The sequence below is a fragment of the Cohnella cellulosilytica genome (assembly GCF_042431195.1).
In the GTDB taxonomy this organism is placed as follows: Bacteria; Bacillota; Bacilli; order Paenibacillales; family Paenibacillaceae; genus Cohnella; species Cohnella cellulosilytica.
In genome coordinates this window covers 115,343-201,182 of the sequence record NZ_JBHMDN010000006.1, presented here as the reverse complement: position 1 = coordinate 201,182, position 85,840 = coordinate 115,343, and the positions used below count along the sequence as shown (strand labels likewise).

Annotated in this window: 65 protein-coding genes, 1 rRNA gene and 1 riboswitch (1 of these 67 only partly in view); of the genes, 3 read left to right on the top strand and 63 right to left on the bottom strand. The window is 56.2% G+C overall.

Going from position 1 to position 85,840, the window contains the following annotated elements; all coding sequences use genetic code 11:
- From ACFFT4_RS03130 to ACFFT4_RS03020, 23 genes are all read right to left on the bottom strand, one after another.
- Positions 1 to 79, bottom strand: a 16S ribosomal RNA gene (locus tag ACFFT4_RS03130); the annotation flags it as partial.
- A gap of 493 nt (positions 80 to 572) precedes the next feature.
- Positions 573 to 2,084 carry a lysine--tRNA ligase gene (gene lysS, locus ACFFT4_RS03125; RefSeq protein ID WP_378044998.1) on the bottom strand — a complete coding sequence of 504 codons (1,512 nt, stop codon included), beginning with the start codon at positions 2,082 to 2,084 and terminating at the stop codon, positions 573 to 575.
- A 176-nt stretch (positions 2,085 to 2,260) separates the two neighbouring features.
- Complete coding sequence (gene greA, locus ACFFT4_RS03120) at positions 2,261 to 2,737, bottom strand: transcription elongation factor GreA (protein ID WP_378044996.1); 477 nt, start codon at positions 2,735 to 2,737, stop codon at positions 2,261 to 2,263.
- A gap of 367 nt (positions 2,738 to 3,104) precedes the next feature.
- Complete coding sequence (dusB, locus tag ACFFT4_RS03115; protein WP_378044995.1) at positions 3,105 to 4,133, bottom strand: tRNA dihydrouridine synthase DusB; 1,029 nt, start codon at positions 4,131 to 4,133, stop codon at positions 3,105 to 3,107.
- 3 nt (positions 4,134 to 4,136) lie between these two features.
- Positions 4,137 to 4,646, bottom strand: a complete 510-nt coding sequence (gene folK / locus ACFFT4_RS03110; RefSeq protein WP_378044994.1) for a 2-amino-4-hydroxy-6-hydroxymethyldihydropteridine diphosphokinase — start codon at positions 4,644 to 4,646, stop codon at positions 4,137 to 4,139.
- A gap of 4 nt (positions 4,647 to 4,650) precedes the next feature.
- Positions 4,651 to 5,043 (bottom strand): dihydroneopterin aldolase, encoded by a 393-nt coding sequence (folB, locus tag ACFFT4_RS03105; RefSeq protein WP_378044993.1) that lies wholly within the window; start codon positions 5,041 to 5,043, stop codon positions 4,651 to 4,653.
- Entirely contained in the window at positions 5,036 to 5,905 is an 870-nt protein-coding gene (gene folP / locus ACFFT4_RS03100; RefSeq protein WP_378044992.1) for a dihydropteroate synthase, read from the bottom strand. Before folP ends, folB begins: the two co-directional genes overlap by 8 nt.
- Positions 5,902 to 6,783, bottom strand: a complete 882-nt coding sequence (pabC, locus tag ACFFT4_RS03095; RefSeq protein ID WP_378044990.1) for an aminodeoxychorismate lyase — start codon at positions 6,781 to 6,783, stop codon at positions 5,902 to 5,904. Before pabC ends, folP begins: the two co-directional genes overlap by 4 nt.
- Complete coding sequence (pabA, locus tag ACFFT4_RS03090) at positions 6,780 to 7,361, bottom strand: aminodeoxychorismate/anthranilate synthase component II (RefSeq protein ID WP_378044989.1); 582 nt, start codon at positions 7,359 to 7,361, stop codon at positions 6,780 to 6,782. Before pabA ends, pabC begins: the two co-directional genes overlap by 4 nt.
- Positions 7,358 to 8,959, bottom strand: coding sequence for an anthranilate synthase component I family protein (locus tag ACFFT4_RS03085; protein ID WP_378044987.1), 1,602 nt, complete (start codon positions 8,957 to 8,959; stop codon positions 7,358 to 7,360). Before ACFFT4_RS03085 ends, pabA begins: the two co-directional genes overlap by 4 nt.
- A 48-nt stretch (positions 8,960 to 9,007) precedes the next feature.
- The gene (locus ACFFT4_RS03080) at positions 9,008 to 9,598 is read right to left on the bottom strand and encodes an SGNH/GDSL hydrolase family protein (protein WP_378044985.1); all 591 of its coding nucleotides are present in this window, start codon (positions 9,596 to 9,598) and stop codon (positions 9,008 to 9,010) included.
- A gap of 175 nt (positions 9,599 to 9,773) precedes the next feature.
- The gene (gene cysK, locus ACFFT4_RS03075) at positions 9,774 to 10,715 is read right to left on the bottom strand and encodes a cysteine synthase A (RefSeq protein ID WP_378044984.1); all 942 of its coding nucleotides are present in this window, start codon (positions 10,713 to 10,715) and stop codon (positions 9,774 to 9,776) included.
- Positions 10,716 to 10,858: 143 nt separating this feature from the next.
- The gene (locus ACFFT4_RS03070) at positions 10,859 to 11,818 is read right to left on the bottom strand and encodes a peptidylprolyl isomerase (protein WP_378044983.1); all 960 of its coding nucleotides are present in this window, start codon (positions 11,816 to 11,818) and stop codon (positions 10,859 to 10,861) included.
- Positions 11,819 to 11,826: 8 nt separating this feature from the next.
- Entirely contained in the window at positions 11,827 to 12,714 is an 888-nt protein-coding gene (gene hslO, locus ACFFT4_RS03065) for an Hsp33 family molecular chaperone HslO (protein ID WP_378044981.1), read from the bottom strand.
- A gap of 51 nt (positions 12,715 to 12,765) precedes the next feature.
- A complete protein-coding gene (locus ACFFT4_RS03060) occupies positions 12,766 to 13,530 on the bottom strand; it encodes a type III pantothenate kinase (protein ID WP_378044979.1) in 765 nt (254 codons plus the stop codon).
- Positions 13,527 to 14,426, bottom strand: a complete 900-nt coding sequence (gene nadC / locus ACFFT4_RS03055) for a carboxylating nicotinate-nucleotide diphosphorylase (protein ID WP_378044978.1) — start codon at positions 14,424 to 14,426, stop codon at positions 13,527 to 13,529. The genes ACFFT4_RS03060 and nadC overlap by 4 nt, the downstream gene beginning before the upstream one ends.
- Complete coding sequence (gene nadB / locus ACFFT4_RS03050) at positions 14,419 to 16,035, bottom strand: L-aspartate oxidase (protein ID WP_378044976.1); 1,617 nt, start codon at positions 16,033 to 16,035, stop codon at positions 14,419 to 14,421. Before nadB ends, nadC begins: the two co-directional genes overlap by 8 nt.
- Positions 16,036 to 16,087: 52 nt before the next feature.
- Positions 16,088 to 17,026: a quinolinate synthase NadA gene (nadA, locus tag ACFFT4_RS03045; protein WP_378044975.1), complete on the bottom strand. Its 939-nt coding sequence runs from the start codon at positions 17,024 to 17,026 to the stop codon at positions 16,088 to 16,090.
- A 217-nt stretch (positions 17,027 to 17,243) separates the two neighbouring features.
- Complete coding sequence (gene ftsH / locus ACFFT4_RS03040) at positions 17,244 to 19,241, bottom strand: ATP-dependent zinc metalloprotease FtsH (protein ID WP_378044973.1); 1,998 nt, start codon at positions 19,239 to 19,241, stop codon at positions 17,244 to 17,246.
- Between the two features lie 83 nt (positions 19,242 to 19,324).
- Positions 19,325 to 19,864, bottom strand: coding sequence for a hypoxanthine phosphoribosyltransferase (gene hpt, locus ACFFT4_RS03035; RefSeq protein ID WP_378044971.1), 540 nt, complete (start codon positions 19,862 to 19,864; stop codon positions 19,325 to 19,327).
- Positions 19,865 to 19,922: 58 nt separating this feature from the next.
- Positions 19,923 to 21,338, bottom strand: coding sequence for a tRNA lysidine(34) synthetase TilS (gene tilS, locus ACFFT4_RS03030; RefSeq protein WP_378044969.1), 1,416 nt, complete (start codon positions 21,336 to 21,338; stop codon positions 19,923 to 19,925).
- A 33-nt stretch (positions 21,339 to 21,371) separates the two neighbouring features.
- The gene (locus tag ACFFT4_RS03025; RefSeq protein WP_378044967.1) at positions 21,372 to 22,295 is read right to left on the bottom strand and encodes a serine/threonine protein kinase; all 924 of its coding nucleotides are present in this window, start codon (positions 22,293 to 22,295) and stop codon (positions 21,372 to 21,374) included.
- Positions 22,279 to 23,034 (bottom strand): hypothetical protein, encoded by a 756-nt coding sequence (locus tag ACFFT4_RS03020; RefSeq protein WP_378045009.1) that lies wholly within the window; start codon positions 23,032 to 23,034, stop codon positions 22,279 to 22,281. The genes ACFFT4_RS03025 and ACFFT4_RS03020 overlap by 17 nt, the downstream gene beginning before the upstream one ends.
- A 236-nt stretch (positions 23,035 to 23,270) precedes the next feature.
- On the opposite strand from ACFFT4_RS03020, the gene ACFFT4_RS03015 reads away from it, so the two are divergent.
- Both ACFFT4_RS03015 and ACFFT4_RS03010 read left to right on the top strand, forming a co-directional pair.
- Positions 23,271 to 23,537, top strand: a complete 267-nt coding sequence (locus tag ACFFT4_RS03015) for a hypothetical protein (protein WP_378044965.1) — start codon at positions 23,271 to 23,273, stop codon at positions 23,535 to 23,537.
- Positions 23,512 to 23,703, top strand: a complete 192-nt coding sequence (locus ACFFT4_RS03010) for a hypothetical protein (protein ID WP_378044964.1) — start codon at positions 23,512 to 23,514, stop codon at positions 23,701 to 23,703. The genes ACFFT4_RS03015 and ACFFT4_RS03010 overlap by 26 nt, the downstream gene beginning before the upstream one ends.
- A 121-nt stretch (positions 23,704 to 23,824) precedes the next feature.
- On the opposite strand, the gene spoIIE is transcribed toward ACFFT4_RS03010, so the two are convergent.
- The 37 genes from spoIIE to ACFFT4_RS02825 form a co-directional block, all read right to left on the bottom strand.
- Positions 23,825 to 26,371 (bottom strand): stage II sporulation protein E, encoded by a 2,547-nt coding sequence (gene spoIIE / locus ACFFT4_RS03005; RefSeq protein ID WP_378044962.1) that lies wholly within the window; start codon positions 26,369 to 26,371, stop codon positions 23,825 to 23,827.
- 387 nt (positions 26,372 to 26,758) lie between these two features.
- Positions 26,759 to 27,202, bottom strand: coding sequence for a S1 domain-containing RNA-binding protein (locus ACFFT4_RS03000; RefSeq protein WP_378044960.1), 444 nt, complete (start codon positions 27,200 to 27,202; stop codon positions 26,759 to 26,761).
- Positions 27,203 to 27,328: 126 nt separating this feature from the next.
- Positions 27,329 to 27,637, bottom strand: coding sequence for an FtsB family cell division protein (locus ACFFT4_RS02995; protein ID WP_378044958.1), 309 nt, complete (start codon positions 27,635 to 27,637; stop codon positions 27,329 to 27,331).
- A gap of 333 nt (positions 27,638 to 27,970) precedes the next feature.
- On the bottom strand, positions 27,971 to 28,564 hold the full coding sequence (gene yabQ / locus ACFFT4_RS02990; protein WP_378044956.1) for a spore cortex biosynthesis protein YabQ: 594 nt from the start codon (positions 28,562 to 28,564) through the stop codon (positions 27,971 to 27,973).
- A complete protein-coding gene (yabP, locus tag ACFFT4_RS02985) occupies positions 28,561 to 28,845 on the bottom strand; it encodes a sporulation protein YabP (protein WP_378044954.1) in 285 nt (94 codons plus the stop codon). Before yabP ends, yabQ begins: the two co-directional genes overlap by 4 nt.
- Before the next feature lie 111 nt (positions 28,846 to 28,956).
- Complete coding sequence (locus ACFFT4_RS02980) at positions 28,957 to 30,033, bottom strand: lactonase family protein (protein ID WP_378044952.1); 1,077 nt, start codon at positions 30,031 to 30,033, stop codon at positions 28,957 to 28,959.
- A gap of 124 nt (positions 30,034 to 30,157) precedes the next feature.
- The gene (locus ACFFT4_RS02975; protein WP_378044950.1) at positions 30,158 to 31,873 is read right to left on the bottom strand and encodes a hypothetical protein; all 1,716 of its coding nucleotides are present in this window, start codon (positions 31,871 to 31,873) and stop codon (positions 30,158 to 30,160) included.
- A gap of 95 nt (positions 31,874 to 31,968) precedes the next feature.
- Positions 31,969 to 35,307, bottom strand: coding sequence for a fibronectin type III domain-containing protein (locus ACFFT4_RS02970; RefSeq protein ID WP_378044948.1), 3,339 nt, complete (start codon positions 35,305 to 35,307; stop codon positions 31,969 to 31,971).
- A gap of 17 nt (positions 35,308 to 35,324) precedes the next feature.
- Positions 35,325 to 36,392, bottom strand: coding sequence for an S-layer homology domain-containing protein (locus tag ACFFT4_RS02965; protein WP_378044946.1), 1,068 nt, complete (start codon positions 36,390 to 36,392; stop codon positions 35,325 to 35,327).
- A gap of 15 nt (positions 36,393 to 36,407) precedes the next feature.
- Complete coding sequence (locus ACFFT4_RS02960) at positions 36,408 to 37,943, bottom strand: copper amine oxidase N-terminal domain-containing protein (RefSeq protein WP_378044945.1); 1,536 nt, start codon at positions 37,941 to 37,943, stop codon at positions 36,408 to 36,410.
- A gap of 267 nt (positions 37,944 to 38,210) precedes the next feature.
- Positions 38,211 to 38,504, bottom strand: a complete 294-nt coding sequence (locus ACFFT4_RS02955; protein WP_378044944.1) for a hypothetical protein — start codon at positions 38,502 to 38,504, stop codon at positions 38,211 to 38,213.
- Positions 38,505 to 38,753: 249 nt separating this feature from the next.
- Positions 38,754 to 39,140: a DUF6960 family protein gene (locus ACFFT4_RS02950; protein ID WP_378044943.1), complete on the bottom strand. Its 387-nt coding sequence runs from the start codon at positions 39,138 to 39,140 to the stop codon at positions 38,754 to 38,756.
- Between the two features lie 403 nt (positions 39,141 to 39,543).
- On the bottom strand, positions 39,544 to 40,263 hold the full coding sequence (locus tag ACFFT4_RS02945; RefSeq protein ID WP_378044941.1) for a hypothetical protein: 720 nt from the start codon (positions 40,261 to 40,263) through the stop codon (positions 39,544 to 39,546).
- A 355-nt stretch (positions 40,264 to 40,618) separates the two neighbouring features.
- Positions 40,619 to 40,831, bottom strand: a complete 213-nt coding sequence (locus ACFFT4_RS02940) for a hypothetical protein (protein ID WP_378044939.1) — start codon at positions 40,829 to 40,831, stop codon at positions 40,619 to 40,621.
- 32 nt (positions 40,832 to 40,863) lie between these two features.
- On the bottom strand, positions 40,864 to 41,331 hold the full coding sequence (locus ACFFT4_RS02935) for an Imm26 family immunity protein (RefSeq protein WP_378044937.1): 468 nt from the start codon (positions 41,329 to 41,331) through the stop codon (positions 40,864 to 40,866).
- Positions 41,332 to 41,347: 16 nt separating this feature from the next.
- On the bottom strand, positions 41,348 to 41,488 hold the full coding sequence (locus ACFFT4_RS02930) for a hypothetical protein (protein WP_378044936.1): 141 nt from the start codon (positions 41,486 to 41,488) through the stop codon (positions 41,348 to 41,350).
- A gap of 125 nt (positions 41,489 to 41,613) precedes the next feature.
- Positions 41,614 to 41,979, bottom strand: a complete 366-nt coding sequence (locus tag ACFFT4_RS02925) for a dihydroorotate dehydrogenase (quinone) (protein WP_378044935.1) — start codon at positions 41,977 to 41,979, stop codon at positions 41,614 to 41,616.
- A 16-nt stretch (positions 41,980 to 41,995) separates the two neighbouring features.
- Complete coding sequence (locus ACFFT4_RS02920; protein ID WP_378044933.1) at positions 41,996 to 44,209, bottom strand: RHS repeat-associated core domain-containing protein; 2,214 nt, start codon at positions 44,207 to 44,209, stop codon at positions 41,996 to 41,998.
- Between the two features lie 130 nt (positions 44,210 to 44,339).
- Complete coding sequence (locus tag ACFFT4_RS02915) at positions 44,340 to 44,687, bottom strand: hypothetical protein (protein WP_378044931.1); 348 nt, start codon at positions 44,685 to 44,687, stop codon at positions 44,340 to 44,342.
- Between the two features lie 29 nt (positions 44,688 to 44,716).
- Complete coding sequence (locus ACFFT4_RS02910) at positions 44,717 to 45,184, bottom strand: Imm26 family immunity protein (RefSeq protein ID WP_378044930.1); 468 nt, start codon at positions 45,182 to 45,184, stop codon at positions 44,717 to 44,719.
- 16 nt (positions 45,185 to 45,200) lie between these two features.
- Positions 45,201 to 54,998, bottom strand: coding sequence for an RHS repeat-associated core domain-containing protein (locus ACFFT4_RS02905; protein WP_378044928.1), 9,798 nt, complete (start codon positions 54,996 to 54,998; stop codon positions 45,201 to 45,203).
- A gap of 23 nt (positions 54,999 to 55,021) precedes the next feature.
- Positions 55,022 to 55,855 carry a hypothetical protein gene (locus ACFFT4_RS02900; protein ID WP_378044926.1) on the bottom strand — a complete coding sequence of 278 codons (834 nt, stop codon included), beginning with the start codon at positions 55,853 to 55,855 and terminating at the stop codon, positions 55,022 to 55,024.
- Between the two features lie 12 nt (positions 55,856 to 55,867).
- Complete coding sequence (locus ACFFT4_RS02895) at positions 55,868 to 56,839, bottom strand: hypothetical protein (protein WP_378044924.1); 972 nt, start codon at positions 56,837 to 56,839, stop codon at positions 55,868 to 55,870.
- Positions 56,840 to 56,858: 19 nt separating this feature from the next.
- Positions 56,859 to 60,992 (bottom strand): fibronectin type III domain-containing protein, encoded by a 4,134-nt coding sequence (locus ACFFT4_RS02890; RefSeq protein ID WP_378044922.1) that lies wholly within the window; start codon positions 60,990 to 60,992, stop codon positions 56,859 to 56,861.
- Between the two features lie 60 nt (positions 60,993 to 61,052).
- Positions 61,053 to 61,149: riboswitch (cyclic di-GMP riboswitch) on the bottom strand.
- Between the two features lie 363 nt (positions 61,150 to 61,512).
- Complete coding sequence (locus tag ACFFT4_RS02885; protein ID WP_378044921.1) at positions 61,513 to 62,190, bottom strand: GNAT family N-acetyltransferase; 678 nt, start codon at positions 62,188 to 62,190, stop codon at positions 61,513 to 61,515.
- A 100-nt stretch (positions 62,191 to 62,290) separates the two neighbouring features.
- Entirely contained in the window at positions 62,291 to 63,256 is a 966-nt protein-coding gene (locus ACFFT4_RS02880) for a mannonate dehydratase (protein WP_378044919.1), read from the bottom strand.
- A gap of 18 nt (positions 63,257 to 63,274) precedes the next feature.
- The gene (locus ACFFT4_RS02875; RefSeq protein ID WP_378044917.1) at positions 63,275 to 64,234 is read right to left on the bottom strand and encodes a D-2-hydroxyacid dehydrogenase; all 960 of its coding nucleotides are present in this window, start codon (positions 64,232 to 64,234) and stop codon (positions 63,275 to 63,277) included.
- The gene (gene dhaL, locus ACFFT4_RS02870) at positions 64,231 to 64,887 is read right to left on the bottom strand and encodes a dihydroxyacetone kinase subunit DhaL (protein WP_378044915.1); all 657 of its coding nucleotides are present in this window, start codon (positions 64,885 to 64,887) and stop codon (positions 64,231 to 64,233) included. The genes ACFFT4_RS02875 and dhaL overlap by 4 nt, the downstream gene beginning before the upstream one ends.
- Before the next feature lie 19 nt (positions 64,888 to 64,906).
- Positions 64,907 to 65,905 (bottom strand): dihydroxyacetone kinase subunit DhaK, encoded by a 999-nt coding sequence (locus ACFFT4_RS02865; RefSeq protein WP_378044913.1) that lies wholly within the window; start codon positions 65,903 to 65,905, stop codon positions 64,907 to 64,909.
- Positions 65,902 to 66,885: an aldo/keto reductase gene (locus ACFFT4_RS02860; RefSeq protein WP_378044912.1), complete on the bottom strand. Its 984-nt coding sequence runs from the start codon at positions 66,883 to 66,885 to the stop codon at positions 65,902 to 65,904. The genes ACFFT4_RS02865 and ACFFT4_RS02860 overlap by 4 nt, the downstream gene beginning before the upstream one ends.
- A 60-nt stretch (positions 66,886 to 66,945) precedes the next feature.
- Positions 66,946 to 67,857 (bottom strand): RraA family protein, encoded by a 912-nt coding sequence (locus ACFFT4_RS02855; protein WP_378044911.1) that lies wholly within the window; start codon positions 67,855 to 67,857, stop codon positions 66,946 to 66,948.
- A 37-nt stretch (positions 67,858 to 67,894) separates the two neighbouring features.
- Positions 67,895 to 69,262 (bottom strand): mandelate racemase/muconate lactonizing enzyme family protein, encoded by a 1,368-nt coding sequence (locus tag ACFFT4_RS02850; RefSeq protein ID WP_378044909.1) that lies wholly within the window; start codon positions 69,260 to 69,262, stop codon positions 67,895 to 67,897.
- A 21-nt stretch (positions 69,263 to 69,283) separates the two neighbouring features.
- Positions 69,284 to 70,111, bottom strand: coding sequence for a carbohydrate ABC transporter permease (locus tag ACFFT4_RS02845; RefSeq protein ID WP_378044907.1), 828 nt, complete (start codon positions 70,109 to 70,111; stop codon positions 69,284 to 69,286).
- A 1-nt stretch (position 70,112) separates the two neighbouring features.
- Positions 70,113 to 70,994, bottom strand: coding sequence for a carbohydrate ABC transporter permease (locus ACFFT4_RS02840; RefSeq protein WP_378044905.1), 882 nt, complete (start codon positions 70,992 to 70,994; stop codon positions 70,113 to 70,115).
- Between the two features lie 82 nt (positions 70,995 to 71,076).
- Positions 71,077 to 72,384 carry an ABC transporter substrate-binding protein gene (locus ACFFT4_RS02835; protein ID WP_378044904.1) on the bottom strand — a complete coding sequence of 436 codons (1,308 nt, stop codon included), beginning with the start codon at positions 72,382 to 72,384 and terminating at the stop codon, positions 71,077 to 71,079.
- A gap of 192 nt (positions 72,385 to 72,576) precedes the next feature.
- Entirely contained in the window at positions 72,577 to 73,698 is a 1,122-nt protein-coding gene (locus tag ACFFT4_RS02830; RefSeq protein WP_378044902.1) for a response regulator transcription factor, read from the bottom strand.
- Entirely contained in the window at positions 73,679 to 75,427 is a 1,749-nt protein-coding gene (locus ACFFT4_RS02825) for a sensor histidine kinase (protein WP_378044901.1), read from the bottom strand. The genes ACFFT4_RS02830 and ACFFT4_RS02825 overlap by 20 nt, the downstream gene beginning before the upstream one ends.
- A 215-nt stretch (positions 75,428 to 75,642) precedes the next feature.
- On the opposite strand from ACFFT4_RS02825, the gene ACFFT4_RS02820 reads away from it, so the two are divergent.
- The gene (locus tag ACFFT4_RS02820; protein ID WP_378044900.1) at positions 75,643 to 81,312 is read left to right on the top strand and encodes an InlB B-repeat-containing protein; all 5,670 of its coding nucleotides are present in this window, start codon (positions 75,643 to 75,645) and stop codon (positions 81,310 to 81,312) included.
- On the opposite strand, the gene ACFFT4_RS02815 is transcribed toward ACFFT4_RS02820, so the two are convergent.
- The 3 genes in view from ACFFT4_RS02815 to ACFFT4_RS02805 are tightly spaced (at most 28 nt apart) and all read right to left on the bottom strand, a layout consistent with a single transcriptional unit that may run on beyond the window.
- Positions 81,275 to 82,201, bottom strand: coding sequence for a metallophosphoesterase family protein (locus ACFFT4_RS02815; protein WP_378044898.1), 927 nt, complete (start codon positions 82,199 to 82,201; stop codon positions 81,275 to 81,277). The two genes, ACFFT4_RS02820 and ACFFT4_RS02815, sit on opposite strands and share 38 nt — an antisense overlap.
- Before the next feature lie 28 nt (positions 82,202 to 82,229).
- Positions 82,230 to 84,641, bottom strand: a complete 2,412-nt coding sequence (locus tag ACFFT4_RS02810; RefSeq protein ID WP_378044896.1) for a hypothetical protein — start codon at positions 84,639 to 84,641, stop codon at positions 82,230 to 82,232.
- Between the two features lie 14 nt (positions 84,642 to 84,655).
- A protein-coding gene (locus tag ACFFT4_RS02805) for an alpha-L-fucosidase (RefSeq protein ID WP_378044895.1) crosses the window boundary here: on the bottom strand, positions 84,656 to 85,840 show its 3' portion. Its footprint extends 414 nt past the window's final position; 1,185 of the gene's 1,599 nt are visible here — the last part of the coding sequence; the start codon falls outside the window, past its right edge — the gene reads right to left on this strand; the stop codon is at positions 84,656 to 84,658.

Sequence of the window (85,840 nt, the reverse complement as noted above, 5' to 3'; positions counted from 1 at the left end):
GCAAGATAGTCCGCTCGACTTGCATGTATTAGGCACGCCGCCAGCGTTCGTCCTGAGCCAGGATCAAACTCTCCATAATAGGACTCACCGAAGGTGATGTCCAAAGCTCTTTCACGGCAGGGCTTCCAAAGGAAGTCCCGAGAGTGAAAGATCCCTTACAGAGCCTTTGAGGCTCATTTCTTGCTGGTATTGCTTGTTGTTTCTTACGCTCAATGTTCAGTTTTCAAAGAACAATCGGTGTTGATTTTGCCTGCCGCCCAGAGGCGACTTAAATAATATAGCACAGACCCCTAGGCCATTGCAACCCCATTTATACATGGAATTTTATTGCAGCTGCGCGCCCCTCCTTTAGTCGGAAAAGGCAAACGCTAATTGCACCCGCAGTCGCCAACCATCGAGTAAAAGCGCCGCTTCCTCAATTAACGACTCGTTGTAGAGAACTCGCCTAATCGAAGCTGTACCGGCCGCCTTTAAGCACAAACGGACGGAGTCCTCGGCAGCCCCTTGAACGAGCTGCCGAAGACTCCGTCCGCCGCATGAACATCTGTCCCCAAACCCACAAGCCGCAATGCTTATCCCTCGGAGCGTTCCCGCATATGAGGGAATAGAAGAACGTCGCGGATCGACGGCGCATCGGTCAACAGCATGACCAGCCGGTCGACGCCGATGCCGAGTCCTCCGGTCGGAGGCATGCCGTGCTCCAGCGCGCGGATGAAGTCATCGTCCATCTCGTGCGCCTCGTCGTTGCCCGCTTCCTTCTCCACAAGCTGCGCCTCGAACCGCTGACGCTGATCGATCGGATCGTTCAGCTCCGTGAACGCGTTGGCGTGCTCGCGGGCGACGATGAACAGCTCGAACCGGTCCGTAAACCGCGGATCGGCTTCGCTTTTCTTCGCCAGAGGAGAGATCGCGACCGGATGGCCGGTAACGAAAGTAGGCTGAATCAAGGTGTGCTCGCAGAACGTCTCGAAGAACGCGTTGACGATATGGCCGAACGTCATATGCTTCTCGACCGGCACCTTATGCTCCTTGGCCAACGCATGGGCTTCCTCGTCCGTCATCTGAACGGTGAAGTCCACGCCAACCGTCTCGCGAATCAGCTCGGTCATCGACACCCGGCGCCACGACGGAGTCAGGTCCACTTCCTGGCCTTGATACGTAAGCTTCGTCGTTCCCAATACCTCCTGGGCGATATGCGCGATCAGCGACTCGGTCAGACGCATGATATCTTCGTAGTCGGCATAAGCCTCGTACAGCTCGATCATCGTAAACTCGGGATTGTGGCGCGTCGAGATGCCCTCGTTGCGATAGACGCGTCCGATCTCGTACACCTTCTCCAGACCGCCGACGATCAGGCGCTTGAGATGCAGCTCGATCGCGATGCGCATATAGAGCTGCATGTCCAGCGCATTGTGATGCGTAACGAAAGGACGCGCCGCGGCACCGCCCGCAATGGAGTGCAGCGTCGGAGTTTCGACCTCCAAATAACCGCGATCGTCCAAATAACGGCGCATCGACTGAATAATGCGCGAGCGCGCGATAAACGTCTTCTGAACGTCCGGATTCACGATCAGGTCCACATAGCGCTGACGATAGCGGGTTTCCACGTCTTTCAGTCCATGGAACTTGTCCGGCAGCGGAAGCAGCGACTTGGTCAGCACCTCCAGATCGTCCACCTTGATCGAGGTTTCACCCGTCTTCGTCTTGAAGATGACGCCCTTCACGCCGATAATGTCGCCGATGTCCAGCAGATCGAACGCCTTGAACTTGTGCTCGGGCACCGTATCCTGCCGGACATAGATCTGAATTCTCCCGCTCAGATCCTGAATGTGCGCGAATGCCGCCTTGCCCATTGAACGCTTCGTCATAATGCGGCCCGCGACGTTCACTTCGGCCGCCTTCTCGTCCAGCTCCTCTTTCGACAACTCCGAGTATTGCGCGAGAAGCTCGCCCGCATGGTGCGTGCGGTCGAATTTAACGCCGAACGGATCGACGTCCAGCGCCCGCAGATCGTCCAGCTTCCCCCTGCGAATGCGCAGCAATTCGCCTAATTCCAACTCTTCCGACCGGTCGTTATGTTCCATAGCCTCGTACTCCTTCATCCCCATCTAGATTTATGCGGCTCGGCGACGCGCCCTTCAAGCGAACGTCCTCTAACAGGCAAAAAAGCTTCCGAAGGAAGCTTTTTTCTATCCCAGTCAATCGGCTTCTCCGTCCCGGGGACGGCGACTAACGTCTGAATTGCGGCAGGCCGCGTCTGCTACACTTTGATATCGACAATTTTGTATTGAATGATACCCGCAGGAACGCTCACTTCAACGGTTGTGCCTTTCTTTTTGCCGATAATCGCTTTGCCTACCGGGCTTTCGTTGGAGATTTTGTTGTTCAGCGGGTCCGATTCGGCCGTACCGACGATCGTATATTCCATCGTATCGCCATATTCCAAATCTTCCACGACGACGGTCGAACCGATGCTCACCGTCTCCAGATCGATTTCTTCGCTGTTGATGATCCGCGCGTTGCGAAGCATCTTCTCCAGCGTTATGATCCGTCCTTCGATGAAAGCCTGTTCGTTCTTGGCGTCCTCGTACTCCGAGTTTTCGCTAATGTCGCCGTAGCCGATGGCTACCTTGATTCGCTCCGCGACTTCGCGGCGTTTGACGGATTTAAGGTTTTCGAGTTCATCTTCAAGCCTCTTGAGCCCGTCTTGGGTCAGAAGCACTTCCTTGTCGCTCATCTCACCGATCTCCTGTCATGGAAAAGATTTTCGAGGTTGCTAACCAATATATGGTCGGTCATCGCCGACATGACATCTTTATCCGATGTTTGGCCTGGCGATTTTCCTGATGCTTGGGCGAATATTGGTACGATTATATTGCAACCCCTTGAAAATGTCAATTCGCGGAAAGCACAGGTGAAAACACGGGCTGAAACCGCTTCCTCCTAGGGCGTGTATGCAAACCCGCTCGGGGCATCTTTCACCGCCTTTTCGCCCCTGCTTCGACCCTTTTGCTTGACGTACCCCCGGTACGCCTTCACAAAAGTTCCTGGCATGGAACGAAAATTCGGCAATATCTGCTGTCCTCGGAGGTTGCATACACGCCCTAGTGTACGAGGATTTCGCCGGATTCAGAAGCTCCGGCCGCTTCGCCGGCCAGAATCTCGTCGACCCGGCTCACGTATTCCTCCAATACGGACACCACTTCCGCGCGAGATTGCAGCTCCATGACCGAATTTTTCGCGGCGGCGGAATCCGGCAGTCCCTTCAGGTACCAGGCGAGATGCTTGCGCATTTCCCGAACCGCGACCCGCTCTCCCCTGAGCTCGGCCAGACGGTCCATGTGCAGCATGGCGATGCGGATTTTTTCCTTCGGAGACGGATCCGGCAGCATCTCGCCCGTCGTCAGGAAATGCACCGTCCGGTACAGCATCCACGGATTGCCCAGAGCTCCCCGGCCAATCATGACGCCGTCGCAATTCGTATGCTCCAGCAGCCGCTTGGCGTCCTCGGGAGTAAACACGTCGCCGTTGCCGATGACCGGAATGTTAACCGCCTGCTTCACGTCGCGCAAAATATCCCAGTTGGCTTTGCCCGTATACAGCTGCTCCCGCGTTCTTCCGTGCACGCTGACGGCCGCCCCGCCCGCGCGCTCTACCGCCTGGGCATTCTCCACCGCGTAGATATGCTCGTCGTCCCATCCGATGCGCATCTTGACCGTCACCGGCTTCTTGGCCGCATCCGCGGCGTAGGACACCATCTCGTAAATTTTCTTCGGATCGAGCAGCCATCTGGCGCCCGCGTCGCATTTGGTCACCTTCGGCACGGGGCAGCCCATGTTGATATCGATAATGTCCGCGTTCGTGTTCTGGTCGACGAACTTCACGGCTTCGACAAGAGACTCCTTGTCCCCTCCGAAAATTTGCAGGCTCAGCGGCTTCTCCCGCTCGTCCACGAACAGCATCTCCAGCGTCCGCTGGTTGCCGTGCAGGATGGCCTTGTCGCTCACCATCTCCGCGCAGACGAGTCCGCAGCCGAATTCCTTGGCGATCAGCCGGAACGCCGGATTGCAGACGCCCGCCATCGGGGCCAGCACGACATTGTTATTCATCGTTACGTTGCCGATTTTCAGCATTCTTTATTGCTCCTTTCCTAACTCTGCGTCGTCTCCCGCCGCGAAGCGCGAGATGCCTTCCTCCCGCAGAGACATCGCCGACAATCGATCCTCCCATGGAAAAGGAAGCTCCGTCGGCCAAATCTCCTTCAGCGGCACCAATACGAACGCCCGCTCTCCCATACGGGGATGCGGGAGCGTCAGTTCCGGCGTATCCATCTCAACCTCGCCGTACGCCAGCAGATCCAAATCGATGTTGCGCGGTCCCCAACGAATCTCTCTTACCCGTCCCATGTCCCGTTCGATCGCCAGCAAGCGACGAAGCAGCTCCACGGGGCCGAGCGACGTTTTCAACCCAATCGTCATATTGAGAAAAGAAGGCTGGTCGGTATAGCCCACCGGAGCGGTCTCATACACCGGCGAAATCCGCCCCAGCTCCAGGTCGGGCTCCGCCCGCAGCCTCCGTATCGCTTCCTTCAGCGAAGCTTCCCGGTCTCCCAGGTTGGCGCCCAGCGCCACGTATGCGTCTTGCACGAGCTCAGTCCTCCGCAGGGACGAGGCTCCCGTCCGGCCCTCTCCGTCTGGACAGCTCCACGGTCACTCCGTCGAAGGTAATGTCGAACGGCGGGTTCGGCTTCGTCACCGCCACCGTCGCTTTATGGATACTAGTATACGTACCGAGTACGGCGGAAGCAATGTTTGCGGCCAACGTCTCGATCAGCTTCACCGGAGGCCCTTCCACGATTTGCTTGATCAAGGCGTGAATTTCGGCGTAATTGACCGTATCCGCCACATCGTCGCTGTGCGCCGCGGGGCCCAGGTCGAGCCGCAAATCGAGATCTACGACATATTTCTGCCCGAGCTTGTTTTCCTCCGGATACACGCCATGGTACCCATAAAACACCATTTTCTTCAGCAGCATTCTATCCATTCGCACCCGCACCCCTTCCCGCTTCGTTCCGATAAAAGATTGCGTCCGCCATCAGCGCCACGCGCTTCGACAGCCGCACGTCGTGCACCCGCACCATCTGACAGCCTTGCGCAATGCCCAGCGCCGTCGTCGCGCCGGTCCCTTCCGCCGCTTCGTCCGCCGTCACGCCGAGCGCCCGCTGGATGAACCGCTTGCGGGAAGCGGCCAGCAGCACCGGATAACCCAATGCGACGACCTCTTCCAGACGGCCCATCATCTCCAAATTCTCCTCGTAATCCTTGGCGAAGCCCATTCCCGGATCGAGCCAAATATTTTCATCGGCAACCCCGCCCTCGCGGGCGATGCGAACGCTCTCGCGCAGATCGTTCAAGGCGTCCGCCATAAAATCCCGATAGTCGCGATTGTCCCGGTTGTGCGTCAGAATAACCGGACAGCCGAATTCCGCCGCTACCCGGGCCAGCTCCGGATCGCGCTTAAAGCCCCACACGTCGTTGAGGATATGCGCGCCCGCCTCCAGCGCCTGCCGCGCCGTCTCCGCCTTGTACGTATCGACGCTGATCGGCAGCTTGACCCGCGCCTTCACCGCCCGGATCACCGGGAGAACGCGGGCCAGCTCCTCCTCCGCGGAGATCGGGTCGTGCCCCGGTCTTGTCGATTCGCCGCCGATGTCGATCAGGTCCGCGCCCTCCGAAGCCATCTGCCCGGCTCTCGCCGCCGCCGCTTCCGCTTCGTTGTAGCGGCCGCCGTCGGAGAAAGAATCGGGCGTCGCATTCAGTATTCCCATAATCAGGGTTCTCTGTCCCAGCTCCAGCCCGGTTCCGTCCCGGAACTTGTAGCTGCGCCGATAAAAAGTCGGGTTCATTCGTTGCCGTTCCTTTCCGCGGCGGCGCGGTACAGACCCATCAGACGCGAAGTAAGCTCCCCCGCCTCTCCGGTCCCCGAATCCGCCCGCAAGCCTTGATCGTCCTCCAGCGCAACGACGGGAACGATCTCCTGCACAGAGTTCGTGACGAAGATTTCGTCCGCCGCGAGCAGCGCTTCCCAGCCGTACAATCCTTCTTCCACGGGGAAGCCTTCGGCCTGCGCCAGCCGGATGACGTATTCCCGGGTGATTCCCTCCAGCAGCCCGGTAGCCGCAGAAGGCGTGTACAGCTTGCCGGCCTTCAGCCAGAACACGTTACTGACCAGGCCTTCCGCGACATGTCCGGCTCCGTCGAGGAACAGCCCTTCCGTGCCGGGAGCCGCCCCGGCCGCCAGCAATTCCCTCTTGGCCGCGATATTATTCATATAATGGAAAGATTTCAGCCGCAGCGCGCCCTCCGGCGTGCTTCTCCGCAGCTTCAAGAGACGCAGCGTCTTGCCCGGGCGGGTCGCCGGCTCGTCCAATGCGAGCGCCTTGGCGTAGACGATCTCGTTCGGCAGGCCGTAATCGCCCGAAGGCAGGCCGATCTCGCCCTCTCCCGCCGACACCGACCACCGGATATACCCGTCGCTCAGTCCGCAAGCCGCCAGCAAGTCCGCCACGCCGCTCTCCATTCGCCCGACGTCCGGATCGTAGCGAATGCCGAGCTGCTCGCAGCCCCGCGCCAGCCGCGCGGCATGCTCCTTCAGCAGCCACGGGCGGCCGCCGTACGTGCGGAACGTCTCGAACAGGCCCATCCCGTACAGAAAGCCGTGATCGAATGCGGAGATCACGGCGTCTTTCTGGCTGATCAATTGTCCGTTGAATAGAAACTTCATGCTCCGACGCCCGATTTCCGATCGAGGAAGTTGCGCAAAATTTTCAGCCCGTAATCGGTCATGATCGACTCCGGATGGAACTGTACGCCCTCCACGACGTATTCCTTGTGACGCAAGCCCATGATCAGGCCATCCTCCGTCTCCGCGCTGATCTCCAGGCAGTCCGGCAGCGTCTCGCGCTTCACGATCAAGGAGTGATAGCGGGTGGCCGTGAACGGAGAGGGAAGGCCCGCGAAGATCGTCTTGCCGTCGTGGCGGATCTCGGAGGTTTTGCCGTGCATCAGCTCATCGGCGCGAACGACTTCTCCTCCGAACGCCTGTCCGATCGACTGATGGCCGAGACAGACGCCCAAGATCGGAATTTCTCCCTTGAACCGCTCCAGCAGCGCGAGGCTGATGCCCGCTTCATTGGGCGTGCACGGGCCGGGGGAAATCAAAATATGGTCCGGCGCAAGCTTGGCGATGCCGTCCAGATCGATCTCGTCGTTGCGGTGCACGACGATGTCCTCGCCGAGCTCTCCCAAATATTGCACCAGATTATACGTAAAAGAATCGTAGTTGTCGATCACCAGAATCATGTCGGTTCAACCTGCCCTTCGCTGTACTGCACCGCTTTCCATAGCGCTTTGGCCTTGTTCAGGGATTCGTAAAACTCCCGCTCCGGCACGGAATCGATGACGATGCCGGCCCCGGCTTGAATATGGCAAACCCCGTCCTGTACGGCGATCGTACGAATAATTATATTAAATTCCATATTCCCGCTGTAGTCAATCCACCCGATCGAACCGGTATAGGGACCTCTCCGGGTCGGCTCCAGCTCTTCGATGATTTCCATCGTGCGGATTTTGGGCGCCCCGGTAATCGTTCCTCCGGGGAAGGTCGCGGCCAGCACGTCGAGCGCATCCTTCCCGTCCGCCAGCGTCGCCTCCACCTGGGAGACGAGGTGCATGACGTGGGAGTATCGTTCCACCGTCAACAGCTCGGGCACCTTCACCGTTCCGTACTTCGCGACCCGGCCCAAATCGTTGCGCTCCAGATCGACGAGCATGACGTGCTCGGCTCGCTCCTTCTCGCTTCCGAGCAGCTCGGCCTCCAGGTCGCGGTCCTCCTCGGGCGACCGGCCCCGGCGACGAGTTCCCGCGATCGGCCGCGTGGACAATCGCCGCCCGTACAGCTTCACGAGCAGCTCCGGTGACGCGCTGACCAGCGCAAAGGACGGCGTTCGCAGCATGCCCATATAAGGAGACGGGTTCACGACGCGCAGCCATTCGTACAGCTCTTCCGGCGCGGCGGCCAGAGGTCGGCTCTGGCGGAGGGCCAGGTTGACCTGAAACACGTCTCCCTGCCCGATATACCGCTGAATCCGCCGCACCGCCTCCTCGTACTCCGCCTTGGTCATCGAAGTCGACAAGCCGGAGAGCCGTTCGATGTCGATCTCCAGCCGATCGCCGGCCATCCTCTCCCGCATCCGCTCCGCGCGCTCCCGGCTGGCCGGGGTTTCCCCCTCCGCCAACCAGCTCAGCCACTGCCGCTCCATCTCGTCGGCGCGCCCCTGCGCCGAACGGTACAGCTCCTCCAGCCTCGCAAGGTCCGCGTCCGGCTCGACCCGTACATGCACGGCGATATATACCGCGCGCTCCGCATGGTCGGCCACCCACAGCTCCTCGAACCGCTGAAACACGTATTCCGGCAAGCCCAGATCGTCCGTCGCGCGCTCCGGCAGCCTCTCCAGGCTTCGCACGACGTCATAGCTCCAATACCCGATGACTCCGCCGATGCAATCCGGCACGTCTTCCGGACGGGGCGCCCGCCACGGACGCAGCCACTCTCTCAGCACGTCCAGCGGCTTGCCCTCGGCCCGGCCGACCGGCGCCCACTCCGCTCCCGCCTGGCCATCGAAGGGCTCCAGCAGATCCGCTCCCTCGGCGCAGCCGGAGATCGCCGCTGCCGGACGAAGCCCGACGATCGTATAGCGTCCGCCTTTGCCGCTCTCCAGCAGGCTTGCGAAGGCGGATGCCCCCGCCCAGGCCTGATCCCAGAATTCGGGGAGCGGGCTCTCTTGCCCGGCCGAATCGATTTTTCGAACATACGGCAGCAGCGTATACCCTTCTCCCGATCCGTGCCAGCGACGCCATTGCTCGAATGGCTCGATTCCGATAACTTCCACGCCGTTCACTCCGTCCGCCCCTTTTGCCGACTCGTCTCTGTCTTTGTATAGAAGGTTCTATTTCTCCAGCTTTTCGAGAATAAGTTTTGCCGCCTGTTCGGCGCACAGCCTGTAGCCTTCATCCGTCAGGTGCAGCATGTCCTCGCATTTATAATAGTTTTTATCTTGAAGCATCAGCGTATAGAGATCGTTTACCGTAATATTTTCTTCCGCCGCCAGTTTTTTAGCCGCGTTATTGTAGCTGACGACCCAATCGTTGCTGTAGTTTATTTTCACCCCGGTTCCCGTGTTGTCCAGGGTGGAACCGCCGCTGAGAATGGGAGTCGTCGTCGCGAATATGATTTCGGCGCCGTTCCGGCGAATTTCCCGGATGATCCTTTTGAGAAAATGAACGTACTCGTCGAGCGGGTGGATCGCTTCCGTCATCGGCGCTTCGATGTTCATATCCCAGTATCCGTTATTCCAGTGAACTACGTCAAACCTGCCGTATTTTACGAATAGCTGGTTGACCTGCCAGAGCGTATAGGCCGCAAAACGGCCGTTGTCCGCATCGTCGTAATAAACCTCGCATTTCCCCCGCAAAATATCCTTAACATACTCGTCGTACCCCATGCGGATCGAATCGCCCAACAAAAGGACCTTCTTCATCCTGGCCAGCCTCCATCTCCATTTCCACTACTATATCATATCCGAGAGGAATTCGATCGGGATTCCGGACGGGTCCGGTCGGGCCGAATCCGGCTTTCCTGCTCTTCGGACGTGCGCAAAAGACGGCTCCCTATCCGTATCCGGATAAGGAACCGTCTAATGAGGGAATTCGAAATTAGTTCTCGAAGTTAAACAGAGGCGTGCTCAAGTAACGTTCGCCGTTGGAAGGAACGATCGCTACGACGCGCTTGCCTTCGCCCAGCTCCTTCGCCACCTTAAGCGCCGCGTAGATCGCCGCACCGGAAGAAATGCCGACCAGCAGCCCTTCCTTCTTGGCAACGGTACGCGCCGTCTCGAACGCCTCTTCGTTCTCGATCGTGATCACGCCGTCGTAAACTTCGCGATTCAGGATTTCGGGAATGAAGTTCGCTCCGATCCCTTGGATCTTGTGAGGACCCGGGCCGCCGCCGGACAAGAGAGGGGACGCTGCCGGCTCTACCGCATAAATCTTGATGTTCGGGAAATTCTCCTTCAGCACTTCGCCCGCGCCCGAGATCGTGCCGCCCGTGCCGATGCCGGCCACGAACGCGTCGATCTTGCCGTCGTAGGATTTGATTGCTTCGACGATCTCCGGTCCCGTCGTCTCGCGGTGAATCTTCACGTTCGCTTGGTTTTTGAACTGCTGCGGCATGAAATAGTCCGGGTTTTCCTTAACGACTTCTTCGGCTTTCTTGACGGCGCCGTTCATGCCTTCCGATCCCGGAGTCAGCACAAGCTCCGCTCCGTAAGCGCGAAGCAGGTTGCGGCGCTCCAAGCTCATCGTCTCGGGCATAACGAGAATTGCGCGGTAGCCTTTGGCCGCGGCAACCATGGCCAGACCGATTCCGGTGTTGCCGCTCGTCGGCTCGACGATCGTGCTGACGCCCGGCTTGATGATGCCTTGCTTCTCCGCTTCCTCGACCATGCTGATGGCGATGCGGTCCTTAACGCTCGAACCCGGGTTCTGATATTCGAGCTTAACGTAAATTTCCGCGCTGCCCTCAGGCACCACGCGGTTCAAGCGAACAAGCGGCGTATCGCCGATAAGCTGGGTCACGTTCTGAACAATCTTGGCCATTAAAGTTGTTCCCTCCTACGAGATAGCGGCTATGCGCCTGGTATCGTTATTCCGACTAAAACAGTCGGCATTCATTCTGATTTCATCTTAGCAGACCGCCAAGAGGATTGTCAATAGCTGGTTAACCGCGGACGATAATTCGGTCAGAAGCCCAAAGCCCGGTCGAGAACGACGGCGCCGTACTTGTCCAGCAGCGCCCGCTCCAGGTCGCCGGCCGGAACCGCTTTGCCCAGTGCGATCTGCTTCTCCGCTTCCAGCCGGATCTCCTCTTCGGAGCGGGTCTGAACCTCGCTGACGCCGTCCAGCCGAAGGATCGCGAAGCCCAGGTCCGTCCGAATCGGGCCGGTCGTCTCCCCGATCTGCATCCGGGAAGCCTGCTCCAGCACCGGAACGGCTTCGAACGGATCGTTGGAATCGATCCAGCCCGCGTCGCCGCCTTGATCCGCGGTGAATTCGTCGATGGAGAACGTTCGGGCCAGCTCCGCGAAATCCTCACCCTCGCCCAGCTTCTCCAGCAGTCCTCTCGCCAATTCCTCCGTCTGTACGAGGATTTTGGACAGATGGTACTGTCTGACCGGCTGAAATTCCGCCCAGTGCTCGTCCAGATATCTTCCGACCTCTTCGGGAGACACCTCGACCTGATAGGTCGCCAGCTTCTCCAGCAGCAGCCGGTAGCGCGCGTCCTCCCGAACATCCTCGCGGCCCATGCCGAGCTGCTCCTTCATGGACCGGTAGAAATCGGCCTCGTCCTCGTAGCCCTGGCTCATCCATTTTAACTCCCGCTCCAGCTCATCTTCCGTCACCTCGATGCGCAGGGCCTGGGCTTCCTCGTGAACGGCCTCGGCCAGCATCATGCTTCTGAGAACCTGGGAACCGTAAGAAGCCAACAGTCGTTCCAGCAACTGTTGGCGCGAAATAGACGTATTCCCTACGGTGGCGATCACTTCTTCTCCGCCGCCGAACGCCGATTCCGACGGCTCATGATCGTTCGGAGCGAGCGAGCCGTCTTCCTTGCTGCAGCCGGCCGCGAGCATCAGCGTCGCCAAGAGGGTCATCAGTACGAGCGGCGGCATGCGCCGTATCGTCTCCCTCATCGGAATCATCCCTTCCGTTACTCCCGGTCCGCAAGGCGATAGAGAGCTTCCAGCTCCTCGCCGTCGAACAAGTATTTCTCATTGCAGAAATGGCAGTGCGTCTCCGCCTGGCCGTCCTCGTCGATCAGGCTTCTCAGCTCGCGCCTGCCGATCGTCAGCAGCGCCCTCTCGAACCTCTCCTTGGAGCAATTGCATTGGAATATCGGCTCGATCGTCTGATGGATCGTCACGTCGTCGCCCAACAGAAAACGAAGCACGCCTTCCGGAGTCTCCCCCTGATCCAGCAGAGCCGTCACGTGCGGCATCGCCGCGATCGCCTGTTCCAGTCGAACGAGGCGTTCTTCCGGCAGGCCCGGCAGCACCTGAACGATGAAGCCGCCCGCATGAATAACGGAATTGTCCGTTTCGACGAGCACGCCGAGACCTACCGCCGAAGGCGTCTGCTCCGAATCGGCGAAATACAAAGTAAAATCCTCGGCAATCTCGCCGGAAATAATCGGCACGCTGCCTCTGTACGGATCCTTAAGCCCCAAATCCTTCGTGACGTGCAGATGCCCCGTTCGTCCGACGACGCCGGCCACGTCCAGCTTGCCCTGGCTGTTGCTCGGCAGATGAACGTGCGGATAATCGACGTAACCTCTCACTTCGCCCGCCGCGTTGGCGTCGACGACGATCTGTCCGATCGGCCCGTCCCCCTTGATCTGAACCGTCAGCCTCTCCTCGCCCTTCAGCATAATGCCCATCATCGCCGCCGCCGTGGCCGTACGGCCAAGCGCCGCGGTCGCCACGGGGAACGTATCCTGCCTGCGCTGCAGCTCCGACACGAGTACGGTCGTGCGCGCGGCGAACACCCGCAAGCCGCCGTCCCATGCGGTGCCTCTTACCAATTCATCCTTCAAAGCCATATCCTTCGACCTCCCTCGGCGGAGAAATCCAATCCGTCCGACAATCTATTGTTACCTATTCCGTTCATATACAATCCGTAGACCCTCAAGCGTCAGCAGCGGATCGACCGTCTCGATCGTCTCCGATTCCTCGGCGATCAGCTCGGCCAAACCGCCGGTCGCGATCACTCTCGGCTGCACGCCGAACTCCTGGCGAATGCGCTTGACGATGCCGTCTACTTGCCCGGCGTAGCCATAGATAATGCCGGACTGCATGGCCGCCACCGTATTGCGCCCGACGACCGTCTTCGGCTTGGACAGCTCGATCCGCGGCAGCTTCGCCGCCCGCTGATACAGCGCCTCCGCGGAGATGCCGATGCCCGGCACGATCGCTCCTCCGATGTACGCGCCCGTCGGATCGATATAATCGAAGGTCGTCGCCGTTCCGAAATCCACGATGACCAGCGGCATCCCGTACTGCTCGATGCCCGCCACCGCGTTGACGATCCGGTCCGCCCCGACCTCGCGCGGATTCTCGTACCGGATGTTTAATCCCGTCTTGATGCCCGGTCCGACCACGAGAGCCTGCTTGTCCAGGTAAGTTTCGAACAGCCTCTCCAGCGTGTTCATAATCGGAGGCACGACGCAGGACAGAATGACGTCCTCAATCTGTTCCGCCCGCACGCTGGCAAGCTGGAACAAGTTGTGGATCAGCACCCCGTACTCGTCCACGGTGGCGGAACGATTCGTGCTCATTCGCCAATGATGCGTCAGCTTCCGGCCCTCGTACAGCCCCAGCACGATATTCGTGTTGCCGACATCGACGACGAGAATCATGGCGTACCTCCCGGCTTCTTCGCATTCAGGTCGAGACTGATGTCCAGCGCCTGAAAAGAATGCGTCAGACCGCCGACCGAGATGACGTCGACGCCGCAGCGCGCGATCTCTCCCACTCTCTCCGGCGTAATGCCGCCCGAGGCCTCCAACACAATATGAGACGCGGATTGCCTCAGCGCCTTGACCGTCTCCGCCATCGCCGTCGTGCTCATATTGTCGAGCATGACGATATGCGCGCCCGCGCGGACCGCTTCCTCGGCCTGCGCCAGCGATTCGGCCTCCACCTCGATCATCATCGTGTGGGGGATTCGGGACTTGGCGCTCTGCACGGCCGCCGTAATGCCTCCGGCGGCTTTAATATGGTTATCCTTGATCATGACGGCGTCATACAAGCCGAACCGATGGTTCGCTCCGCCGCCGATCCGGACCGCGTACTTCTCCAGCGTGCGATGGCCCGGCGTCGTCTTGCGCGTATCCGTCACCCGCACCGGGGTGCCCTTCGCGCCGGCGACGTATTCGCCCGTTTTCGTCGCGATCCCGGACAGCCGCTGCAGCAGATTTAGCGCCAAGCGTTCTCCCGTCAGAATGCCGTGCGTAGAGCCTTCGACGACGGCAAGCACCGTGCCCCGTTCCACAACCGCTCCGTCCGAGGCCAGCGCGTCGAACTTCAAGGCCGGATCGACCGTCTCGAATACGAGGCGGGCCAGGGGGATGCCCGCGAGTACGCCCGCCTGCTTGGCATGGATAATGCCCTTCGATTGATGGCCCGGCGGCACCGTCGACATCGTCGTCACATCGCCCGAGCCGATATCCTCCGCCAGCCAGGCGCGAAGCTGCTCCTTCACCGCCTCGACGGCCGGACCGCCGATCGCCCAATCGCTTTCCCGTTCAAACATTGTCGTCGACCCTTTCTGTGCGTATCCCTTTTTCCCGCTGCAAAATCGTATGAACCCGCCAGTGAAGATCATCCTTCTGCGGGTAATCCTCCCGATAATGTCCGCCGCGGCTCTCTTCGCGATGCAGAGCCCCCTCGGCGACCAGCAAAGCGCAAGTGAGCAGGTTGGCGTATTCCAATTCTTCTTTCTTGGTCAGATTCATCTGGAACAGCGGAAGCTGCTTCTTCAGATCCTCGAGCCCTTTAAGCAAGCCGGCGCGATCCCGGAAAAGTCCGACATAGCGAACCATCGTCTTCTGCAGCTTCAGCCTTCTCTCGATCAGCGTTCCGTTCAGCACCGCGTGGCGGTCCGAAGCCGGACCGTTCTCCGCGGCGGCCGGCGGCTCCGGCAGCTTGGCGATCGCGTCCACGATCCGCTGTCCGAACACGATCGCCTCCGACAGCGAATTGCTCGCCAGCCGGTTCGCCCCGTGCACGCCCGTCGAAGAAGCCTCGCCGCAAGCGTACAAGCGGCGGATGCTCGTCTCCCCGTGCAAATCCGTCTTGACTCCGCCCATCATATAATGCGCGGCGGGAGCGACCGGAATCCAGTCCGTCGTCATGTCCAGTCCGAATTTCAGACAATATTCGTGAATGGTCGGAAAACGATGGCGGATCTTCTCCGGCGGCTCATGCGTAATATCGATGTAGACATAGGTCGAATTGGTCGCTTCCATCTCGCTGACGATCGCTCTCGCCACGATATCCCGTGGAGCGAGCTCCAGCTGCGGATGGTAATTTGCCATAAAACGCTCCCCGCGAATGTTTCGCAGGTAAGCGCCTTCGCCTCGCACCGCCTCCGAGATCAGAAATCTCGGCGCGCCGGGGTAACAGAGAGAGGTCGGGTGAAACTGGTTGAATTCCATATCGCGGATATCCGCGCCCGCCCGGTAAGCCATGGCGACGCCGTCGCCGGTCGCGACCTCCGGATTCGTCGTATAGCGGTAGAGCTGTCCCGTCCCGCCCGTGCATAGAATCGTCGCTTTGCCGAACACCGCGACGCGCGAGCCGTCGGGCTTCTGCACAAGCGCGCCCCGGCACTCGCCGTCCTCCGTAAGCAGGTCCAGCACGAAATGATCGTCCCACAGCTCGATGCCGGAGCCGTTCTTCACTCTCTCCGCCAGAGCCCGAACGATCTCGTATCCGGTTGCGTCCCCGTTCGCGTGCAGAATGCGCCGCTGGCTGTGCGCCCCTTCCTTGGTCAAGGCGTAATGCCCGTCCTCTTCGTCGAACATCGTGCCATAGCGAATCAATTCCTGCACGCCCTGGGGACCTTCGTGCACGAGAACGTCCACCGCCGCGGTCTCGCATAGACCGGCTCCGGCGACCAACGTGTCCTGGGCCAGAAACTCGGGGGAATCGTCATCCGACATCACGGCGGCGATGCCGCCTTGCGCGTAACGGGTGTTGCTGTCGAACAGCGACTTCTTCGTAATCATCAGCACCCGCTGCGTCTCGCTCGATTTGAGCGCCGTAAAAAGGCCGGCAATGCCGGCCCCGATCACGATGACGTCCGTATCTATGCGAGGAAGCTTGTGCAGATCAAAATCGACAACGTATCGTGGAATCATAAGGGTATTCGTCTCCCACTCCGACAATAGAGTAGCGCAGGCGGCCGGCCGATTACTTGACCAGCAGCATGCGCTCCAGCGATAAACGAGCTTTGTCCGCAACGTCCTGCGGCACATAAATTTCCGGCTGCATCGTCTCCAACGCCTTAACGACCTTCTTCAGGTTGTTGACCTTCATGTTCGGGCATACCAGGAACTTCGAAGCGAAATGAAACTGCTTGTTCGGGCTGTCGAGCCGCAATTGATATCCCGTGCCGTCCTCCGTGCCGACGATGAACTCGTCATGGCTCGATTCGCGGCAATACTTCAGAATGCCGGTCGTGCTGCCGACGAAGTCGGCCATCTCGACCACTTCCGGACGACACTCCGGGTGTACGACGAACTGCGCGTTCGGATATTTCGCCCGCATCTCTTCGACGTCCTTGATCGTCAGCATGTCGTGGGTGTTGCAGTAGCCTTCCCAGATGATCATCTTCTTGTCGGTATGCTGGGAGACGTAATGGCCCAGGTTCTTGTCCGGGCACCAGATGATCTCCTCCGCGTCGACGGAGTTGACGACCTTCACGGCGTTCGCCGACGTACAGCAGATGTCGGTCTCCGCTTTCACGTCCGCGGAGGAATTGATATACGTAACCACTTTCGCATTCGGGTGCTTCGCTTTCAGCTCCCGCAAGCCGATCGGATTGACCATGTCGGCCATCGGGCAGCCCGCTCGTTCGTCCGGTACGAGCACGGTCTTGTGCGGAGCCAGAATCTTGGCGCTCTCTCCCATAAAATGGACGCCGCAGAAGACGATAACGTCGGCGTCCGTGGACGCGGCTTTCTGCGCGAGGAGGAACGAATCTCCCCTGAAGTCCGCGACCTCTTGTATTTCATCCCGCTGATAATAATGAGCGAGAATAATGGCGTTGCGTTCCTTCTTCAGCTGCATCAGCCGTTCGCGCAGTTCGCGGTTCTGCTCGGCTTTACGCTCCAAGGCCAGGGCCTCCATGCGAATTCTCCTCCCTTGACTGCCAAATGTTTGTGAATCCATGCACAAACATGGCGGGAATGTTGTCTATATTGTGGACGAAGAGCACTTCGTTCATTAACATTTAATTTACACTTGCGGGATAGGACTGTCAATTGATCTGTAAAGGTTTTTTCACAAAAAAACGGGATGCCTCCGCGCGTTGCCGCAGCCCGGAGCATCCCGTCTCGCTCTGTCATTATTTCGGCTCCTCGGAGCCGCCTTCTCCCTTGCGCAAATCCAGGCCCGACGGGTACGGGTCTCCGTCCTCGCGGGTTTGAATCCGCACCTTGACGTTGCCCATCGTATCCACGTTAGGCTCCGCGTGGGATTCCGCCATTCCCGAGCCGCTCTCTCCGTTGCCGATGACGCCCTTCTCGATCAGAGATTTGATCTGATCCAGATCAAGCGTCTCTTCGTCGAGCAGCGTCTTCGCGATCAGGTGCATTTCCGCGCTCTTCTCCGCGAGCAGCTTCTTCGCCCGATCGTAGCATTCGCGGGTGATGCTCTGCATCTCCTGATCGATCTCGTACGCGATCTTGTCGGAATAATTCTGCTCGTGGCCGATATCGCGGCCGAGGAAGACCTGGCCTTGCGAATTGCCGAACTGCATCGTTCCGAGCTTGTCGCTCATTCCGTATTCCATGATCATCGCGCGAACGATGCTCGTCGCCTGCTTGAAGTCGCTGTATGCGCCGGTGCCGATTTCTCCGATGAAGATTTCTTCGGCCGCGCGTCCTGCGAGCAGACCGGTCACCTTGTCGAGCAGCTCCTGCTTCGTAACGAGCATCCGGTCTTCCTTGGGCAGCATGATGACGTATCCGCCGGCTTTGCCGCGAGGAATGATCGTCACCTTGTGCACCGTATCGGCATGCTCCAGGAAGAAGCCCGCGATCGTATGGCCCGCCTCGTGATAAGCGACGATGCGCTTCTCGCGATCGCTGATGACGCGGCTCTTCTTCTCGGTGCCGACGATGACACGGTCGATCGCTTCGTCGACCTCGATCATCGCGATGTCCTTCTTGTTGCGGCGAGCGGCCAGCAGCGCCGCTTCGTTCAGCAGGTTCTCCAGATCGGCGCCGGTAAATCCGGTCGTCCGCTTGGCGATCGTGCCGAGCTTGACGTCTTTGCTAAGCGGCTTGTTGCGGGCATGGACCTTCAGCACCGCTTCGCGGCCCTTCACATCCGGGCGGTCGACCGTAATCTGCCGGTCGAAACGGCCGGGACGGAGCAAGGCCGGGTCCAGAATGTCGGGACGGTTGGTCGCGGCTACGATGATGATGCCCTCGTTCGCGCCGAAGCCGTCCATCTCGACGAGCAGTTGGTTCAACGTCTGCTCGCGCTCGTCGTGTCCGCCGCCGAGGCCTGCGCCCCGCTGACGGCCGACGGCGTCGATCTCATCGATAAAGATGATACACGGCGAGTTCTTCTTGGCGTTCTCGAACAAATCCCGTACGCGGGACGCGCCGACGCCGACGAACATCTCCACGAAGTCCGAACCGGAGATCGTGAAGAACGGAACGCCCGCTTCTCCGGCTACCGCGCGCGCGAGCAGCGTTTTACCGGTACCCGGAGGCCCGACGAGCAGCACGCCCTTCGGAATGCGCGCGCCGACCGCCGCGAACTTGCGGGGATCCTTCAGGAATTCGACGACCTCGACGAGCTCCTGCTTCTCTTCGTCCGCTCCGGCGACGTCCTCGAAGGTGACCCGTTTTTTCTCTTCATTATAAAGACGGGCGCGGCTCTTGCCGAAATTCATCACCTTGCCGCCGCCGCCCTGCGCCTGATTGATCAGGAAGAAGAACAGAACGAACATGATGATGAACGGAATGATGGAAGTCAAGAAAGTCAGCCAGAAGCTTTGTCCCGGCATTTTCTTAGATAATACCTCGAAGTTCTTCTCGATCCCGAGGTTCGTGAACAGCTCCGGCACGTAATCCGCCAGAGGCGCCCGGCCCGCGAACGCTTCGCCCTTCTCCGATCCGGCCTTGGGCTTGAATTCGCCGGTGATGAGATAGGTTCCGTTCTGAACCTGCAAAGTCAGCGTCTGTACGTCGCCTTGCTGCGCTGCCGCGACGAGTTCGTTATAGCTCAGTTCCTTAGTCGTGTCCTGCTTGGCAATAAAAAATTGAACGATCCCGACAGTCACCAAAAAGATAAGTAAGTAAAACCCTGTGTTCCGGATGAACCGATTCATCCCCGACCTCCTCTCGACACGCTCACATCATTTTACCATAGCCTGTCTTGCCATCCAAGTAAGACGGCTTCGCCGGCTACGGGTCAGTTAGAGTATATTTCCGGCTTCAGTATCCCGACGTAGGGCAGATTGCGGTACTTCTCCGCATAATCGAGCCCGTAGCCGACTACGAAGGCGTCCGGTATCGTAAAGCCGGTGTAGTCCGCGTTCAAATCGACCGTCCGCCGCCCGGGCTTGTCGAACAGGGCGACAACGTTGACGGACAGCGCGTTCCGGCGCTCCAGCACGTCGATCAAATAGCTTAGCGTTAACCCGCTGTCGATAATATCTTCGACGATCAGCACGTCGCGGCCTTCCACGGAAACGTCCAAATCCTTAACGATTTTCACTTCTCCGGACGATCTTGTGGAGTTGCCGTAGCTCGATACCGCCATAAAATCCAGTTCAATCGGAATCGAGATGCCTTTGGACAAGTCTGCCATAAAAATAAAAGCGCCCTTCAATACGCAGATCACGAGCGGATTGCGTCCTTCGTAATCGCGGCTGATCGCCGCCCCCAATTCCCGTACCTTCTGCTGAATCGTTTCTTGCGAGTAAAGAACTTCTTGAATGTCGTTTTGCAAAGAAGGTGCCTCCCAATGAGATTATTACACGGTATGATTGCTTTACACCGATCATGCCCTAGTTTTCCTCTTCGTACGTCGCGCGAAGCGTCGTCCGGGTATTCTCGCGTACCAGGGCGTGGCCCGATCGCCGCAATCCGGGAATCCATAGAACGCGGCCGGCGGCGTCCGCCAGCAGGGGCAGCTTGTCGCGCCGCGAGCGCGGCACTTTGGCATCGACGAACATATCTTGCACTTTTTTGGTGCCGTTTAGTCCGTACGGCTGCATCGTATCGCCCGCAAGCCGACTGCGGACAAGAAGCGGGTAACGAAGCTCCTCCGCGTCGAAGCATGCTTCTCCGCGATTGCCGGGCATGGCTTGCACGGCTCCTGCGAGCCGTTCCAGGCGAATGCGGCCTCCCGTATCCGGGAGGGCGACCTCGGCGGTATCCTCGTCGGCCGGATAAGCAAAGCCCGTCGTCTCCGGCGGCTTCGGCCCGATATACGCCTCGTCGTATTCCCTGTTCAGCACCCAGCCGTCCCCGAGATCCATTCGAATCGATGCGGGACGTTCCTGCGACAGCGCCCCGACGATTTCCTCCACTTGACGGAAATCCAGCATTTGGCGCGGGTTCGCGGAACAGTTTAATATTAATTTAATCAATCTGCGTTGTAAAGCGACGTGAAGGCCGCGGAACCGTCGTCGCTCCAACCGGAAGCCATCCCCGATCGGGGTCGCCGCTTCGCGGAAAACGCGAACGGTCTGCTCTTCCATATATTCGTCGTCCGCCGCGGCCTGATCGGCCAGTCGGACGAGCGAATCCTTCAGGCGCGGATTGTACCGTTCCAACGCCGGCATTACGTCGAGCCGAACGGCGTTGCGGAAATAATGGCGTTCGGCATTGCTGCTGTCTACCGCGTACGGCACCCCGTTTCGCTTACAATACTCCAGAAGCTCACATTTGGTTATACGCAGCAGAGGGCGAATCAGTTCCAACCGATCTTCCCGCCGGCGATAAGCGATCCCCGACAAGCCGCCGATTCCCGTGCCCCGAACGATTCTCATCAGCACCGTTTCGGCCTGGTCGTCGGCATGGTGGGCGGTCAGCAGGCAGGCGCTGCCGTGCTTCCCGGCGACCTCGCGCAGGAAAGCGTACCGTCTTTCCCTGGACGCGCTCTGGGCGTTTAATCCGGTTTCTTCTATGTAATCGGGCATTCCGAGCTCCGCCGACTCGAAGACGACTCCCCATTGCTCCGCCGTCCGGCGCACCAGCTCCGCTTCCGCGTCGGATTCCGCTCCCCGGAACTGGTGGTTCGCGTGGGCGGCCACGATTCGCATCGGTTCCGTCTGCGCCATCTCCTTCAGAAGATGCAGCAGCGCCATCGAATCCGGGCCTCCCGACACCGCGGCCACGACCGTGCCTCCCGCTCGCCACCAGCCCTCGTTCCTCGCCTGCGTTTGGACGTCCTCCGTCCAGTGTTCATGCCGTCGCACTCGTCATAGCCCCTTTTTGAATACTCGTCGGTTTCAGTCCAGCAGCCAGATGGCCGCCAGCGTCGTACTGAGCACGATCGCGGCCCCAAGCAGCCCCGCCATCCAGCCCGGCACCCGGTCGTCGGCCGGCTTGGGCTGCTGCGAGCCTCGCACCGCCTCCCGCCATTCGCGGGTGGATTCCCGGGTGCTGGCGAACTGGCCCGTCAGAGCCTTCTCGATCCAGCCCTCGACCGGCTGAAGCTGAGGGTTGCTTCTCACGAGCTTCATCAGCTCCCGGGGGTGCCGGTTCTGGGGAATCAGCGTGCGAGTCAGCTGAACGAGCCTCTTGCCGTCCAGCGCGTGCACCCAGAGCAAACCGACCGCGAACAGATCGTAAGCCGGGTCCGCAATGCGGCTCCCGGCGGACCAGTATCCCCGATCGTAAATTTCCGTGAACTGCCGCACGCTGCGCCCGATCGCCGAAGCGCCGCCGTAATCGACCAGCTCCACCCGGCCGTATTCTCCGACCAGAATGTTATCGCTTTTGACGTCCCCGAACACCCAGCCGGCTTCATGCAGTCGGGATAGCCTTTCCAGCAGACGGTAACCGATGACGCCCATCCAATGAGGGCCGTGCTGTTTTAAATAGGTTTTCAGCTGCACGCCCGGAACGTATCTCATCACATAGTAAGGAATGGTCTTCCCGTCGATGACCGCATCGTCGACGTCGAGCAGGAAGGGCTGCCGGCCCTTCTCGGAATGGTCCAGCGAAGTCAGAATGTTGACTTCGCCTTGCAGCTCCGCCGCCTCGTGCCCGATCTTGATCGCGCATTGAGCGCGCGGACCGGCCGACGCCAAATAGACCTGCCCGTTGGACCCCAGTCCGAGCAGCCGCTCCAAGCGATAGCCCTTGCCGTTCCACTTGCCGCGAATCTCCGTGCCTCTGGGCAATGCCTCTCTATCAGACGACGTTGTCACTCCGCACCTCGCTCGACTCCCCGCCCGAAGCCTGCGGCTCGTCTATAAGCTCTATTTTGCCTATTTTACCACAAGTCTCCCGAATATAATCAACCACCTGAAGCAGAGCGGGACCGGTCGGAGTCGTACCGCGCATGCGGATCTTGCCGAACAGCTTGCCGAGATTGGAGGCGTTCGAGTGCCAGCCGGCGTCCATCACGCAGTAGGAATACTGGGATTCCCCGGGAAAATGGAACACGGATACCTGGCTGCTGCCCGCACGGGCCTGCAAGCTCAGCGTCAAATCCCGAATCGCTTCCTCCACGGCGTGCAGCTTCGGCTTCATGCTGGCGCTGGCGTCGATCAGCAGCGCGACGGAAAGGGACATCGTCTCTTCCATCTCCTCCATGACCTTGACGACCTCGCCCCGTTTGGCGGGAGGCAGCGAGCCGACGTCGCCCACCCCGAACAGCTGGCGAAGCTCCTGATTGACCGCCTGCCGAATCGTACCCGCCACCGTCTGTCTCGTCATCATCTGCACCGTCCTGGACAGCTGCCGGCTCGTTACGATCTGGCTGATTCCTCCGCCCGCCCGCGCGATCTCGGCGATCTCCGTCGCGCCGTATTCGCCGATCGTTCCTTCGTCCACCACGCCGGCCACGTTCACCGTAATTCCTTCCGCGTACGCTTGCGCCGCCGCGGATACGGGGCTTTCCCCGACATTCGAGCCTCCGTCCGTAATCAGCAGAATTTGCTTCATCATTCCCGACACACTCCTCCTATCGAATATCTAGCATCTAGTAAAGAGTGTCGCCAAAGCGTGCGAGATTTAATCTTTTTTTGGAGGATTGGCCTCCTCGGCGGCGATTGCCGTAGAGTTCCGGCGCCAGGCTGATATAATATAAAGAAAGAAGATAATCCGGACGGATCGGAATAACGCTAGCCGCAAGCTGGCGATAATGCGAGTAGGGGAAGGGGTGAGGAGCCTTGAGGAAAATGAGTCTGACCGATATTCGGGAGCGGAAACGCAAAAGCGATGCGGCGGTTCGCCGCTCTGTCGACCATTCCGTTCAGCTTTTTCGAGCGCGCGCGCAATCGTCCGGGGAACTTCGGCGGTCGGCGTCCCCAAGAGATCCCGACGAAATCACGGCGCTTAATCTTCTGTCCCGCCGCAAGCTGTTGACCGCCATGACCAATGGCGACGTTCATTACGATGCCGAAAGGCGGGTGCTGACGATTGCTAAGTATACGAGAAGCGAATAAAGCCCTCGAACGGATTGCCGACAAAGACAAATTCGAGAAGATGCTGCACACGGCGGCCATCATTACGGATGTTCTGATGCAGCAAAATATCAAACCGGTCATCGTCGGGGGCTTGTCCGTTGAAATCTATACACCGCCAAGAAAGAACGACCGGCTGACCCTCTGAAAGTTTGGAACAGATGGACTTGTACGCGTCTTCTGTTCCCTGAAAGCCCGTAATAAAGCCGACTCAGGTCTCGTCCGAGTCGGCTTTATCGTGTTACCGTGTGTCAACGTCTGGCCCTCCGTCAGCTCACCGTCCGCGGCCGCTCCATCCTGGCGAGACCCGGCCAGCGGAAAGCGGCCCATTCCGGACGATGCCGCGAGATACGCGTGACGATGACGGTCATGTCGTCCTTGATGCCGCCGGGATATTGCCGCAGCGCCGTATCCAGCAGCGAATCGGCGATCTCCTGGGGATCGTCCTCGTCCAGCTCCTGCAGCACCCTCTTCATCCACTGCTCCTTGTTGATCGCATGACCCGGGGCGTCCAGAATGCCGTCCGTCATCATGATCAGCGTGTCCCCCGGCTGAAGCTGAACCCGCAGCAGGTCGATCTCGATATCGTGCAGAATGCCGATCGGCAGGTTGTTGGCCGCGATCGGAATAATCTCCCTCCCTCGCTTGATAAAGCTCGGCGTCGAGCCGATCTTGAGCATCGTGGCATGAGCGGTGTACAGATCGATCAGCGCCAGGTCCACCGTCGCGAACATCTCTTCCGGCGAACGCAGCAGCAGGATCGAATTGACCGATTTCACCGCCAGCCGTTCGTCGATTCCCGACTGCAGCAGCTGCTCCAGCATCGACAGCGCCGCGCTGCTCTCCGTCCGCGCCCGCACGCCGTTGCCCATCCCGTCGCTCAGCGCCACCGCAAACTTGCCGTTGCCGAGCTCCACCATGCTGAAGCTGTCTCCCGACAGCAGATCGCCGTCCTTCGCGGCGCCCGCCACCCCCGTCTCCACCTCGTAGATTTTCGCCGACGAGAACGTCACCGTGCTCAGATGCGCGGCCGGCTCCCCGCTCTTCTCGCTGCCGACCGTAACCGTCTCGCCGAGAATCTCCGTCAGAATCGGCGCGATCATTTTGCGGCATTCGTCGTATCCGGTGCGGAAAGCGTGCACCATCTCGATCTCGATATGTCCCTCCTCCAGACTCAAAATATCTATGCTTTGAATCGCCAGCCCCAGATGGTCGAGGGCATCCCGAATTTGCCGCTCCTGGTTTTCCATCTGCTTGGCTTCGCGACGAATTTCCTTGACGAGGTCGTCCATGACCTGCGACACTCCGGACAGCTGATCGGCGACGAGAAAGCGGCTGTCCTGCAGCTGCTGCCGCCAATGCAGGTCGTGGCGGTAGACCTCGTACTGCCGTTTCATCACATCCAGCACGAGCGGAGTTTTCACGCATATCCGGTTCCAGGATTTCGGCAGCTGCGAGGCCATCAAGTCGGGATACTGCTCGACCGCGGTCATCATGTCCGTCATCAGCTTGTACGTCTGAATGAACTGGCCGTCCCAGCACAGGTCGCGTCGATGACAGCCGGCGCAGGCCCGTTCGTGCACCTCGTTGACGAAATGGTCGAAATCGCGGTTTTGCGCCGGAGCATCCCCCGCCTGGGTCATCTGCCGGAAGCTGCGGGACAGCTGGCGGAACACCTCGGAAAATTTCTCTACCCGCTCGGCCGTCAAATCTCTCACTTTCTGGGCATATTCCTGCTGGTGCTGCGCATAGCTTGTAGTACCGGGAACAAAACGGGACAACGATTCCGTAACCGGGTGGGGCGTAAGCAGCAGCAGGACGGAAGCCGCCGCCGTCGCCCACGTCGAGGCCATCGTGTCGGCCGCCGTCGCCCCGAACAAGGCGAACACCGAAGTGCCGAGCAGCAGGCCGAAGACCGAAGCCGCCTTGCCTCCTTCCCGCAGAAGCCCCGCCATCAGCCCTCCGAAGGCCAGCAGGCCGATCTCCGACGTCGCTCCCAGATTGGACAAGCTCAGAATCATGCCGGCGATCACGCCCGCCGACGTCCCCAACGCCGCGCCGCCGACGAAGGCGCTGGCAGCCACGAAATATCTGGACAGCACGCCGGCCAAGGCGACGCCGTAGATTTCCCAGCCCGTCAGTCCCGTGAGCAGACAGGCCAGCAGAATCGCTATGCCGACCCATTCCTCGTGCCGCAGCTCGAACGGCCTCTTCGTCCGCGTCAGCACGGGCAGCGCATGAACGAACAGCAGCGTAAGCACGAAGGCGAGGGAGGCTTCGACCAGCGTTAACAAGTACGGCAGCCACCCGTCGCCCTCGGCCAGCAGCACGGCGAACACTTTGACGATCAGCGTCGCCGCGAACACAACGACGGGCGCCTGGGACAGCTCGGCCTTCTCGTAGATCGCCAAGGCGCGATACAGCAAGTAGATCACGCCGATCTCCGCGCAGATGACCGCCGGCATCGGATCGAGCGCCCAGAAGCTGCCCGCCGTCAAGGAAAGCATCGCCCAGAAGGCCATATCCCTTCTCAAATACAGCACGACCCCGAAGTAAGCCGCCGCGAACGGAGCGATTCCCTCCAGCATGGCCGCTCTGCCGAGCAGAAATCCGGCCGCGATAATCAGCAGCACCCACTGCCGTTCTTTGACGGCCGCTCCCCATCGGAGCAGAAGAGAAGCTTTGCCGGTTTCTCCACCGGAAGATCGCGCGGAACGTCTCCGCTTCTTGAACCAGCTCTTGCCCCTCTGATCGGGAACCGCGGAAGGTCCCGTCCCGATGCGAGGAACGAAAGGAACGACGGACGGCTTGTCCATGATGCACACCCCATTCACCAAATTGAATTGTGCTCTTAATTATAGGCGGGGGCTTTCATAAAGTTTGTCAGAAACGGTTGCCGGACAAAAAGTTTTTTCCGACACAATCGGAGGGGCTTTGGCGACCGGCCGCGCGAATCGGCGAAACCGCCCGGCCCCCATGGGCCCGGCCCGCGTTCGCGGCCGTCGGCTCCCCGGTATTCCCTTGAATTGCGACAGCGAAAAAACGCGCTCATCCGACGGGGGATGGCGCTATGTGCCGCCCGCTCGCGGACGGGAACCGCGCGCAATTGCCGGATAGGCGCGAAGGATGCGGGAACAAATGCCCGAAGACACAGCAAAGCCGGACCTCGAGGTCCGGCTAGATAGGTTAATATTGCTTATATCTTACGAACGACGTCCGCCGCGTCCGCCACGTTTGGATTCGGTGCTTTTCTTAAGAGTGGACATTCGTTCTTCGCTGTCCTTAAGGAAGCGAGACAATTTGTCATCAAAAGAGGGAGACCTTCCGAAACCGCCCGGTTTGGAGGGACGACCGCCGCGATCGCGGGGTCCGCGTTGTTGTGTTTGTTGCGAGTACTGCTGTTCCGGCGGTTTGTCCACGGCTTGACGAATGGACAGTCCGATCTTGCCGTCCTTGTCCACGTTAATGACCTTGACCTTGACCATGTCATTAATCTTCAAGTGCTCGTGTACGTCTTTCACATAACTGTCCGCAATCTCGGAAATGTGAACGAGCCCCGTAACGCCGCCCGTCAAATCCACGAATGCTCCGAAATGCGTAATGCCGGTAACCTTGCCCTCCAGTTTGGTTCCCACTTCGATGGCCATAAAAAACGATGTTCCTCCCTGAACCTGAGTATGCCCGGACGATATACGTCCGGTTATGCAAATTATAAACGACAAGCGGAAGCAAGGTCAACAGACGTTCGTCTACCCGGGAGGCTTGCAGGAAGTTTATTTCGTCTTGATCGGCACTTCTCCGGGAAGTCCGAGACCGTGTTCTTTGCGGGCAAGCTGCCCGATATATTCGTCATCGTTCAGGCGTGCGATCTGCAGCTGGAGTTCCTCGTTCTTCGCTTGGGCGTCGGTGAGCTTGTGATTGACTTCTTCCAATTGACTCAAACGGTCGTTGATCTGCCCGGACTGGGTAATCCAGACGTAGCCGGCCCAGCTAAGAAACAAGATAAACACGAACAGCAGCAGCTTTAACCTTCTGCGCGCCCCCGTCGCTGCGGGTGTCGCGGCCATTGTACGCGAAGACAATCCGACGCCTCCTTCCCCAAGCATGCTTGCGCCCTTGTTCAAAAAGTTCGGTTTTCAGCACCGAGAAGGTTGGATGAAGACCGGAGATGAGGAACGATCGTAAAGCGTAGTGGAAGCTACGTGAGCACCGGAAGAACCGGCTGAATTCAAGATTCGACGTCGAATCCACTTCCCGAACCACATCGTGATCAAAATCGGACTTTTTGAACTACCTCTTTAAATAGAGCGACGCGATCATTATAGCATACTGGAGATACGGAGAAATATCCTTCTTCGGATTCAATTCCGGCAAGAACGATGTCGAACCAAAGGAACACGAACACGATGCGAACACTAGCTTTTTTTACGGAAAATGTCCCTGATTTGCCTCATCCGTTCGCGAAAACGGCGATAAGCGTTCGCGACCGGGACAAGCTTCCGTCTTACGGGCAGCAGCCCGGCCCACAGCCGGCGGCCGAGCGCGCCGAACGGCCTGAGCAGCAGCTTGCCCGTCCACAGCACGGCGGCGGCCGTCACGATGAACAGAATGTCCAGCAGCTTGGCCAACAATCGGACAACCCAAAGCACGGGGACGATCAGCAGCGCCCGGACAACCCTCCACGCAAACAGCGCCAACGCCTTAAACGCATCGATGAGCTTGCCGGTAATTCGAACCATCCACGGACTCAGCAGGCCGAAATAACCGGTGACGCCGATCCCCAGGCCGAGGAATACGTACATGCGCACCTCGCCTTGATTGCTGGTCAGCAGCACCGCGAACACGCCCAAGGTGGCGGCCGCCCAGTAGGCTGCGTCCAAGGCCGGAAGAAGCCAGCGCGCCACGTGAAACCGGTGAGAGGCCACCCGGTAGACGTCGAACGCCAGTCCCATGGCCAGCCCGCACAGCATCATGGTGGCAATCGTCATGCCCTGCGCCGCCGCACTCACTTGAACAACTTCCCGAACAGCCCTTTGGACTTCGTTCCCGCCGCGCTGCCGTCCAGGTACACCAGGGAATGGATCGTCCCTTCGATCGAGACGAGCCCCTGATCCAGGCTTAGGTTTTTCATATGCAGGTTTTGGCCGCGAACGGTCAAGAAGCCGCACTCCGTCTCCAGCAGAAACTCCTCGTTGTCGAAGCTGTCCACGTTGCTGACGCCCGTGATGTCCAGCGCTTTGCGGTTCAGCATCCGAACTTCCTGATGCTTGGCTCCCTTCGCATGCTCCATGGCGCTCCCTCCCATGCCCTCACTTTAAGAGGCAGTTCACAAAGTCCGCTTGCGATCACGTACTTTAAGACTAGCCTATGGGCATGGGAGATAAATTAGAACCGACTCCGCTTAACGGATAACGACGCTCACCGGCTTGGCGACCGTCAGCTCCGTTCCCGCGTACACGGGCAGTCCGGATTGCGGCTCGATGCGGAAGAGAACGACCGAATTCGAGTCCTGGTTGGCCGCAATGAGCCACTGTCCGTCCGGGGACAGCGCGAAGTTCCTCGGGGTTTTGCCCCGCGTGGAGACGTGCCCGGCGGCGCTCAGCTTGCCCGACTGCTCGTCGATCGCGAAGACGGCGATGCTGTCGTGTCCGCGGTTGGACGCGTACACGAAGCGTCCGTCCGGAGACGCGACGATCTCGGCGCACGAGCTCTCTCCCGCGAAGGACGGAGGCAGCGTGGGCAGGCTTTCCTGCCGCGTCAGCTTGCCGGCGTCGTAAGTAAACCGGGTAACCGTGCTGTCCAGCTCGTTAACGACATAGGCGGCCTTGCCGGACGGATGGAAGGCGAGATGGCGCGGCCCCGCGCCCGGCTCCAGAGAGACGGCGTCGTGCGCGACCCACTCGCTGCCTTCCGTATCGCGAACGTAGATCATGATTTTGTCCATGCCCAGGTCCGCCACGAGCAAATACTGCCCGTCCGGGCTGAAGTTCGCGGAATGCGGGTGCGGGCCCTGCTGCCGATCCGGGTTCGGCCCCGAGCCGGTATGACGGAAGCGAATCGACGGAGGCCCCGGGCGCTCGTCCTCGCGGATCGGATACAGCATAGCCGATTCTCCGCTGTAGTTGGAGACGGCCAGCCAGTCTTCCGTCGGCGTAAGCGACAGATGGCAAGGGTGGGCGCCATGCGTCGGATGGTACTGGCCCGGCCCCAGCTTGCGGGTCTCGGCGTCGATCGGGAACGACGCGAGCTGGCCGCCCTCCGCCTTGTCGCCGTCGGCGTCGATGTGCTCGGCGGTCTCGCTGACCGCGTAGAGCCGGGTTCCCCGCTTGTTCACGCGCAGATACGACGCGTTTTCGATGTTGCCGTACTCGGCCGTCTTCACCAATTCCGCCGTGTCCGTCAGCAGCTCCGCCCGGGTAATGACGACTGCATTTTTGGCGCCGTAGGCGCCGATCCATATTTCGAGAGCTCCGGTCATCGCATATTGCTCCTTTGGATAGAGATAGGTCCCCTACTATAAATAGGAACTATCTATTATTATACATCATCCGGCGGCGACTCCGTTATAGCCCGGTTCCATGACTGAAGCCGGACTTTGCGGATCAGAGCCGACGAGAAGTCCCCAACAATACCTCCGACGTCATAAACTTGCTCAAGGCCAATAAGAGAATAACCGAAGGAAGGCTGACGATCGCTCCTAGTTGCAGCGCAATCTCGGGAGCTTGCTGCAGATCCATGCTTCTGCTTAACATAGCGACGCTGGCGATGGGAGAGAAAAGTTCGGGATTGCTTAGATAAACGAGAGACGGGATATAGGAGTTCCAGAGGCCGACGAAATTCAGCACGCCAAGCCCCAGCAGCGGTTTCCACACCTTGGGCACGAAGAGAGTGAAAAACGCGTACATCTCCCCCCGCCCTTCCTGCTCGGCCTGCAGCTTTAAGGAAGCGTAACTGGCATTGAAGACGCCCTTCAGCACAAATACGCCCACAATCGCGACCAATCCGCTGATCAGCAGCGGGAAAATCGTATTGACCGCGCCCATCTGCCGATACGCCATATATTCGTGCAAGGTCGAGCCTGTTCCGATCGCCAGTACAAACAGCAGGACGAACCTATAGAGGCTGCGACCGGGCAGCGCGGAGACGGTCAAAGGATAAGCGAGCATAAGCATGATCAGCAGACTGAACGCGGTCACCGCGCCGTAGAGGAATAGGAAAAGAATAAAATTTTGCGTCGGGAAAACTTCGGACAAAGTCGGCCCCCCGCCTGCGCCTTGAAGGAAAGGATGAACGAACAGGAAGTACAGAAAAAACAACACAAGCGCCGAATACAGCGAAGCGACGACAATTCCGAGTGCGTTGCGCCCCGCAGAAGTATCGAAGCCGGAGCCTGGACCGGAACCCGCGGACTTGTCGAGATTCACCCGCTGCACTCCCGAAGCTTGAGCGGAGTTGCCGACGAACAGATCGCGTACGAACCATTTGCGCACAAGCAAATAGGCCGCCAAAGTAAAGACGAGCTGAATCGCGAATTGGAAGAGCCACATCGCCGAGCCGACGCCGAAGTTAGCGTTCATAAAGCCGGTCCGGAAAGCGAAGGTATCCAACGTATCGCCGACCGAGTAGACAAGCGGGTTGTTCAGCCGATAAAGCAAGTCGAAATCGGTGGACAAAATCGTGGACAATTGGATCAGCAAAAAAGCGACAAGCGCCCGCAAAGCGGGATAAAACGAAGAGGGCCGCCGGATTCCGGACGCGGTCGCTCTCGAGCGGTAGGCCCGAATCGCGGCCAGCGCGAGAAGAACGGGTATGCCGCAGGTTTTCAAGGCTTCCAGCAAATAGACGATCGCCCTGAAGTACGCCGGATCGGCCAAAGGCAGCGAGCCTCCCGTCGCTAAAATCGATTGCGACGGCGATAACAGATAAGCCGCAGTGTCTGCAATTACGGCGGAAGGAATGAAATAAGGAATCAGGAACAACACAACGAACGCGTTCCGCAGCCTGTCCGAACGAATTCCGCTCAGCGCGGCCGCGAGCATAAGGGACAGGATCCCGACGACCCCCATATAGGAGAGCTTGATTGCGAGCGTGTTCCCCAGAATATGCCCGAATTCCGGCATTCCGAACAGCGCATCGAAGTTCGCCCAGCCTGTCCACTCGCTCCCGAATATTCCGTAGATGATCTTCACATCGGTGAAAGCCATGCGAAAGCCGGCAATAAACGGAATGATTTTCAACAGAAAAATAAGGAGCAGAGGCAGAAACGCCAGAAAATAGTGAAATTTGTACTTCCAAATCCGTCCGAGATAATCGTTCAACGCTAAGCCTCCTATATCGGTGTTCGGTTATTTTCTTTTGAATAATGAATAGAGGTCCGCCCAAAAAGCGGAACCCCTATTGTCATACAAATTCCTTATTCAAGAACGGCACGGACCGTCAACTGCCCGGTTACTTTGGATCTAAATACCACTGCTGCAGTTTCACCGGACCAGGATGTTCCCGGGACGATATTGCGATTGACTTTGAATGTAATTCGACCAGGCTCATACGTCGCATCAAGTGGAGTTCCGGCGATTTTGCCTCCGCTTAATTCCTTTTCAGGAGTATATTGATACAGATCGACGACTTCCATTTCATTCGGGTCGTAGGTGATCACATTCGTCATTTCACTGAAATCCTGGACATTGTATGCATACAACGAAAGAACGAACTCCTCTCCTCTAATCCCGCTGATCAGATAGTCGGGAGTGTGCGTGCTTTTTACAATTGCGGGGCTCCATGCCGTCAATCCCGTATCATTCTTAGCTCGGACTCTATACGTATGCAATGTGCCTGGATCAAGCCCTTCATGCAGATAGGCCGCATCTTCGACGCTTGTTGTCCGACCGTCTATCTCGATATCGTAGCCTGTGGCCCCTTCTACTCTCTCCCAATATAATTCTATGGAGTCAATGTCAGGATAGGCCTCTAACCTGATGGGAGCATCCGGAAGATCCGACAAAGTCGATAAGGAAAGCGCAGCGACCCAATCGCTGGCCTCGTCCCGATCTTTGAATCGGATTCGATACGTATGCAGTTCGTCGGCTCCCAGGCCGGTGTGATTAAAAATCGTATCCCGACCGTTGTCCATAAGCACGCCGTCAACCTCTATGTCATATTCGGCGTCCGGTGCTGCTGCGTCCCAAGAAATCGTAATAAACCGATTCGTCACAATTGCCGCAATATTAGTCAGTGACGGCTCCGATATCTGACCGCTTGGCAAGACAGCTATCGCAATCGGACTGCTCCAATCGCTGTCTCCGCTGATATTCCTGGCTCTCACCTTGTAGGTGTGACGACTTGCCGCACTCAGGTCGGTGTGCGTAAATTCGTTATCCGTCACATTTACGATTTCAGCCCCATCGATCATGACCTCATAGCTGTCCGTATAAGGCACTTTATACCACGTAATCGCAATCTCATTCTTATCGGCAGAGGCCAATAGACGAGTCGGCGGCGAAGGAGCTTCCGGATGCGTCGTAATATCGACCGGAAGGCTCCACGGACTCTTCCCGCCTATATTTACGGCACGCACTCGATACGTGTGACCCGTTACGGGTAACAAGCCCTCGTGCTTATAACTCGTTAAATCGCCTGTGCTGACGATGAATCCATCCGCCTCTATCTCGTACTCCGTCGCCCTTTCCGCAACGCTCCAGGTAACCGTTACATGGTTGATCAGCGGGTCTGCTGCTATATTCTCCGGTACCGGCGGCGGATCCGGCCAAGTCACGATCGAGATCGGCTCGCTCCATTCACTGTTACCGCCTATATTTACAGCCCTGATCCGGTAGACATGAGGAGAATCCGACTGCAGCCCGGAGTGAGTATAGGTCGTATCGCTGCCGGCATCCAACTCGACGCCATCGGCCTCAACTTCATAGAATTCCGCCCTTGCCGCCGGATCCCAACTTAAAGTGACATAATTTTGCTCATATGTCTGCTCAATTCCGGTTGGAACCGTCGGTGGATTCGGCAGGGTGGTCATCTGCAATTCCGAGCTCCATCGACCCGTTCCTCCGGTATTTACAACTCTTACCCTGTAGGTATGATTCGTATTCGCAATCAAGCTTGAATGCGTATAACTGACTGCCGTGCCGTTCGACACGATCATTCCATCAGCCTCTACTTCGTAGCGAGTGACTTCGGCTGCCGCCGGCCAAGATAAAGTAATTGAAGTCTGGGTTCTCAAGGTTGAGATATCCTCAGGCGGATCGGCAATGGTGACTCCGATCGCCGGCTCGCTCCACTCGCCTGCAAGCCCCGCCTGATTTACCGCTGCGGCTTGAACGCTGTAGGCTCTCCCTGCTTGGAGACCCTTGATGGATATTTCTTTATTGGTTAATGTTATCGTGACTGGGCTAGCCGCAAGGTTCCCGTCCGCATCGACGTATTGAGTTCCCGCCTTAATTTGATAACGGGTCCCAGGCGCGTTGCTGTCGCTTACTTTAGTCTTCAACGAGGATTCCGTAGACTGGATAATCTGAACAGAAGGCACCTGTGACATCGTATAAACCACTTGTTCCGAGAGGGTCACATGCCCAAGCATGTCTCTGGCCTCAACAATTATGGGATACGCCGTATCCGCAGACAAGGAATGAAAGGTATATGCGCCGGCCACCCATGGACTTTGAACCGTTCCAATCTTAAATCGGTAAGGCGTATCCGACAAACCTGCGCCCTGATCCGTCGAAACCCCCGTCACAGTAATCTTGCTGTCTGTTGCCGCGCTCTGAACGTTTCCGATTACAGGCCCCGTTTTATCGATATGGAAGATCACGGTTTGAACAACAGGAGCATTGTGATTGTCCGTTACGGAAACTTTCAGCGTGTGCACTCCTTCCGTCAGCCCGCCCAAGTTGATTTGACTGAATGCAACCTGCTGGGGTGTGGACGTATTGGAGACATTCTTGCTCTCTCGCGGAGTAGCTTCATTGTCGATAAAATAGGAGCCGACCAAGGGCTCTCCATCCAGATCGGTTACCGATATCCTTGCAACCATTGAATCCGCAAACCATTGATTGGCTGTCGGAGACAAAATGGTCACGCTTGGCGTAGTACCCTGTAAGGGGCCGCTTTTGACCGTTGTTGTCCTTGTCACGTAATCGTACTGCTCGGGCACCCAATAATCGTAATAGACCCAGCCATATTCAGGATCTACATAATGGGTAACCCTGACCCAACCATAAATATCGTCCACCCAAGACCTTTCCTTTACGGTCTTAGTCGTTTCATTCGTTGATTCGCTGCACGGAGGACTATGCTCGTATCGAATCCCGCTGGCCGAAGTACCTGAACACCAGGGGATTGTTTTATCCTTGACTTCCCAGTGACCTGGAGTTACAACCTTCCACTCCTCCGTCTGGTAGGAGTAACCCGGCGTTACGACTCCCCAATAGCTGCTCGAAGAGGTATAACCGCCGCCAACTTTCTCGTAATTCTGATAACTAAGCGTGTAATCGTAGCCTAAGCTATATCCCAACCTGACATCCTCGTAGCTGGTACCCGTACCGCTGTAGATTTGAATCCCGTTTCTGGAGAGTATATACGGACTTTTTCCGGTTCCTGCCCAATCCAACCGAACTGTGCTCTCGTTCGTAACCTGCGCGGTTAACGCGCCGAACACCGTTTGCGGCAGCAGGAACAGGCCTGCGAGGAGCAGGAACAAATACCACGCTGCATAGCTTCTTCTCTTCTTCCCGCCAGTCGCCATCGTTACTCCCGCCCCCCTTAAGCCGTTAAAATGGACACGATGTAATACTGATTGGTTTCCTTGTTGTAATTCGTCGATAGATCCAATTTTCCATAGCTGACGCTCAACTGCCAATCCTTCCGATATCCGATCTCTTGGGCAAATACGGCAAGATCCTGACGGATCGGGTCACTGAAATTGCTGTCATAAGAAAACATCGCGGCAAGCAGCTCGTAGGCATCGGACGGATCGGCGACTGTGTCGTTCGTTATGAGATTCCAGGTTAGCGTTCCGTCAGGATCCATGCGATAAGATGAGGTGAAGTGCACAGGGCTGCCGGCATCGGAATTCGACTGTCCCTCCTCGCCAATCAGTTGAATGAAGATTGTTCCTTCGGACTCATAGCTTTGAATTTGAAGACCATGTTCTTTCGCAAACAACTCATGCTTGGCTAAAATGCCCTCTCTATCCTTGAAAGTGACTTGTTCATACTGCGCCCACTCCTCCTCGACGGAGGCTCCCTGCAGCATGCTCAATCCGGATTGATTGACAAATTGATAGACAAACTGAATCGCTTCCGCCCGAGTCAAGTATTCGTTAATCATAAAGCCTTCCACGGCTCTGCTGCTCTTTCCATTAGAAATTCCTGTGGCATATAGATCGTTTACGGCCGTCGTTACGGCTTCTTTCTTGTCGTCTTGATAGCGGCCGCCCAGAGCGGAAGACAAAATAATTGCCGCATTTTTCCGCAACAGAGGCTGGTCCACGGTGGCCTGATCCGACAACCCCTCGACAAACCACTTCTTCTCGTTGGCATAAGCATAGTACTTGTCGTACCAATTCTTGCCTTGATCAGGGAGCGAGACGTAGGCAGATATAAGCATCTTCAGAAATTCGGCTTCGGTTATGCTTTCTTCCGGGTTGAAGGCTGCTTGCGGGGAGATATCCAGCACTTCCTGCTCAATTCCCCAATCAATCGCTTTGCTGGCCCAATGCGCAGCCGGAACATCCGAAAATCTGTCTGCCTGCTTGGCATTTGTCGGAGTCGTAGCGGCCAAAGACAACACAAGCAGCGCGATGATATACGTTGCAAATCTTTTGGACATAAAGCAGCACCTCTGCTATTCGTTTTGAATTTCGAAAAACATAATCAAATTATCGTCTACAACGACAAGCTCCGAAGCGGATATTGGAATAATTTCCGCCCACGAAATCGTGTTATTATCGATGTCTAAGGCAAAACGAAGAGCTCCGTCCCGATTCAGACTATGAACTCCGCCGCCTGTATCCAGGACATAGACATTGTCTCCTCCGTCGACGGCATGCCCCATTAGGCTATAACCCTTCCGTTGTTTCGCATTCGACAGTTGGTAGGTCCACAGAGCTTTGTCTCCGGTCTCATTCATTCGTTTAACCCAGTTCTCTTGACCGATATGATTCTGACTCACGATATATTGGCCGAATCCGTCATCTCCATACGGAGCTGCGATTCTCTTAATCTTCCCGTCCTCCAGACGATAAGAGCTTTGATTATAAAGTAAAGTGTCATCCTCCAAAATTTCGGGCATGAAGAACCCCTGTTCGACAAGCACTGTCTTCCCTTGAGCGTCCAGAACAACATGGCCTCCGTCCAATTGGATATACAAGTTATTGGAATGATCTGAAACAATGCCGTTAATACTCCATGAAAAATGGGAGAAGGCAGACAAGATACCGTCCTTTGTTTGCCACTCTTTATGCACCCATAATCGCTTTCCATTCCGATCAAAGGCGGCTAATCCGTCCGTGGTCAGAACAATCAAATTCCCCTCTCTGTCCATACCTGCGTCCACATAACCAATTCCATCAATAGGCTTTCCATCTGCTGCTATAAAGATAGGACCTACATTCTCCCCAAAATAGAGAGGAATACCTTTCCAGATATAAACTTTTTTGTTTTCGAGAATCCAGATGTCGTATCCATCAGGTACTTTTACATATCGAGCCGTGACCTCTACTGGTGCATCGTTTTTGCTGGAAAGAACCTCGCCCTCTAAATTCATGATCATTGTTCCATTGCCGCCATAGGACTGAAAGATTAAAGTTTCATTGGAACCCATGAAACCATTGTAGTTTTCATAAGGGCTCTCGCTTTGAAACCACCATTTCAGCTTGATGTTGCCGCGATGCTGCAGCGTTATCGGTTCGCCATGATCATTACGTGCCGGAAGCTCTTCCTTCACGGTCAAATCCATTGCAAGGGTACGAATATTGATGATTTTTCGCACACTATTCAGTTCTACTTCAGCACCCAGCACTTCGTCGGCAAAGCGGACCGGAACATAAACGGTATTACGGATGCTGACAGGTTTCTGCCGGACAGGAATTACAACCCCATTAAGGAGAACAGATTGAGAGCGAACAAGGACGCTAATCGTTTTGGCGCCTCGCTTACCCGTAACTTGTCCAGCTTTACTATCGTAAGAAACTTTAAAATTTATGGCATCCAGCAAAGCTTTCAAAGGAACCATTGTGCTGCCCTTCACGACCACGGGAGTCAGGTTTGTCTTTTGCCCGTCTACGGTCAATTGATAACTTGCTGCTGCGGAAACCGTCCCCGAGATTGAAACGCACAAGAGAACAAATATGAAAACCATCATAAGTTGCCTGCGCTTCATTATTTTCGTTTCTCCCTTCTATCTCATGTTAATTCCAAAAATCGCCAACGTTCCAGACCGTGAACGGGGTAGCGCCTGCCAGCCCCTTCCCGCTCGTTTACTATCTTTTGATGACCGGCTCTCTCCGGCGTGCTGGTGGTTCTATGCTTGTCAGACTTACGGTGAGCTGTGAGCGGGGAAGCGGCCCGTTAGCGGTGTCTCGGTGCTGTCAGCGGTGGTTGTTAGCCGTAAGTTACATCTTTGTGAGTCTAAAGCTGCATCGCGACTCTACTTTTTCTTCATATTTGAAAAACTTAAAACATCTTCCCGAAGCTCATTAAACAAATTTTGTCGATTCGTAAATTGCTTTGTTTTAAATAGTTTAATCTCTTCGCTCTCAATCTCTCCTGCAAAGTAGTCGTACGTGAGATCCGACAATACAGAAATAGATGCCATAAAGTCCTCAATGGATAGAGCATATTCTAACTTAGCATCTCCATACATAACTTCACTCTCAATAACTATCCCTTTATTCAATTCCTGTATTAAGTTGTTTACAAATTGCTTTACTGAAGTAAGCACCGTGGTTCTCCTTGTACATTACGTTCTAATAACATAATCAAGTTATCGTCTACAACGACAAATTCCGAAGCCGATATCTGAATAACTTCCGACCGGGAAATTCCGTTAGTATCGATGTCCATGGAAAATCAAATGTTAAGAACTGTTGTAGACCTCGATAGTCAGCGTCGGATTGCCGAAAGCGTCGTCCAGGCAACATAATTGTTTCCGTGCGCGTAACACACCGTTTCATGGTCTGGCGAGTGCATACTACTCCTCGTCTACTTTAATCAGTTCTTCGCTGGAATAACGAGAAGTTTTTTTCTTCCCGTTTATTTCAATATAGTACATTTCTCTTTCAGCTTTATAATGCCAATTGATCTCGCAAATATTTCCTAAAACCCCCGGCTTTATCCTCAGTCTTACTGGTTCACTAAATGTAAACTTAGGCGGTGATACCCTCTTAAACAAAATAGGTTTCACCAGATAAATCTCGTTATTATACTGCAATACCATGTATTCGCCTTGCTCACCAACGCAGAGAAAGACTTTCCCATAGGGCAGTAGCACGCGAAATTTCTCTCTGTGCCTTGGTTCTATTAGTTCAAGTCCATCTTCATCGAACCATGGATATAGACCCCATTCACTTGTCAACAAAATCTCCTCCCTCAAAAATTAGTTTCCGAATTTCACGTATCCTTGAAACTTGGGACTAAAAGCAGACTGAGGAAGTTGACCGAATGCTTCTTGTGCGGACTGAAGTGAGTTGCTACTTGGTTTATAGTGCCTACTTGCGTGTCCACTTTATATATCTGCCCACCCCCAATTTCAAAAATACCTGCTGCTCGATCCTGAGGGTTCGCCATCAGGCAGTGCTCATCCAAAGGAAGAAGAAACAAGCGGCTGTTCACGTCGCGTGGTTCCTGACAGCTCTTCTAGCTGTTTGTGGCAGACTGTGAGCAAGAGCGCATATAACCATTTCGATGAGGCTCCTCTGGGAGAAGTGCAATAAGCCGTTCCTACAGCTGTAACCCCTGAGAGGCGTGGCTGCTGCCTACTCTCATTTAACTTCACAGCCTTTTAATTGCGCTTGTACCAAATCCAGGGCCACCTCCAATTTGATCTGGCTGTGCTTGCTTAACCCTTGTCTGTATTGAGATATTGATATAGTTGAAACTAATGGTTCGACTGCAATATCGTTCCGATCTAACTCAACCTCTACAATTGTGCTGTCATTAACAAGAACCTTATATATGTCCTCACCTTGTTCTGGTATCCAATGAAGAATATATGCTGTTTTCATTTCTGGGTAGTATTTCTCTAATGCTTTCAGCAAAGACTTGTTCCCTTGACCTTCAAACAGTAACTTATTAGATTCAATTAACTGTTTCCTTAAATCCTGTTCTGTCTTGCTCCCAATAAGCCTCATTCCCAGTCCCTTCTGCGTGCGCAGATCGTCCCCGTCGTATTGATAGGTGACGATCGATTGCTCTCCCGCCTTGACACGCTCGGCACGAACGAGGCGATTAAAGCCGTCGAAGGTCTGCAGCGACTTCTCGACAACGGTGTTCGCATCTCCCGGTGTCGATTCGCCATAGGCGTCGCCTCCGGTCACTTGCCTCATGCCCGGATTGTTCGGGCGGAGGTAGCCGATCAGACTGCGAAGCTGATTGCCATTGTCGTCGTACAGGTAGCTGGTCGTCTTCTCTAGCACTTGCCGTCCTGTATCGTCAAACATCGTCTCTACGAGCCTTAACAGCTCATCGCTGGCATCGTACAAGTAATCGCTGTTCTTGACCCGATACGCGAGTTCCTGCTCTGTCCCCGGATCGATATAGCCGCTTGGCTGAGCAGACGTATACGTCTCTACCTGGGATTGACGATTGCCGGCACGGTCGTAGCTATAGAGGGTCGTCTTGCCTGGCGCGTCTTAATTTCTTTCCTCACAGCCAAAGGCGAAGATTTATAACGATTACCACTTTCGACTGTGAGGTTCAGGTTTACGTGCAATTTAAAATAGACATCTTCAATTCTTCCAAAACCTGCTTGCGTTTTGTCAACATTTCATCATTATCTTCCCACCGCTCAAGCCCCTCACCCGTCTCAATAATCTCCAACGCTCTTTGTCCGATGGGTTACAACAGGTTTCCAGCCCGAATTTGCAAATAGGCAAGCGTTAAAATAACGACAGGCCCTTCATCTTCATCCTCCAGACTATCGCTGAACGACTCCAGCACGGCTTCCGTTGCTAACACAACATCCTTTTCTTCCGACATGATCTCGTCGAACTCTACCTTTATATCAAGCGCAATATCGTCGTCCAAGATTCCGACTTCCCAAGTTCCCATAGAACACCTCCATTGAGTATTATGGATTGCACTTAAAATAGATCAATTTCCTTCAATTTTTTCACATATACTTTTTCTACGTAACCGGGGTAGCCAATTCCGTAAGGAGAAGCGTTTTTGATTTCCTCCTGCTGAACCTCTCTCATTTGATCTATGTCACCTTCGTGAGTATCGGCCCCAGGGATAAGGTAATACTTTCCATATGCACTTTTCTTCCAAAAATCTGGCATTATGACGGGTAGTTCGACTAACTTATGACCCACCACTTTCCATTCGCCTTTCAGCATCCCCTCGTCGTAACACCACATTTTGGCGATAGCTTCATTTGCAATGATGTGGTTCAAATCAAATTGGGATGGATCATTTAACGGCTTCATTTTGTACAGTTCGACGAACACGGTGGCCTCGTCTCTTTTCAGAATTCTGCCCGCACCAAACCTTCCGTCTTCGAATGGGATAAGGAAAATATCTCCCACCTGAAACTTTACTTTCTTCTTCATAGAACGTCCTCCTGTGCTATTTAACTTTTCCAATAAACTTCCTTGCTGCCTCAAGATATTTTTTCACTTTATCCGCCCTTTTTGGGTTGCCAATATCAAGAGGTCTTATTTTATTCAATAACTTGTTACCATTCTTAACATGCTGTTCATAAATCATTTGTTCGAGTCCTCTTGATTGTTCATAACTTAGTCCCTTTAAAGCTCTGCCATCTTCTGTAGTAGCGTATTAAATACTTCGAAAAATTCGCCCGCATCAAGGATGGAACTGCTATAAATCTCGACTTAATCATACTCAATCCATACTTCCCCACCTATTGATTGAGCATGATGAAGTAGTTCAAATATGCTTTGATAAGCAGTTAGTGTCTCTTGGTCTAATTCTGATTTATTGACACTTTGAAGATTGTTCAACACATCGCCTAAATCAGGTATTCTCCATGGCGACTCTTCAAACCAACCAGTATCAGTATGATAATAATATGAGAGGCCGCTCCATCCGTTTTCATTAGGTTGTATAGCCGCCATAATTGAATCAAAATAACCAATCCAAGCCTTAAGTTGAATTTTTTCACCCTCGGAATCCTCAAAGTTGAAAATGATCTCCGGTTCGCCCTCAAATCCAGTATAAAAATCTTTAACTATTTCCATTTGACACCTCCTATTGTTATGGAGCAGGCCAGTGCCCTGAATCTAAGAGTGTTTGTTGTTCAGGTGTTGCTGTACCATTTTGTCGTGCACTTACCGCATCTTGCCATTGTTTCATAGACGTCCATTGATTCTCACCAGTTAAAATATGTTGCTGTTTTCTTGTTGTTTGGCTTCCTGGTGTTGTTCTAGTGACCACCCAAGTATCTCCTTGATCTGCAGGTGCTCCAGAAGTTCTTGTATGCCAACGTGCTTCATACTTATAAGTTCCATCAGACCAAGTATACTTCACTTGATTGTACCCATTCTTAGCCTGTTCTACCTTCACAGCATTACTAGGAATTTTTATCGGACTAGAACTAATAGGATTTCCCGCACTCTTAGGAACAGTTCCCCCGCCCCCTCGTACATTAGCATACGCAGCAAGAGCCGTGTTGATATTAGCTTCGGCTACCGTCCACGCCTCCTGAAGCATGGCGTCCTTCGAATCTATCCGATAAGAGATCTCTTCCCTTGCCAGGATCGCTTTTATGAAGTCCGTATTGTCTCCGGTTTTAGCCTTGCTCAAGAGATTCATGATCTCTTGAGCGGCTTCTTTTCCTTTTTGTCCGGTAACATCGTTGTACATTTGGATAAACTGTGGATCGCTCTTCCCATTTTTAATGATCCCGTTCATCGTCATCCTCAACTCAGTCGAATCGGCGCCCTTACCGCTCGTATACTGGAACATTACATAGTGACTGAGTTCGTTGGATTTGTCCTTCTCCATTAGGCTAAGGAAGGTTACCGCCAGTTCTTTTTCCCTTTCTTCTATTTTTTTGTCTCTTTCTTTTTCTTCTTTCGTAAATAGTCCTGAGAGCACGTTATCGACGAATTTCTCCTGTGTTGGTGTCAGGTTGTACGTTCTTGCCCCGAACGTTGCCACAGGGCCTCCGATAGAAGAATTCCATAACTCCAGATTTACATGCACATTCACTTTCCCAAATGTAGTGACAAAATCCAGCTTCGGTGTATAGCTCTCTATCTCTTGAGGACTGTGAGTAATGACATCATTCTTCTTGGTCAGCGCCTTCCAGCTATCGGATGTAAAATACTTATTATTTTGCAAGTGGGCAATAGCTGAATTGACAATATTGTTTACTTGCGGAGTCATCTCGACTGTAATTGCCGTTAATTTATTATGATCATTATTGCGAATCCAAATTGCTTGCTTCTCAATTGCTTGTTTTTGCTCTGGCGTTTTTGCCTGATACCATGCACCCGTTAACGAAATAATCTCCGCCTGTGCATCCGGGCTTAGATATTTGTCCGATGCTTGAATATGCCCCGTCGGATCGTAATACAGAATCGGATTATTATGAACATACGTATATCGGTTCAGGCTAAGCGGCTCGTCCGTCTGGCCCGGGAATGTATCCTCTGAATTAAATCTTCCAAGATACGGGTCGTAGTACCTTGCTCTTAGGTAGTACAAACCGACCTCTGCGTCGAAGAATTCGCCCGCATAACGAATGGAACTGCTGTAAATCTCGATCGTCAACGTCGGGTTGCCGAAGGAGTCGTAATCGTATTGGTTCTCGACCGTGCCGGTCTCGCCGACGGTATGCACGACATCTCCGTGCCCGTTGAACAGGTAATACGACAGCTTCCCGACATCATCGGCACGGGAAATATAGTCGACTCCCCGCACGTAACGAACCGCCACGTTATCCGCCGAATCGGTTTCCAGAATGACATATTGCCGGTCGTACAGGTAATTCGTTGTTTTCGCCGCATAGTTGTCCTGCGAGCTTCGGGATACCTTCTGCGTGCGCAGATCGCTCCCGTCGTATTGATAGGTGACGATCGATTGGTCCCCCGCCATGACACGCTCGGCACGAACGAGGCGATTAAAGCCGTCGAAGGTCTGCAGCGACTTCTCGACAACAGTGTTCGCAGTTCCTGGCGTCGATTCGCCGTAGGCGTCGCCTCCGGTTACTTGCCTCATGCCCGGATTGTTCGGGCGGACGTAGCCGATCAGACTGCGAAGCTGATTGCCATTATCGTCGTACAAGTAGCTGGTCGTCTTCTCGAGCACTTGCCGTCCTGTGTCGTCGAACATCGTCTCTACGAGCCTTAATAGTTCGTCGCTGGCGTTGTACAAATAATCGCTGTTCTTGACCAGATAAGAGAGTTCCTGCTCTGTGCCCGGATCGATATACCCGCTTGGCTGAGCGGACGTATACGTCTCCATCTGGGATTGACGATTGTCGGCACGGTCGTAGCTATAGAGGGTCGTCTTGCCTGGCGCGTCTTAATTTCTTTCCTCACAGCCAAAGGCGAAGATTTATAACGATCACCACTTTCGACTGTGAGGTTCAGGTTTACGTGCAACTTAAAATAGACATCTTCAGTTCTTCCAAAACCTGCTTACGTTTTGTCAACATTTCGTCATTATCTTCCCACCGCTCAAGCCCCTCGCCTGTCTCAATAATCTCCAACGCTCTTTGCCCAATGGGTTCCATCAGGTTTCCAGCCCGAATTTGCAAATAGGCAAGCGTTAAAATAACGACAGGTCCTTCATCTTCATCCTCCAGACTATCGCTGAACGACTCCAGCACGGCTTCCGTTGCTAGCACAACATCCTTTTCTTCCGACATAATCTCGTCGAACTCTACCTTTATATCAAGTGCAATATCGTCGTCCAAGATTCCGGCTTCCCAAGTTCCCATAGAGCACCTCCATTTGGATGATATAGTACTTAAAACAAGTCGATTTCCTTCAATTTTTTTGCATATACCTTCTCGACATATCCGGAACCGCCAATTCCGTATGGCGAAGCATCCCCAATTTCCTCCTTTTGAATCTCTTTCTTTTGACTAATATCACCCTCATGAGTGTCAGCTCCAGGAATAAGGTAATATTTTCCATATGCGCTCTTATCCCAAAATCCCGGCATTTTCACAGGTAATTCGACTTCCTTATGACCCGCCACATTCCATTCGCCCTTTCGAATCCCCTCGTCGTAACACCATATCTTAAAAATCGCTTCGTTTGTATTAATATGGTTCAATTCAAACAGGGATGGATCATTTAAAGGCCTCATTTTATACAGTTCGACGAACATGGTGGCCTCGTCTCTTTTCAGAATTCTGCCCGCACCAAACCTTCCGTCTTCGAATGGGATAAGGAAAATATCCCCCACCTGAAACTTTACTTTCTTCTTCATAGAACGTCCTCCTGTGCTATTTAACTTTTCCAATAAACTTCCTTGCTGCCTCAAGATATTTTTTCACTTTATCCGCCCTTTTTGGGTTGCCAATATCAAGAGGTCTTATTTTATTCAATAACTTGTTACCATTTTTAATGTGTTGCTCATAGATCATTTGTTCAAGTCCTCTAGCTTGTTCATACATTAATCCTTTTAAAGCTCTACCATCTTCTGTAGAAGCGTATTTAATTCTCAGATTTTTTTTGTTGGGATCACTCCTCTGATGTTGTTTTTCACGTTTATTAATATCTTGCCTCGTACGACCAACATACCTTACCTTGCCTTCATCGTCCACCATCTCATACACGCTGTAGTTGTACTTTTTATTGGCGGTAATCGCCCCGGTGATCCGAACGTGGCTCTTTGAAATCTTGTCGCCTGCAGTCATATCCAGTGAGGCTGCATAAGCAACATCCGGACTTCCGAGAACGCCATTCGTCAATATTTCACCGATCAATATGTCTGCGATTAAAAACTCGGTAAAAGAACTTCCTCCCCCGAGGCTATTGGTTTTTCGCAACTCCGCAAGCTCGGAACGTAATTTCAATTGATATTGATCATATTCGGCAAAATCAATGACGTTTAGTCTGAGCGCTTCATAGCTATACACATTCGCATCATCATAGTAAGCAATCATTTGCTGGACTTCCTGCTTCAAATCGAAATCAGAATCCTTAAACAGGTTTGGAGCCGCATTTCCTATAACCAGATTTGTCCTTGCCTCGATGTGAATATTATCAATCCCCCCTAATATCGGAGTGACTGACGGATTTAGTCTGATTTGCTCTATTCTTTCTTGAGCAGCCAACTGCTTGATACTGTTATACAGCCTTATGTGGTTCCCTTCGCTGATTATTTCATACGTATGATCCTTAATGTCATTCGCAATGAAGTCCAGCGTTTTCTTGCTGCCTCTCTCTCTGTTCATTAGATTCATTTCTTGGATATAGCCTAAACTTCCAACCTTGTAATCTGAGTATTTTATGGTGTTGCTCATTCTGGATTCAAGATTTAACCCAGGGTTACCGTACTGCGTGTAACGTGCAGGAGCTTCTAACTCCCGTATCCTTCCCTCAGATCTTCTTTCAAACTGAACACTTAGGCTCCGCCATTGCTCATTCGAAATGGAACCGTTGCGCTGAATGACACTATTGACAGCTGCGGAGAAGCTATCGCCATTATTGTGGTTGTTATCATTTCTCTGCGCAGACTCTGTACGGATTCTTGTTGCTTCTGCAACGATCTGATTTTTTTCATTACTACTGCTTGCTGAAGTATAAGCATCCGTCAGCTTCTTGATCTTCTTCTGATCATCCAGCGACAGCTTTTCGTCTCCTTGCTGCCAGTTCCCTGTCGGATCAAAAAAGTTAACCGGATCATTATGAACATACGTATACCGGTTCAAGCTCAAGGGACTTTCGTTTTCTCCCCAATAGCTGTCCTCCGAAATAAATCGTCCGATATACGGATCATAATACCGAGCACGCAGGTAATAGAAGCCCACCTCGGCGTCAAAGAATTCGCCCGCATAACGAATGGAGCTGCTGTAAATCTCGATCGTCAGCGTAGGGTTGCCGAAGGAGTCGTAATCGTATTGGTTCTCGACCGTGCCGGTCTCGCCGACGGTATGAACGACATCTCCGTGCCCGTTGAACAGGTAATACGACAGCTTCCCGACATCATCGGCACGGGAAATATAGTCGACTCCCCGCACGTAACGAACCGCCACGTTATCCGCCGAATCGGTTTCCAGAATGACATATTGCCGGTCGTACAGGTAATTCGTTGTTTTCGCCGCATAGTTGTCCTGCGAGCTTCGGGACACCTTCTGCGTGCGCAGATCGTCCCCGTCGTATTGATAGGTGACGATCGATTGCTCTCCCGCCTTGACACGCTCGGCGCGAACGAGGCGATTAAAGCCGTCGAAGGTCTGCAGCGACTTCTCGACAACAGTGTTCGCAGCTCCTGGTGTCGATTCGCCGTAGGCGTCGCCTCCGGTCACTTGCCTCATGTCCGGATTGTTCGGGCGGACGTAGCCGATCAGACTGCGAAGCTGATTGCCATTGTCGTCGTACAGGTAGCTGGTCGTCTTCTCGAGCACTTGCCGTCCTGTGTCGTCGAACATCGTCTCTACGAGCCTTAATAGTTCGTCGCTGGCGTTGTACAAATAATCGCTGTTCTTGACCAGATACGAGAGTTCCTGCTCTGTGCCCGGATCGACATACCCGCTTGGCTGAGCGGACGTATACGTCTCCATCTGGGATTGACGATTGCCGGCACGGTCGTAGCTATAGAGGGTCGTCTTGCCTGGCGCGTCAGCTTGCAGCAGGCGTCCTGCCTCATCGTAAGAATAGTCGGTACGACCAAAGCTGTCCGTCTTGGAGGTTTGCCGTCCGGCAGCATCATAGACGTAGACGTATGATGAATACAGCTCTCCGTTCGGCTTCACGTTTTTTAGCGTCAGCAATTGGTTGTTCTTGTCGTACGTATAAACTTCCTTAATCCCGCCTTCGTACGCGATGACTGCGCGGTTGCCATTTGTGTCGTAATCGTAGACCGTCGTCTTGCCGTTCGCGATAACGCTCTCCATCCGGTCGGCTTTGTCATACGTATAGACGGTTTCAAAGCCTTTGCTATCCGTGACAGATACGATATTGCCGGCGGCATCATACGCGTAAGCGAGTTGCGTGCTTTCATCTTTTGACACCAGCTTCAACCGGTCGTTTCCATCATACGCATAGCTGCTGACGCCGCTCTTGTCCTGCATTTGCGTCCGATTGCCGACCTCGTCATACGCGTAACGGATAACTTCCTCCGTCTCAACGACGTTTCTCTCAATCAGCAAGTCGCGACTGTCATAGCCATAACGGGTATGATTCCCGTTGCGGTCCGTCATTTCAGCCAGGTTCAGGGCAAGATCGTAGCGGTAAGTCATCGGCTTGTTCAACGGATTAATCGTTTCCACTAACAGTCCGAACGCACCGTAGCGGTACTGGGTAACCTTGCCCCTGCCGTTCGTCATGTCGAGCTTGTTGCCGAGAAGGTCATAGCTGTACGTCGTACTGACCCCCATCGGATCGGTCACTTCCGTAATCCGGCTTGCATTGTCGTAAGTAAACGAGTAGCTCTCGCCAAGCCCGTTGGTTTCCTTGATCTTGTCATCTGCCGGATTATAGAGGTAGGAAGTCTTCGCGCCTTCCCTGTCGGTGATGGAAGACAGCCGTCCTGCCAGATCGTAGACGTAGACCGTGCCATAGCGGGCATTGTCCGAACTGCCCGAGGCAAAGCCTTTGGCATCTATTTCTTTCACCAGGTTGCCGCCAGCATCGTACACATGACGAGCTATCACAGCTCCATACGGATCGCGAACGGTCACAACCCGATTCAGCTTGTCATATTCATAGGAGAACGTATGTCCGCGCGCATTCGTCTCGGACGTCTTATTCCCTGCCCGGTCGTACGTATACGAGATGACTTGATTCTCGGCGTCGGTCTTGGACACAACACGGTTCATCCCGTCATACTCGTACTGGGTCAAGAATCCCCTTGCATTTCGCTCCTCGATCCGGTTTCCGACCTCATCGTATTTGATCCGGGTATTCGCGTCGGCTCCATTCCACTTGCGCTGTGTCTGGATCAACCGGTCCAACGCATCATACGAATACGATACGCTATACTTATCCCGGTTCGCCGTATCCGTGGCCGCATAGCGATAAGCGCGCGGATCGATTTCCTTGACGAGATTGCCGAGAAGGTCGTATTCATACCCGGTAATCAGACGAATCTTACCCGGATACGCTTCATCGCGCAGCTCGGCTGATGCGCCTGCAGACGCGGCATCCAGATTCGCTTCATCGACGAGACGAATCCGTTTCACGACTCGATTCTGAAGATCGTATTCGGACAGCTCGATGTCGTACTCGGTTCCCTCGCGAAGCTGCTCCGATTTCACCAGGTTGCCGTTCAGATCGTAGCTGTTTCTCGTAAATCCTCCGGCGTTGTCCGCAGCGGTAAGAAGAAGATTGTTGTCCGAATACGTATACCGCGTTTCCCGAAGGAATGCGCGATCCTTCGAGCTGGTCAGGCTCATCTTGAGCCTATTGCCGACAGCGTCGTACTCGTAAGCCTCAATGACATACACGATGCTTTCGCTCGCGTCCAGCTCCTGGGGCAGCTTCTTCCGAATGAGACGGTTGAGAGCGTCATACTCAAACAAGGCGATGCTGCCGCGCTTGTCCTTTACGCTGACTGCATTCCCAACCAGATCGTATTTCGTTTCAACGGTATGTCCATCGGGGTCGATGACGAGCTTTTCCTTGCCGAATGCCGTATACCGGTACGCAGTAGCCGCTCCCAACGGATTGGTCTCGGACACCATTCGTCCCAGCTTATCGTAGGCGTACTTGCTTACTCCCCCGTCCGCATCAATAACCTGAGCCAATGTACCATCCGGGTTGTACACGTACTCCGTAGAGTTGCCGCGAGCATCCAGCTTCTCCGTCAGGTTTCCGAGTACGTCGTAACGATAAGCGGTTCGGTGTCCGAGCGCATCTGTCTGCGCAACGATTCGGCCCAGACCGTCGTATTCGCTGGTCGTTCCCGAGGAATGATCCATGTCCCCCGTGTATCTCAGGCCGTCCGCCACTTTGCGAACTTGCCCGGCAGCATCGTACTGGATATACTCCAGCCCGTTGCCGTCCGGAGACGCTGTGGACGTGCGCCGATTCATAGCGTCATACGAATAAGAAAACCCCGACAACGTTAACGCAGAACCTGCGTTATCCTGATCTTCGTCATACTGATTAGGCGCGATTTCCTTGACGAGATTACCAATCTCGTCATAGATATACCGGGTAATCGCCGATTGGCCGGCAGCCGAAGGAGCAATCATTCGGATGAGACGATCCTTCGAATCGTACTCATATTTTACCGTCGCGCCTTTGGCGTCGCTTCCTTCTGCAAGCCGTCCTTTCAGGTCATAACGGTACTCCTTGACTCCCTGCAGCGGATCGATCTCTCTAACCGGACGTCCGTCGAGATCGTATTCATACTGCGTTACAGCGCCCTTGGCGTCCGTCATGCTCTTCAGCTTGTCATTCTTCGTGTAAGCGTAGCGCGTCGTCGCAACAACACGATCGGCGTACTCATTGTCGAACCTTGCCCCATTAATCTCGTCCGCACTCAACTCCGATGTCTGGATGAGCATCGCTTCGCTCGTTATACGCGAACGGGAGTCATAATCATAGCGCCATACGTCGGAATAGCCGCTATCTGCCTTCACCGTCTTTGCTGTGACATTGCCAGCGGCATCGTAGGCAAATGACATTTCCCGACCGAACGGACCGTTCTCCTTAATCAAGTGTCCGGCTTTGTCGTAGGCATACGTGACAAGATCTTTCGCAGATTCCTTCAACTGCGCCAATCCCTGGCGCTTGGGCTTCTGAAGCAGGAAAGTCTCGTTGGATACTTTACGACCCGCTTCATCATATGCCGTCTCAACTCGCTTAAGGAGCTCGTAGTCCCCATCGGAGCCAATGGTTTCTTCGCTTCCAGTCATCAGGCCGGAAGCGTCGTATTCATACCGTTTGACGTTTCCAAGCGGATCTGCGCTCTCGATGATTTCACCTTTGGCGGAGAAGTCAAATCGTTCCGTTCCACCGTCCGGATGCTCGATCCGATAAGGCTTGTCGAAGATGGAGAAATACGACTTCGTTACGTTGTCTCTGCGATCTGTACGTACAGACATGGCTTTGCCCGTTAGATCGTAATCGTATTTCTCTATCGTTCCATCAGGGTCCGTCATGGACTTCAACGAACCGTTCAGGAAGTACGCATAGCTCGTCGTATTCCCATACGCATCCGTTTTGGACAACATGCGCCCCGATCCATCATAGCGATAAGTTTCGCTGACAAGCGATGTGCCGTTTTGTGCGTTCCGCTCCATCGTCTGCGGAGAGGTAACCGCGATTTTCCGGTCATTGACGTCGTACTTCGTCAGGACACCGCGAGACTTGTCCGGATCGGATGCCAGATATCCTTCGCCGTCCGCTTCCAGGACAATATTGCCCCGTCCGTCGTACTGACGGAACATGGCGACTTCACGGGTTGTGCCGTCAAATGCGGAAATTTTGACCGGACGATTCAACGCATCGTACTCGGTTTCAAACCCGGAAGCTTCCGTCTCCGGTAAGGACAAATAGCGCGGGTCGATCTCCTTGATTCGATTGCCGACTTCATCATACACATAACGAGTTGTATGGCCGAGCGGATCAATCTGCATCGTCATTCTACCCAGTCCGTCGTATCGGAACGAAGCTGTGACCGGGGTGCCGCCGACTGTCAGCGTCTCGGAAATCCGGTTGCCGACTTTATCATACTGGAACCTGGCTGCTTTAACGCCAGTCCCGAACGGCTCTTTCTTCATGATCACCTTGTTGCGGTGGTCATAGGCCAGCTCCGTCTCCTCCCATCCGGACCCGTTATAGACGGATTGCTTCACCAGATTTCCGACATAGTCCCACTCGTTCAACGTACTGTACTTCCCGTATTCACGGAATCCGCCTTGTCCGTCGGACTCCCGATACGAGCCGCTCTCCTCCGTTACCCGTGCCGCAAAGTCATACTTGTAAGCATACATACGGAATTTCGTCTCGGATGCATCGGAGAACTCGTACCGTTTCGCGAGGTTTCCGTTCGCATCGTATTCCATTTTCGAATGTCCTGTACGTCTGTCATCGATGCGCTTGTATTCGTCGGTCATTCGATTCATTTCATCGTACGTATAGGATGTATCGGAGGAAACCGTGTTGGTCCCGCCAGATACGCCGCCCTCCCGAATTCGAAGCGCATTCCCGGCTTTATCGTACTCATAAGAGACGTACGTGTAATCCGAAGCGCCTTCCTGACTGATCTTCTGCTGACTCAGAAGACCAAATGCATTGTAGATGGATTCGGTGATCTTGCCTCCCGGCTCCTTCAGCACCGCAAACTGGCCAAGCGCGTTATAGCCGTATGACGTCTCGAATCCGAGCGCATCCTTGCGGTTAACCAACTGCCCCAAAGGATTGTAGCTATTAGAGGTTGTATAACCGCGTGCATTCGTCTCGGTTAACGGATGACCGATGTAATCGTAGGTATAGGAAACCGAGTACCACCTGCTCTTGTCGGGCGTCGTTTCCTCTTTGATCAATCGATCCAGGATATCGTAGGACAACTTCTTCTCGAAACCCTCTTCGTCCGTCAGCGTGACGTGGGTAGGCACGGATTCATCGACGCCTATCCGGTATTTAACCGTTGTTGTCCCCTTGCTTACGGCATCTTTCTCATAAATTGACTTCTTCACCAGCCGGTTCAGACTGTCATACTCGTAACGGCTGCTGTGGCCGTTCGCATCGATTTCCTTGACGATATTGCCAAACGAATCATAGTCGATTCTCCGCAGTACACGCCATGCGCCGTTATTCTTTACACTTGCCCGTACCAAGGCTCCCGTAATATCGTACTCATACTCATAGTCGAATAATGCCGCATCCGTATGTCTGATCTTCAGGTTGGAAAAAGGAGAATCCACATAGCTGTAGGATTGACTCGTCTGATCCGCTTGTACGGTTTTTGTCAACCGATTCAATACGTCATATTGATGCAAAGTCTTGTTCCCGTTCGGGTCGATCTCAACGGTAAGATTGCCGGTAGTCCATTCATATCCGTATTTCGTTGCTCTGACCGAATTGCCGTCACTTTGATATTCTCTCGTTAAGTATGCGCCTTTAACGTCCAGATCGTTAGCATCCACAGCGTATTCATAATGGGTAGTGAAAGACTGATCGCCTAACGAAGCGGTTTTCTTCGTCAGATTGCCGTACTCGTCGTATGCGTATTCGGTAATCCACCATTTCTCCGGATTCGTCGTATTGACCTGCGACTCCTTAACCACATTGCCTTTGTCGTCGATATCGTAAATAATCTGGTTTGTCGTCGCGCCATCCTGCTTCCACGTCTTCAAGGTCAAGGCATGAAACCTGTCGTAGTCATAGGAGTAGATGACGGTATGCTCGCTGTCCTTCGGCGTTCCATTCTCGTCCCTGGACGCCTCGGGGCCGGTATAATTCGTCAGGTTTCCGTATTGGTCGTAGCGGTAGTTTTCAATCCGTTTCACCGGTTCGCCTGAAGATTGACCGTTGGCGGTCTGATAGGACCAAGTTTCCTTCTTCTTGATCAGCTTCATCTCATCTCGCTCGGTCTTCAGCACTTCCTTGTGGTCGGATCCGGATTTCTCCATCAGAAGCAGTTGGTGCAAGCCGTCATAGGTATACTTGGTTTCACTTCCTCCGGCATCGGTTTCCGTGCTGAAATAACGGTAGGTATCGCGCAGATAAGAATCCTCATGCCCCACATACCCTTCAACTCCGTAACCATCCGGCTCGCTGGTATACGAGTATTGGGTTTTGTTCTTCACTTCTGTAACAAATTTGTCCAGGAATTGACCTTGCGACGGATCAAATCCCTTTTTAATCAGATCCCTGTTCTCGAAAATCTTGCGGTACTGCATACTGCCTTCATGCAGACTCTTCGTATAGGTATTGTATACATACCTCTCGATCCGATTGGTATTGGGATAGTCGATCTGAACGAGATTCTCATAACGGTTGAACGCAGCATACCTCGTCCCGTTCATATAAGTAAAACCAAGCTCCGGCTGCTCGTACCAGAAATGATACTTGGGTTTGCCGTCCGTATCGAATACGCGTTGCAGCCTTGTCCGAATAACCTGATTGGATTTGCTTACGAGAACGGCCGACTTATCGTAGACGATCGTTTTGTCATCCGGCAGATGCACAACAACCTGGAATTTACCTTGTAAATCACCGGAATGGGTATGGTTCGGATTTTGCGAAGCTTTCCAGCTTTCTTCGGCGGAATATGACTCGTTCTTGATCGGGCCAACGACGAAGGCCTGATCCTCCCGATACTCTATTGTAATGATCCGCCCAACCGTATCGGTGATTTTGGACATGAGTTTTTTATTGACGGTCTTTCCGTCAATCGTATAGTTATATTCCGAATATTCAAAATTAATAGTGTTGTCATATCGATCCCTAATGCCCAGCAACCTGCCGTCTTCGGCAAAAAAAGTCTTCTTGCCGTCTTTGCCCGTCATCGCATATTTAGATACGCCGTCACTCTGCCCATTGCTATATTCCCCAGTTTCCTTGACTGTGACATCCTTGATGGTCTGACCCTCGGGAAAGTATTCAACTTCATCTTTCGTCTGGTCGCGAGCGAGCCGATAGACGTCTCCGCTCTCCGTATGGACGAACTTGTGGCTTGTTCCGTCGTTATTCTCGATAACTTCCATTTGAGGAAACGAGAATCGCATTCCGACGCCGATATTATAGCGGTTCTCGTAGAAGGACGAGGTCGTCGCATCGGATTGAACATAATCGACCCATGCTCCATTGACGTATTTGACCTTCATTTCTTGCGTATTGGCTGTGCCGCTTTTATAAATACGCTTGATTTCGACATTTAATCCATTCCGCCCGGGAAGGACATAATCCGTTTGCGAGATCGCCAGTTCCCCGCTTTGCGCGCTAACGCTCTCTTCAATCGTATTCGTGCGCAAATAGACCGGAGAGAGGTAAGTGTCGTACTGCTGTTGAGGTCCTACCAAATGATTGAGCCGCTCTTCCAACGTTTCCGCAGATGCGATATGCGCATATGCAAACAGACTTAGAGATCCCAGCAGAAAAATTCTGATTAAAGACTTTACCATCGGATTTTCCGTCCTCCCTTCCCTCACCGGTGCTTGGTCTCATAAGCCTCTGCGAGAATCGCTTCTTCGCGAGTCCCCCTTTTAAGCTTCTCTACCACTTTTTCGGGTTCCTGACCGGCTTGGTGGGCAGTGACGATTGCCGCTGTGATCCGATCATCCGTCCAGCCCGTCTGATTTTGAAGCTTCTGAAGTTGATCGTTAGTGACCTGCACGCGCGGCAGCTTGTCGTCGCCGAACAGAATGCCTGCCTCCGACGTGATTTCATGCCATGGCGTTCCAGCTTTTCTGCTCTCGAAAATCTCCTCTACGGCTTTGCCGGTAACAAAAGAAATTCGGTCTGCAATCATGATGTCATCTGCGTTAAGCAACGGCGCGTTCATGAGCTGCTCAAGGAGGCCCGAATCGAAGGATCGCGGGGAAAATGGCGGGTGATCACGATGATAAGCAACAAATAGATTAGCCCATGCATCTCCATCCTGTTTCTTGTCAAGCAGCTCTTGCAGTTGCTCAATCGTCCCAAAGTTAAGAGACAGGAATTCATAACCGACCAGAATTTCCGTAAGCGAGTACCCTTCTTCCAACAAATCTTCTATTTTCGCCTGCAGCTTATGGGAAATACGAAGCTCGACAATCGTCTGCTTATAGTCGGCCAAATGCCGCTCATAACCAGCCGGATCGAATGCTTTTATCCGTTCAAGCGTCTCACGGGGAATAACCACCTTCTCGGTGGATTCATAAATTTGCTGCGATGTCGGAGATTGCGTTTCTTCTCCGATGGCGGCGAATGCAACAATACCTGCCGGAAGAGTGACAACCAGAAGCAGCAGGATTAACACCAATTTCGATTTTTTATTCATAGAAGCAGCTCCTCAATCGGAAATCGTTACGTTAGGATTAATACGGTCGAGCTCGTCTTGCAGGACATCCGCCGGATTGCGAGGCTTGACCTCTTCAACGCGGGGCATTGGAACTTCGGGAAGAGGATGGACCGTACCGTTCATCCCCTCTTTATCCGCAATCGGCTGGATTGACCCGCTCTGCTCCGATTCATGTTCTTCGTCATTTTTTTGCCGAATACGTTCAAGCACCCGGTTCTCGATTTCCGCTAATGAAATACCAACCTGACCGATACGCTCTGCGCTCATGCGAGCTTTATTCTGTTCATACTGTTCCTTGTCTCGAGAATATTCTCCTAAATCCAGCCCGAGCTGCAGAGCGGCCAGGTATTCATCCAGTACAGCTTCGTAACTTCCGAAGTCCGCTTTCAGCGACAGCATGAAAGAAACCGCCGCTTCCAGTTCGAATTTTTCTGCAACGGAACGAATTTCCTTCAGAAATATTTCATCGTCTTTCGATTCGGTCGTTATGGCTTGGGGGTTGGAAGGAGCTTGTACGACGGAGCCTTCCGCCAGTTCCTTGATCTGCGTCGCCACTCTCTCGGCAAGGAGAAACGCATTCCAGATTTCTTGCTCTGTATACCCCTCGGACGCAAGCCGATTCAGACCTTCCTCGCTAATTCCCGCTTCCAGCAACTGTTGAACTCGAACGTCTTTATCCTCACGATTGTCGGCATAGTCCGCGCTCTTCAGCTGCTCCAAAATATCATTCCATTCCTGCCCCTTTGCCCTCATTTCCAAAATATACTCGGAGGTCGCGCCTGTAAGGTTCGATAAATCTGCAGCTATGATTCGGTCGTTCTCACCCGCATCTTGTGCGGAGACTTCACGCTCTTGTTGTGAATTGTAGCCCCCCAGCGAGAAGATAAGCGCTTGCGAGATCAGGACGATTACCACCGTTGTAACCATCCATATTTTGTATCGCTTCTTCAGTTTGCTGTTCATCTATTCCACCCGCATCCTTCTATTCGACTTTATAGGTGATTAAAGAAGCCTCATTGGTTTTGGCCGTAAAACGAATGATATTAACCGTTGTTTTAAGGGCATTCGAAATTCGGAAAACAATCCTTCCCTCGCCAATATCGCTTACAATCATATTCGTCCCGTTGATCGGCCCGACCGCCACTTCAATCTCCGGCGTCGCTGCGCTTAAATCCTGAATTTCCAGTTCATCCGGATTATACGTCACCGTCACAGTTCGCTCCGTCAATCCCGGTTGAACGGGAATCACGACAACAAAGTTAAAGGTTGTGCCTTGCCCTGCATCCACCGTTAACTCGGGAATCGTACGAGGCTTGATTGCGTTCGACCACGGACTTATTCCCCCCGTATTCGAAGCCCTAACCCTGTATACATGCATCGTATTCGGAACAAGATCCCGATGGGTGTAGCTCGTTCCGGTTATTCCGCGAACGATCCGCCCATCCACTTCCAGATCGTAGCTTAAGGCGCCAGGCGACGCATCCCAATGAAGCTGAATATGATGCGTATTCGTATCCGCTCCAAAGCGGGTTGGCGTAATCGGCGGCGTCGCCTTGGTAGACAGCTCGCTCCAATCGCTCCAATCGCCGGCATCATCGCCGCTCTTGGCGCGTACCCGGTAGGTGTGCAATGTATTAGGCAGTAAATTGCGATGAATATAGGACGTAGCTGCGCCAACATCCACAATGGCGGAGTCCGCCTCAATTTCGTACCCCGTTGCCCCCGCAACGGCTTCCCATTCTACAGTGATTTCAGAAAATGTCGCATGAAGCCCGGTAATGACCGGAGTGCCCACCTGCGTGGCCTTAGTCAACGCAGCGCTCCAGGGCCCCGTCAAAGAACCGCTCTTGGCCCGAATACGGTATGCATGCCAAGAGTAAGGAAGCAAGCCGTCATGTATAAATTCAGTCACGTTCCCAACCTCAATAATCTCCCCGTCCACCATAAGGTCGTAGGCTGTCGCGCCTGGAACCGCCAGCCAGGAAAGGACAATCGACGTCTTTGACAAGGCTCTGGCATTTAATGCCGGTATGTCCAGCCCGGTTGTTGCGATCAATAAGTCGCTCCATAATCCCGCTCCTGCTTGGCTGATCGCTCTGACTCGGTAAGCATGCTCTGTGAATGGCATTAGATCGGAATGCGTATACGTCGTATTTAAGCCATTTGTAATCACTTGTCCATCCGCTTCAACTTCATAGCCTATCGCGCCAATTACGGGTTCCCATGACAACGTAATCCCGGTGCTGGTCGATACCGCCCGCAGGTTAACCGGTACTCCTGACAATGTCGTTCGGGTAATCGGTTCGCTCCAGTTCCCTGTTGCGGACTCGCTTCTGGCGCGGATTCTGAAAATGTGTTCCGTATTGGATTCTAATCCCGAATGATCATATTGGGTGCTTGTCCCGACATCGACCACGACTCCATTTATCTCAAGCTCATAGAAGACAGCCCCCGTCGATTCATCCCATTCGAGTGAAATGCGGTCGCCAGAAACCGCTGTAGACCGCAGGTTCCGCGGCACGGATGGCAATGTAATGACCTGGACGGCTTCGCTCCACCCGCTCGAACCCTCACTATTCCTGGATCTGACACGGTACGTATGAATCGTGTTCGGCTGTAAATTTTCATGTAAGTAGTGTGTATCTGCAATACCCTCAAGGATCGTCCCATCTATTTCAAGATCATAGCTGGTTGCTCCCGAAACCGCGTCCCAACTAACGGATACAGATGTATCCGTTGCTACGGTGTACAATGAACTTGTAGCCCCGGGCACAGTAGATTTAGCCACTATAATACTCCATTGACCGAATCCGCTGGAATTGCGCGCCCGAATTCGGAATGTCCTTTGAAGGTTCGGGTTAAGATCAATCTCGGTATAGGTTGTACTATTTCCGTTATCGATTACGGTGTTGTAGGTTTCGATGTCATACCCGTCTGCGCCCGTCACTTCATCCCATGTCAGCGTTACGGAATTGCTCGTTGATTCAAGACGGATATTGGCAGGAATACCGGGCAGCGTCCAAACTTCTTGTATCGGCGACCAACCGCCTTTAATCCCGTTATTTACGGCTCTTACCCTATACCTGTGCAAAGTTCCTGTCTCTAACGGAGTATGGGCGAAAGAAGATTGATTGCCTAATGGATAGAGGGTTCCATCCGCCTCCATCTCATACCCATTTGCATTAAATGACGTCGTCCACTCTAGGTTTATGGCATTCTCTGTTGCGACTGTCGTAAGAACGGGCACTTCGAACGGCGATAATTGGCTTTGCGGCACAACTTCCTTTGCCCCGGACTCGCTTGCCCAATTTAATAAAATTCGAGGCTGCTGACCTCCGCGATTGGCATATTCGATTTGAATCCCGTACTCTTCTCCGGCCTCAAGCGGCAATGACCCGGAGAATGTGCCGTTTCCCGTTTCCTCCCACTTATCGATGAGAAGCACTCCGTTTACCCACAACTTCACACCGCCTCTCACGTCCATTTCGAACTCATAGGTCTCGGAGTAATAGGGGGTTACAGTCCCTGTCCATCTGACGGACATGTTCCCGTCGTTAAGCCCCGGCTTGGATACCGGCAATATATTGTTCAGATTTACATTCTCATCAACGACAGCGGATAAGTCGCCTGTCAGATCGGGCTCAGAATAATACTCCGCATTTAATCCGTAAATTCGATAATTTAATTTCGTCCGGGCATCTTCGCCTATTCCGGTAGAGACAAGAGGCTTCTGGTTTGCAGTGAGGCTGCCGCCTATGGCAACGACTCCCCCAGTCTGCAGGCTCAGATGGTTATTAACCTGAATATCGTCGCGAATGAATAAATCTCCCGAGTTGACCCGGATGTTCGCCGTTTGGTTATTGGATACCAGGTTGCCGACAACCATTTCCTGGGTGACATTCATATCCACCTTGGTATTAATGTGCAATTGATTGGAAACCAGAACGCGATCGGCCCGTACGTTCAATTGACCATTGTTGTAGATCAGGCTGCCTGCCATGAAATCGCCTGACACCTCTACGGCCGAATCATTATTCAAATGGAGCGTCCCGCCGATCCACAGATCGCCTCGAATTGACGATCCTGACGACTGCGGCGCAAGGATGTTCATAGTCAGGTTTGTATTCGCGTTTAAGTTGCCCTTAATGGCCAATACTCCATAAACGGTAAGCGTTAAATCCCGGTTTGTATTGATCCCTTCCGCAATCAAAAATACGGGTTTGTCCGGTGATCCGAACGTAGCCGAGTTGTCCAGATTCAGATGTCCCGTCTTCATCACGATTTGTTCGTCAGGACTCCCGGCAATAGCCGATTCCAGATCGCCTGCGCTGCATCCTGTGCAGGTTGAAGCTTGCATTTCCATCGTCGAGATGAGTTGCTCCATAGAACTTAATTGAGCATTCAGGTAGGTATTGATCGCCTGTCCCAACCCCTGGACCTTAATAGCAGGAATGGCATTATGTTCGTTACTCTGTCGGCCCGATAATAGGATCGTGTCTCCGGGTTGTTTATTTTGCACCGCTGGCAACCCGATATTGGGCAGAGACATTTGACGGATAACCGGAACGACTTTTGCAATCGTTATGGAGCGAATGGAGGTAGAAGCACTGACTGGATCAGCTGCCACGCTTAGTCTGCCGTCCGACACTTGGACTCGATTTTTTGCCGTCTCGTAATTTCCAGCCGGAAGAGCCAATTGATCCCAGAACACCACATCTTCTACACGGAGCGTGTTCATGCTCCCGTAGACGGAATTGCCGACACTGACTTCAACCTCGTAGCTTCCGGAAGGCAGTTCAATCTCCCATTGTCCTCCGGGTTGAACAATAATCGATGAATCCAACGTAGAGGGCCCGTAGACAGCTTCGTTTACCGAGAAGGAAGTATGATCAAAGTTCCACCCGTACGTATGCCCGTTTCTCTCTCCATAAATTTCTCCGTAATCCGGTATAGGCGTATCTCCGGCGGCGGTTGAACCTCCCCCAAATTGAATATGGATATCGGGCAACATCGAAGAGGCTTGGACCGGATGCCCTCCCCATGTGAGAACGAAGATTTGTGTAAGCAAGGCAAAGCATAAAATTTTGGCGACTATGGAAACAAACGAACCCTTCATCTCACATTCTCCCTCAGATAGATAGATTTGGAATTAAAAGAACGCAAAAAAAGCCTGAGAGCGGGCAACCCGGCGGCCATAGCAATCGATTTCATTCGATACCTTAGGTCCGTGGCTTTGCGTCCCTGTCTTTCGATCAGGTTTGCCTTTTTCAGTTCGCATGGCTATAAATCTTTGTAACTTTGTGATTAAATAGGAATAATTGCCCTTATATTCAGACAGTTTACACCATTTTCCTATTATGTTCTACTCATTTTTTTCAATTATTCATACTTTCGACATACGAGACAGTAAAACAACAGAACTACAGTTCTTAGAATAATGGTCTGGTTGTTCTAGTATATCACTCCTTATTTTTCCGTTGTTCCTGCATGTTCGCAACTCAAAAAGGCGACACAGGAGGGATGATCCCCTCGTCGCTAGCGAATTGGAATAATCGCGATAAAACGTATACGAAAAAAACCTGCGGCCGAAGTTGGCAGCAGGCTTTTTTATGAGACGCGGGATGGGAAGTCTAACCTTAATAAATGGAAATATCGGTTCCATAGAGATGAAGACAAAGACGTTTAGCAACAGACTGGGAAGAATAATTGTCCCATGATGTACTGTATAAAGGGAGCCTCCGGGACCGGCGTATCGCTTGAGCCCATGCGGACGTTACGCGCGTCGCGTATCCCTTGCCCCGATAATCCGCCAATGTCTCGACTCCGGCCTCTGCCGCTTTATCGCTGCTTCTTGCGCTGAAACAGACGGATACGGCCATGCCGTTTTCCGTCACCATAAAACAAGGCTCCCGAAGCTTCAGTTCCTTTAATAGAGATGGAAACCCCGCTTCTAAGCTGGATTTGTTGTCATCGGTGACCAACGCGGCGTCTGTGCAATCCTTTACGACTTTCGGGAATACAAAGGCCGGACCCGTCCATAAGCTTTTAATTCCTCTGTCCTTCTCCAATGCCCGAATGACAGGAGCAAGCTGCTCGGTTGGCTCATTCCGGCTCATCAGTTGTTGAACGTCATGAATTAAGCGTTCCGGCGTATCGCTCCGGAATCTGACAATGCTGCCGGACCCGGTGTGCCCCCAGAAAAAACGAGGTGCAGGCTGGTTTGCAGGCTCATTAATCGTTGTGATGCGTCCATCGCGATCGTGAACATAGAGCACTTCGGCTTGGATGCTCATCAGCTCCAACGGATTGTACAAAGGTTTGCCTCCTCTTTGGTTTATCCTTCACCCTTTCCCTGTGCGATTTTAATGATCATCAAATATCACTCGCTCTCGGCCGTAATCTGTAACGAGAATATCATTTTCGATACACTCCGTCCATCAGCCCTTTAATGTAGCCGACGGCGAACAGGCGGCCCAGCGTCTCGTAGCCGGGATTGCCGTTCTCCTCGCCCGCCATCGTCGGGACGTGGTCGGGACGAAGAGGGCCGTCGAAGCCGACCTCGGCATAGGTTCGAATGCATTCGTACATGTCGGTCATCCCGTCGTCGTGGAACGTCTCCTCGAAGCGTTCGGGCGTGCCTCTCGTATCCCGGAAGTGGACGAAGAACAGCTTGTCCTGCTTCGCGAATCTGCGAATCGTAGCCGGGATGTCCTCGCCCGCGGCCGACAGCACGCCTTGGCACAGACAGATGCCGCTGTACTCGCTCGGCACCAGATCGACGGCCCGCTGCAGCGCGTCGGCGCTCGTCACAATGCGCGACATCCCGCGGATGGGCGAGATCGGCGGATCGTCCGGGTGCAGGGCGAGCTTGACCTTGGCTTTCTCAGCCACCGGCACGATCGCCTCCAGATAGTATTTTAGGTTCGACCACAATTCGTCTTCGCTGACCGGCGCGTTTTCCGAATACGGCGCGTCGGCGACAAGAGAATGGTCGTAGCTGGAGACGAGCGCTCCCCCGCGCGTCCGGGTCGCGGTCGACGTTCGCAGCCAGTTGAAGTCGGCCATGAAATCGTAGCACCAGACCGGAATGCCCAGCTTGCCCATGTTGACGATCAGCTCCTGCACGGTCGCGATCTCCTCGTCGCGTCCCGGCTTGCCGAGCTTGATGAGGTTCGCGGGAGGACGGGATTCGATCACCTCGATCCGGAGGCCGGCATTCTCGTAGCGGGTTTTCATCTGCATTAGATTCAGATAGTCCCAAGGCTTCAGGCCGTTCTGCTCCGGCGGCAGCGCGGCCACCCCGTAATTCACGCCCATTTGCTTGCACAGCGTCCACAGCGCCGATTCGTGCGTGCCGAGCCTTTCCGCTAGCTTAAGCATTCGGTTCCCCTCGTTCGCTTAATATTGTCGGGCCGGATCGACGCGATTAAGCGCCGGCGGCCGATCTTGCACGTAATCCGCCAGGTTGGCGAGGAAAATATCCGCCGCCCGTTCCTGATACCGGTCCGTCACCCCGCCGTTATGGGGCGTCACAATGACGTTATCCATCGTCCACAGGGGATGGTCGGCCGGCAGCGGCTCCTGCTCGAAGACATCCAGACCCGCTCCGGCGACCTCGCCCGTCCGCAGCGCCGCCATCAGCGCCTCCGTATCCGTCGTCCCGCCCCGGCTGACGTTGATGAAATACGCCGTTCGCTTCATCGCGGCAAACTGCTCCCGCCCGAATAGATGGCGCGTCTCGGCGGTCAGCGGCATAATGGCCACGACATAGTCGCTTTCCCGCAGCAGCTCGTTCAGGCCGCGCATATCGCTCATCCAGTCAACGTGCGAAGCCGGCTCGCCCGAGCGGCGAAGGCCCATCACCCGCATGTCGAACGCCTTGGCCAGCTTGGCGATTTCCGCGCCGATCACGCCGACGCCGACGATGCCGAGCGTCTTGCCGTGAATCTCGCTCAGGCTCCCGGCCGACAGCCAGGCGCTTCTCGTCTGGTTGCGAACGGCCGTATGCAGCCCGCGGCTGAAGGCGAGCATCATGGCGAACGCCGTCTCCGACACCGGGTTCGGGTGAACGCCGCTGGCCGTCGTCACCGTTACCCCGGCGCGGTCGAGCCGGTCCAGCGGCAGCCTGTCCACGCCCGCGCCCCACACCTGCAGCCAACGAAGCCGGGCGTCTTCGCCCAGACATCGCTCCGCAACCTCCGGATGCCAGCCGCAGACGATCTCCGCATCGCCGAGACGGGCCAGCCCGTTCGCCCCCGCCTCTCCCCCGACGACTTCCCACCCGGGCGCGGCGGCGCGGATGCGTTCCATCGTCTCGGCGGCCAGCTCCTGCAAAATCACGATCGTACCTCTGCTCATTGCGAAGTCGCTCCCTTCCGTCTTTTGCATCCGTCGACGAAGGCGGAGAAGATGACGAAGGCCGACGCCGCTCCCGGATCGATATGTCCTTTGGAGCGTTCGCCCAGCCGGCCCGAACGGCCGATTCGCGAGACCAGATCGCGGGTCGATTCCATCCCGCGCCGGCCGGCCTCCGCCGCCTTGTCCAGCGCCGTCTCCCACGCTTCTCCCGCCTCCAGCGACGCGCCGAGAGATTCGGCGATCGGAATCCAAGTATCCAGCATCGTCTTGTCCCCGATCTGCGCCTTCCCCATCTGCTGAATGCCGCCGACCGCGGCGATCCAGAACCGCTGCGCGTCTTCGGCGCTCGCCGCCTCCTTGCCGGCCAGCACGGCGCTCCCCCGCAAAAAGGCGGTGCCGTACAGCGGCCCGACGGATGCGCCGACCGCGTTCAGAAACGTGCGGGAGACGGACCGCAGCAGCGCGCCCAAATCCTTTTCCTTCTCCATCCGCAGCAGATCGTCCCGAATCGCCTGCCAGCCGATGGCCATGGAGATGCCGTGATCGCCGTCGCCGATGACGCGGTCCAGATCGCACAGTTCATCCTTTTTCTCTTCGATTCGTTCCCCGATTTCCAGCCAGATCCGCTTCCATTCCTCCGCGGTCAAGTTCATGCCCTCTCCCCTTCCTCCGTTAGGCTTGCGTAAAAGCGGAACAATCCGCCGGATGATCGATCAGCTTCTCCAGCTCCTCGTCCAGCTTCATGACCGTAATCGAGCACCCGCCCATCTCCATCGAAGTCACATACTCCCCGACGTACGAACGATGAATGCTTACCCCACGTTCCGTCAATATAGCCGCCGCTTTGCGGAAGACGATAAACAGCTCCATCATCGTCGTTGAGCCGAGTCCGTTTACCAGCACGGCTACCCGGTCGCCCCTGCTCAGCTCCAGCTCGCCCAGAATAGCGCCCAGCAGCCGCTCGGCCACCTCGTCGGCCGTCGCCAGCTTGCCGCGCTCCATCCCCGGCTCGCCGTGAATGCCGAGGCCGATCTCCATCTCGTCGTCGGCCAGCTCGAACGCGGGCTTGCCCGTCTGCGGCAGCGTGCACGGGCTGAGCGCGACGCCCATCGTGCGCGTTCTGTCGTTCGCCTTGGCGCATACCGCGGCCAAATCCTCCAGATTGTAGCCCAGCTCGGAAGCGGCGCCCGCCATCTTGAACAGCAGCACGAAGCCGGCGATTCCCCGCCGCTTCTCCGCCTGAGCGCTCGGCGCGGAAGCCACGTCGTCCGTAATGCGGACGGTAGCCGTGCGGATGCCCGACATCGCCGCCAGCTCCGCGCTCATGTCGAAGTTCATGCCGTCTCCCGCGTAGTTGCCGTAAATGTAGAGTACGCCCGCGCCCTGATGCACGGCTTCCGTGACGGCCACGATCGGACCGGGCGACGGGGAGGCGAAGATGTTGCCTACGGCGACGCCGTCCGCGAAGCCCTGCCCGACGTAGCCCATGAAGCCCGGCTCATGGCCCGCGCCTCCGCCGATGACGACGCCGACCTTGCCCGGCGGCAGCTCCCGGCGCACGAGCGCCCGCGGGCTCGAAGCCAGCTGCCGAATATATTGCGGGTACGCGCTTGCGTAACCCTCGACCATCTCATCCACGACGCGCGCGGGATCGTTCAGCAATTTTTTCATGGAATCTCGTGCCCCCTGCTCGTCTGATACAGTCCATACCAATCTTCCCTCGTCATCGCCTCCGCCTGTCGGACGGCGTCCGCGCAGGCCGCGATCCGGGCGGGGTTCAGCGTTCCGATGACCGGCTGGATATTCGCCGGATGCTTCATCAGCCACCCGAGCACGATCGCCTCCGGCGTCGTATCTCTCTCCTGTGCCATCCTCGCCACCCTCTCCGAAGTCCGGCGCTCCGCCTCCGTCCCGCCGGCTTCCGCCGCGCGTCCGGTATAGCGGCCTTGGGCAAGGGAGCCCCAGGCCTGCAGCTGGATGTTTTCCATCCGGCAGTGCTCCAGCGTCCCTTCCGGAAACCGCACCGTATGCTCGATGCGCCGATTCATCAGCACGCCGCTGTCCAGCCAGTCGAGCTTGCCGAGGCTGAGATCGAGCTGATTGACGACAAGCGGCATGTCCAGCGCATGCTGGATGTAGCGAATCTGATCGGCTCCCAGATTGGAGACGCCGAAGTGGCCGACCTTGCCCGCCGCCTTCAGCCGGTCGAACGCCTCGGCGATCTCGTCCGGCTCCATCAGCGGGTCCGGCCGGTGCAGCAGCAGAATATCCAGACGATCCGTGCCGAGCCGGGCCAGGCTCCGATCAACGGCTCTCAGGATGTGATCGCGCGAGAAATCGTACATCTTGGGCGAGCCCTGCTCCACCCGATATCCGCACTTGGACTGGAGCACGATCCGGTCCCGCAGCTGCGGCCTTCTCCGCAGCACCTCGCCGAACACGGCCTCCGCCTGCCCGCGCGCGTACACGTCGGCATGGTCAAACATCGTAATCCCCGCTTCCAGAGCCGCGTCGATCGCCCGCTCCGCAATCCGGATCTCCTCTTCCGTAACCGGATTCGCCTTTAAGCCGCCGCACAGCTTCATGCAGCCCAGCACGAGCCGGCTGTCGGTTATGCCGCGCTTGTGCAGCGGCATCCTGCCTTTTGACATTTCGCATCCCTCCACGGTTTCATTCGGTTTCCGCTTGCCCGGCCCGCTCCCTTGGACCGGCTAAGCCCTCGGACCGCCTTCGCCCGCCGAGCCGCCGCTTTCCCGCTCCCGCGCTTCCGCCAATTCCTGGTCCCATTCGAGCGACTGGTAGTCGGCCGCCTTGTCCGACGTACGGAACCATTGCAGGAAATCCTGCCACAGCGCCGTCGACCAATCGCCGTCGATATCGGCCGTCGTATAGACGCCCTGCTCCAGCCGTTCGAAGCCGAATATATCGCGAACCTGCGATTTCTCCGCAAGCACGACGACCAGCTCGGCCAAGTGCGGCGGAATGAAGAGCACGCCGACCGGCGTCGCCATCACCACGTCTCCGGGCAGACAGATCGCGCTGCCGATACGGCAGGGAACGTTCATGCCCGTCATCGTCACCTGACGGATCGGCGTCGGATCGATGCCGCGATGGTACACGTTCACGTTCGTAATCTTCTCCACCTGCTGCACGTCCCGCATGCCGCCCCAGACGACGGCCCCGCCGCGCTTCGTCCGGGTCGAGATCGCCGTCATCAGGTTGCCGCCGACAAGCGTGCCTTTGTACACCTTATCGAACAAATCGGCCACGACGACGTCATCCTCGACGAGGCTGTCGATGACCCATTGATTAAAGAAGCCCTTTCTTCCCTCGTCCTCGTTGCCGTATCGCAGCAGCGCGTCGTTCAGATCGGGACGCTCGGGGACGAACACCGCCGTAACCGCCCTTCCGACGATCGTCATATCGGAATGCACCGTTTGAAAGTCGCCCTGGAACTGAAAATCGTACCCGCGCCGCCACAGCGGACTCCAGGCTTCCTCCAGCGTAATCCGCCGCATTCTGCGCAAAATATCGTCCGCTACTTTGGGGCGTCCATTCGGGAACCGTTCCCCTTCCCATAACGGAGTGATCTGGATGATGTCTTCCGGATTATCGTATTTCATTTGTATCCTCCCTCTCTTCCTCCCGTTATCGCCCGCGTCAGCTCCACAGGCGGTCGTTGGACCACGAGACGTTCCACTGCTCCGTCGGCTCCCACAGCCCCGGAATCTCCGGATGAAGATGCTGCGCGATCACTTCGTCGTTCAAATCCTCGATGCCCAGGCCCGGCGCTTCCGGCACCTGGATATATCCGTTCTGCACGAGCGGCTTGGGCAGCTTGCCGATGATGAGATCGTCCCACCACGGGACGTCGCTCGAATGGAACTCCAGCGCCAGGAAATGCTCCGTCGCGGCCGCCGCATGCACACCGGCAAGGCAGGCAATCGGGCTCTCCGCCATATGAATCGCCATGGCGACGCCGTAGGACTGGGCCAGGTCCCCGATCTTCTTCGTCTCGAGAATCCCTCCGGCGGTCAGCACGTCGGGATGCACGACCGAGATGCCGCCCGAAGCCATCAACGGCTCGAAATTTTCCTTCAAATAAATATCCTCGCCGGTGCAGATCGGCGTCGTGACGGATCGGGCGAGCCTTGCGTACTGCTCCGTGTACTGCCACGGAATCATATCCTCCATCCAGGCCAGGTTAAACTTCTCGATGCGCCGTCCGAGCTTGATGCAGTCCTCCACTCCGATATGGCCGAAATGGTCGATGGCCAGCGGAATCTCGCAGCCGATCTCCTCCCGCACCTCGGCGACGTACTGCTCCAGCCGGTCCAGTCCCTTCTCCGTCACGTGAATGCCGGTGAACGGATGACCGATGTTGGTCAGCTCGTAGTGCCTGCGCTTCTCTTCCGGCGTGAGCGGCCGCGCGAACCGATTGCGCCATTTGTCCGCCAGCGTGCGCATCTCCTCGACGAATCCGAGCGGTCCGCTCAACGTGCCCGGCTCGTCCGCGAGCTGGTTGATGCCGAGGTCCATTTTCAGAAACGTATAGCCCTTCTCCATCCGCTGCTTGAGCGCCTTGCCCATCGCGCGTCCGGTATCCTTGCCGTCCACGTCGGTGTCGCAGTAGATGCGAATGCGATCGCGGTACTTGCCTCCCAGCATCTGATAGACCGGGACGCCGTACGCTTTGCCGGCCAGGTCCCACAGCGCGACCTCCAATCCGCTGACGCCGCCTCCCTGGCGGCCGTGCCCGCCGAACTGCTTGATGCGCCGGAACAGCTTGTCGACGTTGCACGGATTTTCTCCGAGCAGCCGGCTCTTGAGCATCAGGGCATACAGCTTCTCGGCGTTGTCCCGCACTTCTCCGAAGCCGACGAGCCCCTGGTTCGTATACACCTTGATCAGACTGCAATGCGTCGGAATGCCCTGGATGTCCGCGAACCGAATATCCGTAATCCGCAGCTCCGTCGGGCTCGAATAGGTATTGACATGCGCAAGCGCGCTGTTGTGAACGTCGTTCATGTTCTCTCTCTCCCTTGTTGCTTATCCCTTGACTGCGCCGCTGGTCAGCCCTTTAATAAACTGCTTCTGCATCAGAACGAACAGTACGATCATCGGAATCATCAGCATCACCATGGCGGCGAAGAACATCGGCCAGTCTACGGAAAATTCGCCCTTCAGCCGCTGCAGCCCGAGCGTAATCGGAAACAGCCTCTTGTCCTGGAGCAAAATCAAGGGCAGAAAAAAGCTGTTCCACACGTACAGCCCCGTCAGAATGACCACCGTGGCGATGATCGGACGGGAGATCGGCAGAATGATGCGCCAGAACGTCCCGACGTCGGAGCAGCCGTCCAGTTGGGCCGCGTCCTTCAGCTCTACGGGAATCGTCTTGAAAAATCCGAAGAAAATAAACACCGCCATCGGCAGGTTAAACGCGATGAACACCAGAATCAGCCCGAGATGCGTGTTGATGATGCCGAGCTGCTTCAGCAATATAAACAGCGTAATGATCTTCGCCTGAATCGGAATCATAATGCCCAGCAGGAAGTAGCTGAACAGCGCCTTGCTGCCCTTGAAGCCCCAGCTCAGCCCGTAGGCCGTCATCGAACCGAACAGAACGATGAACGCGATGCTGAGCACCGTGATAATCGCGCTGTTGCCGAAGTACGTCGAGAAATTGGCGCTGTGCCAGGCGGCCCCGTAGCTGTCGAACGTCCAGGTCTTCGGCCAGCCGAACGGATCGGACATGAACTCCGGACTCGTCTTCAGCGAGGAAACGAAGATCAGGGCGATCGGGTACAGGATCAGCAGGCTGGTCGCCGACAATAAAAGGTAAGTGGACGTCTGCTCGATTCTACGAACGATACCCATCTCAATACTCCACCTCCCGCTTCTTCAAATATCTCAGCTGTCCAAGCGAGATGACGGCAATGATGAGGAACAGAATCAGGGACATCGCAATCCCGTAGCCGAAGCGATTCATTTCGAACGCAATCTTGTAGATCGCCGTGCCGATCACCTGCGAGGAGTCGAACGGGCCGCCGCCCGTCAAAATGTAGACGAGATCGAACTCCTTCAGCGCGTTCACCGTCGACAAAATCAGGTTGATCGTCAGCGCCGGCGCGATCAGCGGGAACGTGACGTGCAGGAACTGCTTCCAGCGCCCCGCGCCGTCCATGCCGGCCGATTCGTACAGATCGCCCGGAATCGTCTGCAGGCCGGCCAGGTAAATCACCATGGCGTAGCCCATGTTCTGCCAGATGGAGACGAAGACGACCGAGTACAGCGCGGTCGAGCGGCTCCCCAGCAAGTCGAGTTTGGCGATGCCGTCCAGCCCGATCGCCTGGAACAGCGTCTGCCACGAGCCGAACACGGGATTCAGGATCGTCACCCACGTGTATGCCACGATAATCGAGCTCAGAATGGCCGGCATAAAAAACACGCTGCGGAAAAATCCGGTCAGCCTCAGCTTCTTGTCCAGCAGAATCGCGAAGCCCAGCGCCAGTGCGTTTTTGATGACGACGACCAGGAACGCGAAGGTGAAGGAGTTTTTCACCGATTTATAGAACAAGGGATCTTGGAAAATCTCCCGGAAATTGCTCAGCCCGATCAGCTTGTAGCTGGGGGAGATGCCGTCCCAATTGGTCAGGGAATAGTACAATCCGCTTAAGCTCGGATACATCACGAACAACGTATAGATGAGGGCGGAAGGCAGGATAAACACCAGCAAACTGAACGTCCTTCTTCGTTTCATAACGACTGCTCACCTTCATTCTGACGGAAGCCTCGGGAAAAGAACGCTCTCCCCCCGAAGCTCCCTGGATGACTGGCCCGCCTTACTGGGCCGCAAGTTCCTTATCCGTCATGGCCTGCACTTCTTTCGCCAAATCTTCGATTGACGTTTTCTCCTGGGAAATGATGCGTTGGAACGCGGTGGCAAGCACGTTCTTCGTCTGCGGCAGCACGACCGCGTGCATCAGGTCCGCTGTCGGCATCGTCAGCATCGGCATCAGCACCTGGGCGATCGGGTGGAAATCGTACTGCACGCCTTTCACCGAGCTCGGCAGGTTGATCTCCGTCGTCATGAGCTGGGCGTTCTCGGTCTGCGAGATAAACTCCATGAACACCGCGGCGGCTTCCTTGTTCTTGCTGCCGTTGTAGAGCGCCATCGTGTGGCCGCCCGAGAACGGAAGACGAAGCTCCTGGCCCGGATCGTTGCCCGGAGGCGCGAAGGCGCCGACCTCGAAGTCCGGCGTATTCGCCGCCAGAAACTCGATAACGCCTACCTGCTGAGAGATCATCGCGGCTTTGCCTTGATAGAAAATCTGGTACGCCTGATCCTTGCCGATGCCGAGCGCTCCGTCGATGAAATACCCTTTGTCCGCCAGCAGCTTGTACCTTTCCATCGCCGCGATCGATGCCGGGTCGGTCCATTTCGTCTCACCCGCCGATACCTTTTGCACCCAGGTCGGATCGTCGCTGAGCAGCGAGCCGTAAGGAATCGTGCTGAAGTGATTGTTCTCGCCGTAATCCTTGGAGCCGATGACGATCGGCACTTCTCCCGCCTGCTTCAACGCCTCGCATACGGCCAGGAACTCTTCCCAGTTCGTCGGCTCCTTCAGGCCGTGCTTGTCGAACATCGTCTTGTTGTACCAGGTGACATAGAAGTTCATCGACAGGGAAAGCGCGTACAGCTTGCCGTCCACCTTGCCCCCGTCGATCACCGCGGGATTGTAGTTGTCCAGGTACGACAGGTCGCTCAAATCCACCAATTGGCCGGTTTTGGCCAGCTGCAGGTAGTCTGGCCGCAGCGGGGTGATCAGATCGACGTTCTCGCCGCCGGCCGCCAGCCGGGTTTTGATCACCTCGGAAATTTTGCCGCCCCCGATCGTCTCCCAGTTCACCTTGATATTCGGATGCTCGGCGGCGAACTTCTCCAGCATCTTCGTCGGCTCGAGCGCCTGTGTCAGCACGTTGACGGTGCCGGATGCGTCTCCGCTCGCTCCGCCCGGCGACGCCTGCTCCGACGGGCCGGCCGAGGACGGCCCCGGGGTCGTCTGTCCCTCCGATTTTCCTTCGTTGCCGCCGCATGCCGTCAGCAGCAGCATCGCGCCAAGCACGATTGATAACAGCTTTTTGCTCATCATATCCCTGTCCCCTCCAGAAGTTTGTAAACGCTTGCAACTACACTTTTAATTGTATGTCCATCGCCGCAATGGCAAAAGGAGACCGTCATGACCAACAGGTCTCCTCTCTTGACCTTATCCGGGCGATAATCGCCGCCCTGGGTCCCCCATTCGCGAAGCAAGTCCATTTTGTTGTCATTTAGGTCATGTTTAATGACCGGGCCTTTCGCGGTACTCGGTCGGCGTGAATCCGACCGTCTCCTTGAACAGCTTCATGAAATAGCGGGTGTTGCGGTAGCCCGCCCGCTCGGCGATCTCGTATACCGGATAGTCGGTATGCACCAGCAGGCGCTTGGCCTCCTGCAGGCGGAGATTCGTCAAATACGCGGTGAACGTGACTCCCGTCTCCTTCTGGAAGAGACGACTGAAGTAGGCCGGGCTCATATGCACTTCCTCGCATAGGGTCTCCATTGTCAGCTCGTCCATGTAATGAACCTGCAAATAATCCATGGCTTGGCGAATGCACAGATGAAGCGACTTGGCCCGGCGGCGCTCCTCCAACCGTTCCTCCAGCTTCCGCTTCATCGACGCGTAGGCCTCGGGCCATTCGGAGAAGGGGATCGGGCGGTCGTGGCGGACGAGAGCCTCCGCCGACAAGCCGGCGGCCAACGTCTCGACGCCCTGGCCGCCGGCGACGATCCGGCACTCTCCGTATGCGAACGCCAGCGCGCGTCCGTCCTCGTCCGCCACCGCGGCGCCTTCCTCCGCCGGCATATGCGCCAGCGCCGCCTGGAACGGCTCGTTCCAGAGCGACAGCCCTTCGCTGAGCAGCTTCAGCCTGCGCCGGTCCGCTTCTTCGTCCAGCGCCAGCTTCAGCAGGTTTACGGCAATGCCGTCCCGGCGGCTTAACGACGATCCGGCGACGCGGGCGGTTAGCGCCAGCTCCTGCTCCCGCCGTTTCAGCCAATCGTCCTTCGCCTTGTTCAGGCAGCCGAGCAGCTCCTCCTCGGAGATCGTCGCCTTGTGCACGTAGTCGCTGACGTTCAATTGAAGCGCCGTGCGAACGTATTCGAAGTCGTCGTAGCTGCTCAGAATGACGACTTCGCAAGGCCATCCGCGCTTCGCCAGCCGTTCGATCAGCTCGAACCCGCTCAGCGCCGGCATGCGAATATCGGTCAGCACGATATCGATCGGCTCGGATTCCAGCAAGGTCCAGGCTTCCTCCCCGTTGGCCGCTTCCCCCGCCACCTCGAAGCCGTGCGCTTCCCAGTCGATCAACGATTTGATGAACCGGCGGACGATCGTCTCGTCTTCAACCAGCAGCACTCTCATGCGATTCCTCCCCTTCCGTCAGGACCGGCCAGCGAACCGACACCCTCGTGCCGGCTTGCGGCCTGCTGTCCACCTCGATGTCGGCGGCTTCGCCGAACTGCCTCTTCAGCCGTTCGTACACGTTGCGAACGCCGATTTTATGATACTGTTCCCCGCCTTCCGTCTCTGCCGCCGCTTCCAGCAGCTTGGAGCTGGCCTCGGCGTCCATGCCGACGCCGTCGTCCTCCACGACCGCGACGATCTGCCCGTCGCTCTTGCTCACCGTCACCCGGATGTTCCCGCGGCGCCGCAGAGGACCGATGCCGTGAAAGACCGAGTTCTCTACGATGGGCTGCAGCAGGAAGGGAAACGTCAGATGCTCCGCCAGATCCGGATCGGCCTCCAGCCGAAAATCGAAGCTCTCGTTGCGAAGCTGCATCAGCTTGACGTACTGCGCGATCAATTCCAGCTCGTCCCGCAGCTTGATCATCTTCCGCTTGTTCTTGGCGCTGAACTTGAGCAGATGCACCAGCGAAGCGATCAGCTCGCCCAGCTTGCGATTCCCGTCCGTAACCGCCTGAATGCGCAGCGCCATCAACGTATTGTACAGGAAATGGGGATTGATGCGCGCCTGCAGGGCATCCATCTCCAGCTGCGCCTTCTGCTGCTCGCGATGGCGGTTCTCCTCCAGCAGCCCCATCATGCGCACCATCATCCGATTGAAGCGCTGCGTCAGCTCCCCGACCTCGTCCCGGTGCGCGGGCATGATTTCTCCTTGGAAATCGCCTTTCTCGATTTGCCGCATTTTGTTCTTCAGCGTCTGCAGCGGTTTGACGATGCTCGACGACAGCAGATTCGCCAGCACGACCGCGATGGCCGCCAGCACAATCGTCAGCACCATGATGAAGCTGCGAATATTTTTCGACTCCTGGAACAGTTCCTCCTTCGAGGTCAGATGAATGCTTGTCCATCCGGTAACCGGAGAGGCCGAGCTGATCTGCAGCCAGTTCGCGTCGTGAAGCCGCTCCTCCGCGCCGTTCGTGGACAGGATCGTGCGGCCGTCCTCGTCCAGGATGACGACCTGCCGGCCCCTGTCGGCAATGCCGAGAATGTTCTCGAATTCGCTGATTTTCATATTGATCGCCAGCACGCCCATCGGCTGCAGCGAATTCAGGCTTTTGATCAGCCGCGCGAACGTGACGACCTCGATCTCGCCCCGCCCTTGGTAGAAGTCGAATTCCCGCTCCACTCTCCTGCCGCCGAGCACCCATTTCCCGTTGCCCTGAACCGCCTTTTTGTACCAGTCCTCTTGGGCGTAATCGAATTCGGGCACGAAGTTCCGGTCGGGATGCGTATAATCGACAATGCCGTTATAGCCGTATACGGCGATGCCGGACAGTCCGGGGGTCAGCTTGTGGATGCCGTTGAGAAATTTCTTCACTTCGAACTCTTCCTCGATTTGCTTGGTCGTCCAGGAGACCGCCGGCACGAACGGCTGCGTCAGCCTCGACTGAATGATCGGCGATTCGACGACATTCATCGACAGCGTATCGAGATTTTTCACATATTGGGTGAACTGCTGGTTCGTCGCCTCGGACAAATATTGAAACTGCTCTCTGGCTTTGTCCTCCAGAATCGAGGCGCTCTTCAAATAGTTGAACACGGCGACCAGCGCCATCGGAATCGCCAGCAGAACAATAAACGAGACCAGAATTTTGCTTTTGATCGACTGCCATTTGCGCCAATTCACGTTCTCCCCTCCCCCGAAACCTAGAAGCGCTTTCATTTTCCTTCAAGAGGAGGCGATCGGTCAAGTGTCGGAGGGAGGGGAATAAAGGAACCCAACGTATAATTTTGACAAATCTCATGCTATAATCGAATCAAACCATACCGTACAGTTTGATTATATTTTCGGAAGAGCGCCTGCTTGGACGGGCGCGCTCACGCGCAGGAGGAGTATTCGCAATGATCAGTCCATCAAAAAGGTTTTTGTCGAAAGCCGGCAGGAGCGGCGTCGGAATCACGGTCCGCATTCGCGAGACAACGAGAGTCGCCTCTCTGCTGCTGCTCGCTTTGACGCTGTGCATGGTTGCCGTGCCCGGAAAAGCAGGCGCCGTCTCCAACGGAACGGCGGACGGCACGTACGACTTCGGCGGAACGCTGGGTCTCAACGAAGGCGGCTACCGAAAAGTCGGGGACAAGTTCAGAGTCTCCAACGGGTTCGCGCAAAGCGGCACGAGCCTTACAGCGGCCAGCCAGACGGATGCGAACCAGACCGGAAACCTGTTCATTCAGGCGGAATGGACAACGGTGAACAGAAGCTTCACGTTTAAGGATTTGGGCATTCGTTCGACTCAGAACGGCGCCGTGATGAACTTTCTTAATTTGACTTTCTACGACAAGAACGGATCGGTGATCGACACGGTCAGCAATTATGGCAGCGGTCAACCGAACAGAACGCTATCCTCGACAAGCACGCTAAGGCTGTCGAGCTGGTTAAACGGCGGAAAGCCTTTCAACTACGGCAACGTGGTGACGATCGGAATTTGGTGGTCGTTCGCGGGAGGCGTCGCGCCCGCAAAGCTTCAACTCGACAACATCACGATCGCGAATGTACAACCCGGCTCCGCGCTGACGTACAACGGCAACGGGAATACGGGCGGCAGCGGCAGCACGGTGTACTTCGCCACCGGAGCGAACGCCCAGGTTCAGGGAAGCGGAACGCTGACGAGAACGGGGTACAATTTCGCCGGGTGGAACACGGCGGCGAATGGCGCCGGGACAAGCTATGCGGCGGGGGCAACCGTGAAGATGAACGCGGATTTGACGCTGTACGCGCAGTGGACGCCGGCAACCTACTCGGTGACCTATAACGGCAACGGTTCGACAAGCGGCAGCCCGCCCGCGGACGCGGCGGCTTATTCGGTCGGCGCGACGGTCACAGTGAAGGCGGCGGGCGCGCTGGCGAGAGCCGGATACACCTTCGCCGGATGGAATACGGCCGCCAACGGCACCGGCACGAACTATGCGCCAGGCTCCGCCTTCGCGATGGGAACGTCCAACGCGACGCTGTACGCGCAGTGGACGATCAATCCGACTTACAAGGTGGTGTATAACGGCAACGGCGCGACAGGCGGAGCCGTTCCGACGGACGGCGCCAGCTATGCGGCAGGCGCGACGGTAAGCGTGCTCGGCGGCGGAACGCTGGCGAGAGCCGGATACACCTTCGCCGGATGGAATACGGCCGCCAACGGCACCGGGACGAACTATGCGGCGGGCTCCACGTTCGCGATGGGGGCGGCCAACGTGACGCTGTATGCCAAATGGACGCTCATCCCCACCTACAAGGTCGCTTATAACGGCAACGGCGCGACGGGCGGAGCCGCTCCGACGGACGGCGCCAGCTATGCGGCAGGCGCGACGGTAACGGCGCTTGGCGGCGGAACGCTGACGAGAACCGGCTATACGTTCGACGGATGGAATACGGCAGCCAACGGCACCGGAGCGAACTATGCGCCTGGCTCCGCGTTCGCGATGGGGGCGGCCAACGTAACGCTGTATGCCAAGTGGACGCTCATCCCTACCTACAAGGTCGCTTATAACGGCAACGGCGCGACAGGCGGAGCCGCTCCAACGGACGGCGCCAGCTATGCGGCAGGCGCGACGGTAACCGTGCTCGGCGGCGGAACGCTGACAAGATCAGGTTATACGTTCGGGGGCTGGAATACGGCCGCCAACGGCACAGGCACGAACTATGCGGCAAGCTTCACGTTCGCGATGGGAGCGGCCAACGTGACGCTGTATGCGATATGGACGCCTATCCCCACCTATAAGGTCATCTATAACGGCAACGGTCCCACAAGCGGCGGCGTTCCCGTCGACGGCAGCAGCTATGCGGCAGGTACGACGGCGACCGTGCTCGGGAGCGGAACGCTGGCAAGGACGGGATATGCGTTCGGAGGCTGGAATACGGCCGCCAACGGCAGCGGGACAAATTATGCGACAGGCTCCGCGTTGACGATAGGAGCGGCGAACGCAATCCTGTACGCGATGTGGGACCCGATTCCGACGTATTCGGTAACGTACGACGCGAACGGAGCGGCAGGCGCGCCCCCAACCGATGCCGTCCTTTATCCCAGCGGCGCGTCGGTTACGGTACTGCCGAACACGGATTTGGTCAATGGGACAGACAGCTTTGCGGGCTGGAACACGGAGGCCGACGGCAGCGGAACGAGCTATGCGGCCGGAACGAGCTTCGCGATGGGAGCGGCGAACGTGACGCTGTACGCGACATGGGCGCCCGGCCAGACCTATTCGGTTACGTATGCGGTCTACGGCAGCGCGGGCGGGAGCGTTCCTGTCGACGGCAACAGCTACTTTGCCGGCACGACGGTCACGGTGCTCGGACCCGAAACGTTGACGAAGGACGGATTCGTATTCGCCGACTGGAATACGCAGCAGGACGGCAGCGGGGATTCGTACGCCGAGAACGAGACTTTCCCGATGCCTGCGGAGGATCTGATCTTGTATGCGACGTGGTTGGCCGTGCCTGGCTACACCGTTGCGTATGACGGCAACGGCGCGACCGGCGGCAGCGCGCCGACGGACTCCGGCGTTTATCTGACCGGGGACCCGGCAGCCGTCGCCTCGCAAGGCGCTTTGACGAAAATCGGGGCCGCCTTTACGGGCTGGAACACGAAAGCCGACGGCAGCGGCGTCCATTACGCGGCAGGATCGACGATGAGCATGCCTCCCGCCAACGTCAGACTGTACGCGCAATGGACGCCCGCCGCCACTTACTCCGTCGTATACGACGGCAACGGCGCGACCGGCGGCGTCGCCCCGAGCGACTCCGGCGCTTACTTGTCGGGCGCGCACGTTCCGGTCCAGGATTCGGGAACGCTCGAAAGGCAGTGGTTTACGTTCGTCGGCTGGACCATCCGACAGGACGGTACGGGGCCGGTCCTCGCGCCGGGCCAGGGGTTGACGATCGCCGGCGACGATGTGACGCTGTACGCGAAATGGACGCCGGTTCCCGTATATTCCGTGACCTATGACGGCAACGGCGCGACGGGCGGCAGTCCGCTCGACGACGACGGCATTTATATGACCGGAGAAGTCGCGTCGGTATTGGGCGCCGGAACACTTGTGAACGAAGGCTTCCGATTCGACGGCTGGAATACGAAGCGCGACGGCAGCGGCACGGATTACGAAGCCGGCGAGCCGTTCATCCTTGCGGCGGCAAATGTGACGCTGTACGCGCAGTGGCTGCCGCTCTACACCGTTTCTTACAACGGCAACGGCGCAACGGGAGGAACGGCTCCGGTCGATTCTGCGGCGTATTTGAAGAACGATTGGGCGACCGTGCAGCCCCAAGGCACGCTGACGAGAACGGGGTATAACTTCGCGAGATGGTCGACGCAGCCAAGCGGAGGCGGCTCCTCGTACACGCCCGGAAACCCGCTTCAAATCGGCGACGGCGATGTCGTTCTGTATGCCCGTTGGTCCTTGATCCCCACCTACTTCGTGACGTATAACCGGAACGGCGCCACAGCCGGAGCGGAACCGACGGACGGACATGCTTACGTGGCGGGAGAATCCGTCACGCTGCTGCCGAAAGAGCCGTTGGCGTATTACGGCTATACGTTTGGGGGATGGAATACGAAAGCCGACGGAACGGGTACGCCCTATGCGGCCGGAGAGATCGTCCCGATGGGAGCCGCAGATCTGGGGCTGTATGCGCAGTGGACGAAAGACCCGACCTATACGGTCTCCTATGTCGGCAACGGCAGCACCCGCGGCAGCGTCCCGGTCGACAACAACGACTATTTGGCCGGATCGACGGCAGCGGTTGCCGGAAGAGGCACGCTGGCCAACCTCGGCAACTCGTTCGCAGGCTGGAACACCGCGGCCGACGGCTCGGGAACGCCTTATACGGCGGGGGCGGGCCTGACGATCGCCTCTGCGGACGTAACGCTGTACGCCCAATGGACGCCGTCCGATACGTACTCGATCGTTTACGACGGCAACGGCGCCACGGACGGCAACCATCCGCTGGACGGCACCGGCTACGCCGGGGGCGACATCGTGATCGTGCTCGACAACGGAACGCTTGTAAAGCCCGGCTACAGGTTCGCAGGCTGGAATGCCGCCGCGGACGGCAGCGGCGAACGTTACCTCGAGGGGGACGAGCTGGAGATTTTCGAAAATAGGACCTTATTCGCGCAATGGAGACCTCTACCGGCTTCCGACGAAACGGTCGAAGAGAAAGAACGGCAAGCGATCGTACGCGTACTTGGCATCGACGAGGCCAGCTTCGAGATTAAAGTGACAAGAACGGAGAGTCCCGACGGCAAGCAGGAGGACCGCGTCCTGCTCGATGAAGCAACGGCGGATAAGGTCGTGGAGCACGCCGCCCGACACGGCGGCCGTCTCGTCAAGCTCATCGTCGGCGATCTCCCGGACGATCCGGCCGACAAGTTGATCGTCCGCATCCCCGCAGCCTCCGCGGACAAGCTGAAAACGATGCCGCTGGCTGTCGAGACATCGTTCGCGACGCTGACGGCTTCGAAGACGACGTTGGCGGCGGCGCAGAGCCAGGATTTGCGGCTTATCTTGACGCCGATCGTCGACAAGGACGCGCGCGCGAAGACGATCGGGCGGTCCGTCGGTTCGAACGAGGTGAAGGAAGAGACGGCAGGCCACGGGGCGAGGGCGCTCGGAGATCCGCTGCATATTGATGTCGACCCTGCCGGAAAGGCGAACGCGGTGTCCATGCCGCTGGCGGCGGCGAGCGTGCCGAAGGATGCGGCGGCCATGCGCGCCTTCCTGAACTCCTTGGCGTTCTATTTCATAGGCGGGGACGGCCAAACGCGGCTGTTGGACGGCCATGTCCGCTACGGAGAAGACGGGCGGCCCGCCGCATTCGAAGCGAACCTCCCGGAAGGGAAAACCGGCACGTTAACGCTCCTGTCGCTGCAAGCCGTCAAGCTTCCGGCGTACATGACGGGCCTCCACGGAGGCCGCTTTAATCCCGACGGCCTGCTGACCAGAGCCGAGGTCGCCGTTATTCTCTATCGCTTGCTGCAGGAGGAAGGCTTCCAGCCTGCGGCGGCGGGTCCGTTCTTCCCGGACGTGACGGCGGGGCTGTGGCACGCCGAAGCGATTGCGGCGGTGAGCGGCGCGGGCATTATGCCCGGAAACGCGGAGGGCAAGTTCCAGCCTGCGGCGAAAATGTCGCGAGCGGAAATGGCGGCGATTATCGTCAGGTGGAAAGGGCTGTCCGCGCAAGGAATGAAGGCGAACTTCGCGGATGCGAAGGGCCACCCCGAAGAGCCGAGCATCGCCGCGGCGGCTGCCGCGGGCTTCATGATCGGCGATGCCGGCGGCAGCTTCCATCCGGATCGTCTGTTGACCCGGGCGGAGGCGGCCACCCTGTTTAACCGGCTGACCGGCAGAGCCGAGGCGCGCGTCTTCGCGGAGCGGAAGCTGCAATGGCAGGACGTCCCGGCCCGCCATTGGGCGCTCGACGATATCGTCAAAGCGACCGAGACGACTCTGTTAAGCCTGGATCAAATGGAGATGACTGGACTGCGGATCAGGCTTCCGGCAGATGCTCCTTCTGCGAGACGATGACGGTGCCGTCGTCCAGCCGCAGCCAGGAAGAGAACGTACGTTCCCCTTCCCGCAGTCGGATCATCCGCGCGCCGTGCGGGAAGCCGTCCTGCCCATAGGTGTTGTAGCCGGTCGCGCGTCCGTAACAGAGCCGGATGCCGTGCAGCTCTCCCCAGTAGTCGTTGATATGGTCATGACCGACGAACGTTCCCATCACGTCGCCCGCTTCGACCATCGCCGCGAACATGCCCGAGTTGACCCGCGGCGCGCACACCCGCTCCAGCTTGCTGCCGTGGCAGATTTGCTTGTCCCAGACCTCGCCGTATTCCGGCAGCGGAATATGGAAGAAAGCAAGCGCGGGCAGCGGCGCGCCCCCGTTGCGGGCGGCCAAGTCCGCCGCCGCGCCGGCATACCAGTCGATGCGGTCTCGGCGAATCCAGTCGTAGCCTTCAATACGGCCGACCGGCGAATAATCCCCGCTATCCAGAAAATACAGCGCCGCTCCCGTCCCGCCGCCGCTGCCCCGGATTTCCAGCATATAGTTGCCGAAGCCGCTTACCCCTTCCGTATGCCTTGTCACGCTGTGCTTGTGCTCCAGCAGCACGTCCAGCAGCTCCGCCCGGCTGACGCTTCCTTCCGCATCGTGGTTGCCGAACACCGCCGCCCACGGCAAGCCCCTGGACTCGGCCGCGTCCACCGCTTCCCGCAGCGATCTGCGCGGGTCCGCACATTCTCCTCCGGAGATCGCATCCCCCGTAAACACAACCAGATCGGGCCGCTCCGCCTCCAGCACGGCGTCCATGAGCGCCCTTGTGCGCCGGTCCTTCTCATCGCCGTTCTGCCAGTGCAAATCCGTAAACTGGACAATCGTAAACGTGCCGTCCTCCCGAAATCGCAATCCCTGTTCCATCCCGCTTCCCTCTTTTCCCTATCGATGTCTATCGCCCCGGCGCTCGCACCGTTTCCGGCAATCCCCGGGTCATTATTTTAACGCTGACAACAGGCTTGGGGTCGCCCGTAAATTTGCAGCTGAACGAAATCGTCTGTCCTCCGCTCCGAACGACGGGCCCGTCCGCCGGGGCGCGAACGGTGCGGAGCAGGTTCCAGTCGCGGTCGTAGATTCGGCCGAACCGGTCTCCGTCGCAGACGAGGTACTCATTGGCCGCCACCTCCGTGTCGAAGATCAGGCAGGCGCTGCCGATATAGAAGGTCGGCCGTCGCACCGCGGCGTCCTCGCTGCCGTACGACGGGATTACGCGCAGGCAGAGCCTCAGCGGTTGTTCGGCATGCCGGTTATAATACGCCCAATCCGCCCCGCCCGGCTGACCGGGCTGCAGCTCGGAAGGGCTGCAGACGAACGGCTTGGAGAGCTCGACCGGATACAGCGTCCACTCTCCTTCGTCCGCAGGCTCCAGATGCCAGTCGCTCTTCGGATCGCGCAGCCTCTCCCGCTGTTCCGGCGTGAACGCGCCCGCCAGTCGCGCCGATTCCCAGCAGCGCACAGCCCCGAGCAGCCTCTCCCTGTTCCCGATGCGTTCCAGAACGGGCATATCGGCCACCAGTGCAAAGCCCGCCCGATACCCCGCCGCCTTCGACAGCACCCATTCGATCTCGTCCGGCGCCGTCGCCTCGAAGCGATCGGACGCGGTGCGAATCAGAAACCAGCCGAGCATCGGCGGAATGAAGTTCCGGGCGAAATATCGCTGGTTGGCGAGCCGCCATTCCAGTTGGCCCTCGCGCGTCGCCGCGCCCCACGGTTCGCCCCAGTTAAACCGCGTGAAGATGTGCCACAGGTAATTCGGCACGACGATGCTGGCGTCGTTGATCACTTCTTCGCCCCAGCCGTCGTAACACCTGCGCACGAACCGGCTCACGCCGTAATCGTCCTGTCCGGTCGCGTACAGGCCCTCCAGGCCGTCGAACGAGATTTGCTTGACGCCGGTCGCGCGGAACAGCTCGGCGATGCGCGCGCTGTACTCGTCCTGCAGCTCGAAGCTCGGAAACAGCACATCGTAAGGATGATCCCACAGCCGACTGATTTCCGTCCCCGGCTCGTGTGCGGAAGCCGTCGTGCCGTTCGCTCCGCGTTTCACGTTGAGCAGCTTCCACGGGGCGCCGTCCGTCACGGCGTCGTACTCGATCAGCTCGCTGCCGATTCGCGCCGTTTGCCGGAACAGCCGGACCGTAAACGGGCCGGGATCGTCCACCTCGAGGTCCCCCGCAGTCTCCTCCATCCTCGAAACCAGGCGCGACGCGCCGACCGTCTGCAGCCGTTCGTCGGGGACCGGCGCGACATACGGGTCGTTTAGCGTCGTAAAGTTCGACAAGGTATGCAGGCCGACGCGTACACCCTCGCCCTCCGCCAGCCTGACGCAATCGCGCAGACCGTCGTCCCCGTTCGGAAAGCTTCTTTCCTTGAGCGCGAAATGGCCCCATTGCCCGAACGGATCGGGATGATAGACGTACTTCAGGCCGGCTTCCTTCGTATAGCGAACCGCGTCGGCCATCGTCGCTTCGGTAAAATCGGTAATGAAATACGACTGGTTCGCGCCCGGCGATTTCTTGCCCCAGACGCCTTCGAACAGCGGATGCGGCAGCCCTTCCCCAAGCTCGATCGCTTCGATCGTGTCCAGTGCTTCTCCCGCCGGACAGCCGAACAAAGCGATTCTCGTGCCGACGATGCCCGCGTCGTCTCCGCCGATCGGCGCTACCGGAACATCCGGCAAATTCCATACCGTTCGCCGGGCCGCCTTCGACCGGTTCCGCGCGAACGCTTGCAGCAGGCTGCCTCCGTCAAGCGGCCATGCGGTGCAAGCCGCATAGGGGAATTTCATGTCCGACGGCGAATGTCCGCCGCCATTCGGATCGGGCCGGTCGTTCGCGCGCTCCGCCTCCGCCGGATCAAACGGCGATACAAGCTCAATCGGCCAACCGCCGACCGTTTTCATATTGAGCGACTGCAGGCCGATCGCAAAGTCTCCGTCGTGCACGACGCCGACCGATTCTCCGACCGAATCCGCAACGGAGGTCGCGTACGGCCCCCACACGAGCGCGTCCGCATCCGCGCCGACGATGCGCGTCGCTTCGAATGCGGCATAACGCAAAGCGCTCGTATAGACGACCTCTACCCGCGCGCCGCTATCCGCGAACGCGAACGTCAGCGTTCCCGTTCCGCCGTCATAGCTCGCCGATGAAGGCGCCTCCGCCTTCCCTTCGACAACGATGCGGATGAAGGGCGATTCGCATCGGGCGGCGGCGTACTCCCTGCCGTTCTCCGAACGGTTCAGACCGACGAGCTTCCCCGCAGAATCGAGAACAATCCTCAGGCTTCCCGCCGACAAGTTGATCATGGCGTTCATGCTCCCTACAGCTTCTCGAGCCAAATATTGCCGAACCCGTCGTTGCCCGGCTCGCAATAAAGCTCCAGCTCCAGCCGAATGCGCTGGCCCAATCCCGTAATATTGATTCTGTATCGATCCTCGACCCGCGACACGAATTGCGGATAGGAAGCGTCGTTCAGCAGCAGGCGCACGCTCTCGGCGCGAACGCCGCTTGCCCCGCCGTCGGCGTTGTCGAAATACAGCGCATACTGCCCCGCGTCGTCGATCAGATCCCCGATGTCGTACGTCTCCGTGCTCTTGCGGTCTTTTTTGTAGATGAACAGCTCCGGACCCCATTCGCCTACTTTTTTGCGCTCCGATTGAATATTCGGACTGAATACGGTGGCCGCCCCGGTGTAATACGCCGCCAAGCTCGCGATTCGCGGCTCGTCGGCCGCCTTCAGCACGTTGAGCCGCAGCTTGTGCAGCGTCGCCTCGGCGATTCGCTCAATTCTCTTGTGTCCGACCGCCGTGCCGCTGCACAGCTTCAGCCAGCGCTCTCCGTCGAAGCCGAGCACTTCATAGGAGCGAATGCGCTCGCCGTAACGAATGTCCTCGCGGATGACGATATGGTCGATTTTCGTCGGCCCGCCCAGATCCATGTCCAACGTATGGCCGGAGCCGCCGGTCTCGCCCAGCGCATGGGCGAATCTTTGGCGCACCTCGTCCCCGAACTCCTTCGCGCGCCGCGCATCCGGCTCCGGGATTCGGCCGGACGGATCGGGGTTGGCGTTAAGAAGAAGAACGGCGCCGTTGCCGACCGATCTGTAGTACAGCTCCATTAGATGGTCGAGGCTTTTGACCGTGCTTTCGTTCTTCGTGTTCCAGAACCAGGTATTGCGAATGCGCGCGTCGCACTCCATCGGCATCCAGATTTCTCCGTTCGGATCGCTGTGCTGAATCGTGCCCTGCCCTCTGGCCGCGTCGGAATCGGCTCTTACCGCGCTCCAGGCCGGATAGGTGGCGATCCCTTCCTCGTTGCCGACCCAGCGGATGGAGGCGTGCTTGCTCTGGAAATACACCGCGTTCGGAACGTATCGCTCCAAGAGATCGCCGACCTCGATTTCTTGGCCGCCGTCGAACCATACCTCGAATATTTCGCCGTAGCGGCTCAGCACCTCCTCCAATTGGGTCCGGTATATCTTATTGTACTTCTCCTGCGCCTCCGG

Bases quoted from the DNA above. Each gene is read 5' to 3' on its own strand.
- lysS (WP_378044998.1), bottom strand. From the start codon at position 2,084: ATGGAACATAACGACCGGTCGGAAGAGTTGGAATTAGGCGAATTGCTG.
- greA (WP_378044996.1), bottom strand. From the start codon at position 2,737: ATGAGCGACAAGGAAGTGCTTCTGACCCAAGACGGGCTCAAGAGGCTT.
- dusB (WP_378044995.1), bottom strand. From the start codon at position 4,133: ATGCTGAAAATCGGCAACGTAACGATGAATAACAATGTCGTGCTGGCC.
- folB (WP_378044993.1), bottom strand. From the start codon at position 5,043: ATGGATAGAATGCTGCTGAAGAAAATGGTGTTTTATGGGTACCATGGC.
- folP (WP_378044992.1), bottom strand. From the start codon at position 5,905: ATGAACCCGACTTTTTATCGGCGCAGCTACAAGTTCCGGGACGGAACC.
- pabC (WP_378044990.1), bottom strand. From the start codon at position 6,783: ATGAAGTTTCTATTCAACGGACAATTGATCAGCCAGAAAGACGCCGTG.
- pabA (WP_378044989.1), bottom strand. From the start codon at position 7,361: ATGATTCTGGTGATCGACAACTACGATTCTTTTACGTATAATCTGGTG.
- ACFFT4_RS03080 (WP_378044985.1), bottom strand. From the start codon at position 9,598: ATGAAGAAGGTCCTTTTGTTGGGCGATTCGATCCGCATGGGGTACGAC.
- cysK (WP_378044984.1), bottom strand. From the start codon at position 10,715: ATGGCCAAGATTGTTCAGAACGTGACCCAGCTTATCGGCGATACGCCG.
- ACFFT4_RS03070 (WP_378044983.1), bottom strand. From the start codon at position 11,818: ATGATTCCGATGAGGGAGACGATACGGCGCATGCCGCCGCTCGTACTG.
- hslO (WP_378044981.1), bottom strand. From the start codon at position 12,714: ATGGCTTTGAAGGATGAATTGGTAAGAGGCACCGCATGGGACGGCGGC.
- ACFFT4_RS03060 (WP_378044979.1), bottom strand. From the start codon at position 13,530: ATGATTCTCGTCGTCGATGTCGGCAACACGAATATCGTGCTGGGGCTG.
- nadC (WP_378044978.1), bottom strand. From the start codon at position 14,426: ATGTTTGAACGGGAAAGCGATTGGGCGATCGGCGGTCCGGCCGTCGAG.
- nadB (WP_378044976.1), bottom strand. From the start codon at position 16,035: ATGATTCCACGATACGTTGTCGATTTTGATCTGCACAAGCTTCCTCGC.
- nadA (WP_378044975.1), bottom strand. From the start codon at position 17,026: ATGGAGGCCCTGGCCTTGGAGCGTAAAGCCGAGCAGAACCGCGAACTG.
- ftsH (WP_378044973.1), bottom strand. From the start codon at position 19,241: ATGAATCGGTTCATCCGGAACACAGGGTTTTACTTACTTATCTTTTTG.
- ACFFT4_RS03020 (WP_378045009.1), bottom strand. From the start codon at position 23,034: ATGAAGCAAATTCTGCTGATTACGGACGGAGGCTCGAATGTCGGGGAA.
- ACFFT4_RS03015 (WP_378044965.1), top strand. From the start codon at position 23,271: ATGAGTCTGACCGATATTCGGGAGCGGAAACGCAAAAGCGATGCGGCG.
- spoIIE (WP_378044962.1), bottom strand. From the start codon at position 26,371: ATGGACAAGCCGTCCGTCGTTCCTTTCGTTCCTCGCATCGGGACGGGA.
- ACFFT4_RS03000 (WP_378044960.1), bottom strand. From the start codon at position 27,202: ATGGCCATCGAAGTGGGAACCAAACTGGAGGGCAAGGTTACCGGCATT.
- yabP (WP_378044954.1), bottom strand. From the start codon at position 28,845: ATGGAGCATGCGAAGGGAGCCAAGCATCAGGAAGTTCGGATGCTGAAC.
- ACFFT4_RS02980 (WP_378044952.1), bottom strand. From the start codon at position 30,033: ATGACCGGAGCTCTCGAAATATGGATCGGCGCCTACGGCGCCAAAAAT.
- ACFFT4_RS02970 (WP_378044948.1), bottom strand. From the start codon at position 35,307: ATGGCGACTGGCGGGAAGAAGAGAAGAAGCTATGCAGCGTGGTATTTG.
- ACFFT4_RS02965 (WP_378044946.1), bottom strand. From the start codon at position 36,392: ATGTCCAAAAGATTTGCAACGTATATCATCGCGCTGCTTGTGTTGTCT.
- ACFFT4_RS02960 (WP_378044945.1), bottom strand. From the start codon at position 37,943: ATGAAGCGCAGGCAACTTATGATGGTTTTCATATTTGTTCTCTTGTGC.
- ACFFT4_RS02940 (WP_378044939.1), bottom strand. From the start codon at position 40,831: ATGGGAACTTGGGAAGTCGGAATCTTGGACGACGATATTGCGCTTGAT.
- ACFFT4_RS02935 (WP_378044937.1), bottom strand. From the start codon at position 41,331: ATGAAGAAGAAAGTAAAGTTTCAGGTGGGAGATATTTTCCTTATCCCA.
- ACFFT4_RS02930 (WP_378044936.1), bottom strand. From the start codon at position 41,488: ATGATTTATGAACAGCATGTTAAGAATGGTAACAAGTTATTGAATAAA.
- ACFFT4_RS02925 (WP_378044935.1), bottom strand. From the start codon at position 41,979: ATGGAAATAGTTAAAGATTTTTATACTGGATTTGAGGGCGAACCGGAG.
- ACFFT4_RS02920 (WP_378044933.1), bottom strand. From the start codon at position 44,209: ATGGAGACGTATACGTCCGCTCAGCCAAGCGGGTATATCGATCCGGGC.
- ACFFT4_RS02915 (WP_378044931.1), bottom strand. From the start codon at position 44,687: ATGGGAACTTGGGAAGCCGGAATCTTGGACGACGATATTGCACTTGAT.
- ACFFT4_RS02910 (WP_378044930.1), bottom strand. From the start codon at position 45,184: ATGAAGAAGAAAGTAAAGTTTCAGGTGGGGGATATTTTCCTTATCCCA.
- ACFFT4_RS02905 (WP_378044928.1), bottom strand. From the start codon at position 54,998: ATGGTAAAGTCTTTAATCAGAATTTTTCTGCTGGGATCTCTAAGTCTG.
- ACFFT4_RS02900 (WP_378044926.1), bottom strand. From the start codon at position 55,855: ATGAATAAAAAATCGAAATTGGTGTTAATCCTGCTGCTTCTGGTTGTC.
- ACFFT4_RS02895 (WP_378044924.1), bottom strand. From the start codon at position 56,839: ATGAACAGCAAACTGAAGAAGCGATACAAAATATGGATGGTTACAACG.
- ACFFT4_RS02890 (WP_378044922.1), bottom strand. From the start codon at position 60,992: ATGAAGGGTTCGTTTGTTTCCATAGTCGCCAAAATTTTATGCTTTGCC.
- ACFFT4_RS02880 (WP_378044919.1), bottom strand. From the start codon at position 63,256: ATGCTTAAGCTAGCGGAAAGGCTCGGCACGCACGAATCGGCGCTGTGG.
- ACFFT4_RS02875 (WP_378044917.1), bottom strand. From the start codon at position 64,234: ATGAGCAGAGGTACGATCGTGATTTTGCAGGAGCTGGCCGCCGAGACG.
- dhaL (WP_378044915.1), bottom strand. From the start codon at position 64,887: ATGAACTTGACCGCGGAGGAATGGAAGCGGATCTGGCTGGAAATCGGG.
- ACFFT4_RS02865 (WP_378044913.1), bottom strand. From the start codon at position 65,905: ATGAAAAAATTGCTGAACGATCCCGCGCGCGTCGTGGATGAGATGGTC.
- ACFFT4_RS02860 (WP_378044912.1), bottom strand. From the start codon at position 66,885: ATGTCAAAAGGCAGGATGCCGCTGCACAAGCGCGGCATAACCGACAGC.
- ACFFT4_RS02855 (WP_378044911.1), bottom strand. From the start codon at position 67,857: ATGAAATACGATAATCCGGAAGACATCATCCAGATCACTCCGTTATGG.
- ACFFT4_RS02850 (WP_378044909.1), bottom strand. From the start codon at position 69,262: ATGAACGACGTTCACAACAGCGCGCTTGCGCATGTCAATACCTATTCG.
- ACFFT4_RS02845 (WP_378044907.1), bottom strand. From the start codon at position 70,111: ATGGGTATCGTTCGTAGAATCGAGCAGACGTCCACTTACCTTTTATTG.
- ACFFT4_RS02840 (WP_378044905.1), bottom strand. From the start codon at position 70,994: ATGAAACGAAGAAGGACGTTCAGTTTGCTGGTGTTTATCCTGCCTTCC.
- ACFFT4_RS02835 (WP_378044904.1), bottom strand. From the start codon at position 72,384: ATGAGCAAAAAGCTGTTATCAATCGTGCTTGGCGCGATGCTGCTGCTG.
- ACFFT4_RS02830 (WP_378044902.1), bottom strand. From the start codon at position 73,698: ATGAGAGTGCTGCTGGTTGAAGACGAGACGATCGTCCGCCGGTTCATC.
- ACFFT4_RS02820 (WP_378044900.1), top strand. From the start codon at position 75,643: ATGATCAGTCCATCAAAAAGGTTTTTGTCGAAAGCCGGCAGGAGCGGC.
- ACFFT4_RS02815 (WP_378044898.1), bottom strand. From the start codon at position 82,201: ATGGAACAGGGATTGCGATTTCGGGAGGACGGCACGTTTACGATTGTC.
- ACFFT4_RS02810 (WP_378044896.1), bottom strand. From the start codon at position 84,641: ATGATCAACTTGTCGGCGGGAAGCCTGAGGATTGTTCTCGATTCTGCG.